Source organism: Streptomyces smyrnaeus (assembly GCF_017676345.1).
Lineage (GTDB): Bacteria > Actinomycetota > Actinomycetes > Streptomycetales > Streptomycetaceae > Streptomyces > Streptomyces smyrnaeus.
In genome coordinates, this window is sequence record NZ_JAFFZM010000017.1 from 1 (window position 1) to 114582 (window position 114582).

Annotated in this window: 97 protein-coding genes, 1 tRNA gene and 1 pseudogene; 37 read left to right on the plus strand and 62 right to left on the minus strand. The window is 71.2% G+C overall.

All coding sequences use genetic code 11. The features are described 5' to 3' along the window. Positions 1–100 precede the first annotated feature (100 nt). The 3 genes from JW613_RS25345 to JW613_RS25355 are packed head-to-tail and all read right to left on the minus strand — an operon-like array spanning position 101 to position 3695. On the minus strand, positions 101–895 hold the full coding sequence (locus JW613_RS25345; protein WP_209213233.1) for a 3-oxoacyl-ACP reductase: 795 nt from the start codon (positions 893–895) through the stop codon (positions 101–103). Then, positions 892–2295: an aldehyde dehydrogenase family protein gene (locus tag JW613_RS25350; protein WP_209213234.1), complete on the minus strand. Its 1404-nt coding sequence runs from the start codon at positions 2293–2295 to the stop codon at positions 892–894. The genes JW613_RS25345 and JW613_RS25350 overlap by 4 nt, the downstream gene beginning before the upstream one ends. A gap of 32 nt (positions 2296–2327) precedes the next feature. Further along, positions 2328–3695, minus strand: coding sequence for a glutamine synthetase family protein (locus JW613_RS25355; protein WP_209213235.1), 1368 nt, complete (start codon positions 3693–3695; stop codon positions 2328–2330). 91 nt (positions 3696–3786) lie between these two features. Between JW613_RS25355 and JW613_RS25360 the strand changes: the two genes are divergently transcribed. From JW613_RS25360 to JW613_RS25370, 3 genes are all read left to right on the plus strand, one after another. Further along, positions 3787–4518, plus strand: a complete 732-nt coding sequence (locus JW613_RS25360; RefSeq protein ID WP_209213236.1) for a FadR/GntR family transcriptional regulator — start codon at positions 3787–3789, stop codon at positions 4516–4518. 150 nt (positions 4519–4668) lie between these two features. After that, positions 4669–6159 carry an ethanolamine permease gene (gene eat, locus JW613_RS25365; protein WP_209213237.1) on the plus strand — a complete coding sequence of 497 codons (1491 nt, stop codon included), beginning with the start codon at positions 4669–4671 and terminating at the stop codon, positions 6157–6159. Between the two features lie 68 nt (positions 6160–6227). Beyond that, entirely contained in the window at positions 6228–6947 is a 720-nt protein-coding gene (locus JW613_RS25370; protein WP_209213238.1) for a gamma-glutamyl-gamma-aminobutyrate hydrolase family protein, read from the plus strand. On the opposite strand, the gene JW613_RS25375 is transcribed toward JW613_RS25370, so the two are convergent. Beyond that, entirely contained in the window at positions 6928–7857 is a 930-nt protein-coding gene (locus tag JW613_RS25375) for a LysR family transcriptional regulator (RefSeq protein ID WP_209213239.1), read from the minus strand. The two genes, JW613_RS25370 and JW613_RS25375, sit on opposite strands and share 20 nt — an antisense overlap. A 70-nt stretch (positions 7858–7927) precedes the next feature. Here JW613_RS25375 and JW613_RS25380 point away from each other — a divergent pair, with 70 nt between their 5' ends. After that, positions 7928–9109 (plus strand): SLAC1 family transporter, encoded by a 1182-nt coding sequence (locus tag JW613_RS25380; RefSeq protein ID WP_209213240.1) that lies wholly within the window; start codon positions 7928–7930, stop codon positions 9107–9109. Here the strand turns inward: JW613_RS25380 and JW613_RS25385 are convergent. Beyond that, a complete protein-coding gene (locus tag JW613_RS25385; protein ID WP_209213241.1) occupies positions 9036–9764 on the minus strand; it encodes a helical backbone metal receptor in 729 nt (242 codons plus the stop codon). The genes JW613_RS25380 and JW613_RS25385 overlap by 74 nt on opposite strands. 119 nt (positions 9765–9883) lie before the next feature. Here JW613_RS25385 and JW613_RS25390 point away from each other — a divergent pair, with 119 nt between their 5' ends. After that, complete coding sequence (locus tag JW613_RS25390) at positions 9884–10843, plus strand: TIGR03557 family F420-dependent LLM class oxidoreductase (RefSeq protein ID WP_209213242.1); 960 nt, start codon at positions 9884–9886, stop codon at positions 10841–10843. Positions 10844–10892: 49 nt separating this feature from the next. Here the strand turns inward: JW613_RS25390 and JW613_RS25395 are convergent, their stop codons facing one another. From JW613_RS25395 to JW613_RS25405, 3 genes are all read right to left on the minus strand, one after another. Next, entirely contained in the window at positions 10893–12473 is a 1581-nt protein-coding gene (locus JW613_RS25395) for a TROVE domain-containing protein (RefSeq protein WP_209213243.1), read from the minus strand. 422 nt (positions 12474–12895) lie between these two features. Beyond that, positions 12896–15511, minus strand: a complete 2616-nt coding sequence (locus tag JW613_RS25400) for an ABC transporter permease/substrate binding protein (protein ID WP_209213244.1) — start codon at positions 15509–15511, stop codon at positions 12896–12898. Next, on the minus strand, positions 15504–16598 hold the full coding sequence (locus JW613_RS25405) for a quaternary amine ABC transporter ATP-binding protein (protein WP_209213245.1): 1095 nt from the start codon (positions 16596–16598) through the stop codon (positions 15504–15506). The genes JW613_RS25400 and JW613_RS25405 overlap by 8 nt, the downstream gene beginning before the upstream one ends. Positions 16599–16935: 337 nt before the next feature. Between JW613_RS25405 and JW613_RS25410 the strand changes: the two genes are divergently transcribed. Together JW613_RS25410 and JW613_RS25415 are read left to right on the plus strand one after the other, a co-directional pair. After that, the gene (locus tag JW613_RS25410; protein WP_209213388.1) at positions 16936–17841 is read left to right on the plus strand and encodes a 5'-3' exonuclease; all 906 of its coding nucleotides are present in this window, start codon (positions 16936–16938) and stop codon (positions 17839–17841) included. 63 nt (positions 17842–17904) lie between these two features. Beyond that, a complete protein-coding gene (locus tag JW613_RS25415) occupies positions 17905–18762 on the plus strand; it encodes a siderophore-interacting protein (RefSeq protein WP_209213246.1) in 858 nt (285 codons plus the stop codon). A 46-nt stretch (positions 18763–18808) separates the two neighbouring features. Here JW613_RS25415 and JW613_RS25420 read toward each other — a convergent pair whose 3' ends face one another. The 11 genes from JW613_RS25420 to JW613_RS25470 all read right to left on the minus strand — a co-directional run bounded on the left by JW613_RS25420 (position 18809) and on the right by JW613_RS25470 (position 31727). Beyond that, on the minus strand, positions 18809–19987 hold the full coding sequence (locus JW613_RS25420) for a phosphatidylinositol-specific phospholipase C1-like protein (protein ID WP_245226280.1): 1179 nt from the start codon (positions 19985–19987) through the stop codon (positions 18809–18811). Positions 19988–20262: 275 nt separating this feature from the next. Then, positions 20263–23079, minus strand: a complete 2817-nt coding sequence (locus JW613_RS25425; RefSeq protein WP_209213247.1) for a DEAD/DEAH box helicase — start codon at positions 23077–23079, stop codon at positions 20263–20265. A gap of 122 nt (positions 23080–23201) precedes the next feature. Beyond that, positions 23202–24179 carry a twin-arginine translocase subunit TatC gene (gene tatC / locus JW613_RS25430; RefSeq protein WP_209213248.1) on the minus strand — a complete coding sequence of 326 codons (978 nt, stop codon included), beginning with the start codon at positions 24177–24179 and terminating at the stop codon, positions 23202–23204. Between the two features lie 102 nt (positions 24180–24281). Continuing rightward, entirely contained in the window at positions 24282–24566 is a 285-nt protein-coding gene (gene tatA / locus JW613_RS25435; protein WP_209213249.1) for a Sec-independent protein translocase subunit TatA, read from the minus strand. A 219-nt stretch (positions 24567–24785) separates the two neighbouring features. After that, entirely contained in the window at positions 24786–25016 is a 231-nt protein-coding gene (locus tag JW613_RS25440; RefSeq protein ID WP_209213250.1) for a hypothetical protein, read from the minus strand. Positions 25017–25178: 162 nt separating this feature from the next. Next, entirely contained in the window at positions 25179–26141 is a 963-nt protein-coding gene (locus tag JW613_RS25445) for a helix-turn-helix transcriptional regulator (protein ID WP_209213251.1), read from the minus strand. Between the two features lie 14 nt (positions 26142–26155). Beyond that, positions 26156–27223 (minus strand): helix-turn-helix transcriptional regulator, encoded by a 1068-nt coding sequence (locus tag JW613_RS25450; protein ID WP_209213252.1) that lies wholly within the window; start codon positions 27221–27223, stop codon positions 26156–26158. A gap of 121 nt (positions 27224–27344) precedes the next feature. After that, positions 27345–27719: an FKBP-type peptidyl-prolyl cis-trans isomerase gene (locus JW613_RS25455; RefSeq protein ID WP_209213253.1), complete on the minus strand. Its 375-nt coding sequence runs from the start codon at positions 27717–27719 to the stop codon at positions 27345–27347. A 58-nt stretch (positions 27720–27777) separates the two neighbouring features. Then, complete coding sequence (locus tag JW613_RS25460; RefSeq protein ID WP_307866034.1) at positions 27778–28716, minus strand: FKBP-type peptidyl-prolyl cis-trans isomerase; 939 nt, start codon at positions 28714–28716, stop codon at positions 27778–27780. 257 nt (positions 28717–28973) lie between these two features. Then, positions 28974–30335 carry a Pup--protein ligase gene (gene pafA / locus JW613_RS25465; RefSeq protein ID WP_209213255.1) on the minus strand — a complete coding sequence of 454 codons (1362 nt, stop codon included), beginning with the start codon at positions 30333–30335 and terminating at the stop codon, positions 28974–28976. A gap of 15 nt (positions 30336–30350) precedes the next feature. Beyond that, positions 30351–31727: an MFS transporter gene (locus JW613_RS25470; RefSeq protein WP_209213256.1), complete on the minus strand. Its 1377-nt coding sequence runs from the start codon at positions 31725–31727 to the stop codon at positions 30351–30353. Positions 31728–31990: 263 nt separating this feature from the next. Between JW613_RS25470 and JW613_RS25475 the strand changes: the two genes are divergently transcribed. Further along, the gene (locus JW613_RS25475; RefSeq protein ID WP_307866040.1) at positions 31991–33010 is read left to right on the plus strand and encodes a LacI family DNA-binding transcriptional regulator; all 1020 of its coding nucleotides are present in this window, start codon (positions 31991–31993) and stop codon (positions 33008–33010) included. 48 nt (positions 33011–33058) lie between these two features. Here the strand turns inward: JW613_RS25475 and prcA are convergent, their stop codons facing one another. The 9 genes and pseudogenes from prcA to JW613_RS25520 form a co-directional block, all read right to left on the minus strand. Continuing rightward, the gene (gene prcA / locus JW613_RS25480) at positions 33059–33811 is read right to left on the minus strand and encodes a proteasome subunit alpha (protein WP_209213258.1); all 753 of its coding nucleotides are present in this window, start codon (positions 33809–33811) and stop codon (positions 33059–33061) included. Between the two features lie 34 nt (positions 33812–33845). Further along, positions 33846–34691, minus strand: a complete 846-nt coding sequence (gene prcB, locus JW613_RS25485) for a proteasome subunit beta (RefSeq protein WP_209213259.1) — start codon at positions 34689–34691, stop codon at positions 33846–33848. Further along, positions 34643–34831 (minus strand): annotated as a pseudogene (locus JW613_RS25490) (endonuclease domain-containing protein); the annotation flags it as partial. The pseudogene JW613_RS25490 and the gene prcB, both read right to left, overlap by 49 nt. Before the next feature lie 167 nt (positions 34832–34998). Next, entirely contained in the window at positions 34999–35217 is a 219-nt protein-coding gene (locus tag JW613_RS25495) for a ubiquitin-like protein Pup (RefSeq protein ID WP_185016359.1), read from the minus strand. Positions 35218–35362: 145 nt separating this feature from the next. Continuing rightward, the gene (dop, locus tag JW613_RS25500) at positions 35363–36874 is read right to left on the minus strand and encodes a depupylase/deamidase Dop (RefSeq protein WP_180289569.1); all 1512 of its coding nucleotides are present in this window, start codon (positions 36872–36874) and stop codon (positions 35363–35365) included. 231 nt (positions 36875–37105) lie between these two features. Then, a complete protein-coding gene (gene arc, locus JW613_RS25505; protein ID WP_099878914.1) occupies positions 37106–38872 on the minus strand; it encodes a proteasome ATPase in 1767 nt (588 codons plus the stop codon). Between the two features lie 274 nt (positions 38873–39146). Beyond that, the gene (locus JW613_RS25510; protein ID WP_209213260.1) at positions 39147–39698 is read right to left on the minus strand and encodes a hypothetical protein; all 552 of its coding nucleotides are present in this window, start codon (positions 39696–39698) and stop codon (positions 39147–39149) included. A 257-nt stretch (positions 39699–39955) separates the two neighbouring features. Further along, a complete protein-coding gene (locus JW613_RS25515) occupies positions 39956–40861 on the minus strand; it encodes a tRNA (adenine-N1)-methyltransferase (RefSeq protein ID WP_099878918.1) in 906 nt (301 codons plus the stop codon). Between the two features lie 31 nt (positions 40862–40892). Continuing rightward, positions 40893–42389, minus strand: coding sequence for a site-2 protease family protein (locus JW613_RS25520; protein ID WP_245226295.1), 1497 nt, complete (start codon positions 42387–42389; stop codon positions 40893–40895). Here JW613_RS25520 and JW613_RS25525 point away from each other — a divergent pair. Continuing rightward, positions 42324–43217 carry a RecB family exonuclease gene (locus tag JW613_RS25525; RefSeq protein WP_209213262.1) on the plus strand — a complete coding sequence of 298 codons (894 nt, stop codon included), beginning with the start codon at positions 42324–42326 and terminating at the stop codon, positions 43215–43217. The genes JW613_RS25520 and JW613_RS25525 overlap by 66 nt on opposite strands. Before the next feature lie 38 nt (positions 43218–43255). Continuing rightward, entirely contained in the window at positions 43256–43927 is a 672-nt protein-coding gene (locus tag JW613_RS25530; RefSeq protein ID WP_019356404.1) for a response regulator, read from the plus strand. Positions 43928–44098: 171 nt separating this feature from the next. Here JW613_RS25530 and JW613_RS25535 read toward each other — a convergent pair whose 3' ends face one another. From JW613_RS25535 to metH, 3 genes are all read right to left on the minus strand, one after another. Further along, positions 44099–45694: an ABC transporter substrate-binding protein gene (locus JW613_RS25535; RefSeq protein ID WP_209213263.1), complete on the minus strand. Its 1596-nt coding sequence runs from the start codon at positions 45692–45694 to the stop codon at positions 44099–44101. Between the two features lie 404 nt (positions 45695–46098). After that, on the minus strand, positions 46099–46800 hold the full coding sequence (locus JW613_RS25540) for an HAD family hydrolase (RefSeq protein ID WP_099878922.1): 702 nt from the start codon (positions 46798–46800) through the stop codon (positions 46099–46101). Positions 46801–46954: 154 nt separating this feature from the next. After that, positions 46955–50476 (minus strand): methionine synthase, encoded by a 3522-nt coding sequence (gene metH, locus JW613_RS25545; RefSeq protein WP_209213264.1) that lies wholly within the window; start codon positions 50474–50476, stop codon positions 46955–46957. A gap of 218 nt (positions 50477–50694) precedes the next feature. On the opposite strand from metH, the gene JW613_RS25550 reads away from it, so the two are divergent. The 7 genes from JW613_RS25550 to JW613_RS25580 all read left to right on the plus strand — a co-directional run bounded on the left by JW613_RS25550 (position 50695) and on the right by JW613_RS25580 (position 58955). Further along, the gene (locus JW613_RS25550) at positions 50695–51459 is read left to right on the plus strand and encodes an IclR family transcriptional regulator (RefSeq protein ID WP_209213265.1); all 765 of its coding nucleotides are present in this window, start codon (positions 50695–50697) and stop codon (positions 51457–51459) included. A 255-nt stretch (positions 51460–51714) separates the two neighbouring features. Next, positions 51715–52479, plus strand: coding sequence for an MIP/aquaporin family protein (locus JW613_RS25555; RefSeq protein ID WP_099878928.1), 765 nt, complete (start codon positions 51715–51717; stop codon positions 52477–52479). A 52-nt stretch (positions 52480–52531) separates the two neighbouring features. Further along, on the plus strand, positions 52532–54076 hold the full coding sequence (gene glpK, locus JW613_RS25560) for a glycerol kinase GlpK (protein ID WP_209213266.1): 1545 nt from the start codon (positions 52532–52534) through the stop codon (positions 54074–54076). Between the two features lie 5 nt (positions 54077–54081). Further along, entirely contained in the window at positions 54082–55689 is a 1608-nt protein-coding gene (locus JW613_RS25565) for a glycerol-3-phosphate dehydrogenase/oxidase (protein WP_209213267.1), read from the plus strand. Between the two features lie 244 nt (positions 55690–55933). Continuing rightward, entirely contained in the window at positions 55934–57088 is a 1155-nt protein-coding gene (locus JW613_RS25570) for a glycoside hydrolase family 18 protein (RefSeq protein ID WP_372448001.1), read from the plus strand. Positions 57089–57124: 36 nt separating this feature from the next. After that, complete coding sequence (locus JW613_RS25575) at positions 57125–57796, plus strand: FadR/GntR family transcriptional regulator (RefSeq protein WP_209213268.1); 672 nt, start codon at positions 57125–57127, stop codon at positions 57794–57796. Between the two features lie 181 nt (positions 57797–57977). Next, a complete protein-coding gene (locus tag JW613_RS25580; protein WP_099878936.1) occupies positions 57978–58955 on the plus strand; it encodes a PAC2 family protein in 978 nt (325 codons plus the stop codon). Between the two features lie 134 nt (positions 58956–59089). Here JW613_RS25580 and mshC read toward each other — a convergent pair whose 3' ends face one another. From mshC to JW613_RS25600, 4 genes are all read right to left on the minus strand, one after another. Continuing rightward, the gene (gene mshC, locus JW613_RS25585; RefSeq protein WP_209213269.1) at positions 59090–60319 is read right to left on the minus strand and encodes a cysteine--1-D-myo-inosityl 2-amino-2-deoxy-alpha-D-glucopyranoside ligase; all 1230 of its coding nucleotides are present in this window, start codon (positions 60317–60319) and stop codon (positions 59090–59092) included. Between the two features lie 58 nt (positions 60320–60377). Next, complete coding sequence (locus tag JW613_RS25590) at positions 60378–61364, minus strand: SCO1664 family protein (protein WP_372448002.1); 987 nt, start codon at positions 61362–61364, stop codon at positions 60378–60380. After that, positions 61328–61918 carry a DUF3090 domain-containing protein gene (locus tag JW613_RS25595; RefSeq protein ID WP_099878942.1) on the minus strand — a complete coding sequence of 197 codons (591 nt, stop codon included), beginning with the start codon at positions 61916–61918 and terminating at the stop codon, positions 61328–61330. The genes JW613_RS25590 and JW613_RS25595 overlap by 37 nt, the downstream gene beginning before the upstream one ends. 75 nt (positions 61919–61993) lie before the next feature. Further along, positions 61994–62710 carry a histidine phosphatase family protein gene (locus JW613_RS25600; RefSeq protein WP_209213271.1) on the minus strand — a complete coding sequence of 239 codons (717 nt, stop codon included), beginning with the start codon at positions 62708–62710 and terminating at the stop codon, positions 61994–61996. A gap of 67 nt (positions 62711–62777) precedes the next feature. On the opposite strand from JW613_RS25600, the gene corA reads away from it, so the two are divergent. Then, positions 62778–63770 carry a magnesium/cobalt transporter CorA gene (gene corA, locus JW613_RS25605; RefSeq protein ID WP_209213272.1) on the plus strand — a complete coding sequence of 331 codons (993 nt, stop codon included), beginning with the start codon at positions 62778–62780 and terminating at the stop codon, positions 63768–63770. Between the two features lie 57 nt (positions 63771–63827). Here corA and JW613_RS25610 read toward each other — a convergent pair whose 3' ends face one another. Together JW613_RS25610 and JW613_RS25615 are read right to left on the minus strand one after the other, a co-directional pair. Beyond that, positions 63828–64619: a ferritin-like domain-containing protein gene (locus tag JW613_RS25610; protein WP_209213273.1), complete on the minus strand. Its 792-nt coding sequence runs from the start codon at positions 64617–64619 to the stop codon at positions 63828–63830. Positions 64620–64983: 364 nt separating this feature from the next. Beyond that, the gene (locus JW613_RS25615; protein WP_209213391.1) at positions 64984–66036 is read right to left on the minus strand and encodes an LLM class F420-dependent oxidoreductase; all 1053 of its coding nucleotides are present in this window, start codon (positions 66034–66036) and stop codon (positions 64984–64986) included. 86 nt (positions 66037–66122) lie between these two features. Here JW613_RS25615 and JW613_RS25620 point away from each other — a divergent pair, with 86 nt between their 5' ends. Together JW613_RS25620 and JW613_RS25625 are read left to right on the plus strand one after the other, a co-directional pair. Beyond that, positions 66123–67181, plus strand: a complete 1059-nt coding sequence (locus tag JW613_RS25620; protein ID WP_209213274.1) for an aldo/keto reductase — start codon at positions 66123–66125, stop codon at positions 67179–67181. Beyond that, positions 67178–69349: a helix-hairpin-helix domain-containing protein gene (locus JW613_RS25625; RefSeq protein ID WP_209213275.1), complete on the plus strand. Its 2172-nt coding sequence runs from the start codon at positions 67178–67180 to the stop codon at positions 69347–69349. Before JW613_RS25620 ends, JW613_RS25625 begins: the two co-directional genes overlap by 4 nt. 134 nt (positions 69350–69483) lie before the next feature. Here the strand turns inward: JW613_RS25625 and JW613_RS25630 are convergent, their stop codons facing one another. Continuing rightward, on the minus strand, positions 69484–70377 hold the full coding sequence (locus JW613_RS25630) for a hypothetical protein (protein ID WP_209213276.1): 894 nt from the start codon (positions 70375–70377) through the stop codon (positions 69484–69486). 47 nt (positions 70378–70424) lie between these two features. On the opposite strand from JW613_RS25630, the gene JW613_RS25635 reads away from it, so the two are divergent. Next, positions 70425–70613 (plus strand): DUF5703 family protein, encoded by a 189-nt coding sequence (locus JW613_RS25635; RefSeq protein WP_030408284.1) that lies wholly within the window; start codon positions 70425–70427, stop codon positions 70611–70613. Between the two features lie 185 nt (positions 70614–70798). Here JW613_RS25635 and JW613_RS25640 read toward each other — a convergent pair whose 3' ends face one another. From JW613_RS25640 to JW613_RS25650, 3 genes are all read right to left on the minus strand, one after another. Next, positions 70799–71722: a chaplin gene (locus JW613_RS25640; protein ID WP_209213277.1), complete on the minus strand. Its 924-nt coding sequence runs from the start codon at positions 71720–71722 to the stop codon at positions 70799–70801. A 170-nt stretch (positions 71723–71892) separates the two neighbouring features. Further along, complete coding sequence (chpH, locus tag JW613_RS25645; RefSeq protein WP_209213278.1) at positions 71893–72126, minus strand: chaplin ChpH; 234 nt, start codon at positions 72124–72126, stop codon at positions 71893–71895. A gap of 255 nt (positions 72127–72381) precedes the next feature. After that, on the minus strand, positions 72382–73713 hold the full coding sequence (locus JW613_RS25650; protein ID WP_209213279.1) for a M20/M25/M40 family metallo-hydrolase: 1332 nt from the start codon (positions 73711–73713) through the stop codon (positions 72382–72384). Between the two features lie 139 nt (positions 73714–73852). On the opposite strand from JW613_RS25650, the gene JW613_RS25655 reads away from it, so the two are divergent. Further along, positions 73853–73937: transfer RNA gene (locus JW613_RS25655), tRNA-Leu, on the plus strand. A 199-nt stretch (positions 73938–74136) separates the two neighbouring features. On the opposite strand, the gene JW613_RS25660 is transcribed toward JW613_RS25655, so the two are convergent. From JW613_RS25660 to JW613_RS25670, 3 genes are all read right to left on the minus strand, one after another. Continuing rightward, positions 74137–74559, minus strand: coding sequence for a PPOX class F420-dependent oxidoreductase (locus JW613_RS25660; RefSeq protein WP_209213280.1), 423 nt, complete (start codon positions 74557–74559; stop codon positions 74137–74139). Positions 74560–74713: 154 nt separating this feature from the next. Next, positions 74714–75463 carry an SDR family oxidoreductase gene (locus JW613_RS25665; RefSeq protein WP_209213281.1) on the minus strand — a complete coding sequence of 250 codons (750 nt, stop codon included), beginning with the start codon at positions 75461–75463 and terminating at the stop codon, positions 74714–74716. A gap of 278 nt (positions 75464–75741) precedes the next feature. Then, entirely contained in the window at positions 75742–77241 is a 1500-nt protein-coding gene (locus tag JW613_RS25670; protein ID WP_209213282.1) for an MFS transporter, read from the minus strand. Positions 77242–77504: 263 nt separating this feature from the next. Here JW613_RS25670 and JW613_RS25675 point away from each other — a divergent pair, with 263 nt between their 5' ends. From JW613_RS25675 to JW613_RS25695, 5 genes are all read left to right on the plus strand, one after another. Continuing rightward, positions 77505–78170 (plus strand): maleylpyruvate isomerase family mycothiol-dependent enzyme, encoded by a 666-nt coding sequence (locus JW613_RS25675; RefSeq protein WP_209213283.1) that lies wholly within the window; start codon positions 77505–77507, stop codon positions 78168–78170. 121 nt (positions 78171–78291) lie between these two features. After that, positions 78292–79188, plus strand: coding sequence for an alpha/beta fold hydrolase (locus JW613_RS25680; RefSeq protein WP_209213284.1), 897 nt, complete (start codon positions 78292–78294; stop codon positions 79186–79188). Between the two features lie 23 nt (positions 79189–79211). Further along, positions 79212–80096, plus strand: coding sequence for a LysR family transcriptional regulator (locus tag JW613_RS25685; RefSeq protein WP_209213285.1), 885 nt, complete (start codon positions 79212–79214; stop codon positions 80094–80096). A gap of 110 nt (positions 80097–80206) precedes the next feature. Next, on the plus strand, positions 80207–81262 hold the full coding sequence (locus JW613_RS25690; RefSeq protein ID WP_209213286.1) for a tartrate dehydrogenase: 1056 nt from the start codon (positions 80207–80209) through the stop codon (positions 81260–81262). A gap of 93 nt (positions 81263–81355) precedes the next feature. Then, entirely contained in the window at positions 81356–81982 is a 627-nt protein-coding gene (locus JW613_RS25695) for a LysE family translocator (protein WP_209213287.1), read from the plus strand. Between the two features lie 35 nt (positions 81983–82017). Here JW613_RS25695 and JW613_RS25700 read toward each other — a convergent pair whose 3' ends face one another. Next, complete coding sequence (locus tag JW613_RS25700) at positions 82018–82803, minus strand: L,D-transpeptidase family protein (protein WP_209213288.1); 786 nt, start codon at positions 82801–82803, stop codon at positions 82018–82020. 229 nt (positions 82804–83032) lie between these two features. Next, positions 83033–85093, minus strand: a complete 2061-nt coding sequence (locus tag JW613_RS25705; protein WP_209213289.1) for a phosphocholine-specific phospholipase C — start codon at positions 85091–85093, stop codon at positions 83033–83035. Between the two features lie 322 nt (positions 85094–85415). Here JW613_RS25705 and JW613_RS25710 point away from each other — a divergent pair, with 322 nt between their 5' ends. Beyond that, complete coding sequence (locus JW613_RS25710) at positions 85416–86666, plus strand: FUSC family protein (RefSeq protein ID WP_209213290.1); 1251 nt, start codon at positions 85416–85418, stop codon at positions 86664–86666. Between the two features lie 108 nt (positions 86667–86774). Beyond that, a complete protein-coding gene (locus JW613_RS25715) occupies positions 86775–87557 on the plus strand; it encodes a sulfite exporter TauE/SafE family protein (RefSeq protein WP_209213291.1) in 783 nt (260 codons plus the stop codon). A gap of 33 nt (positions 87558–87590) precedes the next feature. On the opposite strand, the gene JW613_RS25720 is transcribed toward JW613_RS25715, so the two are convergent. Together JW613_RS25720 and JW613_RS25725 are read right to left on the minus strand one after the other, a co-directional pair. Next, positions 87591–88127 (minus strand): phospholipase A2, encoded by a 537-nt coding sequence (locus JW613_RS25720; protein ID WP_209213292.1) that lies wholly within the window; start codon positions 88125–88127, stop codon positions 87591–87593. Positions 88128–88328: 201 nt separating this feature from the next. Then, entirely contained in the window at positions 88329–88823 is a 495-nt protein-coding gene (locus tag JW613_RS25725) for a TetR/AcrR family transcriptional regulator (protein WP_209213392.1), read from the minus strand. Between the two features lie 140 nt (positions 88824–88963). Here JW613_RS25725 and JW613_RS25730 point away from each other — a divergent pair, with 140 nt between their 5' ends. After that, complete coding sequence (locus JW613_RS25730; protein ID WP_209213293.1) at positions 88964–90124, plus strand: FAD-dependent monooxygenase; 1161 nt, start codon at positions 88964–88966, stop codon at positions 90122–90124. Between the two features lie 84 nt (positions 90125–90208). Here the strand turns inward: JW613_RS25730 and JW613_RS25735 are convergent, their stop codons facing one another. After that, on the minus strand, positions 90209–90433 hold the full coding sequence (locus tag JW613_RS25735) for a hypothetical protein (protein ID WP_209213294.1): 225 nt from the start codon (positions 90431–90433) through the stop codon (positions 90209–90211). A gap of 576 nt (positions 90434–91009) precedes the next feature. Then, positions 91010–92008, minus strand: coding sequence for an ATP-dependent DNA ligase (locus JW613_RS25740; RefSeq protein ID WP_209213295.1), 999 nt, complete (start codon positions 92006–92008; stop codon positions 91010–91012). A gap of 259 nt (positions 92009–92267) precedes the next feature. On the opposite strand from JW613_RS25740, the gene tdh reads away from it, so the two are divergent. The 4 genes from tdh to JW613_RS25760 all read left to right on the plus strand — a co-directional run bounded on the left by tdh (position 92268) and on the right by JW613_RS25760 (position 97201). Further along, the gene (tdh, locus tag JW613_RS25745) at positions 92268–93296 is read left to right on the plus strand and encodes an L-threonine 3-dehydrogenase (protein WP_209213296.1); all 1029 of its coding nucleotides are present in this window, start codon (positions 92268–92270) and stop codon (positions 93294–93296) included. Positions 93297–93330: 34 nt separating this feature from the next. Beyond that, positions 93331–94557, plus strand: a complete 1227-nt coding sequence (locus JW613_RS25750; RefSeq protein ID WP_209213297.1) for a glycine C-acetyltransferase — start codon at positions 93331–93333, stop codon at positions 94555–94557. Continuing rightward, a complete protein-coding gene (locus JW613_RS25755; RefSeq protein ID WP_099879041.1) occupies positions 94554–95453 on the plus strand; it encodes a LysR family transcriptional regulator in 900 nt (299 codons plus the stop codon). The genes JW613_RS25750 and JW613_RS25755 overlap by 4 nt, the downstream gene beginning before the upstream one ends. A 293-nt stretch (positions 95454–95746) precedes the next feature. Beyond that, the gene (locus JW613_RS25760; RefSeq protein WP_209213298.1) at positions 95747–97201 is read left to right on the plus strand and encodes a sugar porter family MFS transporter; all 1455 of its coding nucleotides are present in this window, start codon (positions 95747–95749) and stop codon (positions 97199–97201) included. Between the two features lie 21 nt (positions 97202–97222). Here JW613_RS25760 and JW613_RS25765 read toward each other — a convergent pair whose 3' ends face one another. The 8 genes from JW613_RS25765 to JW613_RS25800 form a co-directional block, all read right to left on the minus strand. Next, positions 97223–97966 carry a uracil-DNA glycosylase gene (locus tag JW613_RS25765; protein ID WP_209213299.1) on the minus strand — a complete coding sequence of 248 codons (744 nt, stop codon included), beginning with the start codon at positions 97964–97966 and terminating at the stop codon, positions 97223–97225. A gap of 106 nt (positions 97967–98072) precedes the next feature. Further along, positions 98073–99644, minus strand: coding sequence for a serine/threonine-protein kinase (locus tag JW613_RS25770; protein ID WP_209213300.1), 1572 nt, complete (start codon positions 99642–99644; stop codon positions 98073–98075). Continuing rightward, positions 99637–100422: a serine/threonine protein kinase gene (locus tag JW613_RS25775; RefSeq protein ID WP_209213301.1), complete on the minus strand. Its 786-nt coding sequence runs from the start codon at positions 100420–100422 to the stop codon at positions 99637–99639. Before JW613_RS25775 ends, JW613_RS25770 begins: the two co-directional genes overlap by 8 nt. Before the next feature lie 132 nt (positions 100423–100554). After that, entirely contained in the window at positions 100555–101703 is a 1149-nt protein-coding gene (gene dgoD, locus JW613_RS25780; protein WP_185016401.1) for a galactonate dehydratase, read from the minus strand. Between the two features lie 3 nt (positions 101704–101706). After that, entirely contained in the window at positions 101707–102567 is an 861-nt protein-coding gene (locus tag JW613_RS25785) for a carbohydrate ABC transporter permease (RefSeq protein ID WP_209213302.1), read from the minus strand. Further along, positions 102564–103499: a carbohydrate ABC transporter permease gene (locus JW613_RS25790; RefSeq protein ID WP_209213303.1), complete on the minus strand. Its 936-nt coding sequence runs from the start codon at positions 103497–103499 to the stop codon at positions 102564–102566. Before JW613_RS25790 ends, JW613_RS25785 begins: the two co-directional genes overlap by 4 nt. Then, positions 103496–104827: an ABC transporter substrate-binding protein gene (locus JW613_RS25795; protein ID WP_209213304.1), complete on the minus strand. Its 1332-nt coding sequence runs from the start codon at positions 104825–104827 to the stop codon at positions 103496–103498. Before JW613_RS25795 ends, JW613_RS25790 begins: the two co-directional genes overlap by 4 nt. Positions 104828–105040: 213 nt before the next feature. Then, positions 105041–107080 carry a beta-galactosidase gene (locus JW613_RS25800; protein ID WP_209213305.1) on the minus strand — a complete coding sequence of 680 codons (2040 nt, stop codon included), beginning with the start codon at positions 107078–107080 and terminating at the stop codon, positions 105041–105043. A gap of 222 nt (positions 107081–107302) precedes the next feature. On the opposite strand from JW613_RS25800, the gene JW613_RS25805 reads away from it, so the two are divergent. Beyond that, positions 107303–108028 (plus strand): FadR/GntR family transcriptional regulator, encoded by a 726-nt coding sequence (locus tag JW613_RS25805; RefSeq protein WP_209213306.1) that lies wholly within the window; start codon positions 107303–107305, stop codon positions 108026–108028. Between the two features lie 40 nt (positions 108029–108068). Here JW613_RS25805 and JW613_RS25810 read toward each other — a convergent pair whose 3' ends face one another. Further along, entirely contained in the window at positions 108069–109139 is a 1071-nt protein-coding gene (locus tag JW613_RS25810; RefSeq protein ID WP_209213307.1) for an MBL fold metallo-hydrolase, read from the minus strand. A 162-nt stretch (positions 109140–109301) separates the two neighbouring features. Between JW613_RS25810 and JW613_RS25815 the strand changes: the two genes are divergently transcribed. Together JW613_RS25815 and JW613_RS25820 are read left to right on the plus strand one after the other, a co-directional pair. Further along, complete coding sequence (locus JW613_RS25815) at positions 109302–110210, plus strand: LysR family transcriptional regulator (RefSeq protein WP_209213308.1); 909 nt, start codon at positions 109302–109304, stop codon at positions 110208–110210. Further along, complete coding sequence (locus tag JW613_RS25820) at positions 110207–111115, plus strand: serine hydrolase (protein ID WP_209213309.1); 909 nt, start codon at positions 110207–110209, stop codon at positions 111113–111115. Before JW613_RS25815 ends, JW613_RS25820 begins: the two co-directional genes overlap by 4 nt. 46 nt (positions 111116–111161) lie before the next feature. On the opposite strand, the gene JW613_RS25825 is transcribed toward JW613_RS25820, so the two are convergent. From JW613_RS25825 to JW613_RS25835, 3 genes are all read right to left on the minus strand, one after another. Continuing rightward, a complete protein-coding gene (locus JW613_RS25825) occupies positions 111162–112358 on the minus strand; it encodes a cytochrome P450 family protein (protein WP_209213310.1) in 1197 nt (398 codons plus the stop codon). 138 nt (positions 112359–112496) lie between these two features. Further along, positions 112497–113201, minus strand: coding sequence for an HAD family hydrolase (locus JW613_RS25830; protein WP_209213311.1), 705 nt, complete (start codon positions 113199–113201; stop codon positions 112497–112499). 120 nt (positions 113202–113321) lie between these two features. After that, the gene (locus tag JW613_RS25835; RefSeq protein ID WP_209213312.1) at positions 113322–114338 is read right to left on the minus strand and encodes a SigB/SigF/SigG family RNA polymerase sigma factor; all 1017 of its coding nucleotides are present in this window, start codon (positions 114336–114338) and stop codon (positions 113322–113324) included. Positions 114339–114582: the final 244 nt, after the last annotated feature.

Here is a 114582-nt window from a genome sequence, read left to right on the forward strand (position 1 = left end):
GCCCCCCGACACGACCCCTCGGCGGCAGCCGAAAAACCAAGGGGGCGTGCCCCCACAACAGGGGCGGCGACAGCCGGAGGGGGACAGGGGGCGGAGCCCCTTATTGGGGGGTGACGTAGGCGGCGGCGATGCCGCCGTCGACCAAGAACTCCGCGGCGTTGACGAACGACGCATCATCACTGGCGAGAAACGCCACCGCCGAGGCGATCTCCTCCGCCTCGGCGAACCGTCCCACGGGGACATGCACCAGGCGGCGCTGCGCCCGCTCCGGGTCCTTGGCGAACAGTTCCTTCAGGAGGGGGGTGTTGACCGGGCCGGGGCACAGCGCGTTCACCCGGATGCCCTCCCGGGCGAACTGGACTCCCAGTTCCCGTGACATGGCCAGTACTCCGCCCTTGGAGGCGGTGTAGCTGATCTGCGAGGTGGCGGCGCCCATCACCGCCACGAAGGAGGCGGTGTTGATGATGGAGCCCCGCCCCTGCGCCCGCATGTACGGCAGTACGGCCTTGCAGCACAGGTAGACCGAGGTCAGGTTGGTGTGCTGCACGCGCTGCCACGCTTCCAGCCCGGTCTCCAGGATCGAGTCGTCGTCGGGCGGCGAGATTCCGGCGTTGTTGAAGGCGATGTCGACGGAGCCGTAGGTGTCGTCGGCGGTGCGGAAGAGCGCCTCCACCTGTTCGGGGTCGGTGACGTCGGCCCGTACGTAGAGCCCTCCGGTTTCCGCGGCGGCAGCCGCCCCACGTTCGGCGTCCACGTCGGCGCAGACGACGTGGGCCCCCTCGGAGGCGAGGCGGCGGGCGGTGGCGAGGCCGATGCCGCTGCCCGCGCCGGTGACGACGGCCGTACGCCCGACCAGGCGGCGGCACAGGGGGGTCTCGGAGTCGGTGACGCTCACTGGCTCTCCTCGGTGCTGATGAAGACGTTCTTGGTCTCGGTGAAGGCGGCGAGGGCGTCGGGGCCGAGTTCGCGGCCGAGTCCGGACTGCTTGTAGCCGCCGAAGGGGGTGGAGTAGCGCACGCTGCTGTGCGAGTTGACGGAGAGGTTTCCGGCGGCGACGGCGCGGGAGACGCGCAGGGCGCGGGCGCTGTCGCGGGTCCAGATGGAGCCGGAGAGGCCGTAGTCGGTGTCATTGGCGAGCCGTACCGCCTCCTCCTCGTCGTCGAAGGGGATGACGACGGCGACGGGGCCGAAGATCTCCTCCACCGCGGCCCGCTCCCCCACGGTGCCCTGCAGCACCGTCGCCGGATACCAGAAGCCGGGGCCTTCGGGGATGCTGCCGCGGATGAGCGCGGGGGCGTCCTCGGGGACGTATCCGCGTACGCGCTCCCGCTGGCGGGCCGAGACGAGGGGGCCCATCGCGGTTCCGGCCTCGGCCGGGTCGCCGGCGCGGAAGGCGTGGACGGCCGGCTCCAGGAGTTCCAGGAACCGGTCGTGGACGGAGCGCTGGACGAGGATGCGGCTGCGGGCGCAGCAGTCCTGGCCGGTGTTGTCGAGGAAGGAGCCGGGGGCGGCGGTCGCGGCGCGCTCCAGGTCGGCGTCGGCGAAGATGATGTTGGGGCTCTTGCCGCCGAGTTCGAGCGTCACGCGTTTCACGGAGGCGGCGCACCGGGCCATGATGCGCTTGCCGACCGCGGTGGAGCCGGTGAAGACCACCTTGGCGACGCGCGGGTGCTCGACCAGCGCGCTGCCGGTGACGGGTCCCTCGCCGGGCAGCACCTGGAAGAGTCCCTCGGGCAGCCCGGCTTCGAGCGCCAGTTCGGCCAGTCGCAGCGCGGTCAGCGGGGTGGTCTCCGCGGGCTTGAGCAGTACCGCGTTCCCGGCCGCCAGCGTGGGAGCGGAGCCCCAGGCGGCGATGGGCATGGGGAAGTTCCAGGGCGCGATGACGGCGACGACGCCCAGCGGTTCGGCGAAGGTGATGTTGACGCCGCCGGCGACCGGGATCTGCCGGCCGGTCAGCCGCTCGACTCCGCCGGCGGAGTAGTCGAGCAGGTCGCGGACGTTGCTCGCCTCCCAGCAGGCGTTGCTCAGCGGGTGCCCGGCCTCGCGCATCTCCAGGACGCCGAGTTCCTCGATGTGCCCGTCGACGACGGAGGCGAACCTGCGCAGCAGCCGGGCCCGGTCGGCGGGCGGCAGTCCGGCCCATTGCGTCTGTGCCGCGGCGGCCCGGCCGACGGCACGGTCGACCTCTTCGGGAGTGGTGACGGGGACGGTGGTGATCAGCTCCTCCGTCGCCGGGTTGACGATGTCGAGCTTCTCGGCCGGTGGTCCGGTGGGCTGCTCTTGCTCGTGCTGCACTGCGGTGACGTCCTAACGTGCGCTCGGAAGACTTACAGGCGTTCGAAGGAGCGGTAGCGCTCCCAGTCCGTGACGGCGGTGTCGAAGGCCCGCTGCTCGACCCGGGCCATGTTGAGGTAGTGGTCCACCACGTCGCTGCCGAACGCGTCCCGGGCCAGTGTGCTGTCCTGCCACAACGCGGCGGCCTCCCGGAGGGTGGTGGGTACGTGCGCGGCGTCACCGGTGTAGGCGTTGCCGGTGCAGGCGGCCGGGAGCTCCAGCTCGTTGTCGATGCCGTGCAGTCCGGCCGCGATCATCCCGGCGACGGCCAGATAGGGGTTGACGTCGCCGCCCGGTACCCGGTTCTCCAGCCGGTGTCCGGGGCCGTGGCCGATGACCCGTAGCGCGCAGGTGCGGTTGTCGGGTCCCCAGGCGACGGCGGTGGGGGCGAAGGAGCCGGGCTGGAACCGCTTGTAGGAGTTGATGTTCGGGGCGTACAGCAGGGTGAGTTCGCGCAGTGCGGCGAGCTGTCCGGCCAGGAAGTGCCGCATCAGGGGCGCCATGCCGTGCTCGCCCTGTTCGTCGGCGAGGACGGCGCGGCCTTCCTCGTCGCGGAGCGAGAGGTGGATGTGGCAGGAGTTGCCCTCGCGTTCGTCGTACTTGGCCATGAAGGTGAGCGCCCGGCCCTCCTGCGCGGCGATCTCCTTGGCACCCGTCTTGTAGATGACGTGCTGGTCGCAGGTGGTGAGCGCGTCGGCGTAGCGGAAGGCGATCTCGTGCTGGCCCAGGTTGCACTCGCCCTTGGCCGATTCGACGACCATGCCGGCCGCGGCCATCTCGTTGCGGATCCGGCGCAGCAGGGGCTCGACGCGTCCGGTGCCGAGGATGGAGTAGTCGACGTTGTACTGGTTGGCGGGGGTCAGGCCCCGGTAGGCGCTGTCCCACGCCTGCTCGTAGGTGTCCTGGAAGACCATGAACTCCAGCTCGGTGCCGACGTAGGCGTGCCAGCCTCGTTCGGCCAGCCGGTCGAGCTGGCGTTTGAGGATCTGCCGTGGCGAGGCGACCACGGGTGACCCGTCGTGCCAGGCCAGGTCCGCGGTGAGCAGCGCGGTGCCCGGGTTCCAGGGCAGGTGGCGCAGCGTGGCGGTGTCGCCGTGCATGGCGAAGTCGCCGTAGCCGCGCTCCCAGGAGGACATCTCGTAGCCGTCGACGGTGTTGAGCTCCACGTCGACCGCGAGCAGATAGTTGCAGCCCTCGGTGCCGCCGTCGAGTACGTCGCTGAGGAAGTGGGGGGCGGCGAACCGCTTTCCCTGGAGGCGTCCTTGCATATCGGTGAAGGCCAGGACGACGGTGTCGATCTCGCCCGCGTCGACGAGTCTCCTCAGTTCGGCCACGGCGAGCGGTGGTGTGCGGTCTGCCACGGGTGGGCCTCCTGTCGGTCCGCGGAAGCCATAAGGTATCCGTACAGACCTTTGAAACGGAAGAGGGTCGTTCGAAACGGGAGAGGGTGCCATGCCGCAGGAGGACAGGCTGGCCACGGTGCTGCGTACCGTACATGCGGGCAACGGGTTCGAAGAGGCGCTGGAGCAGATCCTGCAGATCGTCCGGCTGGGTCTGGTCGCCGAGGGCGAACGGCTGCCCGCCGAACGGGAGCTGGCCGAACGGCTCGGTATCAGCCGGGTCACCCTGCGGGAGGTGCTCAAGGTGCTGGCCGAGCAGGGCGTGGTGGAGAGCAGGCGCGGCCGGTACGGCGGCACCTTCGTGCTCCCGCAGCCGGTCACCGGCGGATCCCAGGACGCCGCGCCCGTACGGGTGCGGCTCCCGGCAGGCGCCCCGGACCTGGCCGACACCCTCGCCTTCCGCGAGGTCCTGGAAGCGGGCGCCGCCGAGTTGTGCGCCACCCGCGGCCTGTCGGCGGCGGAGTCCGCACGGCTGCGCGAGGCGCTGGACGCCACCCGGGAGGCGACGCCCGGCAACTACCGAAGACACGACACCCTGCTGCATCTGACCCTGGTCGAGCTGGCCGGCTCCCCCTCGCTGACCGCGCAGTACGCCGCCGTACGAGCGAAGCTGAACGACCTGCTGAACCGCATCCCGCTGCTGGTGCGGAACCTGGAGCACGCCCAGCAGCAGCACGCGGCGCTGGTGGCCGCCGTGCTGGAGCAGGACGGCGAGGGCGCCCGGGCCATCGCCCGCGAGCACTGCGCCGGCACGGCCTCCCTGCTGCGGGGCTTCCTCGCCTGAGGCGGGCCGGCACCAGCCGTCCTGCCCGCCCGCTGTGTGCCGAATTGCCGCTTGTGGTTACAGCTCCTTCATGCACAAGGGTTGCGCCCGGCTGCCTTCGGCCACAAAGGTGTGCCAGCACACCAATGGCTGACGGCGGGAGTGTGGCACATGTCCGAACAGTCCGAGTCCCCCACCCGGGGCGGCGCTCCGGGACCCCCCGGAACCCCCGGCATCCCGGCGCCCCGGCCCGATCAGGACGCGGCCTATCTGGAGCGCCGTGCGCTGCGGCGCGGTAGCGCGGGGCCGCTGCTGCTGACCGGGCTCGGTGTCGCCTACGTCGTCTCCGGCGACTACTCCGGCTGGAACGCCGGCCTGGCCGAGGGCGGCTTCGGCGGTCTGGCCGTCGCCGCCGTCCTGATGGGCCTGATGTACACCTGCATGGTCTTCGCGCTGGCCGAACTGTCCGCCATCCTGCCCACGGCAGGCGGCGGTTACGGCTTCGCACGGCGCGCCCTGGGCCCCTGGGGCGGCTTTTTGACCGGCACCGCCATCCTCATCGAGTACGTTCTCGCACCGGCCGCCATCGTCTGCTTCATCGGCGACTACATCGAATCGCTCGGGCTGTTCGGACTCGAATCCGGCTGGCCCGTCTATCTGGTCTGCTTCGCCCTCTTCATCGGCGTCCACCTGTGGGGGGTCGGCGAGGCCCTGCGCTTCTCGCTCGTGGTGACCGCCGTCGCCGTCGCCGCGCTGCTGGTCTTCGTCCTCGGCGCCCTCACCGAATTCCACACCAGCGCGCTGAACGACATCCCCGTGGACCACGACGCGTTCGGCGCCGGCTCCTGGCTGCCGTTCGGCCTGCTCGGCATCTGGGCGGCGTTCCCGTTCGGCATGTGGTTCTTCCTCGGCGTCGAGGGCGTGCCGCTGGCCGCCGAGGAGACCCGCGACCCCGCCCGTACGCTGCCGAAGGCCATGGCCTGGTCGATGGGCATCCTGTTGCTGCTCGCGCTGCTGACCTTCGTGTCCGCCACCGGGGCACGCGGCTCGGCGGCCATCCAGGACGTCGGCAACCCGCTGGTCGAGGCCCTGCAGCCGGACGGCAAGGCGACCGTGCTCTCCCGCGTCGTCAACTACGCGGGCCTGGCCGGCCTGGTCGCCTCGTTCTTCTCCCTCATCTTCGCGGGCTCCCGTCAGCTGTTCGCCCTCTCCCGGGCCGGCTACCTGCCCCGCTTCCTCTCCCTCACCAGCCGCCGCAAGTCGCCCTACCTCGGTCTGCTGCTCCCCGGCGCGCTGGGCTTCGCGCTGGCCGCGAGCAGCGGCGACGGCGCCACGATGCTCAACATCGCCGTCTTCGGCGCCACCATCTCCTACGCCCTGATGTCCCTCTCCCACATCGTGCTGCGCAAGCGCGAGCCCCATCTGGACCGTCCGTACCGCACCCCCGGCGGCGTACTCACCTCCTCCGTCGCCCTGATCCTGGCGCTGGCGGCGCTGGTGGCCACCTTCCTGGTCGACAAGCAGGCAGCATTGATCGCGCTGGCGGTCTACGCGGTGGCGATCGCCTACTTCGCCCTCTACTCCAGGCACCGCCTGGTGGCAGCCGCTCCCGAGGAGGAGTTCGCCGCACTGGCGAAGGCGGAGGAAGAACTCAAGGACTGACGGACCGCCGCCGGACGAGCCCGTACCGCAGCACAACGACAGCGAAGCGCCCTCGGCGAAGGAGAACCGTGGCACCACCCCTCATCGGCATCACCACCTACCTGGAGCCCTCGGCCCGCTGGGGCGACTGGGACCTTCCCGCAGCCCTCCTCCCGGCGGGCTACCACCGCATGGCGCAGCAGGCGGGCGCCCGTGCGGTGCTCCTCCCGCCCGACGACGATCCCGCGGCAGCGGCCGAGATCCTCTCCCGCCTCGACGGCCTGGTCACGGCGGGCGGCCCCGACATCGACCCGGCCCGCTACGGCGCCGACCGTCACCCCCGCACCGGCCCGGCGTACCCCGCGCGCGACGCCTGGGAGCTCGCCCTCACCCGCGAGGCCCTGGCGCGGCGCGTGCCGCTGCTGGCGGTCTGCCGGGGCATGCAGCTGCTCAATGTGGCCCTGGGCGGCACCCTGGTCCAGCATCTGCCCACCGCGGACGCCCATCGCACGGCCCGAGGGGTCTTCGGCCCCCACGACGTCTCCCCCGTCCCCGGCTCCCTGCTCGCCAAGGTCCTGGAGAACGAGGAAACCGTCTCCGTGCCCACCTACCACCACCAGGCGGTGGCCACCCTCGGCGAAGGCCTCACAGCCACCGCCCACGCCACCGGGGACGACACCGTCGAGGCCCTCGAACTGTCGGACGCCGACCACTTCGTACTCGGCGTCCAATGGCACCCCGAGGCGGGCGAGGACCTCCGGCTGATGCGGGCCTTCGTCAGCGCGGCGGCTACCGGCTCGGGCGGGTGAGAGCCAGCAGACGACGCGCGGGTCCGGCGGGCCGGGCCCCGCGGGGCCACACCGCCCGCAGCGCCCGGCCCGGTACCGGGCCGTCCACCGCCACCTCGATCAACCGCCGCGCCGACAGTTCCTCGCCCACCGCGAGTTCGCTGAGCACGGCCGGGCCCGCGCCGCTGACTGCCGCCGCCTTGACGGCGGTGGTGGAGGCCAGTTCCAGCAGCGGCGGCGCCAGCCCGCCGTGCTCGGCGAGCGCGGCGTCGAGGACCTGCCGCGTACCGGAGCCCGGCTCCCGCAGCACCAGCCCGGTTCGGGCCAGTTCGGCGAGCGCCACCGGCTCGCGGCGCCGCGTCCAGGGGTGGCCGGGCGCGGCGACGACGAGCAGCCGGTCGCGTGCGATGACGGTGCCCTCCAGTCCGGGCGGCACCCCCAGCCCCTCCACGAAACCGAGGTCGGCCTCCGCGTCGAGGACCATTCGGGCCACGGCCGCGCTGTTGCCGGCGCGCAGCGAGACGGCGGTGTCCGGCCGCTCGGTACGCAGCGCGATCAGCCAGCCGGGCAGCAGATACTCGGCGATCGTCATGGAGGCGGCGACGGTCAGCCGCGAGTCGCGCCGGTCGCGCAGCGCGCCGACGCCCGCGTCGAAGGCCTCGGCCGACTCCACGATGCGCCGGGCCCAGTCGGTGACCAGCGCACCGGCCGCCGTCAGCCGCGAGCCGCGCGGGGAGCGCTCCAGCAGGGTGACGCCCAGCATCCGTTCCATGGAGCGGATGCGGCCGCTGGCGGCGGGCTGGCTCACGCCCGTCTCGCGCGCGGCCCGCCCCAGGCTGCCGAGCCGGGCGACGGCAAGCAGCAGCTCCAGCGCTCCCAGGTCCGGCACCCGGTGTGCCAGGCCACCCCCCGTACCCTCCGCATCAGCCATAGGTTCAGCTTATGCCTCCATAGGGAGATACTCCCTGGTCGCCGCCCCTGTTCCACAGGAGCGTAGGGACATGACCGCACCCGTACGCACCACCGGCGTCCGTCCGGCAGACCCACCGGCCACCGCGCCGGACCCGCACATCGCGGCGGGCCCGCCCGGCGGCACCGCGGCGACCGACACCGGCGCCCGTCCGGCCCGGCTGCGCGAGCTGGGCCCGAACTGGTACGCGGCGGTGATGGGCACCGCCGTCGTCGCCACCGCCGGAACCACGCTGCCGGAACACCCGCCGCACGCCGCACTTGCCGGCGTCTGGGCGCTGGCGGCGGTGGCGCTGGTGGTGCTGCTGGCGGCGCGCGCCGGGCACTGGCTGCGCCACCGCCACCGGGCCCGTGAGCAGCTGCTCGATCCCGCGGTCGCCCCGTTCCAGGGCTGCCTGGCGATGGCTCTGCTGGCCGTCGGCGGCGGGGCGACCGCGCTGAAGGTGCCGGGGGCCGTGGCTATCGGCGCGGCGCTGTGGGTGGCCGGGACGGCGGTGGGGCTGGTGGCGGCGGTCGGCGTGCCGTATCTGATGATCGCCCGGCACGATGTGGCGCCGGGCAGCGCGAGCCCGGTGTGGCTGCTGCCGGTGGTGGCGCCGATGGTCTCCGCCGCACTGGGCCCGCCGCTGGCGGCACATCTGCCCGCGGGCCCGCCCGGACAGGCGCTGCTGCTGGGCTGCTTCGCCCTGTTCGGGATGAGCCTGCTGGCCACGCTGCTGATACTGCCGCTGGTGCTCTCGCGGCTGGTCCACCACGGCCCGCTGCCGCTGCCGATGACACCGACGCTCTTCCTGGTGCTCGGGCCGCTGGGGCAGTCGACGACGGCGCTGGGCAACCTCGCCGATGCCGCCCCCGGCGACTTCGCGTCGCTGTCGGTGCTCTACGGGGTGCCGGTGCTCGGGTTCGCCCTGCTGTGGCTCGCGCTGTCCGCCGCGCTGGTGGGGCGGGCCGCACGGCGGGGAATGGGGTTCTCCCTGACCTGGTGGGCGTTCACCTTCCCCGTCGGCACCTGTGTGACGGGGGCCGCGGCGGTGTGGCGGCACACCGGGGCCGAAGCGTTCGGCTGGCTGGCGGTGGTGCTGTACGTCCTGCTGGTCGCCGCCTGGGCGACGGCTGCCGTCCGCACCGTGGCCGGGCTGGTCAGCGGAGCGCTGCTCGCACCGCGGAGGCGAGCACCTGCGGAGCCTCTACCAACGAGGGCCCGTACCAGGTGAGATGGCGGCCGCTGCACAGCGCGGCAGGGGTGTGGGGGAATGCTTCCGGTCCGTCCTCGGCGGTGAAGCGGTACGGCTCGTCCGGCAGTACGACCAGCTCGGCGCTGCCCCGCTCGGACAGCTTCGCCATCGGTACGCGCGGATAGCGTTCGTCGTGTGCGGCGTAGACGTTGTGCACGCCGAGGTGGGCCAGCAGCGCACCGGCGAAGGTGTCCCGGCCCAGCACCATCCACGGCTTGCGCCAGATCGGTACGACAGCGCGGACGTCGAACTCCGCGCGGGCCTCGGCCCACGCGGTCTCGGCCGCGTCGAGCCAGGCGGGGCGCGGCAGGGCGCAGCCCTCGGTCAGTACCCGGTGCAGTTCGCCGAAGCCCTGCTCCAGTGTGCGGATCTCGGTCACCAGCACCCGCAGCCCCGCGGCGCGCAGGGCACGCAGATCCTCGGGGCGGTTCTCCTCCTCGTTGGCGAGCACGAGATCCGGAGCGAGGCCGACGACGGCCGCGAGGTCGGGGTTCTTGGTGCCGCGCACCCTGGTGACCTGAAGATCCGCCGGATGTGTGCACCAGTCGGTCGCTCCGACCAGCAGCTCGGGCGCGGTGGCCGCCACCGCCTCGGTGAGCGACGGGACGAGCGACACGACGGAACGGCGAGTCATACGCAGCACCCTACGGGGTCCTGGGCCGGGCGACGCGGCGTGCGGGACGGCAGCACGCCAGGGAGGTGACGATCCGACCGATCCGTTTCGGTAAGAGGTGAAACGGTACCTCTCCTGGCATGGTCAGCATCGGGTACTTTCTTGCGTGCGAGGAATTCGGGCCACAGGAACTGGTTCGCCAGGCGCGGATGGCCGAGGAGGCGGGCTTCCAGCGGCTGTGGATCTCCGACCACTTCCACCCGTGGACGGACGCCCAGGGCAACAGCCCCTTCGTGTGGTCCGTCATCGGAGCGCTCTCCCAGGTCACCTCCCTGCCGGTGGGCACTGCCGTCACCTGTCCCACCTTCCGTATGCACCCGGCCATCGTCGCACACGCCGCGGCCACCGCCGCCGTGCAGATGGAGGGCCGTTTCACCCTCGGGGTCGGCAGCGGCGAAGCCCTCAACGAACATGTGCTGGGGCACCAGTGGCCGCCGGCGCGCGAGCGGCTGGAGCGGCTGGAGGAGGCCGTGGAGATCATCCGGCTGCTGCACCGGGGAAAGCGCACCACCTTCCGCGGCACCTTCTACCGGGTCGACGAAGCCCGCCTCTACACCGTCCCGGACGAGCCGGTACCGATCTCCGTCTCCGCGTTCGGCCCCAAGGCGACCGATCTCGCCGCACGGATCGGCGACGCCTTCTGCACCGCCTCACCCGACGCCGAACTGGTCGAGCGCTACCGCTCGGCGGGCGGCGGGAAGCGCCCCGTTCAGGGCGGGATGAAGGTGTGCTGGGCACCCAGCGAGCAGGAGGGGCTGGATACGGCCCACCGGTTGTGGGCCAACGAACTGCTGCCGGGTCAGTTGCCGTCCACCCTCACCCGTCAGAAGGACTTCGCGGCCGCCGCCTCCCTGGTGCCCCGGGAGGCGGTGGCCGAGCAGATGGTGTGCGGCCCCGACCCGGCGCGGCACCGCGCGCGGGTGCAGCAGTACGCCGACGCCGGGTTCGACGAGGTGTACGTCCAGCAGATCGGCGGCCGGCACGAGGAGTTCTTCCGCGTCTGGCAGGACGAAGTGCTGCCGGCCTTTCACCGGGGCTGAGGCCTCCCTCCCGTGCCCGGCCCGTGGAGGGGGCGGGCACGGGACGGTCTCACTCCCGCTCCCAGGGCCACCGGGCGGCTTCCCCCTCGCTCAGCAGCGCCATCATGGTGAACAGCTTGTCGGAGAAGCCCCCGATCTCGTACCGGTTGGGGCGCGAGGTGTCCAGCGCGGACGGCGCGTACCCGGAGGTGTTGACGCCGAACAGCGGCACGGACTCCGGCACCGCCTCGGAGACCGAGACGCCACGTGCCCCGTTCCCCGGGTAGCGGAACGCCTGCATGTCCGAGATGATCACGACCCGGTCGTGCCCGTCGTAGGTCGCGCGCAGCGCCGCCACCGTCTCGGTGCCGTAGCCGACCTCCCCCAGCCGGGAGCGGAAGGCCTCGATGCTCGGGAGGACCGAGCCACCGCGGGCCGGCTCGTGCCGGAAGTGGCCGTTGGCGAACCCGTACATGTCCACCTGCTCGCCCCGCTGCGCGAGCACGGCGCCGAACAGCGCTCCCACGTCCGCGTGCGTGACGCTGGAGCGGGCCGAGACCGCGCCCTGCATGGAGCCCGAGGAGTCGACGAGCAGCAGCGTACGGCCGGGCAGCGGCGGGACGTTGGCGGTGGAGGCGGCCAGTGCCTGCTCCAGCGCGTACGCCCAGCGCAGCGACGGCGCGGCGCGGTAGGCGGACAGGAACCGGTACGGGAACTGCCGCGAGCGGGCGATCTGCTCCCGGTCCCGCAGCCGGTCGACGACCTGCTGCGCCGCCTCGTCCGAGACGCCGACGCGGTCGAAGTTGCGCAGGTTGCGCAGCTGCGCCATCAGCCCCATCGAGGGCAGTACGGCTTCCCAGGCGGCCGCGTCCATCGGGCCCTGGAGCCAACCGGCCAGCGCCTCCCAGGTCATCCCGGCACGGGCGAGGACGGCGGGGCCGTCCGACCGGGTGGGCACGAGCTGCCGGTCGACGACGGGAAGGGCCATCAGCTCGGCGCGGGCCGCCACGGTCGGCAGGGCCTCGGGGACCTGTGCGTCGCGGCCGTGCCTGCGGTCGAGCGCGTGCCGGAACAGCTCGCCCTGCCACGGCTTGTCCGGGTCGGGGGCGGCGTGCGTCAGCTCCAGTACGTCGCCGAACCGGAAGGCGTGGCTGTCGGTGTCGTACTTCAGCAGCGCCTTCTCGGTGTAGAGCCGGCGCACCGCGTCCCCGAGGCCCCGCTTGACGGGCTTGGGCACGGCGCGGCCGAACGTGGCGGTCCAGTAGGCGAGGAACTCGCCGGGCTCGTCCGCGCGTCGGCAGGCGGCGGCCACGATCTCGCGGTTGCCGCCGTGCTTGCCCTCGGCCAGTCGTGCCCACACGGCGTGCGCGGCGGCGACCAGCGAGGCGGAGCGCATCTGCGCCTCGTCGCGCAGCCAGGCCACGAAGCGGGCCGTCCAGGCCCCGTCGTCGACGGCGACGGTGTGCACGAGGTCCGCGTACCGGTTGTCGCGCTCGGTGGCCGACTCGTAGAAGGTGTCCTCGCCGACCATGTTGACCACGGCGAGCAGTACCAGCTCGGACTTGGCATCGCGTACGTAGGCCTTGCCGCCCTCATGGGTGACGGTCAGGGCGTTACGGGCATGCGTGTGCTGCCGGTTGAACTTGCTCATGATTCCCCCGAATCGCGGTGCGGTGTCGTGGAACGGCATGCGCCCCGGGAGGAATCGGGCGTGCGGCATGCCGGAAGCGCCCGAGGTCATGAGACGGACGACGGCCGGTTCAAGGTGAGTGAAGTATCCGTCGTCCACGCACCGGGCGCTCCGGTGGGTGCCGAGCACGCCTCCCGAGATCGGATGCGACGACGGCGTTCAGGATTCGAACCTGTTCAACCAGAGAAGTAACCGTCGTCTGCGCACCGGGAGGTGCGTTCGTTCACGTCTACGACGGTAGGGCGTGACCGGCGGCGCGTCATATGGATTTCCGACCGCCGACCACGCAGCGGCCCCGGCAGCGCGTGTGATGCGCGTGCCGGGGCCGCTGCGTGGTTGCGTGGTGCCGGGTGCGACGGCGACGGGCCGTCACACGGAGGGCGTCACTCGACCGGTGCCAGCTTGTCCTCCAGGCCCGGCCGGGAGTCCAGCCAGGTGCGGACGGATTCCTTCTCGTTCCCCTTGCCGCCCTTCTGGATGGCGGCTTCCAGGGAGCCGAGGTCCTTCTCGGACATCTTGAAGTCCTTCAGCCAGCCGTGCAGCTCGGGGAATTCCTTCTTGAAGCCCTTCTTGGCGGTGACATGGATCCGGTCGCCCTTGCCCCAGGAGCCCTTGGGGTCCTTGAGCTTGTTCATCGGGTACTTGCTGTAGACCCAGTGCGGCGACCAGGTGGTGGCCACGATCGGCTTCTTCTGCTTCACCGACTTGTCCACCGCGGAGAGCATGGAGGAGGTGCTGGAGGAGACGACCTTGTACTCCTTGTCCAGCCCGTAGTCCTTGAGCACCCGCTTGAGGATCTTCATCTCGCCCGCGCTGGACTCGATCCCGGTGATCTTCCCGCCGAACAGCTCGCTCCTGCCCTTGAGGTCCGCCAGCGAGTCGACACCCTTGACGTAGGACGGCACGGACAGCTCCAGCGACGTGGGACCGTACCAGGAGCCCAGATCGGTGAGCTTGTCCTTGTACTTGCGCCAGTACTGCTCATGGGTGGTGGGCAGCCAGGCGTCCGTCTGGAAGTCCAGCTGGCCCTGGGACAGCGCCGTGTAGAGCGGGCCCGGGTCGAGCTGTTTGACCTTCGGCTTGTAGCCGCGGTCCTCCAGGATGTTCTGCCACAGGTAGGTCGTGGCGATGGCCTCGTCCCAGGGGAAGTAGCCCATGTCGACGGTCTTGCCCGCGCCCTTGCCCTGCTTCTGCTGACCACCGGGCACCGGCACCATCTTGTCGAGGAAGCCGGGGCGGGCCTTCAGCCACTCCTTGACGGCCTGCTGCTCCTGGCCCTTGGGCGCGCTTTGGATCCTGTCCTCCAGGGAGGTCAGCTGCTTCTCCGTCAGGTGGAAGTTCTTCAGCCAGTGGGCCACCACCGGGTTGTCCTCGGCGAAGCCCTTCCGGCCGACGTTGTAGAGCTTCTCGCCCTTTCCGAAAGCGCCCTCGGGGTCCTTCAGCTTGGTCAGGTCGTACTTGTTGTACGCCCAGTGCGGGGACCAGAGCGTGACGACGACCGGCTCCTTCTGCTGGATGGAGCGCTTCAGCTCCGACAGCATGGAGGAGGTGCTGGAGGAGACGACCTTGTACTCGCCCTCCAGGCCGTACTCCTTGAGGACCTTGTCCTTGAGGATCTTCATCTCACCGGCGCTGGACTCGATGCCGATGATCTTGCCGTCGAACTTCTTGCCCTGCCCCTTGAGGTCCGCGAGGGACCTGACCCCCTTGACGTAGGACGGCACGGACAGCTCCAGCGAGGTCGGGCCGTACCAGTCGCCCAGCTTCTCCATCTTGGAGCCGTACTTGTCCCAGTACTGCTGGTGCGTGGTGGGCAGCCAGGCGTCCGTCTGGAAGTCGGTCTGCCCCTGCGCCAGGGAGGTGTAGAGGGGGCCCGCGTCCAGCTGCTTGAGGCTGGGCTCGTAGCCGCGCTGCTCCAGCGCCTCCTTCCACAGATAGGAGGTGGCGATGCCCTCGTCCCAGGGGATGTAGCCCATCTTCAGCTGCTTGCCCTTGCCGACGTCGGTGCCGGACGCGGCCTGCGCGTCGGAGCCCGAGCTCGCCAGGTTCAGGCCGCCGGCGGCCAGCGCCAGCACGAGGACACCGGAGAGCGCGACGACCGTGCCGGGCTTGTAGCGGACGAAGCGCATCCGGCCCATCATGGCGGTGGCCTTCGCCGCGGCACGGCGGCCGAGGGGCGAGACCCGCACATTGAGGGCACCGGTCATCCGGTCCAGATACATGGCCAGGATGACGACGGCGATGCCGGACTCGACGCCCAGACCGATCTGCACCTGGGTGACGGCGGCGTAGACGCGCTCGCCGAGCCCCGGCGCACCTGCCATACCGGCGATGACGACCATCGAGAGCGCCAGCATGATGACCTGGTTGATACCGGCCATGATCGTCGGCAGGGCCAGCGGGAACTGCACCCGGGTGAGGGTCTGCTTGGGGCTGGTGCCGAACGCGTCGGCGGCCTCCACCAGCTCGCTGTCGACCTGCCTGATGCCCAGCTCGGTCATCCGGACGCCGGGCGGCATCGAGAAGATGATCGTCGCCAGCAGACCGGGAGTGGTGCCGACGGAGAAGAACATCACGCCGGGGATGAGGTAGACGAAGGCCGGCATCGTCTGCATCACGTCGAGGACCGGGCGCACGGCGGCGCTGACGGACTTGCTGCGGGCGGCCCAGATACCGGTCGGCACCGCGAAGACGACGGTGATGACGGCGGCGGCCAGGACGAGCGACAGCGTGGACATCGCGTCGTCCCACAGACCGAAGGAGTCGATCAGCAGGAATCCGGCGAAGCCGACGACGCCCGCGAGGAGGCCGCGCAGCCAGAACGCGACGACGGCGAAGATACCGGCCAGCAGCAGCGGCTCGGCGCCGCCCAGGACCATGTTGATCCCGTCGTAGAGCCCGGTCAGCACCGTGTTGATGACATCGAAGAGCCAGCCGAGGTGGGTCTGCAGCCAGTCGACGGCGGTCTCGACCCAGTTGCCGGGGTGGAACTCAGGCATGTGCGCTCACCTCGTTCCCGTTCCGGGCTCCGGCGGGCGGTGCCACCCGGGGCTCCTCGGCCAGCGCGGTGAGCAGCCGTTCGCGGTCGATGACGCCGACGGGGGCGCCCGAGGCGTCGGTGACGACCAGCGGCTGCTCGCTGGTGGCGAACGGGGTGAACAGCTCGGCGAGCGGGGTCCCGGTGGTGACGGTGGTCGCGCCCTCGGGCACGCCGCCGTCGGCCAAGGCCGGGGCGCCGCTCTCGGCGTCCCGCATGATCGCGCCCGCGGTCAGCACCCGGGAGCGGTCCACGTCCTGGATGAAGGAGGCGACGTAGTCGGTGGCGGGCCGCACCAGGATGTCCTCGGCGGTGCCTGTCTGGACGATCCGGCCGTCCCGCATCACGGCGATGCGGTCGCCGAGGCGCATGGCCTCGTTCAGATCGTGGGTGATGAAGACGATGGTCTTGTGCAGGGTCTTCTGCAGCTGCAGCAGCTGGTCCTGCATGTCGCGGCGGATGAGCGGGTCCAGGGCGCTGAAGGACTCGTCCATCAGCAGCAGGTCGGCGTCGGTGGCCAGCGCGCGGGCCAGTCCGACGCGCTGCTGCATACCGCCGGACAGCTCGTCGGGCCAGGAGCCCTCCCAGCCCTTGAGGCCGGCCAGCTCCAGGGCCTCGGTGGCGCGCCGCTCACGCTCCTCGCGCGGTACGCCCTGCACCTCCAGGCCGTAGGCGGCGTTCTCCAGCACGCTGCGGTGGGGGAAGAGCGCGAAGTGCTGGAAGACCATGCTGATCTTGTGGGCCCGCACCTGGCGCAGTTCGCGCGGACGGAGTGCGGTCAGGTCCTCACCGTCGAACAGGACGCGGCCCGACGTGGGTTCGAGAAGGCCGTTGAGCATGCGCAGCAGCGTGGACTTACCGGAGCCGGAGAGGCCCATGACCACGAATATGTGCCCCTCCTGCACCTCGAAGGAGGCATCGATCACGGCCGCGGTGGTGCCCTGGGCACGCAGTTCGTCGCGGTCCGTACCGGCTTCCAGCTGGGCTACTGCCTGGTCGGCTCTTCTCCCGAACACTTTGTACAGGCGCTCGGCTCTCAGCCTGGACACATTCACCCTCTTGACTCGACAACAGTTACCCCGGCACCCCCCTGCCTCGCCATGGAGCGCTGTAATTCGCTGCAAACGGCGCATACCAGAAAGATGAAGCCTACATCAATAGAGTGACGGCAGACCGCCCCTCCTCCCAGGGGCAGCTCCGGACCAGGAGCGAAACCCTTGTAGCGCCCAAAAGGGGCGACATCACCCAAATAGCACGAATGCAGGTCGAAGCGACCACCCGGCGTGCCCTGTCGGTGCCGTACGGCATCATCGGCTCGTGACCATCACCACAGCGAACACATCCGACGCAGCAGGCGGAGCGCATGCCGGGGACGACCGCCGACTGATGCTCCTGGACACCGCCTCGCTCTACTTCCGGGCGTACTTCGGCGTCCCGGAGACGGTCCGCGCACCGGACGGGACCCCGGTCAACGCCGTGCGCGGGCTGCTCGACTTCATCGCCAGACTCGTCCAGGACCACCACCCCGCAGCGCTGGTCGCCTGCATGGACGCCGACTGGCGCCCCCAGTGGCGGGTGGAGCTGATCCCCTCCTACAAGGCGCACCGCGTCGCCGAGGAGATCGCGGACGGCCCGGACGAGGAGGAGACCCCCGACACACTGGGCCCGCAGATCCCGGTGATCGAGCAGGTCCTCGATGCGATCGGGCTGGCCCGGCTGGGTGTGGCGGAGTACGAGGCCGACGATGTGATCGGCACCCTGGCGACCCGCGCCACCGGACCGGTCGACGTCGTCACCGGCGACCGCGACCTGTTCCAGCTCGTCGACGACACGCGCGGCGTACGGGTGCTCTACCCCGTCAAGGGCGTCGGCAGCCTGGACGTCTACGACGGTGCCGCACTGCGCGCCAAGTACGGCGTGGACGGGTCCGGGTACGCGGACCTGGCCGTCCTGCGCGGCGACCCCAGCGACGGCCTCCCGGGGGTGCGCGGCGTCGGCGAGAAGACGGCCGCGAAGCTGCTGGCCGAGTACGGCGATCTGGCCGGTATCCGTGCCGCGGCGGCCGACCCGGTCTCCCGGCTCACCCCCGCCCAGCGCACGAAGTTCAAGGAGGCCGCCGCCTACCTCGACGTCGCCCCCACCGTGGTGCGGGTGGCCCGGGACCTCCCCCTCCCGGATGTCGACCTCACCCTGCCGCGGACACCGCGCGACCCGGAGCGGCTGGAGGAGCTGGCCGGGCGATGGGGGCTGGGCGGCTCGCTGCGCCGGCTGCTGGAGGTCATGGCGGGCTGATCTTTCCCGCCGCGGTCTGTTAGCTTAGGTATACCTAAGTTTCCCCGTGTCCAGGGAGGCCCCGTGCCAGAACGCCCGGCCCGTCCAGCCCGCAACAAGCCGCAGCTGCACCGCGCGCGTGTGGTCCGTACCGAGCAGCTGACGCCGCACATGGTGCGCATCGTCCTCGGGGGCGAGTCCCTGGCGGGCTTCCCGGCCGGCGAGTACACCGACCACTACGTCAAGCTGCTGTTCCCCGCCCCCGGTGTGCGCTACCCGGAGCCCTTCGACATCGCGCAGATCCGTGCCGAGCTGCCGCGCGCGCAGTGGCCCTCGATGCGGACGTACACCGTCCGCGCCTGGGACCCCGAAGCGCTGGAGCTGACCATCGACTTCGTCGTCCACGGCGACGAGGGGCTGGCCGGGCCGTGGGCCCGCTCCGCCGCCGTCGGCGACGAAGTCCGGTTCCTCGGCCCGGGCGGCGCCTATGCGCCGAGCCCGGAGGCCGACTGGCACCTGCTGGCCGGTGACGAGAGCGCGCTTCCCGCCATCGCGGCCGCCCTGGCCCGGATGCCCGCCGGGGCCACCGTGCGGGCGCTCATCGAGGTCGCCGGGCCCGAGGAGGAGCAGCCGCTTCAGGCCCCGCCCGGCGCCCGGGTGCGCTGGCTGCACCGAGGCGCCGACCCGGTGGGTGCCCGCCTCGTGCCGGCCGTCCGCGAACTGGAGTTCCCCCCTGGACGGGTGCACGCCTTCGTCCACGGCGAGGCCGGTTTCGTCAAGGAGCTCCGCGGCCATCTGCGGCTGGAGCGGGGCATCGAACGCGAGCAGCTGTCCATCTCCGGCTACTGGCGGCTCGGCGCCGACGAGGACGGCTGGCAGGCCGCCAAGAAGGAGTGGAACGCACGCGTCGAGGCCGAGCAGGAGCGCCAGCCCGTCGCCTGAACGGACAACCGGCCCCGCCGGTCGGCAGCGGGGCCGGAAGGCAAGGTCAGCGAGGCTCCAACGGGCCCCGCGGACAGTGCCGGGGCCCCGTCACGGGGTTGCAGCGCACGGCGCGGTCCGGGTCGCCCGGCAACTCGGCGACGTAGTCGGACCCGTAGCGGGCCGCGAGCCCGGGGACCGGGAAATCGGTGCTCACCATCTGCGCCCCGGACGAGAGCGCGTCGCGCAGCATTCCGGTGTCCCCGCTCCGCGCCTGGTCCAGCGGCACATCGGACCGGGTCCGCACGAAGAAGCCGCGCCGCACCAGATCGCGGATGACGGCCTTGTTGGCGCCCCTGGGATCGTTCACCTTCATGAAGGCCGCGTCCGGCCGCCCCGGTTCGGAGTCGGTGAACAGCACACGCCCCTGCAGACTCTCGCGTCCTGAGGCGCGGTAGGCGTCCTGGATCTCCTGGTCGTCGTTGTCCATGAAGAACATGACCTGCCCCCGGGTGTCCCGCACCTTCGGCCAGCCGTGGCGCAGCACGGACTGCTCCAGCGTCCGGCCGGGGCGCCGGATGTCGTCCGGCGTGACGGTCTCCTCGTCGGGGAAGACGGACCGGATCTCCTTGTCCAGCGCGTCCAGCATCGCCGTGTCCCACGGCGGGCTCTTGGCGCCGCCCTGCTCCTCCAGCCGGGGGTCGGTCTGCTTCAGCTCCAGCAGGATCGGTACGGCCACATGGCCGGGCCGGCTGTCGGACCACTTCTTGACCTGGCGCAGACAGCCGCGCAGGGTCGCACAGGTGGAGCGGTAGTCGAAGTCCGCCCAGTGCAGCACCTTGAAGCCGGGCTTGTTCAGCTCCGGGTCGTCGAGCGGGGGCAGCCCGGCACGCTTGCGCAGCAGCGGGTCGGCGTACAGGCCGCCTTCGGGGTCGGGGAAGACATCCAGTTCGATGCCCCGAGCGCGCTGGCGCTCGAACTGGACGGGGAGCGTGGAGTGGCTGTAGAGCAGCGTCTGCCAGTTGGGGTCGTACTGGGACATCAGGTTCTGCTCGGCGTGCGAGGTGGTCTCGCGGTGGTAGCTGTTGTGCGTGGCCATCGCCTGGAGCTGGGTCAGCCGCAGGTCCCCCGCCGGGTCGCGGTGCCCACGCCCGGCCGCGGTGTCCGGCTGGGCGGTGGCGGCCGTGGACGAGAGCGCCGCGACCGCGGCGAAGGCGGTCACGGCGCAGGCCCAACGGCGGATCAAGGATCCGGCTCTGCCGGTACTGCTCGTACGCACTTGGCCCCCTGTCGGGTTCGGGATACGCGCGGGTCGCGCACCAGACGGACACTGCCGGGCCCGTACTGCGCCCCGGTGCCCGGCAGTTGACGCGGGCTTGAACATCCCGCCCGCCGCGGCGACCGTCAATACCGCCTCGGGGCGGACAGGACGACAGAGCGAGCGACGGGAGGGACAGGAGGACAGCAAGAACCCTCGCGGACACCGCTGTCCGCGAGGGTCGGGGCCGGGCGCCCGCGTTCTCACCCCACGCTGGAGTACGCCACCACGCCCCGCAGCATCCCGTCGATCGCCCTGCGGGCGTTCCTGGGCACCGTGCCGGCCTCCGGTGCCGCGGCGGCCAACTGACCGAGGACATCGATGACCTGCTTGCACCAGCGCACGAAGTCACCGGCGGGCATCTCGGCCTCGCGCAGCACCTCGTCGAGACCCTGACCGTCCGCCCAGCGATAGGCGGCCCAGGCGAAGCCCAGGTCCGGCTCGCGCTGGCCGACGCCCTCGGTGGCGGTGATGCGGTGTTCCTCCTCGAGCGCGTCCAACCGCCCCCAGATCCGCACCATCTCGCCGAGTGCCGCCCGCGCCCGGCCGCCGGGCAGCTTGGGCGGCAGCGCGTCGTCGTTGCTGCGGGCCTCGAAGACCAGCGCGGAGACACAGGCGGCCAGCTCGGCGGGCGGCAGCCCCTCCCACACCCCCTCGCGCAGGCACTCCGAAGCGAGCAGATCCAGCTCGCCGTAGAGCCTGGCCAGCACCCGTCCGTCCTCGGTGACGTGGTCGCCCGAGAGATAGCCGAGCTCCGACAAGAGTGCGTACACCCGGTCGAAGGTCCGGGCGATCGTGTTCGTCCGGCCCTCGATACGCCGCTCCAGCTGGCGGGTGTCGCGCTTGAGCCGGTGATAGCGCTCGGCCCAGCGGGCGTGGTCCTCACGCTCGTCGCAGCCGTGGCAGGGGTGCTGGCGGATGGCCTTGCGCAGCCGATCGATCTCGGGGTCGTCCGCGGCGGCCGACCGCTGCTTGCGGTGCCGCTCGGGCACGTAGTGGCCCGCCTTGCTGCGCAGCGCGGAGGCCAGATCCCGCCGGGACTGGGGGCTGCGCGCGTTGAACGACTTGGGAATGCGCATCCGCTCCAGCGGCTCGACCGGCACCGGGAAGTCGATCGCGCCCAGCCGCTTGACCTGCCGCTGCGCCGTCAGCACCAGCGGTCGCGGGCCCTCGTTCCCCGCCGTCCCGTCGTATCCCCTGCGCGGCCCGCCGCCGCGTCCGCCGCTCACCCCCGGGTCCAGCACCAGCGCCAGACCCGCGTACTTGCCGGTGGGCACATGGATGACATCGCCGGGCTTGAGCTTCTCCAGCGCCGCGGCTGCCTGCGCCCGGCGCTGGTTGGCGCCCTGTTTGGCCAGCTCCGTCTCGCGGTCCTTGAGCTCCCTGCGCAGCCGCGCGTACTCCTCGAAGTCACCCAGATGGCAGGTCATGGAGGCGTGGTAGCCCGCCATGCCCTCCTCGTTCTTCTGCACCTGCCGGGAGATGCCGACCACCGAGCGGTCCGCCTGGAACTGCGCGAACGACGTCTCCAGCAGCTCGCGCGAGCGGTGCCTGCCGAACTGCGAGACGAGGTTCACCGCCATGTTGTACGACGGCTTGAACGACGACCGCAGCGGATACGTACGCGCACCGGCGAGCCCGGCGAGCGCGCCCGGGTCCATACCGCGCTGCCACAGCACGACGGCATGGCCCTCGATGTCGATACCGCGCCGCCCCGCACGCCCGGTCAGCTGCGTGAACTCACCCGGGGTGATGTCGGCGTGCTGCTCGCCGTTCCACTTGACCAGCTTCTCCAGGACCACGGAACGGGCCGGCATGTTGATGCCCAGGGCCAGCGTCTCGGTGGCGAAGACGGCCTTGACCAGACCGCGCACGAACAGCTCCTCGACCACCTCCTTGAAGGTGGGCAGCATGCCCGCGTGGTGCGCGGCGATGCCCCGCTCCAGCCCCTCCAGCCACTCGAAGTAGCCCAGGACGTGCAGGTCCTTGTCGGGGATGTCCGCGGTGCGCTCCTCGACGATCTCCCGGACCCGGGCGCGGGCGGCGTTGTCGTTGAGCCGCAGGCCGGAGTAGAGGCACTGCTGGACGGCGGCCTCGCAGCCCGCGCGGCTGAAGATGAAGGTGATGGCCGGGAGCAGCCCCTCCGAGTCCAGCCGGTCGATCACCTCGGGCCGGCTGGGCGTCCAGATCCGGGCACGCTGGCGGCGCTCCCGCTCGCGGTCGGCCTCCCGCTGGGGGCGGCCCCGGCGCCGGTCGCGCCCGTTGCCGACCCGGCTGTTCTCCATCCGGGCCATCCGCACCAGGTCGGGGTTGACCTCGCGCTTGTCGCCGGACTCCTCGAACAGGTCGTACATCCGGCGGCCGGCCAGCACATGCTGCCACAGCGGCACCGGGCGCTCCTCGGAGACGATCACCTGGGTGTCACCGCGCACCGTGTCCAGCCAGTCACCGAACTCCTCCGCGTTGGAGACGGTGGCCGACAGCGAGACGATGGTGACCGACTCGGGAAGGTGGATGATCACCTCTTCCCAGACGGCGCCCCGGAAGCGGTCCGAGAGGTAGTGGACCTCGTCCATGACGACATAGCCCAGGCCGAGCAGGGACTTCGATCCGGCGTAGAGCATGTTCCGCAGCACTTCGGTCGTCATCACGACGATGGGTGCCTCGGAGTTCACGCTGTTGTCGCCGGTCAGCAGCCCGACCTTGGCCGCCCCGTACCGCTTGACGAGATCGCTGAACTTCTGGTTGGACAGCGCCTTGATCGGGGTCGTGTAGAAGCATTTGCGGCCCTGGGTGAGGGCCAGGTGGACGGCGAACTCGCCCACGATGGTCTTGCCGGAGCCGGTCGGCGCCGCGACCAGCACACCCTTTCCTGCTTCGAGGGCTTGGCACGCCTCGATCTGGAAGGGGTCCAGATCGAAGTCGTACAGGTCACGGAAGGGCGCGAGAGCGGTGGCCTGGTCGGCGGCACGCTTACGCGCCGCCGCATACCGCTCCGCGGGGGACAGATCCTCGGTCATCGTGTCTACGAGCCTACCGGCCGCCTCTGACACTCTCACGATCTTTACCGGCCCATGGAGCCGATCCCCGACTCGGGCCGGGGCCGACCGGCCGGTGTGGACCGGCCGTGGCAGGGGGCCGCTCAGGTGGCGTCGTCGTAGCCGCCCGGCCGCGGCCGGCCGCTCTCACCGCTGCCGTCCTGCGAGCCGCCCTCGCCGCCCGGGCGCGGGCCGGGCAGGGAGTCGCCGGCGCCGATGGCCTCCGGTGTGTGGTCCAGCGGGGACGCCTCGTCGTCGTCCAGCCCGGCGTAGGGGTTGTCGCGGCTGCGGCGGCGGTCGTTGAACAGGGCGATGCCGACGGCGGCGAAGTACAGCAGCACGATCGGTGCCGCCAGCGCGATCATCGTCAGCGGGTCGCCGGTGGGCGTGGCGACGGCGGCGAAGACGGTGATGCCGATGACCATCCCCCGCCACCAGCCCAGCAGCCGCTTGCCGGTCAGCACCCCGCCGATGTTGAGCAGGACCAGCAGCAGGGGCAGCTCGAAGGCGAGGCCGAAGACGATGACCAGCCGGGTGACGATGTCGAGGAAGTCGTCCAGCGGGATGAGGTTGCCCGCTCCGTCCGGGCTGAAGTCCAGCAGCGTCCTGGCGGCCTTCGGCAGGATCAGATAGGCCAGGAAGGCGCCGCCGAGGAACAGCGGCACGCCGGCGGCGACGAAGGAGCGCGCGTACCGCTTCTCGTGCTTGTGCAGGCCGGGTGCGAGGAAGCCCCACAGTTGGTAGAGCCAGACCGGGGAGGCGATGACGACGCCGGTGGTCAGCGCCACCTTCAGCATGATCGTGAACGGGGCGATCAGCCCGTTGATGGTGATCTCGGCGCAGGTCCCGCCCTCGTCGGCGGCCTCGCCGAAGCCCTTGGTGCAGCCGACCGACTCCCGCACGGGGTGCATGAGGAAATCGGCGATCTGCTTGTAGTAGATCATCGCCACGATGGTGACGACGAGGATCGCCAGCACCGACTTCATCAAGCGGTTGCGCAACTCCCGCAGGTGGTCCGCGAGAGGCATCCGCCCCTCGGGGTCCTTCTCCTGTTTACCCTGGTTACGGGCGGACTTGAGCAACCCTCGTCCTCAGTCTCGAAGTGTCGGATACGGCTGGCTCCACCACTCCGCAGCCGGGGCCGCGGAGCGGACGGCGGCACGGTCGGCGATGCGGCCGTCCGCTCAGCTCTGCTTCGGCTGGTCCGCCGGCTCGGTGACGGGGCGCGAGGTCGCGACGTCGCCGGGAGCGGCCTGGATCGTCCGCGGCGCCGACTGCTGCGTCTCACCGGACTTGTCCGCCTCGGTGTCGGAGGAGCCTTCCTTCTTCATCTGCTTGGCTTCGCTCTTGAGGATGCGGGCCGACTTGCCGAGCGAACGGGCCATGTCCGGGAGCTTCTTGGCGCCGAACAGCAGCAGGATGACAAGGAGAATCAGAACGATCTCCATGGGCTTCAAACCTGCGATCATGTGCCACTACCTTCTCGCCGGGGCGGCGTGTTTCTGTGCCTGCCGGATGAATCGGACTGGCTGCATCGTGCTGACGTGCCGACATCGATCGTAACCCTGTGGAGTGAACACCAGGCAATCCCCGTGCATCCGCCCGATTGCGTGCTCCGGCGCCCGCCGATGCGGCATCTGGCAGCCTACCGCTCCCGGATCCGAAGCTGGAGACCGGCCTTACGTCGGTTATGTCTCGTTCGGTCCTTGCGTTTCACCCGAACCCGCGCCCCGGCCGGTCCGCGCCGCCAGCGGGACCGCGGCCCGCTCCAGATTCTCCGCCGCCCGTGTGATCCGCTCGGAGCTGTCACCGACCGCCCGGGAGAAGCGCTGCACCTCCAGCCCCACCCGTACGGCGAGCACTCCGAGCACGGCGATCCCGCAGAACGCGAGCGCCAGAAAGAACATCGGCCAGAGCATGGAAGGCAGCCTAGCGCCGCTCCGGTTCCCGCGGCGGCCACGGGGGTGCCCCGGTCCGCCGATTGCCGACTGCCGACTGCCGATACCTCGTGGCTTTGGGGGTGCCCCCTGCTCGAAGAGCTTGGGGGAGCAGTTCCCCGCGCCCCTGTCGGGGCACGTCTGCTACACCCCGTAGGCCGCAAGAGCCTTTCGCGCCGCATCCCGTGCGCTCTCCGCCAGCTCCTTGGGCGCCGTGATACGGCCGTCCGGGCCCAGCCGGAGCGCCAGCCGGCGCAGCGAGGCGGGGTCCGGAGTACGCAGGGTGATCCGTAGCCCACCGTCGGGCAGCTCCTCCGCGCTGTCGTGCGGGTAGTACTCGGCGACCCAGCGCCCACCGGGGCCGACCTCCACCACGACCTCAGGGTCGGTGGCCGCCGGCTGCACCAGCCCGGCACTCAGGTCCCGCGGCTCTATGGGCGGCGGGTCGGAGCGCTCGTCCAGCAGCTTGATCTCGGCGACCCGGTCCAGCCGGAAGGTGCGCCGCGCCTCCGAGAGCCGGCACCAGGCCTCCATATAGGTGTGGCCGACGGCGAACAGCCGGATCGGGTCCACCTCGCGTTCGGTCAGCTCGTCCCGGGCGGGCGAGTAGTAGCGGATCCACAGCCGGCGCCGCTCGGCGATGGCCCGGTCGACGTCGGCGAAGACGCCGCCCTCGGACTCGAAGGTGACCGACAGCCGCGAGCTGGCGCCCGCGCTCTCGCCGGCCGCCGTCTCCAGCTTGGCCACGGCCCGCTGCAGCGCGTCCCGGTCGCTCTCCCGCAGCCCCGGCAGGGTCGCCACGGCGCGGGCCGCGACCAGCAGCGCCGTCGCCTCGTCGGCGGCCAGCCGCAGCGGCTGCGCCGTGTCGGAACCCAGCGCCTCCGAGTTGCGCCACCAGATGCGTTCGCCGTCGGTGTCGATCTCCAGCAGATCGCCGCCCCGGAAGCTGGTGCCGCACATCGGCAACACGTTCAGGTCGGAGATCAGCTCGTCGTCGGAGATCCCGAACGCCCGTGCGACCTCCTCGACCCGGGCACCGGGCCGGTCCTTGAGATAGGTGACCAGCGAGAGCATCCTGCGGGTCTGATCGATGGCATTGACCGCCATGTGCCGCTCCTCCCTCAGCCCTGTGCCACGGCACGCAGCCGCTCGATGACGTCCGCGCGCAGTTCGGCGGGCTCCAGCACGACGACGTCCGGGCCGAACTCCACCAGCCACGCGTCCAGGCCGTGCCCGTACGGGATCTCCAACTCTTCCCACCCGTCACCCAGTTCCCAGGTCCGCAGCGCCCGGGCCCGCAGCGGATAGCCCGAGCCCGACCGCAGCCTGATCCGCGCGGTGCTGGTGGCGCCCTCGCCCGCCCAGCGCTCCACGGTCTCGCGCACCGTCACCTGATCGGGTACCGGCACGGTGAAGGCGGCGGCGCGGGAGCGGACGGGGCCGGTGATCCGCGAGAGCCGGAAGACCCGCTCGGCCTGCCGCTCCCTGTCCCAGCCCGCCAGGTACCAGTGCCCGCGCCAGCACTCCAGCGTCCACGGCTCGACCTGACGCTTCTCGGAGCGGGCCGCGTTGGACTTGCGGTAGTCGAAGACGACGGGCCGGCGGTCGCGGCAGGCCAGCATCAGCGGCTCGAATGCCGCCTCGCGTGCCGGAATGTGCGGCTCCAGGGTGCTCAGCTGGCGCTCCCCGCCCTGTTCGGGAATGGTGCCGGGCGGCATACCGCCGGCGGCGTGCAGCTTCTGCAGGGCGCCGCTGGCCGCTGCGGCGAGGCGGGCCTGCTGCCAGACGCGGGCCGCCAGCCCGAGCGCGGTGGCCTCGGCGGCGTCCAGGGTGATGGGCGGAAGGCGGTTGCTGTCGCGGCGGGCGACATAGGCGGTCTCCCCGTCGAGGTTCTCGACGGTGTCGATGACGAGCCCCAGCTCGCGCAGGTCGTCCTTGTCCCGCTCGAACATCCGGCTGAAGGACTCCTCGGTGCCGGTGGACCCCGCCGCCGGGCCGTAGGCCGCGCCCGCCTCCCCGGAACCGGACGGGGACGCCTCCGGCGAGCCGTAGGCCGCTGCCTCTCCCGAGCCGTACGCCTCGACATAGGCCTCGATCGACGCGCGCAGCTCGCGCTTGGTGAGCGGGCGGCGGGCCCCCAGCAGGCACAGAGCCAGATTCATCAGCCGCTCGGCCTTGGCGATCGCCATGGGTTCCTCGTGCCCTCTCTCATGCTGTTCTGGGCCCTCGACCGTACCGCCGCCGCGGCGGGAGGCAAAAGCCGGGAGCCCCGCGGTGGGCGGGGCTCCCGTTGGATGTGATATGCGGCTGTCAGACCGCGACGAGGTCGCAGACGAAGATCAGCGTCTCGTTGGGCTTGATCCGACCGCCGCCCGCGCCGCGCTCGCCGTAGGCGAGGTGCGAGGGGATGGTCAGCCGGCGGCGGCCGCCGACCTTCATGCCCTGAACGCCCTTGTCCCAGCCCTCGATGACCTGGCCGGCGCCGAGCTCGAACTGCAGCGGCTTGCCGCGGTTCCAGCTGGCGTCGAACTCCTCACCCGTGGAGAAGGAGACGCCCACGTAGTGCACGGAGACGTTGTCCCCGGCCTTGGCCTCGGGCCCGTCGCCCTCCCACAGGTCCTGGATCTCCAGGTCGGACGGCGGCTCGCCCTCGGGGAAGTCGACCTCGGGCTTGTCGATGCTCACGAAATTGCTCCTACGAACGTATCTGCGGGACAACCGCGCCAGTCTGCCACGGAAGCGGTCACTTCACGTCGAGCACGTCCACCGAGAAGACGACCCCGTCCTTGAACTGCTTCCGCTGCTCCTTGGGGAACTCGTCCTGCGGCACCGAGATCACCACGCGGCTGCCGGCCTGGGCCCCCTTGAGCCCTTCCTTCCAGCCCGGGATCTGGGCGACGGGGATCTCCTGCGGCGCACCGTTCTGCGCCCAGGTGTCGTCCAGCTGCTTGCCGCCCTTCCAGGCCTTGGCGGTGAAGTGGGTCAGGATGGTGCTGTTGGCACCGACCTTCTTCTTGCCGTCGCCCTGGACAACGGTTTCGCTCAGCAGCTGGTCGGGGGCCGAGTCCTTGCCCTTGGGCATCTGGACCGAGGGAGCCTTGTTCTTCTCGACCTTGGTGCTCACCTTGGGCAGCTGCGGGTTCTGCGGCTTGTCCACCGGCTTGCCGTCGATCTTGCTCGGGGCGATCTTCTCCAGGTCGACGACGAAGACCAGCGTGGAGTTGCCGGGAATCGTCGGCGGCTGCCCCTTCTTGCCGTATCCCTTGTCCGGCGGGGCGACGATCTCGACGCGACTGCCGGTGTTCTTGCCGACCAGCGCCTCGTCCCAGCCCTTGATGACCTTGCCGGTCCCGATCTGGAAGGTGGCGGGCGTCTTCCGCTTCCAGCTGCTGTCGAACTCCTTGCCGTTCCACAGCTGGCCCACGTAGTGCGCGCTGACCGCGTCGCCCTTCTGCACCTTCTGCCCGTCGCCGCGCTTGAGCACCTTCGTCTTGAGCTCGGAGGGCGGGTCGCCCTCGCCCTTTTCGATCTTGGGCTTCTTGCCCCAGGATCCGCTCACCGCCGGGGGGCTGCCCTTGGCGTCGGACGAGCCGTCCTCGCCGCCGCAGGCCACCGCGGAGGCGGCGAGCAGCGGAACGGCCAGCAGCGCGGCGATACGGCGCGCGCTGCGACTGCGCGGCACCCGGAAGGCTCGGGGGGTACGGGGGGACGGGCCCCCGGAGATATACAACATGTGTCCCACTCGCGGGTATAGGGATGGTCCTGCGGTCATGACAGCCTACGACCCAGCAACGAGAGGCCCGACGCGCACGACACGAAAGCCGCCCGGCACCGGTCAACTCACGCTGACGGACGCCGCGGAGGGCGGCCCCGAAAGCTCGGGACCGCCCTCCGCGCAGCTGTCCGCCGCCGCGGCGGGGCGCCGGTGGCACCCCGCGCTCACATTCCCGCGATCAGCTTCTCCACCCGCTCGTCCACCGAGCGGAACGGATCCTTGCACAGCACCGTGCGCTGCGCCTGGTCGTTCAGCTTGAGGTGCACCCAGTCGACGGTGAAGTCCCGGCGCTGTTCCTGGGCGCGGCGGATGAAGTCGCCGCGCAGCCGGGCGCGGGTGGTCTGCGGCGGCACCGACTTGCCCTCGAAGATCTTGACATCGTTGCAGATACGGGCCGCCTTGCCGCTGCGCTCCAACAGGTAGTAGAGACCGCGGCGGCGGTGGATGTCGTGGTAGGCGAGGTCTATCTGAGCGATCCTCGGGTGCGACATCGTGATGTTGTTCTTGTTCCGGTACCGCTCGATGAGCTGGTACTTCATCACCCAGTCGATCTCGGTGTTGATCTTGTCCAGCTCCTGGGTGCGCACCGCCTCCAGGGCCCGCCCCCACAGCTCCAGCACCTGCTCGACCCGCCCGGTGCGGATGCCGCGCCGGTCGCAGAAGTCCAGCGCCTTGTCGAAGTACTCCTGCTGGACCTCCAGCGCGGAGGCCTCCCGGCCGCTGGCCAGCCGCACCTTGCGCTGACCGGTGATGTCGTGGCTGACCTCGCGGATCGCCCGGATCGGGTTCTCCAGTGTCAGGTCCCGCATCACCGTGCCCGCCTCGATCATGCGCAGCACCAGGTCGGTGGCGCCGACCTTGAGCAGCATCGTCGTCTCCGACATGTTGGAGTCGCCGACGATGACGTGCAGCCTGCGGTATCGCTCGGCGTCCGCGTGCGGCTCGTCACGGGTGTTGATGATGGGGCGCGAGCGGGTCGTCGCGGAGCTGACGCCCTCCCAGATGTGCTCGGCACGCTGGCTGACGCAGTAGACGGCGCCGCGCGGGGTCTGCAGCACCTTGCCCGCGCCGCACACCAGCTGCCGGGTCACCAGGAACGGAATGAGTACGTCCGCCAGTCGGGAGAACTCCCCGTGCCGGGCCACGAGGTAGTTCTCGTGACAGCCGTAGGAGTTTCCGGCCGAGTCGGTGTTGTTCTTGAAGAGATAGACGTCGCCCGCGATGCCCTCCTCGTGCAGGCGGCGTTCCGCGTCGACAAGGAGGCCCTCGAGAATGCGCTCACCCGACTTGTCGTGAGTGACCAGCTCGGTCACGCTGTCGCACTCCGGAGTGGCGTACTCCGGGTGCGAGCCCACGTCCAGATACAGGCGCGCGCCGTTCCGCAGAAACACATTGCTGCTGCGGCCCCATGACACAACACGGCGGAAGAGGTACCGCGCCACCTCGTCGGGGGACAGCCGGCGCTGGCCCCGGAACGTACACGTGACGCCGTACTCGTTCTCCAGCCCGAAGATTCGGCGGTCCATGCCTGAACATTACGCCTACGTGGAGGATCTGAAACCGGGTTCGGGGCAGCCGTTCCGATCAGTCTTCGCACCTGGCAGACGTTTCCGACGTTCGGTTCCGGTGCGCGGAAGGTCCGGCCCAGGCTCGCTCCCCGCGCCCGCGGAAGGCGTCGCGGCGGCCACGGATCCGGCCGCGGGCGCCGCCGAGCCCGCCACCACCTCGCCCCCTGCGGGGCCGTCGGGGGGTGCCAGGAACCGCCGCGCCGCCACGATCACGGCCAGCGCCGCCAGACCGCCGGCTCCGGCCAGACCGAACCCCGTTCCCGTACCGCCCCACTCGATGACCGAACCCACCACGGCCGTACCCGCGGCGGCCCCCACACCGAACGTCGTCACCAGCCAGGAGAACGCCTCGGTCACCGTCCCCGACGGGGCGTGCCGGTCCACGACCACGAAGGCACACGCCAGGGCCGGGGCCAGGAAGAGCCCGGACAGCCCGCCGAACACCACCATCACCGGGACGTCCGGCACCAGTGCCAGCGGCAGGTTGCCCGCCGCGAACAGGCCCACCAGCACCCGCAGCCGCCCCTCGTGGCTGCCCGGCCAGCCCCGCGCCCCGTAGCCGACCCCGCCCACCAGTGCTCCGGTGCCCTGCGCCGCCAGCAGATAGGTGGAGATCAGCTTGTTGTGGTGGTCGTCGGCGTAGGAGACCGCGGCCAGCGCGAAGGTGCCCAGCGCCAGCCCCACGAAGAAGAACGAGGCCAGCAGCACCTTCAGGCCCGGTGAGCGCAGCGCGCCCAGCCAGTGCGGCTTCCGGGGCGAGGAGCGCCAGCGGCGGGACGGCGGCGAGACGACCACCGAGAGGGCGCCCAGCACCCCCAGCAGGTTGACCACCAGCAGCGCCGCCGCCTCGCTCCACCCGGCGACCAGCAGCGTCACCAGCAGCGGCCCGGCCGCGAACATCACCTCCTGGGCGACGGCGTCCAGCGCGTAAGCGCTGTGCACCTGCTCCTCGCGCCGCAGCACGCTGGGCCACAGCGCCCGCAGCCCGCCCTCCAGGGGCGGGGTGAACAGGCCGAAGACCAGTACGCACGCAAAGCCCAGCGGCAGCGAGCCGATGCCCGCCAGCGCCAGCGTGGCCGCGCCCGCGGCGGAGACCACGGCGGCCGGCAGCATCACCCGTGGCTGCCCGTACAGGTCCACCAGCCGGCCCAGCATCGGCTGGCCGAAAGCGGTGGCGAGGCCGTAGACCGCCGAGAGGGCGCCCGCCAGCGTCATGCTGCCGCCCTCGGCGCGGATGAACAGCGCGATGGCGATCGGCCCCGTGGCGTTCGGCAGCCTGCCCACCAGCGTTCCCGCCAGCAGGCGCATCGCGTGTCTGGCCCGCAGCAGTTCGGCGTAGCCCGTCGCCATCCGCCCCACCCCTCCCTCAGTTTTACGTATAACGGCCTTGTCATACGTACCATGCCAAGGCAGCGGCGGTGAAGGAGTCATCCGTGCCAGAACAGCACGCGTCAGCCACCGGGAACCGTGGCGGCGACGACCACGGCACCGGGAACAGCAGCGACACCGGGAACGGCCGCGGGGACGGCGACGGGAACGGCACCGCGAACAGCGGCGGCGCCCCGGGCCGGGACACCGCGAACCGGGGCCGTACCCGGCCCACCGGCCATGACGTGGCCGGTGCGGCGGGCGTCTCACAGGCCACCGTCTCGCTGGTGCTCGGCGGCAAATGGCAGGGCAGGGTCTCGGCACGCACCGCCGAGTCCGTGCGCGCCGCGGCCCGGGAGCTCGGCTACCGGCCCAACCTCGCGGCCCGCACCCTGCGCCTCGGCCGTACCCGCACCGCGCTGCTGGTCGTTCCCGCGCTGACCAACGACTTCTTCGCCACCGTCCACCGGGGAGCCGTCGAGGTCGCCGGGGCGCACGACTTCGGAGTCGTCCTCTATCCCTCACCCGAAGGCATCACCGCGGCTCCCGACCCCTTCGCCTCGGCGCGTACCGCGCTCGACGGCGTCATCGCCTCCTCGATGGCCCCCGAAGCCCTCGCGGCGCTGCGCGGCGAGGGACTGCCACTGGTGATGCTGGACAGCGACGAGGGCGCCTGTGACGCCACCGTCAACGTCGACCTCGCCGACGGCATGCGGCAGGTGGTGGCCCATCTGCGGGAGCTGGGCCACCGCCGGATCGCGCATGTCGCCGCCGACGTGGACTCCTGGACCTTCGAGGTACGGGCGCGGGCCCTGCGCGATCGGCTGCGGGCATGCGGAGCCACGCTGCTGCGCACCGAGCGCAGCCCGCTGAGCGTGGCGGGCGGCTTGGCGGCGGCGACGCGGATACTGGCCACGGCCGGAAAGGCCGGTGCCGCCGACGTCCCCGAAGACCGGCCGACCGCACTGGTGTGCGACGACGATCTGCTCGCGGTCGGCGCCCTGAAGGCCGCACGGCGGCTCGGGCTGCGGGTACCGCAGGACGTGTCGGTGACCGGGATCGACGATGTCGCGCTGGCCACGGCGGTGGAGCCGGAGTTGACGACCGTTCGGCTGCCCGCCGAGCGGGTGGGGGCGGCGGGCATGCAGGCCCTGCTGTCCGTCCTGGAGGGCCGGCCGGTGGAGGCGGTGCGGCTACCGGTGCGGTTGGTGGCACGCGGGTCGACCGGCCCCTGCCCCTCTCCCGGCCTCCACGGCTCCCCCTAGGCCCCGGGCCCGCGGCCTCCTGGCGGGGCCGCGGGCCGGGTCCGGGGCCTATTTGTCCTCGTCGCCGCCCTCGCTGTCGCCCTCCGTGCTCTCCGGAGCCGGGGTCTCCTCCAGGAGGCGGGCCACCTGGCCGGCCGGGACACGCTTGAACTTGCGGCGCTGGGGGCGCTCGCGGTCCAGCACGGCAACTTCCAACTGCTCGGCGTCCAGCGACCGTTCGCTGCCGTTGGTGTCCCGCTTGAGCGCTTCGACGGCCAGCTTCAGCGCCTCGCCCAGCGACATTCCCTCCCGGTGCCGCTGGTCCATGTAGGTGCCGATCTGATCCGAGTTGCCGCCGACCGCGACCGAGCCGTGCTCGTCCACGATGGAACCGTCGTGCGGCAGCCGGTAGATCTGGTCGTCCTCGGGGGCCGGGCCCACCTCGGCGACGATCAGCTCGACCTCGTAGGGCTTCTCCGCGTTGGCGGAGAAGATGGTGCCCAGCGTCTGGGCGTAGACGTTGGCGAGCCCACGCGCCGTGACGTCCTCGCGGTCGTAGGTGTAGCCGCGCAGATCGGCGTAGCGGACACCGCCGATACGCAGGTTCTCGAACTCGTTGTACTTGCCGACCGCGGCGAAGGCGATCCGGTCGTAGATCTCGCTGACCTTGTGCAGTGCCCGAGAGGGGTTCTCGGCGACGAAAACGATGCCGTCCGCGTACTGCAACACGACCACGCTGCGCCCGCGCGCGATGCCCTTGCGGGCATACTCGGCGCGGTCCGCCATTGCCTGCTGGGGTGACACATAGAACGGCGTCGACACCGGCTATCCGTCCCTTCCTGTCCGAATGAGTGCTCTAGGAGACGGGGGCCTGCGGCCCGTTGGGCAGCCGGAGGCGGCCGTCGTGCACCGTCTGCGCCAGCCCCGAGACCTCCTCCTCGCTCAGCCTGCGGTAACCGTCCTCGGTGATCGCCACGACGACCGGGTAGATCCGGCGCGTCATATCGGGGCCGCCGGTGGCCGAGTCGTCGTCCGCGGCGTCGTACAGCGCCTGGAGGACCACGGTGGCGGCCTGCTCCTCGGTCATCTCGTCGCGGTAGAGCTTCTTGAGCGAGCCGCGGGCGAAGACCGAGCCGGAGCCGACCCCGGCGAAGCCCGGCTCCTCGGAGCGGCCGCCCGTCACGTCGTAGGAGAAGATCCGGCCCTTGCCGCGGTCCAGGTCGAACCCGGCGAACAGCGGGACCACGGCGAGGCCCTGCATCGCCATGCCCAGATTGCCGCGGATCATCGTGGAGAGGCGGTTGGCCTTGCCCTCCAGGGAGAGGGTGGAGCCCTCCACCTTCTCGAAGTGCTCCAGCTCCAGCTGGAACAGCTTCACCATCTCCACCGCCAGGCCCGCGGTGCCCGCGATCCCCACGGCGGAGTGCTCGTCGGCCGGAAACACCTTCTCGATGTCCCGCTGCGCGATGACGTTGCCCATCGTCGCCCGCCGGTCCCCGGCCAGCACCACGCCGCCGGCGAAGGTCGCGGCCACGATCGTGGTCCCGTGCGGGGCCTGCACGGCACCCTCCACGGGGGGCAGCGGCCGGTTGCCCGGCAGCTGCTCCGGAGCGTGGTCGGACAGGAAATCCATGAAGGACGACGACCCTGGCGTCAGGAAGGCAGCAGGTAGACGCCCCGTGCTACGAGTTTCGGCTTCCACACGTTTCCTTCCACGTAGGCGGCGGCACGTCCCAGGACGCCCGCCCGGTCCTTGAACTTCCCCAGCGCGGCGTCCCGGCTGGAGTACGGTACGCCCCGGACCCTACCCGTCTCATGATCGTGGTCCACCTGCTCGGCCGGTTCCGCGTTCTGCGTTCCGCGGACTGCCGGTGCCGCACGCTGCTGCGGACCCGGGACGGATCGGGCGGACGCCGAACCGGACGTCGAGGAGCGTGTCTGGCCGCTCCCCGACGCGGTTCATCGCTTCGACTCCCCCTCGTTCACGGTCACCCGTTCAAGAGTGTGGACTACTGTCCACCCTTCTGAACGAAGGAGCGCACGAAGTCCTCGGCGTTCTCCTCGAGCACGTCGTCGATCTCGTCCAGCACCGAGTCCACGTCGTCCGAGAGCGCCTCCTGGCGCTCCTTGAGGTCCTCGGAGACCTGCGCTTCCTCGGTCTGCTCCTCGGTCTCCTCGGTGTGGCGCGTGGACTTCTGCTGTCCGCCGCCGGTGTCCTTGGTCGCCATTTCCCTCACCCCGCTCGGTTCGGTGGTGTACGCGGAACGTACAAGATCAGACCCTACAAGCAGGGACTGACATCGGCTCCTTCGTTGTTACAACGTCCGACAACCACCTCGATGATTCCCGGACCACGGACCGAATAGCCGCGATTCAGCCGCCCGAAAGCACCTTCACCAGCTCTTCCGCGGTGCGGCAGCGGTCCAGCAGCTCCTTGACGTGGTTACGGGTACCCCGCAGCGGCTCCAGGGTAGGGACCCGTTGCAGAGAGTCACGGCCGGGCAGGTCGAAGATGACCGAGTCCCAGGATGCGGCCGCCACGTCGTCGGCGTACTGCTCCAGGCAGCGGCCGCGGAAGTAGGCGCGGGTGTCCTCCGGAGGCTTGAAGGCGGCCTCCTTGACCTCTTCCTCGGACAGCAGCCGCTGCATGCTGCCGCGGGAGACCAGACGGTTGTACAGGCCCTTGTCGGGGCGTACGTCCGCGTACTGCAGGTCCACCAGATGCAGCCTGGGGGCGTCCCAGTCGACCCCGTCACGGCGGCGGTAGCCCTCCATCAGCTCCCGCTTGGCCACCCAGTCCAGCTCCCCCGCCAGGCTCATGGGGTCGCGCTCCAGCCTGCCCAGCACGTCCTCCCAGCGGGCCAGCACATCCCGGGTCTGGTCGTCCGCGTCGGCACCCCAGCGCTCCTCGACGTACTTGCGGGCCAGCTCGTAGTACTCCATCTGGAGCTGTACCGCCGTGAGGGTGCGGCCGTTGCGAAGGGTGATCAGCCGTTCGAGTGTGGGGTCGTGCGAGACCTGGTGCAGGGTGCGTACGGGCTGGTCGACGGCGAGGTCGACGGCGATGAAGCCGTCCTCGATCATGGACAGCACCAGCGAGGTCGTGCCCAGCTTGAGGTAGGTGGAGACCTCCGAGAGGTTGGCGTCCCCGATGATCACATGCAGCCGCCGGTACTTCTCGGCGTCCGCGTGCGGCTCGTCGCGGGTGTTGATGATCGGCCGTTTGAGCGTGGTCTCCAGCCCGACCTCGACCTCGAAGTAGTCGGCGCGCTGACTGAGCTGGAAGCCGTGCTCGCTGCCGTCCTGCCCCAGCCCCACCCGTCCGGCTCCGCACACGACCTGCCGGGAGATGAAGAACGGGGTCAGATGCCGCACGATCTCCGAGAACGGGGTCTCTCGTTTCATCAGATAGTTCTCGTGCGTGCCGTAGGAGGCGCCCTTGTTGTCGGTGTTGTTCTTGTAGAGGTGGATCGGGCTGGTGCCGGGGACCTCGGCCGCGCGCTCAGCGGCCTCGGCCATGATCCGCTCGCCCGCCTTGTCCCACAGCACGGCGTCCCGCGGGTTGGTGACCTCGGGGGCGCTGTACTCCGGGTGGGCGTGGTCGACGTAGAGCCGGGCTCCGTTGGTGAGGATGACGTTGGCCAGGCCGATGTCCTCGTCCGTCAGCTGGCTGGCGTCGGCCGACTCGCGAGCCAGATCGAAGCCGCGGGCGTCCCGCAGCGGGTTCTCCTCCTCGAAGTCCCAGCGGGCGCGGCGCGCCCGGTGCATCGCCGCCGCATAGGCGTTGACGACCTGGGACGAGGTGAGCATGGCATTGGCGTTGGGGTGGCCGGGCACGGAAATGCCGTACTCGGTCTCGATGCCCATTACGCGCCGTACGGTCATGCTTCCCTCCTTGCCTGACGGCGGCCCGCCGGTGGACCACCGTTCAAGTCCCGCTGCGCATCCGTCCCGTGTGCGGCCCCCTCCTGCGCACTGCGCGTCGCGGCGGTAGGGAAGAGCCTATGACGCACGGAGGGGAGTGGGGAGATCACTCTGCGGACTTCCTTGACGCTCCGGGAAACGATCCGGCTGCGGGTACCCCGGGCGGGGACCCGCAGCCGGAATCGGTCCTCGTTACAGGTACTGACCGGTGTTGGCGACGGTGTCGATGGACCGGCCGGTGTCCGCACCCTGCTTTCCGGTGACGAGGGTGCGGATGTAGACGATCCGCTCGCCCTTCTTGCCGGAGATGCGGGCCCAGTCGTCCGGGTTGGTGGTGTTGGGCAGGTCCTCGTTCTCCTTGAACTCGTCCACGCAGGCCGACAGCAGATGGGAGACGCGCAGGCCCTTCTGGTTGTGGTCCAGATACGCCTTGATGGCCATCTTCTTGGCACGGCCGACGATGTTCTCGATCATCGCGCCGGAGTTGAAGTCCTTGAAGTAGAGGACTTCCTTGTCGCCGTTGGCGTAGGTGACCTCCAGGAAGCGGTTCTCCTCCGACTCCGCGTACATCTGCTCCACGACCGACTGGATCATGGCGTCGCAGGCGGCCTCCAGGTTGCCACCGTGCTCGGCGACGTCGTCCGCGTGGAGCGGCAGGTTCGGGGTGAGGTACTTGGAGAAGATGTCCTTGGCGGCCTCGGCGTCCGGGCGCTCGATCTTGATCTTCACGTCCAGCCGGCCGGGACGCAGGATCGCCGGGTCGATCATGTCCTCGCGGTTCGAGGCGCCGATGACGATGACGTTCTCCAGGCCCTCCACACCGTCGATCTCCGAGAGCAGCTGCGGGACGATGGTGTTCTCCACGTCCGAGCTCACGCCCGAGCCACGGGTGCGGAAGAGCGAGTCCATCTCGTCGAAGAAGACGATGACGGGCGTGCCCTCGCTGGCCTTCTCCCGGGCCCGCTGGAAGACGAGCCGGATGTGCCGCTCGGTCTCACCCACGTACTTGTTGAGCAGCTCGGGGCCCTTGATGTTGAGGAAGTAGCTCTTCCCCTGGGGCTTGCCGGTGACCTCGGCGACCTTCTTGGCGAGCGAGTTGGCCACCGCCTTGGCGATGAGCGTCTTGCCGCAGCCGGGCGGGCCGTAGAGCAGGACGCCCTTGGGCGGGCGCAGTTCGTGCTCCCGGAAGAGGTCCGGGTACAGGTACGGGAGCTCGACGGCGTCTCTGATCTGCTCGATCTGTCCGGTGAGGCCACCGATCTTGGTGTAGTCGATGTCGGGGACCTCTTCGAGGACCAGTTCCTCGACCTCGCTCTTGGGTACGACCTCGAAGACGTAGCCGGAGCGGCTCTCCAGCAGCAGTGCGTCCCCGGCCCGCAGTGTGGTGTTCAGCAGCGGCTCGGCGAGGCGTACGACCCGCTCCTCGTCGGTGTGGCCGACGACCAGCGCTCGCTCTCCGTCGTCGAGCACTTCCTTGAGGGTGACGATGTCACCCGCGCGCTCGAACTCCATGGCCTCGACCACGTTGAGCGCCTCGTTCAGCATGAGCTCTTGGCCGCGCTGCAGGGACTGCAGGTCGACATTGGGGCTGACGTTCACCCTCAGCTTGCGGCCTCCGGTGAAGATGTCGGCCGTGTCGTCCTCGTTGGCCTGCAGGAAGACTCCGAAGCCCGCCGGCGGCTGGGCGAGCCTGTCGACCTCTTCCTTGAGGGCGACGATCTGGTCACGTGCCTCGCGGAGCGTGTTGGAGAGCCGCTCGTTCTGGGCGGACACACCGGCCAGGTTGGTCTGCAGCTCGACGATCCGCTCCTCGAGAATACGAGTGTGCCGCGGAGAGTCGGCGAGCTTGCGGCGCAGGACGGCGATTTCCTGCTCAAGGTAGGCGATCTGGCCGGACGGGTCTTCGGAACCCCGACCGGGCCGGATGCCGCGGTTGGTGTCGTCGTCGTGGGCTGCCACGGTCCTCACCTCCTCCAGGGGGAGCTGGACGCTTCGACCCTACCTGGGCCGGTGCGGGTTGAAACCCCTAGATCACAAAGACGGTCGGGGTGTGTCCGATCTTCACCCTTGCGCACTCCCTCAGGACTGGGAATACCCACCCACAACCATCTGAAAGCGACGGGTATGTGACCGGTTGCAGTGTCGAGACGTTCAACACCCTTCAAGGGCCGCACTGTTTCGGCCCGAGCGGGACTTGAGACGGCGGCTTCGCGCGGCGCCTCAGGAGGGCCCGTCAGACGCTGACGCCACCGCCGGCCACCGGGCCCGGACGGAGGGCGAACTTCCCCTCCCGCCACTCCCACTTGACCGTACGCCGCTTGTCGGGACAGCAGCGCGGCACATCGGCGGAGGAGTAGCCGAGGAGGGTCGCGGAGATGGTGGTACCCCGCACGGCGAGGTCCCGGACCGACATGCCCTCCCGCTGCTCGACGAGGGTGGCGGCGATCCGCGGCCGGCGGTCCTCGGCGGGGCCGGAGAGCACGAAGACCGCGCTGGGCGGAGTGCCCCCGTGCGCCCGGCAGCGGACGACCGCGACGGTCTCCGTCGCGCTGTCGCCGTCGAAGTCCGCCGCGGCCTTGTCGAGTACGTCGATCCCGGCGCCGGCCGGGCCGCAGTCCAGCGGGTAGCGGGCCTGTGCCGGGTCCGGCGCTCGGCCCGGGGCCTTTGCGGCCGTGGTGGCGGTGGCGGGCTGGAGCAGCGCGGTGCCGCCGAGTACGGCGGCGAGGGCTGCGGCAGTGGCGAGCCAGTGGACGGCACGGGTGCGGGTGTGCGGCAGTTCCGTCACTCGGGGTGACTCCTGGCGGACGAGACGGCGGCGGAGGTGCTCCGCATCGTGCCATACGTCACACCGCCGCGGAACCGCGGGGTCCCCTTCTCCCGGGCCCCTCCCCCGCACCAACGCCGCAGCCCCGCACGCCGGTTCGGGTCCCGGGCCTTGCCCGGGACCTCTCACGTACCCGGCATGGGGGCTGCGCTTGCCCACCCTGCTCCAAGGGGCAGCCCCTCAACCGGAACAGCCGAGAGGGGGAGGCCTGGTGCCGTCTAGGCCCGGCCGCCGCCGGACTGGCTGCCGGGGCCGGTGTAGTCCTCCCCGTACGCGCCCTTGGCCGGGCGGCGCCGGCGAAGGGGCGGCTCGACGCCGTCGGCCAGCCGACGGGCCGTGAGCAGGAAGCCGGTGTGGCCGATCATGCGATGGTCGGGCCGGACGGCGAGGCCCTCGATGTGCCAGTTGCGCACCATCGTCTCCCAGGCCTGCGGCTCGTTGAACGTCCCGAACTCGCGGATCGACTCGACCATGCGCGCCATCTGCGTGGTGGTGGCGACATAGGCGCACAGGATGCCACCGGGCACCAGCGCCTTGGAGACGGCCTCCAGGCACTCCCAGGGCGCGAGCATGTCGAGGATGACGCGGTCCACGTCGGGGTCGCTGAGGTTGTCCTGGAGGTCACCGACGGTGAGCGTCCAGGCCGGGTGGGGGCTGCCGAAGTAGCGCTCCACGTTCTGCTGGGCGATCTCGGCGAAATCGGCGCGGCGCTCGTAGGAGTGGAGCATGCCCTGGTCGCCGATGGCGCGGAGCAGGAAGGTGCTCAGCGAGCCGGAGCCGACCCCCGCCTCGACGACGCGTGCGCCGGGGAAGATGTCGGCCATGGCGAGCACCTGTCCGGCGTCCTTGGGATAGACGACGGCGGCTCCCCGCGGCATGGACAGGACATAGTCGGGGAGCAGTGGACGCAGCGCGAGGTAGGCGACGTTTCCGGTGGTACGGACGACACTCCCCTCGGGCGCACCGATCAGCTCGTCGTGGGGGAAGGCTCCCTTGTGGGTGTGGAAGCTCTTTCCCTCTTCGAGGGTGATCGTGTAGTGGCGTCCCTTGGGGTCGGTGAGCTGGACCTGGTCCCCGACCTTGAAGGGCCCGCGACGGCGGGCGGCACCGGTCGGTTCGGACATACGCACAGCCTAGCCGGTCCGCAGGGTGCGGTTAGCCGCCGGGCCTGCTGCCGTCCTGGTCCGGGCGCTTGGCCATGGCCTCCACGAACGCGCGCTCGACATCGGCGGTGGACAGCACCCCGTAGATCTCGCCGGTGTCCTCCACCACCAGGTACTCGGTGGCGGGGGTGGCGCGCAGCCACTCCAGCAGGTCCTCCCCGGCCAGCTCGGCGGGGACCCGCATGCCCTCCTTGAGGTCCTGCGCGAGGGTGCTGACCGCGACCCAGGGGCGGCGGTGCTCGGGGACGGAGGCGATGGCCGCCTCCCGCACCAGCGAGAGCGGGTCGCCCTTGCCGTCGACGACGACCAGCCCGCGGGCGCCCGCGGCGTTGGCCCGGCGCAGCGCCTCGGACAGCGGGGTGTCCGTCTCCACCGGGACCGCACGCCGGGTCAGCGTGCGGGCGCGCAGCTCGGGGAGGCGCTCGCGCAGCCTGGCCATCCGCAGGCTGTTTCCGGCCCCGGTCCAGATGATGGCGGCCAGGATCGCGGCGAGCAGCGCGTCGGTGAGGGAGTCCGTACCGCTGACGCCGTCCCTGGCCAGGCCGCCCGCGTGGGTGGCCAGGGGAAGGCCGATCAGCACGGTGACGGCCAGCGCCCGGCCGATCCAGGCGGCGGCGACGGTGCCGGTCATCGGCTTGCCGGTGATCTTCCAGATGACGGCGCGCAGCATCCGGCCGCCGTCCAGCGGGAGGCCGGGCAGCAGGTTGAAGGCCGCGACCAGGAGGTTGGAGAACATCAGCCCGGCCAGCAGCACACCGGGGACGCTGCGGGGTTCGACCGCGTGCATGGCGCCGTAGAAGACACCGGCCAGGGCCAGGGAGAGCAGCGGTCCCACGAACGCGAGGACGAATTCGCGCCCCGGGGTCTCGGACTCCTTCTCGATCTCGGAGACGCCGCCGAAGAACTGCAGCTGGATGCGACGCACCGGCAGCTTGAAGCGGAGCGCTGCCACCGTGTGCGCCAGCTCGTGGACGAGGACGGAGGCGTAGAAGGCGACGGCGAAGAAGAGCGCGATCAGATAGCGGACGACACCCAGATGGGGCAGCACGCGGTCGAGCTGGCCGCCGAAGACCCAGGTGATCAGGATGGCGACGAGGAACCAGGACGGTGCCACGTAGACGGGGACCCCGAAGGGACGCCCCATCAGGATTCCGCCGCCCGGCGGGTTGGGGCGTACGGGTTTACGGGGAACCGGCCGACGGCGGTTCGGCTCGTCGGGGCCGTCGCCCTCGCCGGAGCCGCCGGCTGGCGGCTTCCCGTCGTTGTCCTCGTCCGCCACGGGTTCCCCTCTGCTGCTTCCCTCGGGCCCCGCTGCGCCGCGCGGCTGCCGAATCATCTTCAGGTTGGCGATCATCCGACGCGAGGGGGTCTGCCGTCGATGGTAAGTGTCCGCTGTCAGTGGTGGGCCGTAGGGTCTTACCCCATGAGAACCAGCGCGGCCACACCGCCGACCTCGCTGTCGCCCTCCCGGGCGGGGGACTTCATGCAGTGCCCGCTGCTCTACCGCTTCCGGGTGATCGACAAACTGCCGGAGAAGCCCTCTGCCGCCGCCACCCGGGGGACGGTGGTGCACGCCGTGCTGGAGAGACTCTTCGACGCCCCGGCCACCGAGCGCAGCGCACCGCGGGCGCGCGCCATGGTGGCCGGGGAGTGGGAGCGGCTGCTGGCCAAGCGCCCGGAGCTGGCCGAGCTGTTCGCCGAGGACACCTCGGACGGCGCCCGGTTGGCGCAGTGGCTGGCCGACGCCGAGGCGCTGGTGGAGCGGTGGTTCACCCTGGAGGACCCCACCCGGTTGGAGCCGGCGGAGCGCGAGCTGTTCGTGGAGGCGCGGCTGGACTCGGGGCTGCGGCTGCGCGGGATCATCGACCGGGTGGATGTGGCGCCCACCGGCGAGGTGCGGATCGTCGACTACAAGACGGGCAAGGCACCGCGCCCGGAGTACGCCGAGGGCCCGCTGTTCCAGATGAAGTTCTACGCCCTGGTGCTGTGGCGGCTGCGCGGGGTGGTGCCGCGCCGGCTGCAGCTGGTCTTCCTGGGCAGCGGCGACGTCCTCACCTACGACCCGGACGAGCGCGATCTGCAGGCCACCGAGCGCAAGCTGCTGGCGCTGTGGGACGCGATCGAGCGGGCGACGGAGACGGGCGACTGGCGCCCCAGGCCGAGCAAGCTGTGCGACTGGTGTGACCACCAGGCGCACTGTCCGGAGTTCGGCGGCACTCCCCCGCCCTATCCGCTGACGATCCAGCCCCGGCTGCCCGAGCCACGGGAGGAGCCGGAGTCGGAAGGGCAGCGGGCCGCGGCCTCGGGGGCTGAGTGAGAATGGGGCGACCGCTGCCGTCCCCCTGAGGAGTTCCCGTGGCAATCCGCGTACTGCTGGTCGACGATCAGCCGCTGCTGCGCACCGGTTTCCGGATGATCCTGGAAGCCGAGCAGGACATAGCGGTGGTCGGTGAGGCGGGCGACGGTCTGCAGGCGCTGGACCAGGTGCGGGCGCTGCAGCCGGACGTGGTCCTGATGGACATCCGGATGCCCCGGATGGACGGGGTGGAGGCCACCCGCCGGATCACCGGTCCGGCCAAGGACGGCCCGGCGAAGGTGCTGGTGCTGACCACCTTCGACCTGGACGAGTACGTGGTGGAGGCGCTGCGGGCCGGGGCCAGCGGGTTCCTGCTCAAGGACGCGCCCGCCGGGGAGCTGGTGCAGGCCATCCGGGTGGTGGCAGCGGGTGAGGCGATGCTGGCGCCCAGCATCACCCGCCGGCTGCTGGACAAGTACGCGGGCAAGCTGCCCTCGGGCGAGGAGCCGGTGCCGGACACGCTGCACCAGCTGACCGAGCGTGAGGTGGAGGTCCTCAAGCTGGTGGCGCGGGGGCTGTCGAACGCGGAGATCGCGGCGGACCTGTTCGTGAGCGAGACGACCGTCAAGACGCATGTCGGCCATGTGCTGACCAAGCTGGGGCTGCGCGACCGGGTGCAGGCCGCGGTGTACGCGTACGAGAGCGGACTGGTGCGGCCCGGCTCGGCGTGAGCCCGTCGGCCGACCGTTCCGGTGACGGCCGGCCGTCGGGGATTCCACCGGACTCTCTTGTCGGTGGTTGCTCTCCCCCAGCCTTCGGCCGGGAGGTACCCCCAGTTGCGGCGGGAGAAGGTCTGGGGGCTGCGCCCCCAGACCCCCGTCGGGCTTCGCCCCCGCGCCGTCTCAGCCGCTCTGGCCGCGGCCCAGCTCCCACAGCTGGAGCACCGAGGAGGAGTTGAGGGCCCACTCGACGCCGGTGATGTCGTCGCGGGCCGCCAGGTACTGCTTGCCCTGCCACAGCGGGAGAATCGGCACGTCCTTGGCGACGATGTCCTGCGCCTTGCCGAAGGCGCCGGTGGTGGCGGAGCGTTCGGTCTGCCGGCGGGTCTGCGGGACGAGCTTGTCGCGGATCTCGTGGTTGGTGTACGGCGAGCCGAGGAAGTTGTCCTTCTCGAAGAAGGGGGCGACGAAATTGTCCGCGTCGGGGAAGTCCGGGTACCAGCCGTAGCCCCAGACCTGGTACTCGCCGTTGGTGGCCGCCGGGCGGAAGGAGTCCCACTTGACGCCCTTGGTCCGCACGTCGAAAAGCCCGCTGTCGTTGAGCTGCTGCTTGAGGACGTCGAACTCCTTGGCGGTGGCGTCGCCGTAGTGGTCCGTGGTGTAGGTGAGGGTGAGCTTGACCGGCTTGTCGATGCCTGCCTCGCGCAGGGTCCGCTCGGCCGCCGCCTTGGTGGGGTTGCCGTACTTGTTGAAGAACGAGTTGCGGTGGGCGGGCAGCCCGGCGGGCACGATGCTGTAGAGCGGCTCGGTGCTGCGGTCGTAGGCGTCCCGCACGATCTTCTTGCGGTCGACGAGCTGGGCCATGGCCTGGCGGACGGCCTTCTTGCCCGCCGTCTTGTCGTCGGTGTCGAAGGCGAGGTAGCGGATCTCCTGGCCGGGCTGCTCGACCAGTTCGATGCCGCTGTCGTGCGCGTCGTCCAGCCTGCCGACCTGGTCGGGCGAGACGGTCCGCCCCATGACATCGATGTCGCCGGCCCTGAGTGCCTTCTCCATCCCCTTGGCGTCGTCGAAGAAGCGCATCTCGATCTTGCTGTTGTGCAGCTTCAGGCCGCCGCTGTAGTGCGGGTTCTTGGCCAGGACAGCGGACTCGGAGTCGATGCTCTCCAGCGCGTAGGGCCCCGATCCGATGAGCTGGTCGCCCTTGGTGAGGGAGTCGGCCGGGTAGGTCTCGCTGTCCACGATGGCCGCGGCCGGGGTGGTCAGCTTGTACGGGAAGGTCGCGTCGGGCTTCTTGAGGTGGAAGACGACCTCGTTCTTCTTGGTGGCCTCGACCCGGTCGAGGTTGCTGAAGAGGACGGCGGGACCGCCCTTGTGGTTGATGTTCTTCAGCCGCCGCAGCGAGAACTCGACGTCCTCGGCGTCCAGGGTGTGCCCGTTGGAGAACGTCTGGTCCTTGCGCAAGGTGCAGCTGTACCGCTCGTTCGCCGCGTCGGTGAACCCGCACCGGGAGGCGGCGTCCGTCGTCGGGGAGGTGCCGGTGCGCGGGAAGCGCAGGAGCGTCTGGAAGGTGTTGCGCATGACGCTCCAGGCCGCGACGTCGTACGCCGCCGCCGGATCGAACGGGGCCGGCGCGTCCTTGCTGACCGCGAAGTGGTCCGTCGTGCCGACGACGATCGCATCGCCCCCGGTGCTTCCGCCCTTCTCGGACCCGCACCCGGCGAGAATCGGCGTGAGCAGCCCGGCGGCAAGCACAGGCAGCACCACAGTTTTACGGTTCATGGTCGACGATCTCCTCGGCCGGCCAGGGTTTGTTGCAGGGGAGGAATGGCCGGTACACCGACATTAATCGCCCCCTCCACCCAGCTCCGAAGCGCAGGTCGGGGAACCGGTTTCACAGACAGAGACCACAAGCTTCCTGTCCGCTATCCGGACGTCGGAACGATCTCCGCGTCGCTCTACCAATACGGACACAAGGGAAGGACATTTTCCCCACGAGTCCCAGCAACACCACAGGTCAGCCCTGCCGTCGAGGGGGTCCGGCGTGATGAACGTCACTGGACCAATCCGCGCACCGGACACCGGAGTTCAGCGTTCACCAGCACTTCGAAAATCGTTTACCGAGCCCGGCGCGGCACATTTTCCCGGACCACCGAAAATGCGGGAACCGGCCGGAACCGCCCACCTCAACGAGCGACCATGATCCGTGACCGCAGAAATTCGAGATCGACTTCTTCGAGCGAACTCACAATGGTCCGGCCGGACTTGGGCTTGATCGGCGCGATGGACGGCACCGCCACCACATGGCAGCCGGCGGCCTCGGCGGCGGCGACACCGGTTGCGGTGTCCTCCAGCACGGCACAGCGCGCCGGATCGGCGTTCAGTCGGCGTGCCGCGGTCAGATACGGGTCCGGATGCGGCTTGGTCCTGGCCAGCTCGTCCCCGGCGACCGTGAAGGCGAAGTGCTCCGGCCCGATCCAGGTGAGCATCCGGTCGACGACGGTGCGGTGCGAGGCGGAGACCAGCGCGGCGGGGATCCGGTGCGCCGACAGCTCCGCCAGCAGCCGCCGGGCTCCGGGCATCAGCGGGACGCCGCGCTCCAGCCGCTCCACGAACTTGGCGTTCAGCAGCACGCTGAGCTCCTCCAGACCGATGTCGGCGGCCGTGGCCTCGATCAGGAAGCCGGCACTGCGCGACATCGGCCCGCCGACCACCACGGTGCGCCACTCGTCGCGCAGCTCGTGCCCCAGCTCGGCGAAGACCTCGACCTCCGCGTCCCACCAGAAGTCCTCGGTGTCGACCAGGGTGCCGTCCATGTCGAGCAGCACGGCCTGGAGCGCTGGCTCCTCACCCGTCAGAGTGGTGACGGCGGGGGATGGACCGGCCATCCGTGGCACCTCCTTGAAAGACGACTCCAAAGGGACGACAAGGCCGGTCGCCCTCTTCCCGTGGAATCCCGCCGGAGCCTGGTGGACTCCGGCGGAACCCCGGCGAAGGGGACGACCGGCCTGTACCGGACCGATCAGTGTATGACGTATACCCTCATCGGGCGTTGAAATACTTGGCCTCGGGGTGGTGCAGCACGATCGCGTCGGTCGACTGTTCGGGGTGGAGCTGGAACTCCTCGGACAGCTCGACACCGATCCGCTCCGGCCGCAACAGTTCGGCGATCTTCGCGCGGTCCTCCAGATTGGGGCAGGCGCCATAGCCCAGGGAGAAGCGCGCGCCCCGGTACTTCAGATCGAACATGCCCTGCATCTGGTCGGGGTCCTCCCCCGCGAAGCCCAGCTCGCTGCGGACCCGGGCGTGCCAGTACTCGGCAAGCGCCTCGGCCAGCTGCACCGACAGACCGTGCAACTCCAGATAGTCGCGGTAGGCGTCGGCCGCGAACAGCTCGGCGGTCTTCTCGCCGATCTTGGAGCCGACGGTGACCACCTGCAGCCCGACCACGTCCGTCTCGCCCGAGTCCTCCGGACGGAAGAAATCGGCCAGGCACAGCCGGCGGCCACGCCGCTGGCGGGGGAAGGTGAAGCGGGTGCGCTCGTTGCCCTGCTCGTCCAGCAGGATCAGGTCGTCACCCTTGGAGTAGCAGGGAAAGTAGCCGTAGACGGCGGACGCCTCCAGCAGGTTCTCCGTCTGCAGCCGCTCCAGCCAGCCGCGCAGCCGCGGGCGGCCCTCGGTCTCCACCAGCTCCTCGTAGGAGGGCCCGTCGCCCTTGCGGGACTCCTTGAGCCCCCACTGGCCCTTGAACAGCGCGCCCTCGTCCAGCCAGGAGGCGTAGTCCTGCTGCTGGAGGCCCTTGACGACGCGGGTGCCCCAGAAGGGCGGCTCCGGGACGGGGTTGTCAACGGCCACGTCCGAGCGGATGGAGCCGTCGTTGACCTCCGGTTCGGGGATGTCGAGGTCCCGCTTGGGCACCCGGCGCTGCTTGAGTTCGGGCAGCTTGGCGCCGGGGACGCCGCGCTTGACGTCCATCAGGGCGTCCATCAGGCTCAGCCCCTCGAAGGCGTCCTTGGCGTAGCGGACCTCGCCCTCGTAGATCTCGTGCAGATCCTGTTCGACGTAGGCCCGGGTGAGCGCGGCACCGCCGAGGATGACCGGGAAGTCGGCGGCCATCTTGCGCTGGTTGAGCTCCTCCAGGTTCTCCTTCATGATCACCGTGGACTTCACCAGCAGCCCGGACATGCCGATCACATCCGCGCGGTGCTCGGCCGCCGCCTCCAGGATGGCGCTCACCGGCTGTTTGATACCGAGGTTGACGACCTCGTAGCCGTTGTTGGACAGGATGATGTCGACCAGGTTCTTGCCGATGTCGTGCACGTCGCCGCGCACGGTGGCCAGCACGATCGTGCCCTTGCCCTCGTCGTCGGCCTTCTTCTCCATGTGCGGTTCGAGGTAGGCCACCGCGGCCTTCATCACCTCGGCCGACTGGAGTACGAACGGCAGCTGCATCTGGCCGGAGCCGAACAGCTCACCGACGACCTTCATGCCCGCCAGCAGCGTGTCGTTGACGATGTCGAGCGCCGGCCGTTCCTCCAGCGCCTCGTCCAGGTCGGCCTCCAGGCCGTTGCGCTCGCCGTCAATGATGCGGCGCTGCAGGCGCTCCTCCAGCGGGAGGGCCGCCAGTTCCTCGGCCTTGCCGGCCTTCATCGACTTGGCGGTGGCCCCCTCGAACAGCTCCATCAGCTTCTGCAGCGGGTCGTAGCCCTCGCGGCGCCGGTCGTAGATCAGGTCGCGGGCGACCTCGACCTGCTCCTCCTCGAAGCGAGCGATCGGCAGGATCTTGCTGGCGTGCACGATCGCGGAGTCCAGACCCGCCTTCACACACTCGTCGAGGAAGACGGAGTTGAGCACGATCCGAGCGGCCGGGTTGAGGCCGAAGGAGATGTTCGACAGGCCCAGGACGGTCTGCACATCGGGGTGCTTGCGCTTGAGCTGCCGGATGGCCTCGATGGTGTTGATGCCGTCCTTGCGGGACTCCTCCTGGCCCGTGCAGATGGTGAAGGTGAGGACATCGATGAGGATGTCCGACTCGTGGATGCCGTAGTTGCCGGTCAGGTCCTCGATGAGGCGTTCGGCAATGGCGACCTTGTGTTCGGCGGTGCGGGCCTGGCCCTCCTCGTCGATGGTCAGCGCGATGAGGGCCGCGCCGTGCTCGGCCGCCAGCTCGGTGACCTTCGCGAAGCGGGAGTCGGGGCCGGCGCCGTCCTCGTAGTTGACGGAGTTGATGACCGCGCGACCGCCCAGCTTCTCCAGTCCGGCCCGCAGGACGGCGATCTCCGTCGAATCCAGCACGATCGGCAGCGTGGAGGCCGTGGCCAGCCGTCCGGCCAGCTCCGCCATGTCGGCCACGCCGTCCCGACCGACGTAGTCGACACACAGGTCGAGCATGTGGGCGCCCTCGCGGATCTGCTCGCGGGCCAGCTCGACGCAGTCCTCCCAGCGCTCGTCCAGCATCGCCTCGCGGAACTTCTTGGATCCGTTGGCGTTGGTCCGCTCCCCGATGGCCAGGTACGCGGTGTCCTGGCGGAAGGGGACCGCCTGGTAGAGGGAGGCCGCCGCCGGCTCGGGCTGCGGGGTGCGCTCGGCCGGCTCCCGGCCGCGCACCCGCTCCACCAGCTGCCGCAGATGCTCGGGCGTCGTACCGCAGCAGCCGCCCACCAGGGAGAGGCCGTAGTCGCGGACGAAGGTGTCGTGCGCGTCCGCCAGCTCCTGCGGGGTGAGCGGGTAGCTGGCGCCGTCCTTGCCCAGCACCGGCAGACCCGCGTTCGGCATGCACGACAGCGGGACGCGGGCGTGCTGGGCCAGATAGCGCAGGTGCTCGCTCATCTCGGCGGGGCCGGTCGCGCAGTTCAGCCCGATCATGTCGATGCCCAGCGGCTCCAGGGCCGCGAGCGCCGCGCCGATCTCGGAGCCGAGCAGCATGGTGCCGGTGGTCTCCACGGTGACCGAGCACAGCAGTGGCAGGTTCACACCCACCGCCTCCATCGCGCGGCGTGCGCCGATGACGGAGGCCTTGGTCTGCAGCAGATCCTGGGTGGTCTCCACCAGCAGCGCGTCGGCGCCGCCCGCGATCATGCCTTCGGCGTTCTGCTGGTAGGCGTCCCGCAGCGTGGCGTACGGGGCGTGGCCGAGGGTCGGCAGTTTGGTGCCCGGGCCCATGGAGCCCAGCACCCAGCGCATCCGGCCGTCCTCGGCCTCGAACTCCTCGGCGACGTCCCGGGCGATGCGTACGCCCTTCTCGGACAGCTCGAAGATGCGGTCGGTGATCTCGTACTCCCCCAGCGCCGCGTGGTTGGCGCCGAAGGTGTTGGTCTCCACGCAGTCCACGCCGGCGGCGAAGTACTCCTGGTGGACCGTGCGGATGATGTCGGGGCGGGTCACGTTCAGGATCTCGTTGCAGCCTTCGAGCTGCTCGAAATCCTCCAGCGTCGGGTCCTGGGCCTGGATCATCGTCCCCATCGCTCCGTCGGCGACGACCACACGCGAGGCCAGTGCCTGACGGAGGGCATCGGCCCGGGTGGGGGACGAGGATACGGTCGTGCTGCTCGGCGACGAGGCCATGGAACAAGCTCCCTGGGGTGCGACGGCTGTCGGCTTTGCGCGCCAGTGAGGCAGCGCACCCGGTCAGCGTAGCGGGCCGACGCAAGAGTGCCGGTCGACATTCCGACCATCGGACACTCCCACGCTCGATCCCGACTCGATCCCGACTACCGCCGCGTCGGCATCAAGCGATACCGTTCGGCATTGTCGAATCGAAGGCAGCAGGTCAGGGAGGACCGATGGCCCGGACCATCCAGTCGCTGGAGCGTGCGGCGGCCGTACTACGGCTGTTGGCGGGCGGTGAACGGCGACTCGGGCTCTCCGAGATCGCCTCCGCGCTCGACCTTGCCAAGGGTACGGCGCACGGGCTGCTGCGCACCCTCCAGCAGGAGGGCTTCGTGGAGCAGGAGCCGGTCACCGGCCGCTATCAGCTCGGCGCCGAGCTGCTGCGCCTGGGCAACAGCTATCTGGACGTCCACGAGCTGCGCGCCCGCGCCCTGGTCTGGACGGACGACCTGGCCCGCTCCAGCGGAGAGAGCGTCTATCTGGGCGTGCTCCACCAGCAGGGGGTGCTCATCGTCCACCACGTCTTCCGCCCCGACGACAGCCGCCAGGTGCTGGAGGTCGGTGCGATGCAGCCGCTGCACAGCACGGCGCTGGGCAAGGTGCTCTCCGCGTACGACCCGGTGGCACTCAGCGAGGCGCTGGACGGGGAGCGGCCGGCCTTCACCGAGCGCACGGTGACCGAGCCGGACCGGTTCGAGAAGCTGCTGGAGACCGTACGGGCGCGCGGCTGGGCGGCGGACGTGGAGGAGACCTGGGACGGCCTCGCCTCGGTGGCGGCGCCGATCCACGACCGGCGGCGGATGCCGGTGGGTGCGGTGGGCATCACCGGCGCCGTGGAACGGGTGTGCGAGGGCGACGAGCTGATCCCCCGGCTGGTCGCGGCGGTACGCGACACGGCGCGCGCGGTCTCCCGGGACCTGGGAGCGCAGCGGTTCTGAACCCCTGGAGCGAGCCGGCACACCGTCTGGCCGCCCCAGGGCGGATCCAAGGTGCCGCAATCGCTCCGTGCCCGCAGGATGACAGGCAGGAGTCATCCGTCACAGCCTCTTGACGAGACCCCCACGAAGGAGAAAAGTTGCCGTTCGGCGGTCGACATTGTCGAACACCGGACGCTCACCGACCGGCCCGCCCATCCTCCCCCAGCCTCCGGCCGGGAGGTGCCCCTATGGACATAAAGGACAAAGGAGTCGCGGGTGTCCAGCTCCGACATCTTCACGAGTGAGGTCACCGGCACCATGGTGCTGGTCCTCCTCGGTGGCGGCGTAGTGGCCGCAGTCAATCTGAAGCGTTCCAAGGCATTCCAGGCCGGCTGGGTCGCCATCGCCTTCGGCTGGGGGTTCGCGGTCCTCACCGGCGCCTACATCGCCCAGCCCTCCGGCGCCCACCTCAACCCCGCGGTCACCCTGGGTCTCGCGATCAAGGGCGACACGCCCTGGAGCGACGTCCCCCTCTACATGGGCAGCGAGCTGCTGGGCGCCATGATCGGAGCCGTCCTGGTCTGGCTCGCCTACTACAGCCAGCTGCAGGCCACTCTGCACGACCCGGATGCCGTGAAGCTGAAGGACACGAATCCCGGTCCGGTGCACGGCGTCTTCTTCACCTCCCCCGAGGTGCGCAAGCCGCTGCTGAACTTCCTCACCGAGGTCATCGCCACTTTCGTGCTGATCTTCGCGATCCTCACCCAGGGCCTGGTCAAGGACGTCGACGGGACCGTCGGTCTCGGTCGGATGGGTGCCCTGATCACCGCACTGGTCGTCGTCGGTATCGGTCTGTCGCTCGGTGGCCCCACGGGCTACGCCATCAACCCGGTGCGTGACCTCGGGCCCCGCATCATCCACGCGGTGCTGCCGCTGCCCAACAAGGGCGGCAGCGACTGGAGCTATGCCTGGGTGCCCGTGGTGGGTCCGCTGGCCGGCGCGGCCATCGCCGCCGGGCTCTACAACCTCGCATGGGCGTGAGCGACAAAGTCACCCGCCGACCAACGATGACGCAAGGGAGCACATACACACCATGAGCGACACCCACAGCACCCACGCCTCCGCGCACGGCGGCGGGCCCTTCATCGCCGCGATCGACCAGGGCACCACCTCCAGCCGCTGCATCGTCTTCGACAAGGACGGCCGCATCGTCGCGGTCGACCAGAAGGAGCACGAACAGATCCTGCCGAAGCCGGGCTGGGTCGAGCACGACGCCGCCGAGATCTGGACCAACGTCCAGCAGGTGGTCACGGGCGCACTGAAGAAGGCCGGGGTCACCAAGAGCGATGTCCTGGCCCTGGGCATCACCAACCAGCGCGAGACGACCGTCCTGTGGGAGAAGGCGACCGGCAGGCCGGTGCACAACGCCATCGTCTGGCAGGACACCCGCACCGACACCCTCTGCAAGGAGCTGGGCCGCAACGTCGGTCAGGACCGGTTCCGCCGTGAGACCGGGCTGCCGCTGGCGTCCTACTTCGCGGGCCCGAAGATCCGCTGGCTGCTCGACAATGTCGAGGGGCTGCGGGAGCGCGCCGAAAGAGGCGAGATCCTCTTCGGCACCATGGACTCGTGGGTCATCTGGAACCTGACCGGTGGGCCCGACGGGGGCAGGCACGTCACCGACGTCACCAACGCCTCCCGCACCATGCTGATGAACCTGCACACCATGGCCTGGGACGAGAAGATCTGCGCCTCCATCGGCATCCCCATGGAGGTGCTGCCCGAGATCCGGTCCTCGGCCGAGGTGTACGGCGAGGCCACCGGCGAGCTGGCCGGGCTGCCCGTCGCCTCCGCACTGGGCGACCAGCAGGCGGCGCTGTTCGGCCAGACCTGCTTCGCACAGGGCGAGGCGAAGTCGACGTACGGCACCGGCACGTTCCTGCTGATGAACACCGGCCACGAGCCGGTCAACTCCTACAACGGGCTGCTCACCACCGTCGGCTACCGCATCGGTGACCAGCAGCCGGTCTTCGCGCTGGAGGGCTCCATCGCGGTCACCGGTTCGCTGGTGCAGTGGATGCGCGACCAGATGGGGCTGATCAACAGCGCCGCGGAGATCGAGACGCTGGCCAGCTCCGTGGAGGACAACGGCGGCGCCTACTTCGTCCCGGCGTTCTCCGGCCTGTTCGCCCCGTACTGGCGCTCGGACGCACGCGGCGTCATAGCGGGCCTGACCCGCTATGTCACCAAGGCGCATCTGGCCCGCGCGGTGCTGGAGGCGACGGCCTGGCAGACCCGGGAGATCGTCGACGCGATGCAGAAGGACTCCGGCGTCGAGCTGGCCGCGCTGAAGGTGGACGGCGGTATGACCGCCAACAACCTGCTGATGCAGACCATCTCGGACGTCACGGACGCGCCCGTCGTCCGTCCGATGGTTGCCGAGACCACCTGTCTCGGTGCGGCGTACGCGGCCGGTCTGGCCGTCGGCTTCTGGTCGGACACCGACGAGCTGCGGGCCAACTGGAAGCGCGCCGCGGAATGGACCCCCCGCATGGACGCGGACACGCGTGAGCGGGAATACCGGAACTGGCTCAAGGCCGTGGAGCGGACCATGGGCTGGATCGAAGAGGAGAACTGAGTCAGATGAACACCTCGCAGAGCGTCCCCACCCTCGGGACGCACCCGACTGCCGGCAGCAACCCTGGCCGCGCAGAGACCAGAGGGCTGCTCGCGAACGCGACGTACGACCTCCTGGTCATCGGCGGCGGCATCCTGGGCACCTCGGTGGCCTGGCATGCGGCGCAGTCGGGACTGCGGGTGGCCATGGTGGACGCCGGTGACTTCGCCGGCGCCACCTCGTCCGCGTCCTCGAAGCTGGTGCACGGCGGCCTGCGGTATCTGCAGACCGGCGCGGTCAAGCTCGTCGCGGAGAACCACCACGAGCGGCGGGTGCTGGCCAAGGACGTGGCCCCGCACCTGGTCAACCCGCTCACCTTCTACCTGCCCGTCTACAAGGGCGGCCCGCACGGCGCCACCAAGCTGGGTGCCGGCGTCTTCGCCTACTCCGCGCTGTCCGCCTTCGGTGACGGCGTGGGCCGGGTCATCTCCCCCGCCAAGGCCGCCGCCGACAACCCGGCGCTGCGCACCGACAACCTCAAGGCCGTCGCGGTCTACGGCGACCACCAGATGAACGACTCGCGGATGGCCGTGATGACCGTCCGCGCCGCCGTCGAGTCGGGTGCCGTCGTCCTCAACCACGCGGAGGTCACCGGGCTGCGCTTCACCGGCGGCCGGGTCACCGGTGCCGAGCTGCGGGACCGGACGGACGGTACGGATTTCGGCGTCAACGCACGGCTGGTGCTGAATGCGACCGGCCCGTGGGTGGACCACCTGCGCAGGATGGAGGACAGCGGTGCGGCGCCCTCCATCCGGCTGTCCAAGGGCGCGCACCTGGTGCTCAAGCGCAAGTCGCCGTGGGGTGCGGCGATGGCCACCCCCATCGACAAGTACCGCATCACCTTCGCCCTGCCGTGGGAGGACCAGCTGCTGCTGGGCACCACGGACGAGGAGTACACCGGCGACCCCGCCGACGTACGCGCGACCGAGGCCGACATCCAGCAGATCCTGGACGAGGCCGCGTTCTCGGTACGGGACGCGGACCTGGACCGCGACCTGATGACGTACGCCTTCGCGGGACTGCGTGTGCTGCCGGGCGGCCCCGGCGGCGTGGAGTCGGCCAAGCGGGAGACCGTCGTCACCGAGGGCAAGGGCGGCATGCTGTCGGTCGCCGGCGGCAAGTGGACCACCTACCGGCACATCGGCCGCACGGTGATGAACAAGCTGGAGAAGCTGCCCGGCGGCGCGCTCGCCGAGGACACCGTGCCGGTCAAGGAACTGGTGCGGCGCACTCCGCTGCCCGGCATCGCCAACCCGAACGCGGTCGCGCACCGGCTGCTGGTCGACCGCGAGCCGGGCGTGCGGATGGACCCCCTGACCGCCCGTCAGCTGGCCACCCACTACGGCTCGCTCTCCTTCGACATCGCCCGCCTGGTCAACGAGGACCCCGCACTGGGCGAGCGGATCCACCCCGACGGCCCGGAGATCTGGGCCCAGGTGGTCTACGCCCGCGACCACGAGTGGGCCGAGACGGTGGATGACGTCGCCCGCCGCCGGACGACCCTGACGATCCGCGGCCTGGACACCGACGAGGTACGCGGCCGCATCGAGGAACTGCTCGCCCGGCGCGACTGACGCGGTCGGCCGCACCCGCGGAGTGCGACAGAAGAGGGGCGTACGCCATCAAGGGCGTGCGCCCCTCTCGTTCGTCCCGCGCCGGGCTCCGCCGATCTCGGCCGCCGTGCCCGCGTCCTCCGTCCGGCTACGGAACTGTCTCCTTGCTACAGCCACATGTGCGTGCGATCACCAGTTCGGCAACTTCGTAACGAGCCCGTTCCCGCAGCCCGGGTGGGCCGTGGGGCGTGGCACCGTCCTCGGCATGGAAGCCGAGACGGGGGCGGGAACGGGCGCGGGATCGGGCACGGGCCCGGGTACGGACATGGGGGCGGGAGCGGGAACGGGCACGGGAACCGGGGCGCGGCGGCGTCGGCTGCGGATGCCCGGCCGCACCCGGGCCCGGCGGGCCGCGGGCCGGGTCGCTCTCGCGCTGGTGGTGCTGGTCGTGCTGCCGGTGGCGAGCGCGGCCACCGCGCTCCGCGTCTCGTACGCCGGAGAGGTGTCACCGGACGCCCGTACCCGGGGCCGGGATGCCATATGGCTCGGCCACGCGTGGGTGGACGGGCGCCGGGACGCGGACGATCTGCGGGCTCTCAAGCAGCGGATGGCGGGCACCGGTATCCGCGATCTGTATGTGCACACCGGGCCGCTGGCGCACGACGGTTCCCTTCCCGAGAAGCGTTACCCGCGCGCCGAGTGGCTGCTGGAAGCGGTCGAGCGGGAGCTGCCCGGGGTGCGGGTGCAGGCGTGGCTCGGTGACCGGCTGGTGTACGGGGAGGGCGAGCGCGGCGGGCTGCGACTGGCCGACGGCGCGGCCCGGCGCGCGGTGGTGGGCAGCGCCCGGCAGGTGCTGGAGGCGGGCTTCGACGGGGTGCACTTCGACCTGGAGCCGCTGCGCTCGGACGACGGCGACTATCTGCGGCTGCTGGACCGGCTGCGCCCCGCCGTCCATGCGCGGGGCGGAGTGCTGTCCGTCGCCGCGCACCAGATCGATCCGCTGCCCGGACTACACCACGTCTCCGGCACCGTTGCCGGGCACGGCAAGTGGTGGTCGCAGGAGTACTTCGGCAAGGTCGCGCGGCGAGTGGACCAGATCGCGGTGATGTCGTACGACACCGCGCTGCCGGTGGAGAGCCTGTACGGCGGCTATGTGGCGCAGCAGACGGCTCTGGCGCTGGAGGCGGCGCCCGCGCGGGTGGACGTGCTGATGGGGCTGCCCTTCTACCACACGGACGACCTGGGCCATCACGCCTCGGCCGAGACGGCAGCCGCTGCCGTGCGCGGGGTGCGGCTGGGGCTGGGCCGCGAGGCCCCGGAGCGGCGACGGTTCGGCGTCGCCCTCTATGTCGACTTCGCGGCGACCGAAGAGGACTGGCGGGCCTACCGGAGCGGCTGGGGCGAGCACGCCGCACGATGAGCAACACCCGGACATCGCAGATCAGGGGGAGGAAGTGTGTCCGTAACCGATGAGGCGATCCAGAAGATCCAGGGGATGATCGTCTCGGGTGCGCTGGGTCCCGGTGACCGGCTGCCCAAGGAGAGCGAGTTGGCCACCGAGCTCGGCCTGTCGCGCAACTCGCTGCGCGAGGCGGTACGCGCGCTGGCGCTGATCCGCGTCCTGGACGTGCGCCAGGGTGACGGCACCTATGTGACCAGCCTGGACGCACGGACGCTGCTGGAGGCGATGAGTTTCGTCTCAGGCTTCCACCGCGACGAAGCCGCCCTGGACCTCCTTGCGGTACGCCGCATCCTGGAACCCGCCGCCACGGCGCTGGCCGCCGCGCGGATCACGGCCGAAGAGGTCGACGCGCTGGAGCACCAGCTGGACGCGCTGGGGCCGGAGCCGTCGGCGGAGGAACTGGCCGCAGCCGAGCTGGAGTTCCACCGTCGGCTGGTGGCCGCCTGCGGCAACTGGGCACTGTGTTCACTGCTGAGCGGTCTGTCCGCGCCCACCGTCCGGGCCCGGGTGTGGCGGGGGCCGAGCCGGCAGGGCGCCGTCAGCCGCGCCCTGGACGAGCACCGGCAGCTGCTCGCCGCCTGCCGCGCCCGCGACACGGAGGGGGCGCGCGCCTGGTCGACCGCGCACCTCACCGGCGTGGAGCAGGGGCTGCGCGCGACGCTGTGAACGCGGGCGGGCCCGGAAGCCCCCAGCAGAGCGGGTGGGGATCCGGGGCGTGCGGGGGCTGCGGCACGGGCAGCGTCACGCCGTAGGCTGGGCCTCGCACGAAAACGGCTGGCAGCCGTACCGAACCGAGCAGGCAGCGGCATCGCCGACGGCAGGCTACAGCAAGTTAAGGAGGCGCTGGGTGATCGAGCTGGAGGGGGTTCCCGAGCTGGTCGACCCAGTCATGGTGGCCGCGTTCGAAGGGTGGAACGACGCCGGGGACGCGGCCTCCACCGCGGTCGAGCACCTGGAACGGGAGTGGAAGGGCGAGGTGTTCGCCGCGCTGGACGCGGAGGACTACTACGACTTCCAGGTGAACCGCCCACAGGTCTTCATGGACGGCGGGGTCCGGAAGGTCACCTGGCCCACCACCCGGCTGTCCGTCGTCCGCGTCGAGGACGCCGACGGCAAGGGGAAGCGGCGCGACCTGGTGCTGGTACGCGGCATCGAGCCGAGCATGCGGTGGCGCTCGTTCTGCAACGAGATCCTGGGCTTCGCCCATGAGCTGGGGGTCGAGCTGGTGGTCGTGCTGGGCGCGCTGCTCGGCGACACCCCGCACACCCGGCCGGTGCCGGTCACCGGGGTGACCTCGGACGCGGACGTGGCCCGCACCATGAATCTGGAGGAGTCCCGGTACGAGGGCCCGACCGGCATCGTCGGCATCCTGCAGGAGGCCTGCACCCACGCGGGCGTCCCGGCCGCCAGCCTGTGGGCGGCCGTGCCGCACTACGTCTCCCAGCCGCCCAATCCGAAGGCGACGCTGGCCCTCCTCAATCGGCTGGAGGACCTGCTGGGCGTACGGATCCCGATGGGCGAGCTGCCGGAGGACGCCCGGGCCTGGCAGATCGGTGTCGACCAGCTGGCGGCGGAGGACAGCGAGGTCGCCGAGTACGTGCAGTCGCTGGAGGAGGCGCGGGACACCGCCGAACTGCCGGAGGCCTCGGGAGAGGCCATCGCCAAGGAGTTCGAGCGCTATCTGCGGCACCGCGACGGGTCCGGCCCCGCCGAGGGAGGGACCGCGCCCGGTACTCCCCCGTTCCTGCGGGACCAGGGGCCGCCACCACCTCCGCCCAAGCCGGGCGGGGAGCCCCCGCGGCCGGACGAGCCGGACGAGGAGTAACTCTCCTTCGCCGCGGGGCCCTTGCCCGGCGGTGCCGGTGTGGCGGCACCGCCGGGCTGGTGGCGAAGAGTTCTCGCCGTCCGGCGGAAGGGTCCGCGCGGGAGACGGCAAGAAGAGTCCGCGCCGGGAAACTCCTACAGCGCCACACCCAGCAGGGCGTCCACCGTGCGGGACACCAGTCCGGGTGCGCCTTCGTCGGTGCCGCCCCGTGTCGCCTGCTCCTCCGCCCAGGCATCGACCGCCGCCAGTGCGGCGGGCGAGTCCAGGTCGTCCGCGAGCGCTACCCGGACGCCCTCCAGCATGGACTCCGCCGGCGGCCCGTCGGGGCGTGAGACGGCAGAACGCCAGCGGGCGAGGCGCTCCTTGGCCGCTTCCAGCACCGCGTCGGTGTACTCCCAGTCGGCGCGGTAGTGGTGGGCCAACAGGGCGAGCCGGATGGCGGCCGGGTCGACGCCCTCCCTCCGCAGCTGGGAGACGAAGACGAGGTTGCCCTTGGACTTGGACATCTTCTCGCCGTCCAGCCCGACCATCCCGGCATGCACATAGGTGCGTGCGAAGGGGAACTCGCCGGTGAGCGCCTGCGCGTGGGAGGCGCCCATCTCGTGGTGCGGGAAGGCGAGGTCGGAGCCGCCGCCCTGGACGTCGAAGCCCATGCCCAGGTGTTCCAGGGCGATGGCCACACACTCGATGTGCCAGCCGGGCCGTCCGGGGCCGAGGGTGCCGCCGTCCCAGTGCGGCTCGCCCTCGCGGGCCGCCGTCCACAGCATCGGGTCGAGCGGGTTCTTCTTTCCGGGGCGCTCGGGGTCTCCGCCGCGCTCGGCGGACAGCAGCCGCATCGTCTCCGCGTCGTAGCCCGAGACCCCGCCGAAGTGGGCGTCGGACTCGACGGAGAAGTAGATGTCGCCTTCGAGCTCGTAGGCGGCGCCCATGTCGCGCAGCCGTTCGACCAGCGGGACGATGCGGGGAATGGACTCCACCGCACCGATGTAGTGCTTCGGCGGCAGCATCCGAAGGGCCGTCATGTCCGCACGGAACAGCGCCGTTTCACGCTCGGCGAGGGCCGTCCAGTCCATGTTCGTCGCGACGGCCCGCTCCAGGAGCGGGTCGTCCACATCGGTGACGTTCTGTATGTAATGAACCTGGCGCTTGGTGTCGAGCCACACGCGCTGAACGAGGTCGAACGCGTTGTAGGTCGCCGCGTGTCCCAGGTGGGTGGCGTCGTACGGGGTGATGCCACACACGTAGATACGGGCGACAGGACCGGGGGCGAGGGTCACCCGTCCGCCGGTCGCGGTGTCGTGGATGTCGAGGTCGCGGCCCTGTCCAGGCAGGACGGGGACCTCTGTAGCGGGCCAGGCATGCATGCCTTGAGCCTAACCCGGACTGGTGTTCCGTATCCGGCCGGATGGGCGCTGTTCGGGCCTAGACGGGTGGCCAGGGGATCGCGGGCCACTCACCGCTGGGCAGCGGGTGCCGTCCGGAGCTGAGCAGCGCCTCCACCCGCTTGCGGGTGGCCTCCACCTCGGCCTCGGTCAGCAGCTCGGTCAGCCGTGCGGCCAGCGGGGCGCCCTCGGCCAATCCGGCCGACAGCAGGCGCAGCGCCTCGACGGCCTCGCCGGTCAGCTCCTCGCCCGCCCATCCCCACAGGAGGGTGCGCAGCTTGTCGTCGACGTGGAAGGTGACGCCGTGATCGATGGCGTACAGCGCGCCGTCCGGCCGGGGCAGCAGATGGCCGCCCTTGCGGTCACCGTTGTTGATCACCGCGTCGAGCACGGCGAGCCGCCGCAGCCTGGGGTCGTCGGCGTGTACGAGCAGCGCCGTCCGGCCGTCACTGACATCGGCGAAGCCGACCGCCTTCCAGCCCTCGCCGGGCTCGTCACCGTCGACCAGCGCGAGCAGTGGCGCGGGCTCGTCCGGCGCCGGATCCTCGGCCGCCGACACCTCGTCCTGGTCGGTTGCGGCACCCGCCGGCTCCGCCCCGTCCGCGGCGTCGTCCGCCCGCTCCGCGCCGGCTTCGGCGTCCGCTTCGGCGTCCGGCAGCTCCCCCACCCACGCCTGGCACATGCCCGCGCCGTACGGGCCCTCGCGCAGCACGGTGGCGGGTATCAGGTCCCAGCCGGTGGCTCGGGAGATCTCGTAGGCCGCGACCTCCCGCTGGGCGAGGTTGCCGTCGGGGAAGTCCCACAGCGGACGCTCACCGGCGACGGGCTTGTAGACACAGGCCAGGCTGTGGTCCTCGTGCTCGACGGTGCCGAACAGCACCGCGTTGGACGCCGCCATGATCCGCCCGTGCACCCTGAGGGTGCCCCGGGTGAGCAGCTCGCGGGTGGCCTCGGCGGCCGGTGCTGTGCCCCTGTCAGATCGTGAGCCGTTCATTCGCCCCGGCGGTATCCGTTCTGGCGCGGACATACGTGTCCCTCCGGGTCGAGCGGCAGGCTGCACAGGGGGCACGGCGGGCGGCCCGCGTTGACGACCTCCATCGCCCGCTTGGCGAAGGCACGGGCCATGCTGCCGCTGATCCGCACCCGGAGCATCGGAGGGCCGTTCTCGTCGTCCTGCAGCAGCCGCTCCTCGGCCTCGGCCAGATCCTCGTCCTCACCCGGCTCCAGCTCGACGATGGCCTGCGCCTCGACGACCATCCGCTCGCCCTCGCCGTCCCAGGCCAGCGCCATGGTGCCGACCCGGAACTCCTCCTCGACCGGAGTCTCCAACGGCGCCGTGTCATCGACCTCGGAGGGAGCGACAGCGGGGACGGGCGCGCTGCCACCGGAGCGGCGCACCACCTCGTCCAGCAGCTCGTCGATCCGCTCGGCGAGCGCTTCGACCTGCGCCTTCTCCAGGGCCACGCTGGTGGTGCGGCCTCCTGCACTGGCCTGGAGAAAGAAGGTGCGGCGGCCAGGCAGACCGACGGTACCGGCTACGAACCGGTCCGGCGGGTCGTACAGAAATACCTGACGGGACACGTTCTGCTCCGTTGGGTTCGACGGCTTGAGTGGCTTCGGACACCCGCACCCTACTGTGCGTTCCGATCATCGTGCTCAGGCGCTTCCGCCCACGGTCGCGTTGCCCTCCCCAGCACTTTCCCCGGTACTTCCAGTGTCGCCCTCTTCGTCCTTGCGGTCCGGTGGCGCGAGGGAGGCCAGCTCCCCGGTGTCCCCCAGCCGCAGCACGAAGGGGCGCAGGGGCGTGTAGGCGATGGCCGTGGCCGAGCAGGGGGCGACGGATATCCGCTGGAAGAGGTCGAGGTGCATGCCGAGGGCGTCCGCGACGATCGATTTGATCAGATCGCCGTGCGAGCACATCAGGTAGACGGCGTCGGCCCCGTGCTCGGCCTCGATCCGCGCGTTCCAGTCGCGTACGGCCTCCACGGCGCGCGCCTGCATGGCTCGCATCGACTCGCCGCCGGGGAAGGCCGCCGCCGAGGGGTGCTGCTGGACAGTGGTCATCAGCGGCTCGCCGTTGAGCTCGGCGAGCTTGCGGCCGGACCAGTCGCCGTAGTCGCACTCGGTGATGCGGTCCTCGGTGTGCACCGGCAGCTCGGGGCGGGCCGCGGTCAGCGGCATCAGGGTCTCCTGGCAGCGGCGCAGCGGGCTGCTGACGGCGGCGGCCAGCGGAATCTCCCGGAGCCGGTCGGGCAGCGCAGCCGCCTGCCGCCGACCGCGCTCGTCCAGAGTGACTCCGGGCGTGCGGCCGGCCAGCAGCCCGTCGGTGTTCGCCGTGGACCTGCCGTGGCGTACGAGGATCAGCGTGGGCATGCCGCAACCCTAAGCGAGGCGCTGTGGGCGGCGCTCTCCGGTTGTGGGACGGCCGGGGCGCGGCAGAATGCGAGGGGTGATCGTCGATTGTGTGCTCTACCGGCGAGGCCGCCGAACGGAGCGCCCGCAGGACTTCTCGGCGGCGCTGCGCGAGGCCCGGTCCTCGGCCGACACCTTCTTGTGGATCGGTCTGTACGAACCGACGGAGGCGGAGTTCGACCAGGTCACCAGGGACTTCGGGCTGCATCCGCTGGCCGTGGAGGACTCGCTGCACGCCCACCAGCGGCCGAAGCTGGAGGTGTACGCGGACTCGCTCTTCCTCGTACTCAAGCCGGTGGCCTACGACGAGACCGCCGACGCGCTGAGCACGGGCGAGCTGATGGTGTTCGTGGGCGACTCGTTCGTACTGACCGTGCGGCACGGTGCGGCCAATCCGCTCGGCTCGGTGCGCGAGCGGCTGGAGGAGTCCCCGGACGTGCTGCGGCACGGCCCCACTGCGGTGATGTACGCGGTCAGCGACACCGTGGTCGACCAGTATCTGGATGTCGCCGCGACCCTGCACACCGCCCTCGGAGAGCTGGAGGCCGGGGTGTTCGCCAAGGACGCCCGGGTGGGCACCGGCACGGCGAACCGCATCTACGAGTTCAAGCGCCGCGCGCTGGAGTTCCGCCGGGCGACGGTGCCGCTGACGGACCCCGTCGCCCGGCTGACCGGCGCGGGGGTGCCGTTCGTGCACAAGGACGCACGGCTGTTCTTCCGGGATGTCGCCGACCATCTGTCGCGGGTGAACGAGCAGGTGGAAGCAATCGACCGGCTGCTGACGGACATCCTGTCGGCGTATCTGGCACAGATGGGCGTGCGGCAGAACGACGACATGCGCAAGATCTCCGCCTGGGCGGCGATGTTCGCCGTGCCGACGGCCATCGCCGGCGTGTACGGCATGAACTTCGAGCACATGCCCGAACTGCACTGGGTGTGGGGATATCCGGCCACGCTGCTGCTGATGGTGACCATCTGCGTGGTGCTGTTCCGGATCTTCAAGCGCCGCGACTGGTTCTAGCGTGCCGGCTCGCGGGGACCGCGGCCCCCGCCAAGGTCGGCTCCGGGGGCGACCCGCTCAGGCGTACTCCGGGGCGGCTCCGGACCGCCCGGTGCCCAGCGCGTCGCGCCGCTCGGGCATCCGGAGGCTGACCATCCGGCGCCAGCCGCCCAACCGCTCCTGTACGTACCTGCCGTGGATGCCCAGCGCGATCAAGCCGTACTTGACCCCCGACCAGCCCAGGATGCGCGCCATCCGGCTCATGACGGCCAGACTGACGTCCCGGTAGACCTTGATCTCGGCGAGCGCGCTCTCGCGCAGCAGTTCCTTGATGGTGCGGGCGTGACCGGCCCGGGCGAGGCGCAGCAGTTCCTCGTGACAGTAGGCGAGGTGGTTGTCCTCGTCCTTGGAGATCATCTTCACCGCGCGGCCGAGCTCCGGGTGGTCGCCGGCCGCCTTCTTCAGCAGGTTCATCTCTTCGGCGGCACGCTGTTCGGTGACCCGGCTGTGCGCGAGGTAGGCGAGCACGTCGTGCTCGGTCAGCTGCTCGTCGCGGCGCAGCTTCTCGTGGGCCAGGCCGATGCCGAGGCCCTCCAGGATCATCGTGTAGTCGGTGTCGTCGGGGATCTCGGCCGCCTCCAGCCTGCGCTTGTTCAGCAGCGCCATGAAGATGCGGCCGTGCTTGTCCTCGTCGGCGCCGTGCCGGGCGATCTTGGGCGCGAGGTCGCGCTGGGACTCGGGGACGAGCGCGGCGATGCGAGCGTTCTCCCAGCCGCCCTGGGCCTCACCGCTGGCGGCGATGGAGCAGAAGAGCCGGAAGGACTCGTCGTTGTCGAGGATTTCCTGGAACAGACTCCTGGCCGAGAGCATCGCTGCCACCTCCGTGCACGAGTTCCGTACAGCACGACATCCGCAAAGAACGAGTCAAATGCCGCCTAGGCGAACAAGCAACAGATGAGTGGCCGATCTGCGCCGAACGCAGGAGCCGCGCCGCCCGCCCGCGTAACCGGGCGGGCGGGGCCGCGTTGTGCTCCGTGACGGCCGTGGCGGGGTTGACCCCGAGCCCCCACCACGGCCGCGGACTTCTCGGGCACGTTCCACCCTGCGGGGCCGGGGCTTACGCCTTACGGGCGGGCCGCACCTCGTGCGGGCGCTGCCGACAGGCCCGGCGCCGCGCGACGCGAGCGCGACGCGCGGGACCGGGAGAGGCGGCCCGGCGCTCCCGCCATGGCCCTCAGGAGGCCAGGCCGGCCCGCTCCAGGGCCTCGACCCCGGCACGCAGGCTGGTCAGCCGCTCCTCCAGCGAGAACCCGGCCGGCGCCAGCGACAGCGTCGTCACCCCGGCGTCCGCGTAGGCGCGCATCCGGTCGGCGATCCGCTCGACGGGGCCGATCAGGGTGGTGGAGTCGATCAGCTCACGCGGGATCGCCGCCGCCGCGCCCTCCTTGTCGCCGGCCAGGTACTTCTCCTGGATCTCGGCGGCTTCCTTCTCGTAGCCCATGCGCTGGGCGAGCTGGTTGTAGAAGTTCTGCTTGCGGCTGCCCATGCCGCCCACGTACAGCGCGGTGTAGGGGCGGAAGAGGTCGGCGAGCGCGTCGATGTCGTCGCCGACGGCCATCGGGACGGTGGGGCACACGTCGAAGCCCTCCATCGTGCTGCCCGCGGCCTCCCGGCCCGCGCGCAGGTGCCGCAGGGTGGTCTCCTCGGCGTGCTCGGGGGAGAAGAAGACCAGCAGCACACCGTTGGCGATCTCGCCGGTCTGCTCCAGGTTCTTGGGGCCGATGGCGGCGATGTAGAGCGGGATCTCCTCGCGCTCCGGGTGGACGGTCAGCTTGATCGGCTTTCCGGGGCCACCGGGCAGCGGCAGCGTCCAGTGCTGCCCTTCGTAGGTCAGGCGCTCGCGGGACATGGCGCGGCGGATGATCTCGACGTACTCGCGGGTGCGGGCGAGCGGCTTGTCGAACTTCACCCCGTACCAGCCCTCGGACACCTGCGGGCCCGAGACGCCGAGGCCGAGCCGGAAGCGGCCGCCGGAGAGCGAGTCGAGGGTGGCGGCCGTCATCGCGGTCATGGCGGGGGTCCGGGCGGGGATCTGGAAGATCCCGGCGGCCACGTCGATCCGCTCGGTGTGGGCCGCCACCCAGGTGAGCACGGTCGCGGCGTCCGAGCCGTACGCCTCGGCCGCCCAGCACACGTCGTAACCGAGCCGGTCGGCCTCCTGTGCGACGGCGAGGTTGTCCGCATCCATCCCGGCACCCCAGTAGCCGAGGTTGATGCCCAGTCGCATCCCCATCCCGCACCCACTTCCCTTACTGATCAGTAATGTCCCTGACCCCCGGACTCTAACGCCTGCCACAACTACGCTCAACGCCCATGGAGCTAAGGCACCTCGGCCGCACTGGCCTGCGCGTATCCCGGATCGGGCTGGGCACTCTCGGCTGGGCGCGCAGCGGTGGCGCGTCCGGCCAGGCCGACCGCGCCGGACGCGGCGGTCAGCACGACACCTACGGGCAGCACGACCAGTACCTGCAGAACGCCGCGGACCAGCTCAAGGCGTTCTGGGAAGCCGGCGGCACGCTCGTGGACACGGCCGACGTCTACGGCGACGGCGAGGCCGAGTATCTGCTGGGTCGGCTGATGCGCGACCGCGTACCGCGAAGCGACCTGGTCGTCGCCACCAAGGCGGGCAGCATCCCCGACCCCGACCGCCGCATCGACTGCTCACGCGGCCACCTCCTCACCGCGCTGGACGCCTCCCTCGACCGGCTGGGCACCGACCATGTGGACCTGTGGCAGGTGCACGCCTACGACCCGTACACCCCGCTGGAGGAAACGCTCCAGGCACTGGACACGGCCGTCAGCAGCGGGCGCGCCCGCTACGCCGGGGTGTCCGACTTCTCCGGCTGGCAGCTCGCCAAGGCGGGCACCTGGCAGCTGGCCGCACCGGGCGTACGGCATCCGCTGGCCAGCACCCAGATGGAGTACTCGCTGCTCCAGCGCGGCATCGAGCGGGAGGTGCTGCCCGCCGCGCGGGACCTGGGCATCGGGCTGCTGCCGTCCTCACCGCTGGGCCGCGGCGTGCTCACCGGGAAGTACCGGCAGCCGGGCCCGCCGCCGACCGGGTCGCGCGGCGCCTCCGAGCGGCTGGCGGCGTTCGTCGAGCCGTACCTGGACGAGACCGCCGGACGGATCGTGGACGCGGTCGCCATAGCGGCCGACGGGCTCGCCCTGCCCCCGCTCCAGGTCGCACTGGCGTGGGTGCGCGATCGGCCGGGCGTGGTGGCGCCGATCGTCGGGGCACGGACAGCCGAGCAGCTCACCCAGGCGCTGTCAGTGGAGGGCCTTAGTCTTCCAGACGAAATCCGCGCGGCGCTGGACGACGTCTCGGCACCCGTGCACCGCTACCCCGACCATGACTGGAGCGAGCTGTGAGCAACGACAAGGCAGCCGAACTCCTCGCGGCCGTCCGCGCGGTGGAGAGCGGCGAACGCTCCGCCGCCTCGTTCTTCACCGAGCCACCGGCCAGGCCCGCCCGGCTTGCCGCCCCCGGCGGCCCGACCGGAAGCACCGCCGACGGCAGCACCGGAGCCGACGGCAGCTCCGGCGGTGCCGGGAAGTCCGCCGTCGGCGGTCAGGGCCGCGGGACGGGCGGCGAGCAGCCGGGGAGCGCGGCGCCCCGGCGCCCGGGCCCCCCGGACTCCGCCGCCCAGCGGGGCGGGCGGCAGCCGGGGCGCGGAGCCGGGCCGGTCACCGTCCCGGACGAGGTGCGGGCCCTGCTGGCGGAGGGCGGGGCGCCCGAGGCGCTGGGGCAGCCGGTGGTCGAGACGCTCGGTGAGGGCGCGGCCGGGCTGCTGCGGACCGATCCGTGGCAGCTCCTCGCGGTCCCCGGGGTGCACCCGGAACAGGCCGACGGCTTCGCCCGCGCCCTGCTCGGCGACGGAGCGGGACCCGGTGACCCGCGCCGTGCGGTCGCGCTGGTCGGCCGGCTGCTGGAGCGCGCGGCGCTGCGGGGCGACACGGTGCTGACGCCGGACGCACTCGCCGAGGGACTGGCCCGGCACGCGGTGCCGGACCCGGACGAGGCCGTACGGGAGGCGGTGGACGCGGGCGCCGTACTCGTCTTCGAGGACGCGCTGGACGCCGGGCCGGTCCCCTCGGCCATGAACGAGGACGACAGCGAGGAGGTGGAACGCCCGGTCAACGTCCTGGTGGGACTGGACCGGTACGCGCTGGCGGAAGAGAGCCTGGCCGACGGGCTCGCCCGCATCGCCGGCACGTTCGACTCCGCCCCTTCGGCCGGCGAGGAGGCGGACGACGGGCACGGCGGCGGTACCCCCGGCGCCGAGCAGTGGGCGGCAGTCGCCGAGGGCGCCCCCTCCCCCTCCGCGCGGGAGCTGATCCACGCCGTGGCCGGGAGCGGGCTGGTCACCCATACGGGCGGCGAGGCGTCCCGCGCCGAGGTCGCCGCGCTGGTCACGGCCGCCAGAGGGCTCGGACTTCGCGCCTGGGCGCTCACCCATACGGATGACGGCCGCGCCCGCATGGCCCGACTCCTCGCCGACGCGGGGGACGACGCCGCACCGGACCAGGGCGCAGGCGCAGGCAGTGCCACCGTCGCCGGTGTCCTCGGGGGTACGGAAGGGCCGGAGCGGGACGACGAAGGGGCCCTCACCGTCGATCTGCTGGCCGTCTGCGACGCGCCCCAACTCGACGCGGAGACGGCCGCGGGCCTGCTGGAGTCGCTGCCCGACGGAGTACGGCTGGTGCTCAGCGGAGACCCGGGCGTGCTGGGTGCCGCGGGCCCGGGTCAGGTGTTCCGGGATCTGGTGGCTGCCAAGTACTGCCCGCACATCGCCTCGCGTACCCCGGACCCGGGCCCGGTGGGCGAGCTGGTCTCGGGCGTCGGGATCGGGGAGCTCAACCAGGTGGAGGCGCCCGGCAAGGAGGTCGTGATCGTCCCGGTGGCCGACCCGGGGGAAGCCGTGCACCGCACGGTGCAGCTCGTCGCCGACTCGGTGCCCCGCGCACTCGGTGTCCCCTCCACCGAGACCCAGGTGATCACCCCCGGGCACGGCGGCGCGGCGGGGACGCGCGCGCTGAACTCCGCCCTCAAGGAAAGGCTCAATCCCGGCCCCGGTCGCTTCGGCGGCTTCGACCCCGGCGACCGGATCGCCTACTCACCGGCTCCCGGCCGTACGAGCGTCGGCACCGTGACCTCCGCCGACGACCGCGGCCTCCATCTGGCCTGTGGCGAGCGCGGCGTGACGGTCCCGCCCGAGCGCGTACCCGAAACGGTGCGGCACGGCTGGGCGGTGACGGCCCATCAGGCAGCGGGTATCCGCTGGCCCGCCGCCGTCGTGGTGCTGCCGGGGGACGCGACGGGGGCGCTCACCCGGGAGTGGGTCTACACCGCCTTCGGCCGCGCGGAGCGCCATCTGTCGGTCGTACACGGTGCGGGCGACGCGCTCCCCCACGCGGTCGCCTCCGTGGTGGGCCGGGAGCGCACGACCCGGCTGCGCACCCTCCTGACCGAGTCCGCCCGCGCGGCCGAAGCAGCGCGGGCGGCGGAGGCCGACGCGGCGCAGGAGCCCGGCATGTGAGCCGGAGTACGGACGTGTGAGCCGTAGCCGGGCGGGGCGGGCCGTGGTCGGGGCACGGACCGCGGCGCCTCTCCGTGGCGGTGCCGTGCCTCGGGCCGCGCAGATCCTGCTCCTGCTCCTGCTACCTGCTCCTGCTACCTGCTTCGCCGGCCTGCGGGAGCGGTTCCGTCGAGGTCGTCGAACGCCTCGCCTTCGGAGTCGTCGTCCTCCTCGTCCTCGTCTTCCCCGTCCTCGTCCTCGTCGTACCCTTCGGCGTCCCGTTCCTCGTCCTCTTCCTCGTCTTCGTCGTCATCGTCCTCGCTGCGGGCTTCGAGGAGCAGGTCCTCCTCGTCCTCGTCGAAGACGGAACTGACGTCGAAGCGGCAGATCACGCGCTGGGGATCCGCCTGCTCGAAGGGGGCCGACAGCCATTCGCCGGGCTCGGCGGCTTCGTCCACCGCCGTGACCCACAGGGTGGAGTCGCCCTCCTCCAGGCCGAACTCCTTGTGGCGCGTGGCGATCTCGTCCGGCTCGTACTCGCCGAAGAGCACGCCGAGCGCCGCGTGCACGCTGTTGCCCGGTGCGGCGCTCTCGACCCGCTCGTCCTCGGCCGCCTCCGGGTCCAGCTCGGTGACGCGCTCGGCCTGCGCCTGCAGCCGGTGCGGCTCGGAGATGACATAGTCCCGCCGGATCAGGACGCTCAGCGCGCTGGGCACCTCCGGCCCTGTGTACGCGGGCAGGCTCTCGCTGCTGGGGATCTCGAAGGGGGTGACCTCGTCATAGACCTCGTACAGCAGTTCGTCGTAGTGCTCACCCGCGGCGGCCAGTGCGTCGAAGGCGGCGTAGACGGCGGAGTCGAGTTCGGCGGCGTACTGCTCTGCCGACGAGGCGTCCCGCTCAGCCGCACCGGCGTCGAAGCCCGCTCCGGCAGGCGCCGGGGACTCCCCCGCACGGCGCTCGACGGCCTCCAGGTGCCGGTCCAGCGCGGCTTTGACCGCCTCGGCGGCGGCGCGTACGTCGGCAGCGGTGGGCTGCGCAGCATCAGACATAGTGCAGACGCTATCGGCAGACGGGGTCCATCCGCACAATAGAGAGGATGCCGGAATACGAATTTCGTGATGTGTACGTCCCTCGAGGCGTCTCCCGCAAGGCTGCCACCCAACTGCTGACCGATCATGCCGAGTACGGGCACTGGGAACTGGCCCGGATGCGGCTGTACCCGGACGGGAGCCGTCGGGTGCGTCTCCGCCGCCGCATCATCCGTCAGCTGCGCCCCACCTGGTGACAGCCCGGTGGCCGGACCGGTGACCGACCCGACGGCCGACCCGGTGACCATCGGTCCGGCGGCCATCGGTCCCGAGGTCACCGGTTCGGCTGCGATCGGTCGCTGACGAGGGGCTTCGAGGGAGCGGTTCCGCTGTCGCGGGACCGCTCCCTGCGCTGTGCCCGGCGGCCTGGTGGCCCGGTACGTCAGCGGCGGCCGGCGACCCGGGAGCGCCGGTAGAGCACGTAGCCGCCCGCGAGCATGCCCACGCCGAGCGGTGCGGCGACGCCGAGCCCACCGGAGCCCGTGTGCGCGAGTTCACCACCGTCCCGCGCCTCGGCTCCGGCGCCCTTGGTCGTGTCGGACGCCGCTACGGCCTCCGGCTCGGAAGGAGCGTGCACCTCACCGGTGCTGCCGGGCTCATTGGGGCTACCGGGGTCACCCGGGTCACCGGGCTGACCCGGCTGCTGGGGCTCGGAGGGCTTCCCGGGCTCACCCGGATCGCCGGGGTCACCGGGCTGACCCGGATTCCCCGGGTCGCCTGGGTCACCTGGATCGCCGGGCTCCCCCGGCTGCTCCGGCTGACCAGGGTCACCGGGGTCCCCCGGCTCGCCCGGGTCACCGGGCTCCCCCGGGTCACCGGGCTCGCCCGGATTGCCGGGCTCCTCCGGGTACCCCGGGTCGACCGGCCCCGGGTCCGAGGGTTTCGACGGGTTGGCACAGCCGTTGCCGTGCGCGGGGTTGAGCGCGCCGCCGACATCGACGGTGTTCCCGCAGACGTTCACCGGTACATCGACCGGGACCTGCACGTTGTTGCCCGAGCCCACGCCGGGCGAGCCCTGGGTGGAGCCGTCCGCGTGCGCCCCGCGCCCGCCCTGCGGGCTGTGCCCGCCGTTGCCGCAGCTGTTGCCGGATGCCGGGTTGAGCAGACCGACAACGTTCACGGTGTTGCCGCAGACGTTCACCGTGACGTTCACCGGTGCTTGGACCGTGTTGCCGGAGAGCACCCCCGGCGAGTTCGCGCTGCCGCCCTGGGCTCCCGAGTCGGCGAACGCGGTCCCCCCTGACATCGCGAGGAGGCCGCCCGCGGCGGCCATGGTGATCAGGCCCTTTCTGGTGCCTTGACGCATGCTGTGGAATCCCCTGCCTAGTGATGGCTGTCTGTAACAGGCCAGGGGGAGGCGCACCCGCGCGCGCCGTCCCGCCCCCTCAAGATCCGAGGGCCCCGGAGCGCGTGGCGCGTGCTCCGGGGCCGCTCAGAACTCATGTACTCACCGATCGGATCGGATGAGACGTGATGTCAGTCGTTGACGCAGGTGTTGCCGAACGCGGGGTTCAGCAGACCGATCACGGAGATCGTGTTGCCGCAGGCGTTCACCGGAATGTGGACCGGGACCTGCACGACGTTGCCGGAAACGACACCCGGGGAGTGCACGGCGGCACCCTGCGCACCGGAGTCGGCGACGGCCATACCCGCACCAGCCAGCACAAGACCGCTGGTGGCAGCCGCGGCGGCGATGACCTTCTTGATCATTGTTCCTCCTAGTTGGCAATACGGTCCCAACCGGGGACCGCACTCCCTGTAACGAGGATGGCGGAATCAGGCTACGAACTGACTAGATCATTCACCCGTCCCGGTCACTTCCGCACAGGCGGCCGAATATCGCTCCGGGGACATCACCCTTGCGACGGACAGCGGTGGCGAGGCTGCGACAGATCACCGGCGCAGATCGGAAAAGCGCCGGTCACAGCATCCGATCAACGGGGGCCCGACCAGCGCCCCACGGCGTCAGGCCTGGTCCAGGAACCGATCCAGTACCCGAACCCCGAACCGGAGTCCGTCAACCGGCACCCGCTCGTCCACCCCGTGGAACATTCCCGCGAAGTCGAGCTCCGGCGGCAGCTTCAGCGGCGCGAAGCCGAAGCAGCGAATGCCCAGGTCGTCGAAGGACTTGGCGTCGGTACCGCCCGAGAGCATGTAGGGCACGGCTCGGGCGACGGGGTCCTCCGCGCGCAGCGAGGACTGCATGGCCTCCACGAGCGCACCGTCGAACGTGGTCTCCAGCGCCTTGTCGGCGTGCACGTCCTCGCGCCGTACGCGCGGACCGAGCAGCCGGTCGAGGTCGGCGAGGAACTCCTCCTCGTGCCCCGGCAGGAACCGGCCGTCCACATGAGCGGTCGCCTGCCCGGGGATGACGTTGACCTTGTAGCCGGCCCCGAGCTGGGTGGGTGCCGCGGTGTTCTGCAGGGTGGCGCCGATGATCTTGGCGATGCCGCCGAGCCGGGCGAGGGTCTCCTCCATGTCCTCGGGGTCGAGCTCGATTCCGAGCGCGTCGGAGAGCTCGTCCAGGAAGGAGCGGACCGTCTTGGTGACCCGCACCGGGAACTTGTGCCGGCCCAGCCGGCCCACGGCCTCGCACAGCTCGGTGATCGCGTTGTCGTTGTTGGTCATCGACCCGTGACCGGCGGTGCCGTCCACGGTCAGCCGCATCCAGTGCATGCCCTTCTGGGCCGTCTCGATCAGATACAGCCGCAGGTCCTCGTTGACCGTGAAGGAGAACCCACCGACCTCACCGATGGCCTCGGTGACCCCCTCGAAGAGGTCGGCGTGGTTGTCGACCAGGTGCCGTGCCCCGTAGACGCCGCCCGCCTCCTCATCCGCCAGGAAGGCCAGCACGATGTCACGGGGCGGCTTGCGCCCGGTACGCATCCGGTCCCGCACGACCGCCAGCGTCATCGCGTCCATGTCCTTCATGTCGACGGCACCGCGCCCCCACACGCAGCCGTCGGCGATCTCCCCGGAGAACGGGTGCCGCGTCCAGTCGTCGGCGTTGGCCGGCACCACGTCGGTGTGCCCGTGGATCAGCAGGGCGGGGCGGGAGGGGTCCTCGCCCGTGATCCGTGCCACGGTCGAGGCGCGGCCCGGACGGGACTCGATGATCTGCGGCTCCAGCCCGACCTCGGCCAGCTTCTCGGCGACGTACTCCGCCGCCGCCCGCTCCCCGGGGCCCTCGTTGTTGCCGTAATTGCTGGTGTCGATCCGGATCAGTTCGCGGCAGAGATCGACGACCTCGCTCTCGGCGGTAGCGGCACTCGCGGTCGCGGCGCTATCGGCACTCACACTGCCTCCTCTTCTCGCAGGTAGACCCCCATCCTCCCGCCCGCACCCCGGCACCCCAAGGGGCGGGTGATCGCAGTCCTCATCGGGTGCTAAGGTTTAACCCGTCGCAAGGCCTCCCACCGGCCCCGCGACACACCCGGTCGGGGTGGCGGAATGGCAGACGCGCTAGCTTGAGGTGCTAGTGCCCTTTACAGGGCGTGGGGGTTCAAGTCCCCCTCCCGACACACACATACGTACACGCGGCGGCAGGTCGTGACTGAGAAGGTCACCGATCTGTCGCCGCGAGTCGTATGTGAGGGCGCCGGGCGAAGGGTTCGTAGCGGGCGCCGATCATCAGGTCCGGCTCCGCTGCCCGACACAGCACCCTGGCCCCGAACGCTCAGTCGGGGCTGGCCCGGCACGGGGCAGCCGCCCGCGTGGGGATCACACGGAGGCCTGGTCGCTGTCCTTCAGGGTGCCCCAGCCGTGCCAGCGGTCCACCTCGATCCAGGCGCTGACGCGGGCGCGGACCCGGTCGGGGTAGGGGTTGCCGGTGTAGTGGGTGGCGATGCGGTCGATGTCGGCCAGCCCCTGGTCGTCGTACGTCTCGATGACGCGTCCGATGAGGGTGACGTGCGTGTACCAGTTGTCGCCGTCGAGGACGGTGAGGGTCACGCGCGGGTCACGTTGCAGGTGCTTGAGGCGGACCCGGCCCTCGTCGAGGTTGATCAGTACACGGCCGTCCTCCCAGACGTACCAGGTGGGCGTGGAGACCGGTGTGCCGTCCGAACGCAAGGTGGCCATGACGCACGGGTTGGGGCGGCGCAGCAGTTCCACGGCCTCGGTCGGCAGCGGGGGCTTGGACACGGTGGGCCTCCGTATCTCGCACTTCCAAGGGTCACAAAGAGCCTCTCAGAAAGCGGACCGCCCCTCACGACCGACCCGGCGGCGGTTCCGGGGTCGGGGCCGGTGTCGGCCGGTGCGGGAGACGGTGGTCGGCCCCGGTCGAGGTGGTGCCGGATCAGCGGGTGGTGTAGCCCCCGTTGGGGAACATCGTCTGGCCGGTGAACCACCAGCCCTCGGTGGCCAGGAACCGGATCACGGGGACGATGTCCTCGATGTGTGTGAGCTGGTTGCCCATGGCCTGCGAGGCATGGAACTCGGCCCGTTCCGGGGATTCCTGCGGGTAGAAGAAGGGAGTGTCCATCGGTCCCGGTGCCACGGTGTTGACCGAGATGTACCGGTCGGCGAACTCCTTGGCCGCAGCGCGCGTGAAGTGCTCCAGGGGCGCCTTGCCGCCCGCGTAGGTGGAGTAGCCGTCGGTGAAGGCCGCCAGCAGGGACGTGCCCAGGCTGATGATCTTGCCGTGGTCGTTGAGGTTCCGTCCGGCCTCCTGGATGAAGAAGAACCCCGCCTTGGCGTTGATGCCGAACATTCGGTCGTACTCTTCCTCGCTGATCTCCAGGATCGGCTTGCGCAGCACCATTCCGGTGGTGTTCACCGCGACGTCCACTCCGCCGAAGGCGTCCTTCGCCGCGTCGAACAGCCGCCGTACGTCCGCGACCCGGGTCAGGTCGCCCTGGACGGAGACGGCCTGTCCTCCGGCGTCCTGGACATCCTTCACCGTCCGCTTCGCCTCGTCGTCCGACGTGTGGTAGTGGACCACGACCTTCGCTCCGTCCTGAGCGAAGGTCCTGCTCAGCAGCCCTCCCAGGTTCTTCTCGCCCCCGCCGATGACCGCGACCTTGCCCTGCAGCGTGCTCTGCGGCATCCCGTTCTCCCTCGCCTCATGGCCGACAGCCGCTCGACCGCTTCTCCATTGAGACTAAATGCATGTTTCGGACATTTCGAACGGAAGGCTAGCGAGCAGCCTCACCAGCATCTGCGCAACGAGCCCGAAGGGCGCCCGCCGGCTCGGTTTGGCCCCCGGCTGCAGGTGACCGGGGCCCGAACGGACCCCGGCCACGCGGTGTGGTCCTCACCCTCGGCAACGCCCCGGGGCGTCAAGGTCGACAGCACCGCTTCGCGAGGGCAGAGCGAGGGCAGCAGTCACCTTTGCGTGCCGGCTTCTCGCGCGGTGCGGGTCGCGGTGAGTGGCGCGACGATGCACGCGGTGGCGACGAGGATGCCGAAGGCGACTGTCAGGGCGGCGGTGTATCCGTGCACGGATGCCGCGGTCTGCGTGGCGTGGTGCGGCGCCGCCAGGTACGACGCCGTGGTGGTGGCTGCGACGGTGTTGAGCAGTGCGGTACCGAGTGCGGCTCCGAGCTGCTGGGAGGCGTTGTAGGCGGCCGACGCGGCTCCGATGTCCCGCGGATGCATGTTCGCGGTGGCCAGGCTGGCCGTCGGGGGCATGACGCAGCCGAGGCCGAGCCCGGTGAGTACCAGGGCGGGTGCCAGGTACTGCGGCAGGATGTCCGTGCTCTGCGGTGTCAGGCGGGTCAGGACGAACATTCCGGCGGCAGCGGCCAGCAGGCCCGGCAGGATCAGCATTCCGGGTGCGACGCGGCCGTGCAGTCGCCCGGCGATGAGCGTGGAGCCGAGCAGGGCGGCCAAGGCGTTGATGAGCAGTGCCAGGCCCGCCTGGACCGGCGAGTAGCCGAGGACGGTCTGGGTGTAGTAGCTCATGAACAGGTAGAAGCCGAACATGGCGACAAACAGCAGGGTGATGGCGATGAGTGCACCGGCGCGGGCACGGTGCAGGAGCACGCGCATCGGGAGAAGCGGGCGGGGAGTTCGGACTTCGACGACGGCGAACACGGCCAGCAGCAGGATTCCACCGGTCAGCAGTGCCAGCACCTTCGGTGAGTCCCACCCGAGCGATTCAGCTTCGCTGAAGGCATAGACCACCGCTGCGAAGCCCGAGGCGCTGAGGAGCGCGCCGGCGACGTCGAGCGGTCCGTCACCGCGCAGGGGGCGGTCCGGTTGCACCCGTGTCGCGCCGAGCAGGGCGAGCAGCGCGACGGGAACGTTGATGTAGAGGCACCATCGCCAGCTGGCGTACTCGGTCAGCAGTCCCCCGGCTACCAGGCCCAGGGCCGATCCGGCGGCACCGACCGCCGCGAACACGCCGAAGGCCCGGCCGCGTTCGCGTGGTTCGGTGAAGGTGGTGCTCAACAGGGACAGCCCGGCCGGGGCGAGTACTGCGGCGAAGACACCCTGCAGGGCCCTGGCCGCGAAGAGCAGTTCGGGGGTCACGGCGGCCCCGCCCAGCGCGGAGGAGGCGGCGAAGCCGACGAGGCCGATCATGAACGTGCGCCGGTGGCCGAGGGCGCTGCTGACTCTGCCGCCGATCAGCAGCAGTCCACCGAAGGCCAGCGCATAGGCGGTGACCGCCCATTGCCGGCTCGCGTCGGACATGGCGAGCGCGCTCTGCGCGGAGGGCAGCGCGATGTTCACGATCGTCCCGTCCAACACGACGAGCAGTTGGGCCGCACTCACCACCAGCAGCGTCCACCAGCGGCGCCGTGCGAGGGAGGGTCCTTCCGCGACGTCGCGGACCTCGGCGGTGGGCTTGGCGCCGGGCGGTTCGATGTCTTGGTCATTCATGGATTCAAGTGTTTCGTTGAACCGACCCCGGAGACTTTTCGTCGCCTCCGGCCCATGGGACAGAGGTGGATGAGCGGACAACCTTCACGCCCCGGTTGAAGCCCGCGGTGAGAAGAAGACGAATGAGATGAAGAAAGGGTCACTCGCGGCGATGACTTTGCCCGGGGCCAGGAGTCTCTTTCGCGACACCCGTGCCGGACGCCCGCCCGGGTCCGGCCCAGGCGCCTCGCAGCGCGCGAACCGTGACAGGAGACCTTGCCCCTATGACTGATCCGGAACCGGCAGCGGACCGCAGCCGCGGGACCGGCGTGTGGCCCTTGATACGCACTGAGCGAGCGGCGCTGGCGGCGGATCTGGAGGATCTGACCGACGACCAGTGGGCAGCGCCGTCGCTGTGCACCGGTTTGACGGTGCGCGAGGTACTGGCGCACATGACCGCGGGCGCGAGTCTCAACGCCGTGAGCTGGCTGACGGGCGTGCTCCGCTGCCGGTTCGACTTCGACAAGCAGGTTGCCATGCGGCTGGCAGAGCAGTTGGGCGCGACTCCGGCCGAGACGCTCGAACGGTTCCGCCGCATCGTCCCGAGCACGACCAAGCCCCCCTTGCCCGCCATCGCCATGCTGGGCGAGACGCTCGTGCACGGGGAGGACATCCGGCGCCCCCTGGGCATCCGCCACCACCACCCGGTCGAGGTCGTCACACGGGTGGCCGAGTACTACCAGGGCTCGGACCTCGTGGTCGTCGCCAGGAAACGCATCGATGGACTGCGACTCACCGCGGACGACGGTCCTTTCACGACCGGTTCCGGGCCGGTGGTCTCGGGCCCCACCTCGGCACTTGTGATGGGCATGACCGGACGGGCGACGTACTGCAACGACCTTGAGGGCGACGGTGTGGAGCTTCTCCGCAGCCGCTGCGGGAACGGGTGACCGATGTCGGGCAGCCGCACCTCCTCCCGTGCGTCCCCGTGGCCGCCGGATAGCCGCGGCCTATAAGGGTGCTCACCTACCGGTATTGGACGCGCTCGCGGGCCGCTGCTGGGATCGGGCCATGAGTGACCTGCTGCCGGCGGACTTCGCCCGTCACACCGTGGACGCCGAGGGTGTACGCATCAATGTGCGCACTGCGGGAGAGGGGCCTCCGGTTCTGCTGCTGCACGGCTATCCGCAGACCCACCTCATCTGGCACCACGTCGCCCCCGTCCTCGCCGCCACACACACCGTCGTCCTGGCGGATCTGCGCGGCTACGGGGACAGCGACAAGCCTCCCTCCGACGCGGAGCACCGGCCCTACGCGAAGCGGGCGATGGCGTACGACCAGCTGTGCGTGATGCACCAGCTGGGTTTCGCCCGGTTCGCCGTCGTCGGGCACGACCGGGGCGGCCGGGTCGCACACCGCCTCGCCCTGGACCGTCCCGAGGCCGTCTCCGCGCTGGCGGTCCTCGACATCGTGCCCACCCGCCACGCTTTCCAGCAGGCCGACGCCGACTTCGGGCACGGCTACTACCACTGGTTCTTCCTCGCGGCCGGGCACGGCATCCCGGAGCACCTGATCGGCCGGGACCCGGAGTTCTGGATCCGGACGCGGATGGGCGCACGCCACCACGGCGGTAGGCCGTTCAGCGAAGCCGCGCTGGCCGAGTACATCCGCTGCTTCTCCGACCCGGCGGCCGTCCACGCCTCCTGCGAGGACTACCGCGCGGCTGCCTCGATCGACCTCGTCCACGACGACGCGGACGCCGAGGCCGGCCGGCGCGTCACCGCTCCACTGCTCGCGCTGTGGGGCGCCCACAGTTTCGTGGGCCGGCACTACGACGTCCTCGGCGCGTGGCGCGCGTACGCCGACGACGTACGCGGTGAGGCCCTGCCCTGCGACCACTACGTTCCGGAGGAGGCCCCGGAGGGGACCGCGCACTGTCTGCGGGCGTTCCTCGCCGCCCACCCCTGACGGGCGGAACGAGAATGCCCCCTATGGACATCCGGCAGTTGGAGTACTTCCTCGCGATCGTCGACCACGGCGGGTTCAACCGGGCGGCGTCCGCCCTGTACGTGTCGCAGCCGTCGCTGTCGCAGGCGATTCGCGGGCTGGAGCGGGATCTGGGCAGTGAACTGTTCCACCGCATCGGCCGGCGGGCGGTGCTCACCGAGTCCGGGGCGGCGCTGATCGAGCCCGCCCGAGCGGCTGTGCGCAGCCTGGAGACGGCCCGGGCGAGCGTCGCCGCCGTGCACGAGCTGCGCGAGGGGCGGCTGGACATCGCGGCCATGCCGTCGCAGGCGGTGGAACCGCTGACCACGATGATCCGGGCCTTCACCAGCCGCTATCCCGGGGTGTCGGTGGTCGTCAAGGCGGCCTTCACCTCCCGCGAGGCCGTCGAGATGGTCCGGACGGGCTCCGCCGAACTGGGGCTGGTGGCCACCTCCGGGGCGCTGCCGGACAAGGAGGTGACCGCCCACCCCGCGGGGGAACAGCGGTTCGTGCTGGTGACCGCCCCCGACGGGCCGTTCGCCGAGCGGCGGTCCGTGCGGTCCGCCGAGTTGGCCGGGCAGCGGCTGATCGTCGGGCAGCGGGGCACCGGAATGCGTGCCTACGTGGACGGATTGCGCGAGCGCGGCATCGCGTTCACCATCGCGGCCGAGACCGAGCACCGGGTGGCGATCCTTCCGCTGGTGCTGGCGGGGGTGGGACTGGCAGTGGTCGCGGAGTCGTGGCGGGGCATGGCGGAACGGACCGGGGCCCGGGTGCTGGAGATCGAGCCGCGGTCGACACTGAACCTCGGATTGATCAGCCGCCGCGCCCGGCTCTCCCCGGCGGCCACCGCGTTCGTGAGGACCGCCCTCCCCGGCGCCGACGTCTGACGCCGACGTCTGACGCCCGCCGGAGCCGACACGGTCGATAGCGCCGGCTTATAAGGCAGATCGCAACCGGGTCTTGGACGGCCCGGCGGGCGGGTTGCTGCAATCGACGCATGACCGACCACCGCATTGCTCTGATCCCGGGCGACGGCATCGGCGCCGAGGTTCTGCCCCCGGCGCAGCAGGTGCTGGACGCCGTGGGCCGTCGCCATGGCTTCGGCTTCTCCTACCAGTCCTTCGACTGGTCCTGCGCACGGTATCTGCGCGAGGGCGCGATGATGCCCGAGGACGGCCTCGACCGCCTCCGCGACAAGGACGCCATTCTGCTCGGCGCGGTCGGCTACCCGGGGGTCCCGGACCATGTCTCGCTGTGGGGGCTGCTGATCCCCATTCGGCGCGGCTTCCGCCAGTACGTCAACCTGCGGCCGATCCGGGTGTTCGAGGGGATCGACAGCCCGGTGCGGGGGGCGGCCGCCGGTGAGGTCGACTTCGTCGTCGTTCGCGAGAACGTCGAGGGGGAGTACAGCGAGATCGGTGGCCGGACGAACCGTGGCTTCCCGGAGGAAATGGCCGTACAGGAGGCGGTGTTCACCCGGGCGGGGGTGACCCGGGTGCTGGACTACGCCTTCGGGCTGGCCGAGCGCCGGGGCGGTACGCTCACCTCCGCCACCAAGTCGAACGGCATCGTGCACACCATGCCGTTCTGGGACGAGTTGGTCGCCGAACGCGGTGCCGTCCACCCGCGGGTGGCCTGGGACCAGGAGCACATCGACGCGCTGGCCGCCAAGTTCGTCCTGGAGCCGGCACGCTTCGACGTAGTGGTCGCCTCCAACCTCTTCGGCGACATCCTCAGCGATCTGGCCGCCGCCGTCGTCGGCTCGATAGGCATCGCCCCGGCCGGCAACCTCAACCCGGAGCGCGAGTTCCCCTCGATGTTCGAGCCGGTGCACGGCTCCGCTCCCGACATCGCCGGCCGGGGTGTCGCCAACCCGCTGGGTGCCATCTGGTCGGCCGCCTTGATGCTGGACCACCTGGGTCACCCCGAGGCGGCCGGGGACGTCACCGGGGCCATCGCCGCGGTGCTGGCCGGGAGCGAGGTGCGCACCCCCGACCTGGGCGGCACCGCCACGACTGCCGAGTTCACCGACGAGATCCTCCAACTGCTCTGACCCCACGGGCGCGGGTACGGGTACGGGCGGCCGGGGACGGCCGAGGCGGGAAACGGCTTGTGAGTCCTCCACAGGCTCGGCAATGCTGCCCCGATGCTGACTTCGTTCGTCGCGTTCTTCGGCGCGGCATTTGTGATCGCCATGGTTCCGGGGCCGAGCACGGTGGTGATCGTGCGCCGGGCGGTGGTCGACGGCCGGCGCACCGGCATGGCCACCGTGCTGGGCAACGAGTGCGGTGTGCTGCTGTGGGGGCTTGCCGCGGCCTTCGGGCTGTCGGCCCTGCTGCTGGCCTCGCAGATCGCCTACGACGTCATACGCATCACCGGCGCCGCGGTGCTCGTCTGGATGGGAGCGCGGGCGCTGTGGCGGGTGCGGCGACGCGCCCCGGAGCCGGTCGGGGAACCGGCTCGGACGGCGCCGGTGTCACAGCGGCGGGCGCTGTGGCAGGGGCTGGTCACCAACTTCGCCAACCCCAAGGCGGGCCTGTTCGCCGTCTCCTTCCTGCCGCAGTTCGTACCGGAGGGCGCACCCGTCCTGCCGATGCTGCTGGCCTTCTCGGTGATCTGGGCCGTGGTGGACCTGATCTGGTACCTCCCGCTGGTCTGGCTGGCCGGACGGGTCTCGGGGGTGCTTCGGCGACAGTCCGTACGGCGCCGGATGGAACAGATCTCCGGCACCGTCCTGGTCGGACTGGGGGTGCGGCTGGCCGTCGAGCCATGAGGCGGCGGCGTCCGGCCCCGTGCCGGGGCGTCGCGTCACGTCGCGGGTTTGCGGCCCCAGATGCGGACGGGGTCGCCGACCCGCATCCAGTTCCACAGGCGTTCCGCGTCCTCGAGGCGGAGGTTGACACAGCCGTGCGATCCGGGCGGGCTGTAGATGTTCTTGCTGGTGCCGTGCAGGGCCTGGCCGCCGCTGAAGTACTGGCTGAACGGCATCGGTTGGTTGTAGAGGGTCGAGTAGTCGTCCCGCACCCGCCGCTGGATCTTGAACCGGCCGGTACGCGTCTCGTATCCGCGCGCCCCGCTGCGGATGGGTACCGCGCGGACGACGACCTTGCGCCGCTTGAGCAGCCACATCACCTGGTGGGTCAGATCGAGGCAGGCCACACGCCCCTGCGTCGGCGGGCAGTGCTTGTCCGCCAGCAGTTTCTCCGGATGCGCCGCCGCCCAGCGCGCGTACAGGGCCCGGTAGGTGGCGGGGGAGGCGAAGCCGTCGGCGGGCAGAACGCCCTCCTGCTCCTGGAACTGCTGGATCGCGGCGCAGTCCTGCGGCGACTGCTTGCCGTCCACCGGGCGCCCCAGGAACCTCTCCACCTCCCGCTGCTGCGGGCCGGTCCTGGTCGAGCACGGCGCCGCGGATCTGTCCGGGCCCTCCCCCGTCCGGCGTCCCGGCTCCGCGGGCGGGGGTGCCGACGCCGCGTCCCGCACGGGCGGGGCGAGCGCCTGGGCGGGTGCGACCTCGGTGGCCGCGAGCAGCAACAGCAGGGTGAGGGCGGGCAACTGGGCCTTGCGCGGTGAGAGCAGGAAATTGTTCGCTGGCATGCCCGGGCATCTGCCCGGGATGTCGCGGATGCACCAGGGAATGGGGCGGATTCACCTGAGCGCCACACATCGGTTCTTCGGCGTCGCATCGGTTCTCCGGCCACGCCGCACCGCTCGCCCCTCCCCTCCTGCGGCCCCGGCACCGGCCACCCGCCCCCGGAGCGGGGTGAGGGCGGCCGGTGCCGGGGCCGGGGGCGTGCCGGTGCAAGCGTGCCGGCCCGGCGAGGCGTCAGTCCGTCAGCGTGGCCGGGTCGCTGACGCCGGCCTCACCGGTCTCGACGTGCCCGGCGAGGCGGCGCTGCCAGTCGGCGTGGGCGTCGCAGGTGACGGTCAGGTCGTACCAGCGCTTGCTCTCCCGCAGGCTCACCGTGCGGACGACCGTGGCTCCGGCGCGCACCTTGTGGGTCTGCTCCGCGCCGCCGTAGGCGTTGGTCACCGTCAGGGCGCAGTCGCTCTTCCCCGTGTTGGTCAAGGTCAGCTCGATGTCGCCGCTCTTGGCGAGGTGGCGTGCCGCCACCTCGGGGCCCGCCTGCTTGCCGGGGCCCTTGAAGGTGCGCAGGAAGCCGTTCGGTCCGTGCGCCGTCAGGTCGTAGCTGCCGTCGGAGTAGACGGTGTTCCAGGTGTCGGAGAGCTGTTCGCCCGCCCCGGTGCTGTAGGTCCAGGGGCCGTCGGTGCGGTTGGCCGAGGTGACCAGGAAGAAGGCGCCCGCGGACTTGCCGCCGCTGAAGGTGAGCGTGAACTTCCCGTCGGCCGGTCGAGCCGTGCCGTCCACCAGCGGTGCGTACGGCAGCGGGCGGGTGGGCCGGGAGCCCGCCTCCTGCTTGGGCAGCGCCGGTTTGGCCGGCGGCTTGGGCACATAGCTGTCGTGCCGCTCGTTGTCCGGCGGCTCATAGGCGTCGGTGTTCGGGAGGTCGGCCGGGTCGGTATCCTTGAGGGTGAAGTCGAACGCCGAGGTGAGGTCGCCGCACAGGGCGCGCCGCCAGGGCGAGATGTGCGGCTCGTGCACGCCGAAGCGGCGCTCCATGAAGCGGATGAGGGAGGTGTGATCGAACAGTTCGGAGCACACATAGCCGCCGGTGCTCCAGGGGGAGACGACGAGCATGGGCACGCGCTGGCCGAAGCCGTAGGGCCCGGGCGCGTAGCCGGCCACGCCGCCCTTGTAGTAGTCGGGCGCGGTGTCCACGGTGGACCTGCCCTGGGCCGCGGAGGCCGGCGGGTAGGGCGGGACGACGTGGTCGAAGTAGCCGTCGTTCTCGTCGTAGGTGATGAACAGCGCCGTCTTCGCCCACACCTCGGGGTTGGAGGTGAGCGCGTCCAGCACCTGGGAGATGTACCAGGCACCGTAGTTTGCGGGGAAGTTGGGGTGCTCGGTGAAGGCCTCGGGCGCCGCGATCCAGGAGATCTGCGGCAGCTTGCCCGCCTTGACGTCGGCCTTGAGGTGGTCGAAGAAGCCGTCGCCCTTCTTGGCGTCGGTGCCGGTGCGGGCCTTGTCGTAGAGCGGGTCGCCGGGCTCGGCGTCGCGGTACTTGTTGAAGTACAGCAGTGAGTTGTCGCCGTAGTTGCCCCGGTAGGCGTCCTCGATCCAGCCCCAGCTGCCGTCGGCGTCCAGGCCGTCACCGATGTCCTGGTAGATCTTCCAGGAGACGCCGGCCTGCTCCAGCCGCTCCGGGTAGGTCGTCCAGCCGTACCCGGCCTCCTCGTTACCCAGGACGGGGCCGCCGCCCTCGCCGTCGTTGCCGGAGTAGCCGCTCCACATGTAGTACCGGTTGGGGTCGGTGGCCCCGATCATCGAGCAGTGGTAGGCGTCGCACACGGTGAAGGCGTCGGCGAGCGCGTAGTGGAAGGGGATGTCCTTCCGGGTCAGATACGCCATGGTGCCGGTGCCCTTGGCGGGGATCCACTGGTCGTACTTGCCCTCGTGCCACGCCTGGTGACCACCGGCCCAGTCGTGGTTGAGGCCCGCGATGAACTGCATGCCCAGGTTCTCGGCGTCGGGGTGGTAGGGCAGCACGTCCTTGTTGCCGTCGGACTGCTGCCAGACCGTCCGCTTGCCCGTGGGAGCGGCCGGACGCGGGTCACCGAAGCCGCGGACGCCCTTCAGCGTGCCGAAGTAGTGGTCGAAGGACCGGTTCTCCTGCATCAGCACGACGATGTGCTCGACATCGTCGATCGTGCCGGACCGGCGGGCCGCGGGGATGGCGGCGGCCCGCTCGATGCTGCCGGTCAGGGCCGAGAAGCCCGCGGTCGCGCCGGCTATCTGCAGGAACCGGCGCCGGTTGAGTTCTGGCATGGGTCTGCTGACCTCACAGGGCGTGTTCGGAAACGTCGGACCGGCAGAGTCTGTCAAGAACACCGCTCTCGTGGAAGGCCACCTGTATGAACAAGTTGGCAACATCTGGGGGCGGAGCGAGACAGGCACACCCCTACCACCAGCACTGATGGCGACAGGAAGCGGGTCGAGTGCCGTCGCGCTGCGTTCCCTTACCCGCGGAAACCGGCACCGTGACCACCGCCACACGCCACCGGTGGGGAAACGGGGCACTCCGACATCTGCCCGGTCGAAGTCGCCGAGACGTCGCAAGGGCGGACGATGACGCGGTGAGGGAGCCACGATGAGCGAGGAGACGGATGTGTCCCACGACGACGAGCAGGCACCGCGCGCGCAGGGCAGGTGGGCGCGGGCACAGCAGTGGCTGGCGCGCGCCAAGGGATCGACGGGGCACGAACGCAGCACCCTGGAGATCATCGGCAAGAGCACTCTGGCGGCCTCCGCCTCGTGGTACGTGGCCCACAATCTGATGGACGCGCAGACCCCCGCCTTCGCCCCCTTCTCCGCCGTACTGATCATGCAGGTGACCATCTACCAGTCGCTGCTCCAGGCGCTGCGCTATCTGGCCGCCGTGGTCGCCGGGGTGTCGGTGCAGGCCGGGCTGGGCTTCCTGGCCGGACCCGATCTGCTCACCTTCGTCCTGGTCGCGCTGATCGCACTGATCATCGGACGCTGGCGACAGCTCGGCGTCCAGGGCCTGCAGGTGACGACCGCCGCGTTCTTCGCCTTCTCCACCTATGTCTCGGCAACCGGCACTCCCCAGCGGCTCGAACATCTCGGCCAGATCCTCGTGCTGGTCGGCATCGGCTGCGGGATCGGCGTACTGATCAACCTCACCGTCCTGCCGCCGATGCGCTACCGCGGCGCCGAGGAGAGCATCCGCGCCCTGGCGCACTCGCTGTGCGACCTCATCGACGACATCCACCCCGCGCTGCGCGAGGGAGACATGGACGAGGAGCGCACCCGGCACTGGCGGCGGCGCGCCGCGACGCTGGGACCGCTGGTGGCCCAGGCCCGCTCGGCGCTGCACACGGCGGTGGAGAGCAGGTACTACAACCCCCGGCGACTGCTGCCCGGCCGCTGGGGGCACGAGGACTTCTCCGGCTACAGCGAACTGGTCGACGCCCTGGAGCGGGTCACCCATCAGTTCACGTCGATGACGCGGACGCTGCACCAGTGGCCGCAGGACGAGGAGGGCGAGGAGTGCCGCGGTTTCCTGCGGGACTACGCCGATCTGCTGGAGGCGCTCTCCGGGGTCACCCGCCAGCTCAGCCTGGTCGACGAGCGGCAGCTCGCCGACCAGCTTCGGGAGCTGCACCGGGCGAACGAGGCGGCACAGCGCAAGCGTACCGAGCTGGTGGAGAACACCCGGGGCACCTCCCTGCCGCTGAGCGATCCCTCCCGCCCCTACGGCATCCTCCTCTCGGAGGCCGTCCGGCTGCTGGCCGAGGCCCAGCACACCCACGACACGCTCCAGTACACCGTCGAGAAGGCCGCCCGGACCGGCGAGCTGCAGGAGCGTGCCGCCCGGTGAGCGGCGGTTTCCGCTCGTCTGGGATGCTGAGGCGCCCGGCCGCACGGGGCGACGGGCCGACGGCTCTTGGCGAACCGGGGCACACACTCAGCAAGGACAGCTTCATCCGTGTACGACATATCGCTCACCGCGGCGGCGATGCTGTGTGCCGCGGCCGCGCTGGCCGGCTGGATCGACGCCGTCGTGGGCGGCGGCGGCCTGCTGCAGCTGCCGGCCCTGCTGATCGCCTTCCCGCAACTGCCGCCCGCGTACGCGCTGGGCACCAACAAGGCGGTCTCCGTGGTGGGCACCTCGGCCGCGGCGGTGACCTACACCCGTAAGGCGCCGGTGGACGTACGGCTGGCGTGCCGGCTGGGTGTTGTCGCGGCCCTCGCCTCGGTCGGCGGGGCGTTCTTCGCCGCCGGGGTGGACAGCGCGTTGCTCCGGCCGCTGATCATCGTGCTGCTGCTGGCGGTCGCCGCGTTCGTGGTGCTCCGGCCGCACTTCGGTCACGCGCCGGGCGGGGTGGTCACCCGGGGCCGGGTGCTCGCGGCGTTCGCGGTGGCGGGGGCCGGTATCGGCTTCTACGACGGCCTGCTCGGCCCCGGCACGGGCACGTTCCTGGTCATCGCCCTGGTGGCACTGCTCAACATGGACATGGTCACTGCCTCGGCGACCACCAAGGTCGTCAACGTCTGCACCAACATCGGCGCCCTCGCCATGTTCATGTGGCACGGCACGGTCCTGTGGAAGCTGGCTCCTGTCATGGCTTTGTGCAACATGACCGGCGCCTTCGTCGGCGCCCATATGGCACTCAAACGCGGCAGCGGCTTCGTGCGGGTCGTCCTCCTGGTCACCGTTGCCGCTCTGGTCGGCAAGTTGGCGTACGACCAGTGGGTGGCCGGCGGCTGAGCCACCGGCCGCCGCTTCGGAGGGGCGCGGGGGTCAGCGCGGGAAGAAGGCGCTGTCGCCGCCGATCTGGACGCCGAGGTAGTAGGTCTCGGCCGCGTTGCGGCAGTTGCGGTTGCGCTGCGCGTCCGCGAATTCGTGGTCGCAGATCCGCCGCAGTTCGGTGCGGAAGCGGCCGTCGATCCAGTTCTTCGTCTCACGGGTCGGGTCCAGCTTCAGCTTTCCGTTGCCGCCGTAGTTGCGGTAGCCGAAGTCGTGCTGGACGCAGGCGGGACGGAAGACCTTGCTGTAGGGGAACTGCTCGGTCGGTACGGAGCAGCCGTCGGTGGTCCAGTCGAACGGCGGACGGTGCGGGGCCTTGGCGAACTGCCGGTAGGTGAGTTTCATCAGCCGGTCGGCCTCGGCGCGGACCGACGGCTGGGCCGGGGCGGCGCTCGCGGGTACCCGGTCGGCCGCCGCCCGGGTGGCCGCCTCGGCGGTGTCCGGGACGGCGAGGCCGCCCAACGTCGCGGATGCGGCGAGCACTCCGGCGGCCAGCGTGGTCGGAAACGTGGTCGGGAACAGTGCGCGCATCGTGACCCCCAGGTCTCGGCTCGGAGCGCTGCCGACCTGTCAACGAGCCGCACCGGTCCTCCGGTACGCTGCTTCGCTCCTGTGGGGGAAGCGCCGGGGTCGACGGCCGCCGGGAGCCCACCGCCGTGCCCGTCGTGCCCGTCCGCCAGGCGAAGTGGTGGGGGACGGTGCCGGTTCGGCGACGGGCCGTGCGGTCCGGGGCTACCGCAGCGCGGCGTCGACCAGCCCGCGCAGCTCTTCGTCCGGCACCTCGCCACCGTTCACCAGCCGGTCGAATACCAGCCCGTCCACACAGGCCAGCAGCGTGAGGGTGCGCTCCTCGGCGTCCGCGACCCGGTGGCCGGACAGGAACGCGCGCACCACGTTTCGGGCGGCGTTCTCGCGCGGCAGGAGGATCTCGCGCAGCTCGGGGTGGTGGACGCTCTCGACCGTGCACGCGTAGCGGGCCAGGGTGCGGCGGCGCCCCTCGCCCGTCAGCCGCCGCCGCACGAACCCGGCCAGCGCCGCGGTCAGTTCGCCGGCGTCGCGGGGGGCGGCCAGTCGGCGCCCCGCCGCCTCCAGCTCCGCCTGGTCGCGGGCGACCAGGCGGGTGACGAGGGCGGTCAACAGGGCCTGGCGGGTCCGGTAGTAGGCGGAGGTGGTGCCGGGCGGCAGCCGGGCGGCCCGGTCGACGGCACGGTGGGTCAGACCCCGCATCCCGGCCTCGGCCAGTACCTCGACGGCCGCGTCCGCGAGCACGGTGCGGCGGTTGCTCTCTTTGTGCACCCCCCATTTCTACACCTGTAGAGACCCTTCTGTACCCTCCTTCTACACCTGTAGAAGGAGGAGGGGTCGGCATGGGACGCTGCGCGGTCGTCGTCGGCGGCGGCATCGGCGGATTGGCCGCCGCCATCGGACTGCGGCGGATCGGCTGGGAGGTGACGGTCGTCGAGCGCGCCCCCGTGCTCGACGACGCGGGCGCGGGCATCTCCTTGCACGCCAACGGCATACGCGCGCTGGAGGCACTCGGCGTCGGCGCCCCGGTACGCGAGACGGCCAGGGCCCAGTACACGGGAGGCACCCGCACCCCGGGCGGCCGCTGGCTGGCCCGGATGGACGGTGCGGCGCTGGAGCGCGAACTGGGCACACCGATCGTCGGCGTACCGCGCGCCGCACTGCACCGGGCGCTGCGCGACGCCCTGCCGTCCGGCGCGCTGCTGACCGGCGAGGAAGTGCTGACGGTGGAGGACGACCCGGACCACGACCGGGTACGGGTGCCGCTCGGCGACACCGTACTGGAGTCGGACCTGGTGGTGGCCGCCGACGGGATCGGCAGCCTAACGCGCGGCCGGCTCTTCCCACGGCACCCCGGTCCGCGCTACAGCGGCTCGACCGTCGTACGCGCCATCACCGACGAGCCCGTCGACGCGGGCACCGACTTCGAGCTGACCTGGGGTGCCGGAGCGGAGTTCGGACACATCGCGTTCGCCGACGGCCGGGCCGAATGGCACGCGGTCCTCACCGCGCCGCCCGGCCTGCGCCACCGGGACACCCTCGCCGTACTGCGCCGCCGCTTCGACCGCTGGCACGACCCGATCCCCCAGCTGCTGGAGGCCACCCGGCCCGAGACCGTACTGCACCACGACGTCCACGAGCTGGCCACGCCCCTGCCCCGCTTCGCCGTCGGCCGGATCGCGCTGCTCGGTGACGCGGCCCACGCCATGACACCCAATCTGGGGCAGGGCGCGTGCCAGGCGTTGGAGGACGCCACCGTGCTGGCCGCCGCGCTCGCCACGGCGCCGCACGTCGGTGCCGGGCTGGCCCGCTACGACGCCGAACGGCGCCCCCGCAGCCAGGCGGTCGCCCGCGCCGCGCGGCAGGCGGGCCGGCTGGGCGCGCAGCTGTCCCATCCCGTGGCCGTCGCGCTGCGCAACACGGCGATGCGCCTCGCCCCTTCGGGGGTGACGCTGCGCGCCGTGCTGCGGCACGCCGACTGGCAGCCGCCCGCACTCGGCTGACCGGACGGGGGTGCGGGGTCGGGATACGGCCGAACCGCTCGGCCCGCGAGGGGCGAGCGGTTCGGCGGAACGAGGGCGGGTGTGTCAGAGGAGGCCCAGGAAGTCGAAGCCCAGCAGCCCCTTGCCGTCGCCGAGCTTCAGCAGCCGGGGAAGGCCCGGGGACTCGGCAGCCGGCGCCGGGGCGGAAGCACTCGTCCCCCGGTCGTCGGACGGGGCGGCCTGGGCGACCCCGCACAGCGGGACCAGAGCGGTCACCGTGAGAGCGGCGATGGTGGTGGCGGTGCGGGAAAGGTGGGGAAAGCGAGGCATGGGAACTCCTTCGGTTCGACTGGCCCGTGTCCGGCACATCAAGCCGAACGTGGTGGTAGCGGTGATCGAGCTTCCCTCCCCCAGCCTCCGGCCGCAGGAGCCCTCGGCTGTCTTACCGGGTGCATTGTCGACGCTGCGGCGGGCTTCCTCCTGCCACCACGACGGCCCGAGCCGGTGGGGACCACCCGGCTGGAGGCTGGGGGTACTTCGATGGCCGTAACCAGGACGTTCGACTGACCCGCCGGACACGACCTGACTGCGGGCGCTGACTCCACGCTGCACGGGATGGCCGGGCCGCGCGCGCGGAATTGCGCCGATCAGGGCACGCGCCCCTCCGGCGCCGACCGGCCGCAGGGCGGGGGCCGACGGGCCCGGACCGCTCGCTCTCAGCGCCCCGCGCGGGGCCCAGCACGGCCGGCACCGCACCCGCGACGGCCGCGACGGCGTGCGCCTGCGCGGACCACACATAGGAGCCGGGTCCCGGACGGCGACTGTGGCATTGCGTTCCCCTCCCTGTGCGGACGCTCCGCGTCGGACCTGGACCGACACGGCCCCGCGCTCCTGAGCCGCGCCCCGCTACGCCGCGCCGGCCGGAAAGTGGGGGATCTCCTCGGGGTGCAGCTCCGGGCGGATGCGCCTCGCCTGGACGGGGTGGCGCCAGCGGCCCTCGTCGAAGGCGACGTCGGCCTCGAACTCGACGACGTGCTCGGGGCTCACACAGCGGTGTTCGAGGATGTCGCGGGTGCCCCAACCCGAGTGGAAGCGGGCCTCGGCCCAGGGGTGGCCGGGTCCGGCGGGGGTGAGCAACGGTCCGAGCCGGCGGCGCAGGGTGCGGGTGACGGGGGCGCTCTGCGCCACCATGCGCAGCTCCCCCTGTGCGTCGTAGCGGCCCAGCAGCAGCACGTCCGGTGCGGTGACGGGCCCGGTGACCGCGCCGACGACGGCCTCGGCGGTGGCGCGGGCGCGCAGTTTGCGCCAGCCGCGTTCGCCGGGCCGGTAGGGCTGGCCCAGGCCCTTGACGACCATGCCCTCGACACCGACCGCGGCCCACGCCGGATCGAGCCATTCGCCGGCCCGGTCCGGGTCGGTCGTCATCGGGCACAGCGCCCAGGGCGGCTGGAGGTCGCGGCGGGTGAAGACCTCCTCCAGCAGGGCGCGCCGCTCCCGGTAGGGGCGGGCCATGGTCACCTCGTCGCCGAGCTGGAGCAGGTCGAAGGCGATGAAGTGGGCGGGGTGGGCGGCGGCAGCGGCGGCCGAGCGGGGCCCGGTGCGCTGGGCCCGCGCCTGGAGCGCGGCGAAGTCGACCGCACCGTCCTCGATGACCACCAGTTCCCCGTCGAAGACGGCCTCCTCACCCAGTTCGGCGGCGGCCCGCAGGATGTCGGGGAAGCCGGGGCCGAGGTCGGTGCCGCGGCGCGACTGGAGGTGGGGCGCGTCGGCGCGGGCGAAGAGCAGCACCCGGTAGCCGTCCCACTTGGCCTCGTAGGCCAGGCCGGCAGCGCGAGGTGTCCTGTCGACCGTGCGGGCCGTCATCGGGGAGAGGGGCGGGAAGAGCCGCCCGTCGTTCTCGCCCATACCTCACATATAGCGCGGAACGATCGGCTCCGCGACCGCGCCCCGCGACCGGACCTCGCGACCGCGGGAACGGCCGCCGTGAGGGCGTGAAGGGGAGCTGCGGGCGCGGTTAAGAAATCCTCGATGGACCCTGGAGGCGCCGTACGGCACATTCGTCCCGGCGGTGCGCGCGCAAAACGCCGCCCCCACCCCGTTCCAGGGCACAGGGCCTACCGGCCCTGCTCCGCCCTGCCGTGGCGCGAGACGACAGGAGCCGTGCGTGAAGGCGCTGGTCAAGGAGAAGGCCGAACCCGGACTGTGGCTGGCCGACGTGCCGGAACCCGAGACCGGGCCCGGTGAGGTGCTGATCAAGGTGGAGCGGACCGGGATCTGCGGCACCGATCTGCACATCCGCGCCTGGGACGGCTGGGCCCGGCAGGCGGTGTCCGCGCCGCTGGTGGTGGGGCACGAGTTCACCGGTGAGGTCGTGGAGACCGGCCGGGACGTGACCGACATCGAGCCCGGCGACCGGGTGAGCGGCGAGGGCCATCTGGTCTGCGGGAAGTGCCGCAACTGTCTGGCCGGGCGCCGCCATCTGTGCCGCGCCACGGTGGGGCTCGGTGTGGGTCGCGACGGCGCCTTCGCCGAGTACGTGGCACTGCCCGCGCAGAACGTGTGGGTGCACCGCACCCCGGTGGACCCGGACATCGCGGCGATCTTCGATCCGTTCGGGAACGCCGTGCACACCGCGCTCTCCTTCCCGCTGGTCGGCGAGGACGTACTGATCACGGGCGCGGGTCCGATCGGGCTGATGGCGGTGGCGGTCGCCAAGCACGCCGGCGCCCGGAACGTCGTGGTCACCGACGTCAGCGAGGAGCGCCTGGAGCTGGCGCGCAAGGTCGGTGCCTCGCTCGCGCTGAACGTCTCCGGCGCGAGCATCGCGGACGGTCAGCGGGCCCTGGGGCTGCGCGAGGGCTTCGACGTGGGTCTGGAGATGTCCGGCAACCCGGTCGCCCTGCGCGACATGCTCGCCAACATGACCCACGGCGGGAAGATCGCGATGCTCGGGCTGCCCGCCGAGGAGTTCGCCGTGGACTGGGCCCGGATCGTCACCTCGATGATCACACTCAAGGGCATCTACGGCCGGGAGATGTTCGAGACCTGGTACGCGATGTCGGTACTGCTGGAGGGCGGTCTCGACCTCGACCCGGTGATCACCGGCCGGTACGACTACCGCGACTTCGACGCGGCCTTCGACGACGCGGCCGGCGGGCGCGGCGGCAAGGTCGTCCTCGACTGGACCAGCTGAGCCCCTCCCGATCTACCCCTGGAGACCTGACAGCATGTTCGACTCCGTACGCGACGAGCTGCGCGCCACCCTCGACGAGATCACCGCGGCCGGGCTGCACAAGCCCGAGCGGGTCATCGGCACCCCGCAGTCCGCCACCGTCGAGGTCACCGCGGGCGGTGGGCAGCCGCACCGGCAGGAGGTCCTCAACTTCTGCGCCAACAACTACCTGGGGCTGGCCGACCACCCCGAGGTGATCGCCGCGGCGCACGCGGCGCTGGACCGCTGGGGCTACGGAATGGCCTCGGTCCGCTTCATCTGCGGTACCCAGGAGGTGCACAAGGAGCTGGAGGCGCGGCTGTCGGCCTTCCTGGGCCAGGAGGACACCATCCTCTACTCCTCCTGCTTCGACGCGAACGGCGGTGTGTTCGAGACGCTGCTCGGCGACCAGGACGCGGTGATCTCCGACGCGCTCAACCACGCCTCGATCATCGACGGCATCCGGCTGTCCAAGGCCCGCCGCTTCCGCTACGCCAACCGCGACATGGCCGATCTGGAGCAGCAGCTCAAGCAGGCGCAGGACGCCCGGCGGCGGCTGATCGTCACCGACGGCGTCTTCTCGATGGACGGCTATCTGGCGCCGCTGTCCGAGATCTGCGACCTGGCCGAGCGCTACGACGCGATGGTGATGGTCGACGATTCGCACGCGGTCGGCTTCGTCGGCGCGGGCGGTCGCGGTACCCCGGAGCTGCACGGCGTCATGGACCGGGTGGACATCATCACCGGCACCCTCGGCAAGGCGCTGGGCGGTGCCTCGGGCGGCTATGTGGCCGCCCGCGCCGAGATCGTGGCGCTGCTGCGCCAGCGCTCGCGCCCGTATCTGTTCTCCAACACCCTGGCGCCGGTGATCGCGGCGGCCTCCCTCAAGGTGCTCGATCTGCTGGAGTCGGCCGGTGACCTGCGCGAGCAGCTGAAGGCCAACACCGAGCTGTTCCGCCGCCGGATGACCGAGGAGGGTTTCACGATCCTCCCCGGCGAGCACGCCATCGCGCCCGTCATGATCGGTGACGCGGCCGAGGCGGCGCGGATGGCGGAGCTGCTGCTGGAGCGGGGGATCTATGTGATCGGGTTCTCCTACCCGGTCGTACCGAAGGGGCAGGCCCGGATCCGGGTGCAGTTGTCGGCTGCGCACTCCACCGAGGACGTGGACCGGGCGGTCGACGCGTTTGTCGCATCCCGGGCACAGCTCACGAAGACGGCTGGGGGACAATCGGAAGCGTGATCGAAGCGCGGCGGCTGCACATCCTCCGTGCGGTGGCCGACCACCGCACGGTGACCGCCGCTGCCGCCGCGCTCTATCTGACCCCCTCGGCCGTCTCCCAGCAGCTGACGGCGCTGGAGCAGGAGACCGGCCACCGGCTGGTCGAACGCGGCACCAAGGGGGTGCGGCTCACCCCGGCCGGCGAGATCCTGCTCGCGCACACCAACCAGGTCCTCGCCCAGCTGGAGCGGGCGGAAGCGGAGCTGGCCGCGTACGGCTCGGGCGCGGCGGGCCGGGTGGACCTGGCCTCCTTCGCCACCGGCATCGGCCTGGTGGTGGCCCCCGCGCTCGCCCGGCTGTCCCGTACGGCCCCGGGTATCCGGGTGCGGGTCCAGGACGCGGAGGGCGATGCGAGCCTGCCGATGGTGCTGGACCGGGAGACGGATGTGGCGGTGGCCGTCGAATACCGGGGGGCACCGAGCCCGGACGATCCCCGGCTGACGCGGGTACCGCTGTACGCCGAGCCGTTCGACGCGGTGGTGCCGCAGGGCCACCGGCTGGCGGAGGCGGACCGGGTGCCGCTGAGCGAGCTGGCCAAGGACCCCTGGATCGGCCCCTTCCCCGGCAATCCGTGCCACGACGTGGTGGTGCTCGCCTGTGAACACGCGGGTTTCGAGCCGGGCATGGAGCACTTCTCCGACGACTTCAGCGCCGTCGTGGCGCTCGCCTCCGCCGGCGTGGGCGTGGCGCTGGTGCCGCGGTCGGCGCTGCTGGGCACCGATGTCGCCGGGGTCGCCGTCCACCCGGTGGAGGGTGTCGCCCCGACGCGGCGGGTCTTCGCCGCCGTACGGCGCGGGGCGGAGGAGCATCCGCTGATCAGCCCGGTACTGGACGCCCTCACCGAGGCTGCGGCGTAGCGGCGCACCGCCCGCCGTCCCGCCGCCCGGTCGCGGCGCCGGCTTGAGGACTTCCCGGCCTCCCGCTTCACCTTGCCGGTCGTCTCCGCCGCCTTCCCGGCAGGCGGCGGCAGCGCGTCCCGCCACCACCTGCGCCAGCCGATGTGACGGGCGATCAGATCCTGATCCGAGTACCCCGGACGGTCGGTGGTATCCGCCTGCGAGACCCGCCTCGGAAGGGTGTCGTTGCCCCTCCCGGTGGAGTACGGGACGATACAGGCTGATAAATACGAATGAATCGGGTGAAACCAAGCATGGCTGAGACGGCATCGCACTCGCCGACCTCCACCGACTCCGGCCATCGCGGCAAAGCGGTCGGGATCTCCATCGCCGCCGCGGTCGGTGGGTTCCTCTTCGGATTCGACTCCTCCGTCATCAACGGCGCCGTCGGCGCGCTCTCGGGCCACTTCGAGCTGGGCGCGTTCCTGTCCGGTTTCGTCGTCTCCATCGCCCTGCTCGGCTGCGCGGTCGGCGCCTGGTACGCGGGGCGGCTCGCCGACGGATGGGGCCGGCGGAGGGTGATGCTGCTCGGCTCGGGCATGTTCGTCCTCAGCTCGGCCGGCTCGGCCTTCGCCTTCTCCGTGCCGGACCTGCTGCTGTGGCGGGTGGTCGGCGGCCTGGGCATCGGCATCGCCTCGGTCATCGCGCCCGCCTACATCTCCGAGGTGGCTCCCGCCTCGGGGCGCGGTGCGCTCGGCTCCCTCCAGCAACTGGCCATCACCATCGGCCAGCTGGTGGTGCTCAGCTCCAACAAGACGCTGGCGGGCGCGGCCGGCGGCTCGGCGAACGAGCTGTGGTTCGGGATGCCGGCGTGGCGCTGGATGTTCCTGGTCGGCGTCGTCCCGGCCGCCGTCTACGGGGTGCTGGCGCTGCTGATCCCCGAGTCACCGCGCTATCTGGTGCTCACCGGCAAGTACGACCAGGCGGCCTCGGTACTGGGCCGGGTCAGCGGGGAGCGCGACCCGCGGGCCAAGGTCGACGAGATCCGCAACACGCTGCGCAAGGAGCACCGCAGCAGCTTCAGCGACATCCGCGGCCCGCGGTTCGGACTGCACCCGCTGGTGTGGGCGGGCATCATCATGGCCGCCTTCCAGCAGCTGGTCGGCATCAACGCGATCTTCTACTACTCGACGACGCTGTGGAAGTCGGTCGGCTTCAGCGAGTCCAACTCCTTCACCACGTCCGTCATCACGGCCGGCATCAACGTGGTGATGACCGTCGTCGCCATGCTGTTCATCGACCGCGCCGGCCGACGCAGGCTGCTGAACATCGGCTCCATCGGCATGTTCTGCGCCCTGGCGCTGACCGCGCTGGCCTTCTCGCACCAGCAGGGCAGCGGCGACGATGTGACACTGCCGGACCCCTACGGGCCGATGGCGCTGGTCGGCGCGAACGCCTTCGTCGTCTTCTTCGCCCTGTCCTGGGGGCCGATCATGTGGGTGATGCTGGCGGAGATGTTCCCCAACCGGATGCGGGCGATGGCCCTGGCCATCGGGACCACGTCCAACTGGCTGTTCAACTTCCTGGTCACCTTCTCCTTCGAGCCGATGACCCACAAGGTGGGGCTGACCTGGCTGTACGGCGCGTTCGCCACTTTCGCGCTGCTGTCGTTCTTCTTCGTCCGCGCGAAGCTGCCGGAGACCAAGCAGCGCGCGCTGGAGGACATGACGGGCGACACCTACCGGCGCCCGGAGCGCGGCGCGCAGTAGCCCGAACGGCGGCCGCGCCGATCACCGTGCGGGCAGCCCCGCCTCCCGGGCTGCCGTGCGCAGCAGGTCCCGCAGCATGGCGGGGCTCAGCCTGCCGGTGAAGGTGTTGCGCGGCGTGACGTGGTAGCAGCCGTAGAGGGCCAACGGCGCGCCGTCCGGCCCGGCGGGCGGGAGTTCCACCCGGGCGCCGTGCGCGAACGCCGGGCGGGGGCGGGGCACCTGCCGGCCGCCGGCGGCCAGCACCGGCAGCACGGCCTGCCAGCCGAAGGCGCCCAGCGCGACGACCGTACGCACCGTGGGGCGCAGCAGTTCCAGCTCCCGCACCAGCCAGGGGCGGCAGGTCTCCCGCTCGGCCGGGGTGGGTTTGTGGGCGGGCGGCGCGCAGTGCACCGGCGAGGTGAAGCGCACACCGTGCAGCTCCAGTCCGTCGTCGCGGTGGGTGGAGGTGGGCTGCGAGGCCAGACCGACGTCGTGGAGGGCGGCGACCAGGGCGTCGCCGGAACGGTCGCCGGTGAACATCCGCCCCGTGCGGTTTCCGCCGTGCGCGGCCGGGGCGAGGCCGACCAGCAGCATCCGCGCGTCCGCGGGTCCGTACCCGGGCACGGGCCGGGCCCAGTACTCCCAGTCGCGGAACGCGGGGCGTTTGACGTGGGCCGCCTCCTGCCGCCACGCCACCAGCCGCGGGCAGGCGCGGCACGCGGTCAACGCCGTGTCCAGGCTGTGCAGGTCGGGCGCCGCCGGCGCCTGCCGACCGGGATAGCTCATGGTTGCCGCACCTTTCCGCTCCGCCGCGCGCCGGTCGGCACCCTGTCATCCGCCAGGTGCCCACAGGGCCGGTCCGTCCCCAGGATGGTCCACCACGGACGGGGGCTCAGCGGGTGTACTCGCGCAGATAGCGCTCGACGCGGTCCACGTGCGAGCGCACCCGCGCCGGGACGCCGCCGGTCTCGATCACCGTACGGGAGCTGGTGCGGTAACCGGCGGCCATCAGCGCGGGCAGGTCCTCGCGCATGCCCTCCTTCTTGTACTGCTGGTCGAGCCAGCACACGAAGTGGGACATCGCCGAGATGGCGTCGGGCGGCGACATATAGCTCTTGTCACCGTCGTGATCACCGTCCCTGGCCCAGCCCTTGAAGACCGACGGCGTCCACATGGCGATGCCGTACTCGTCGGTCTCGGGGCGTCTGGCGTTCGCGTCGAAACCGCTCTCCGCCTTCAGCATGGCGGCGAGGAAGGCGGGGGTGACCTCTTCCTCGGCGCACTGGAGCGCCGCCTTGGTGATGACGGGGCGCAGCTTGCGGGGCACATCGGAGTCCGCGCGGATCGCGCCGTCGACGGACGGCGCCGCGCCGGGGCCGCCGCTTGCGGAGGGCGGCCGTCGGTCGTCGTCCCGCAGCAGCACCATCGAGCCGGCGGCCACCAGCGGGACGGTGACGGCGGCTGCGGCGATCGTCAGACGCCTCCCCCGGCCCCCGGTCGCAGGCCGCCTCCCTCTGCGGCCCGCACGCCCGCGGCCGAACGGCCGGCGACCGGCTGCGCCGGGGCCCCGCAGCTCCCTCACCCGGGCGGCGAGCTGCTCGGCGTCGAGCGCCGCGCGGGAGGCGTGGTCGGGCTTGAGGCAGTCGGCGATCAGTTCCCGCCAACGCGCGGGGATGCTGTTGTCCAGCCGCAGTTCGGCATTGCCGCGGGCGTACGCCTGGGCGCCCAGCGCGCGGGCCCGCGGGGTGCTGCCGGGGAAGGGGTGCAGTCCGCCGGTGAGCACCTGGTGGGCCAGGATCCCGAACGCCCAGATGTCCGCGGTGGGGCGCACCACGCTGTGCCCGCCCTCCCGGTCGGACCACCACTCGGGCGGTACGTGGTCGAGGGAGCCGAGGGGCGGTACGTAGGCGTGGGTGCCCTCCAGTTCGACGGTGAGCCCGAAGTCGCCCAGCCACACCTCGCCGTCGCCCGTCAGCAGGACGTTGCCGGGCTTGAGATCGCCGTGCACCCAACCACGGGTGTGGATGTGGGCGAGACCGGCGCTGACGCCGGCGAGGATGCGGGCGGCGTCCTCGCGCGGTGCCGGACCCTCGCGGGGGCGGGTGGCCAGCAGCTCCTGGAGGCTGTGGTCGGCGCGGTCCATGACGAGCGCGGTGGCGCCGTCCAGGTCGGGGCGGTCGGCGTCGTGGACGGTGAGCACCTCGCGGGTACGCACCACGTTCGGGTGGCGGGTCTCCAGGCTGAAGCGGACCTCGCGCCGCACCAGCTGGGCCATGGACTCACGCTGTCCCGGCGGCAGCAGCTGGGTCGGCAGGAACTTCACCGCGGCCCGGGTCCCGTCGGCCACGCCGCGCGCCGCGTGGACGACGCCCCAGCTGCCCGCGCCGATCGGGCCGGCCAGCTCCCAGTCCCCCACCCGGTAGCCGGCAGGCAGGTCGAGGCGGTCGCCCGCGCCGTCAGCCATGCGCCGCGCCCTCGTTGCCGTCGGCCCGCGCCGGACGCAGCAGCGCCAGGTGTTCCTCGCGCACCAGATCGAAGCGGAGGGCGAGCGCGACGAGTTCGGCGCGCTTGTGGTGGGGGCCGGCGGCGCGCCCGTCGTCGTTGCGCAGCCGCAGTTTGACCGTGGCCAGATACTCGATGTGGTAGTTGACGGCGGAGCGCGTCATCTCCTGGCAGCCCTCCAGCGGGCGCAGCCGTTCCAGTACCTCGCTGACGCCCGGGATGGCACCGCTGGAGGGGTCGCGCAGCCGCGGCTCGCACAGGGCGAGCAGCACCAGGAAGTACTTGGAGGTCTGGTCGAGCGCGAACGGGCTCTGGGTCGGCTCCCCGGAGCGGACGCCGAGGCCGGCGTCCAGGTACATGTGCTCCGGCGCGAACACCTTGAAGTGCACCTCGCCGTCGCGGGAGGGCAGCACGACGCGGGAGAACTCGAACGGTACCGGCGCGCCCAGCCTGCCGGGCGGGACCTTGATGTGCTCGCCGGCGCCCTCCATGTTCTCGACGACGTAGGTGACGTGGCCGCTGTAGTTGGACAGCCGCCAGTAGTCCTCGGCCGCCGTGATCTGCCCCGCGTACCGGGAGACGCCCGGATCGGACAGGGCGACCTGCACCGGATCGTCCGGCCCGCCGCGGCCGAAGTCCGCCGTCTGGCCCGGCCCCAGGTGCAGCAGACGCGGCCGTTCGGCGGGGTCGCCGGCACTGCTGTGCTGCTGGTCCGGCAGTTGAACGATGACCGTGTCCATGATCAGCCTCCCCCTTCGGCCGCGGGCATCCTATATCGCCCCTGACATCTGTCAGGGGCCACGCTGCACGCTCACCTGCCAGTGTGGAAGGTTTTCAGCCCGCGCCCGTGGAAGCACCACTCCCCAGGGTGATCACCACTCGGCGAACGATCCGTCCGGGTGACGCCACACCGGGTTGTGCCAGCTCTCGGCCTTGCTGTCGGCCTCGCGTACAGCCCGCTCGTCGACGGTCACGCCCAGCCCGGGGCCGGTGGGGCGCAGGAGCTGCCCGTCGTGGAAGCGGAAGACCTCGCGGTCCACCACGTAGTCGAGCAGTTCGGCGCCGGTGTTGTAGTGGATGCCGATGGACTGTTCCTGAATCAGGAAGTTGGGGGTGCAGAAGGCCAGCTGCAGGCTGGCGGCCAGGGCGAGCGGGCCCAGCGGGCAGTGCGGGGCGACCGCCACGTCCCAGGTCTCGGCGAGCGAGGCGATGCGCCGCACTTCGGAGAGGCCGCCCGCGTGCGAGAGGTCGGGCTGGACGACGGCGATACCGGCCTGGAGCGCCGGCAGCACCTCGGTGCGGGAGAAGAGGCGCTCTCCGGTGGCGATCGGCACCGGTGTCGCGGCGGTCACCCGGCCGAGCAGATGGGTGTACTCGGGCAGCACCGGCTCCTCGGCGAACATCGGCCCGTACGGCTCCAGGACGGTCAGTGCCCGGATCGCGCCGGCGACCGAGAAGCGGCCGTGGAAGTCGACGGCGAAGTCACCGTCCGGCCCGAGTGCCTCGCGGGCCGCCTCGGCGCGGGCCGCCAGCGCGTCCAGCGCCGCGATGGTGGGCAGCCGGTCCGTGCGCCCGGAGGCGTTCATCTTGACGGCGGTGAACCCGGCGGCGACCTGCGCCGCCACCTGTTCGCGCACATCGGCGGGCTCGTCGCCGCCGACCCAGCAGTAGGCGCGGGCCTTCTCGCGCACCGGGCCGCCGAGCAGCTGGTGCACGGGCGCGCCGTACGCCTTGCCCGCGATGTCCCACAGGGCCTGGTCGAGACCGGCGACGGCGGAGGAGAGGACGGGCCCGCCGCGGTAGAAGGAGCCCTTGGTCATCAGCTGCCAGTGGTCCTCGATCCGCAGCGGGTCGGCGCCGAGCAGGAACTGCTCGGCGAGTTCGGCCACGGCGGTGCGTACGGTCCGAGCCCGGCCCTCGACCACGGGCTCTCCCCAGCCGACGAGTCCGCTGTCGGTCTCGATCCGGCAGAACAGCCAGCGGGGCGGTACGGCGAAGGTCTCGACCCTGGTGATCCGCAATTGCTACTCCTTCACGCTTCCCTCGGTCAGTCCCGTCCGCCAGTAGCGCTGGAGTACCAGCATGGCGACGGCCAGCGGGATGACGGAGACGAACGCGCCTCCGACGGTGTACTGGGTCAGTTCGGCGGTACGGTCGGCGGCACGCTCCCAGGTGACCAGGCCCAGGGTGATCGGATACTTGCGGTCGTCGGAGAGCATGACCAGGGGCAGGAAATAGTTGTTCCAGATGTGTACGAACTGGAAGAGGAAGACCGTCACCAGCGCCGGGGTCATCAGCCGCAGCACCACTGTGCCGAAGATCCGCTCCTCACTCGCCCCGTCCACCCGTGCCGCCTCCAGCAGATTGTCGGGCACGGCGGCCTCGGCGTAGATGCGGCACAGATAGACACCGAAGGGGCTGACCATGCTGGGGATGAGCACGCCCCAGTAGGTGTTGGTCAGCCCGATCTTGTTGAACATCAGATACAGCGGCAGCGCCAGCGCCGTGGACGGCAGCAGCACCCCGGCGAGCACGCACTTGAAGACGGCCTCGCGGCCCCGGAAGCGGTACTTGGCCAGGGCGAAGCCCGCCGCGGCCGACAGCAGCGTGGCCAGGACCGCGCCGGCGCCCGCGTACAGCAGGGAGTTGAGCGCCCAGCGCGGATAGATGTGGTCGTTGTAGGTGAAGACCTGGCTCAGGTTGTGCCACAGCCGCGGGTTGTCGAACCACAGCCCGAAGCTGCCGTAGAGGCTCTCGTTCGACTTGGTGGCGGCGACGGCGAGCCAGTAGACGGGCAGCAGGAAGTAGCCGGCGGCCAGCGCGAGGAACGCGACGAGCAGGATCCGGCCAGGACGCAGTCCTGTTCGCATACGGGCAGCTGTCATCGGTCTTCCTTCCGGCTGCGGCCGACCAGTGACAGGAAGCCGAAGGACAGCACCATCGCGGCGACGGCCAGCAGCACCGACTTGGCCGCTGCCAGATAGACGTTGGCGTTGGCGAACGCGTCGAAGTAGGCGCTGAGGTTCGGCGTGTAGTCGTTGGTGACGGCAGGCGCCAGCTTCTTGAGGACCAGCGGCTCCGCGAACAGCTGCATGGTGCCGATGATGGAGAAGACACAGGTGAGGATGAGCGCGGGGCGCACCAGCGGAAGTTTGATGCGCAGCGCGACCTGCCACGGCCCCGCGCCGTCGATCCTGGCCGCCTCGTAGAGCTCCTGCGGGATCGACTTGAGCTGGGCGACGATGATCAGCATGTTGTAACCCGTGAACTCCCACACGACGATGTTCGCGATGGACCACAGCACGCTGTCGTAGCCGAGGAAGTCCGGCTGGAAGCCCAGCTCCGCCAGCAGATCGTTGATCGGGCTGATCCCCGGCACGTACAGGAAGCCCCACAGCAGGGTGGCGATCACGCCGGGAATGCCGTACGGCAGGAAGTAGGTGGCCCGCAGCAGCCCCGCCCAGCGGTCCTTCACCTGGTCGAGCAGCAGGGCGAGCACCAGGGCCAGCAGCAGCATCACCGGCACCTGGACGGCGCCGAACAGCAGCACCCGGCCGAAGCCCTCCAGGAACGCGGTCTGTTCCAGGGCGAGCGTGTAGTTCTCCAGCCCGGCGAAGGTGACCTTCGGCTCGCCGAGTCCCAGCGGGCCTGAGCGCTCCACCTTCAGCAGGCTCTGGTAGATCGCGTAGCAGATCGGCAGGATCATCGCGAAGAGATACACGGCGAGGAACGGGCCGAGGAACGTCCACGCCTTGCGGTCGGGGCGCGCGCTGCGGCGTCGTGCGGCAGGTTTCCGCCTGGTACTGGACGGCGTCATCGGGCGCTCCTCGCGTCCAGGCCCTTGGCCCTGAGATCGTCGACGAACTTGGTCTGGGCATCCGCGAGCGCGTCCTGGAGCGTGCCGTGCCCGGCGACGACGCGGCCGCTGTTGTCCTGGATGTGCGCGTAGGACTGGGTGGTGGTGGGTGAGAAGCGCCAGCTGGTGTCCACGTTCCGGTCCGAGACCTGGAAGACCTCGTTGTAGACCTGGCCGCCGAAGAACGGGTCCGGCTTGCCCAGCGGGGACTTCTCCAGCTCCAGCTCGACCGAGGGCCAGCCGTACCCCGCCTCCACCAGGAGTTCGATGCTGGCGGGATCGGTGTTGAGCCAGTGGGCGAACTTCAGCGCCTCCCTCGGGTGCCGGGTCCCCTGGAGGATCGCGGTCGACGAGCCGCCCCAGTTCGCCGAGGCGTGCTCGCCCCGCTCCCACTGGGGCATCTCCGCCACCCGCCACTTGCCCTTGGTGCCGGGCGCGTTGCCGCGGATGAGGGCGTCCTGCCACTGGGCGCCGAGCCAGCTGGCTATCTGACCGGTCTGCAGGCCCTTGAAGAAGGAGCTCTGCGAGTCCTGGATGGGCGCGACGAGCTTGTCGCGGACCATTCCGTCCCAGAAGTCGGCCACCTGCCGTGTCTCCTCGCTGGTCAGGTCCACGACCCAGGTGTTGCCCTCGGTGCGCACCCAGTGTGCGCCGCGCTGCCAGGGAAAGGAGGCGAACCACTGGGCGTTGACGGGCGGAAACGCAGTGATGTAGGACTTGCCGCCGCTCCGTTTCCTGATCTTCATGGCCGCCTGCCGGAACGCGTCCCAGGTACGGGGCACCTGGATGTCCCACCTGTCGTACAGATCGGCGCGGTAGAAGAACCCCATGGGCCCCGACCCCTGCGGGATGGCGTAGGTGCGGCCCGCGAAGACCCCCTGCTGCCACTGCCAGTCGACGTAGGTGTCCTTGAGCCGGTCGGCGCCGTAGGCGCTCAGCTCGGTCAGGCCGCGAACCAGCATGAACTCGGGCAGCGCGTAGTACTCGATCTGCGCCAGATCGGGCGGGTCGCCGGCCTTGAGGGCAGCGTGCATCTTCTGGTAGCCGCCGGAGGTGTTGGCGGGGACGGTCTGCACGGTGACGTGGATGTCGGGGTTGTGCTTGTTCCACAGTGCGACGGCCTTCTGCAGCGGGACCCAGGTCCAAAAGACGAGGTTCACCCGCCGGCCGGGGACGCGGCGCGCCTGCTTGGTCATGCGGGCCGCGCCCGCCTGCTCGCCGCAGGCCGCCAGCGCGGGGCTTGCGGCCGCGGCAGCTGTTGCCGCCAGCAGTCTTCTTCGGGTGGGCATCCGACCTCCTTGTCAGAGGGACCGACCCTTCCCGCCGCAACGGCGAGAAGCACGTGAGCGGTGTTCGGCGGTGCCAGGCCGGCGGCAACCCGCCGTTGCACGACGGATGCCGCCCGACTACAGGTGGACTGTGGCTGGTGGGGGCACCTCCCGGCCGAAGTCCCCCAGCCTCCGGCCGGGAGGTGCCCCCAGGGGAGCAGTTCCCCGCGCCCCTTATGGGGTGCCCAGCACTGCGACGCCTCGGGGCGGCAGGGTGAGGCTGGTGGTGGGTTTTCCGCCGGGGTCGAGGAGATTCCGCGCGGGGTGCGGGAGCGTCACCGTCGCGGCCGCGCCGGCATGGTTGAGCAGAAAGATGAAGCGGCCGGTCGCGCCCTCGCGGACGGTGGCCTGCACCCCGGGCGGCAGCCCGTCCAGCACAGGTGCGGCACCGGCCTCGCCCCGTACCCGGTCCATCAGAGTGCGCATCAAGGTGGGCTCCGGGCGGGTGGCCGCGTACCAGGCGATGCCGGTGCCGAAGGCGTTCCGGGTCAGCGCGGGGCGCCCGGCCAACTCGCCGTCGCCGAAGGTGGCAACGGCTCGTGCCCCCTCCAGGTCGACGGCCTCGGACCACAGATCGGCCCGGCCGCTCAGCTCTCCGCGCAGCGACACGCCAGCGCCTTCGTCCAGCGGCCAGAACTCCTCCACCCGCAGCCCCAGCACCTCGCGCAGCGGTGCCGGGTAGCCGCCCAGGTGGACGCGGTCGCACTCGTCGGCGATGCCGGTGAAGTACGACACGAACAGATGGCCGCCGCCGCGTACATAGGCCGTCAGCCGCTCCGCGGTCTGCTCGCTCATCAGGTACAGGTTGGGGACGACGACCAGCCGGTAGCCGCCCAGGTCGCGGTCGGGCGGCAGGATGTCGCAGGGCACCCCGGCGTCGAACAGCGGCTGGTAGTGGCGCAGCAGCGTCTCGCGGTGGCTGAGTGCCGACGACGGGTGCGAGCCCTGCTCCAGCGCCCACCAGCTGTTCCAGTCGGCCAGCAACACCACCTCGGCCCGGCAGCGGGTGCCCGCGAGCTGCGGCAGGCCGGCCAGCTCCTGGCCCAGTGCGGCGACCTCGCGGAAGGTCCGGGTGTCGGTCCCGGCGTGCGGCACCATCGCGGAGTGGAACTTCTCGGCGCCGCCCCGGGACTGCCGCCACTGGAAGTAGAGCACCGCGTCCGCGCCCTGGGCGACGGCCTGCCAGCTCCACAGCCGCATGGCGCCGGGCGGCTTGGGGCTGTTGCGGGCCCGCCAGTTGACGGCGGAGGGTGCCTGCTCCATCAGCAGCCACGGCCGTCCTCCCCCGGCGCAGCGCGTCACGTCGAAGGCGGCTGCGGCGTCGATGTGGGTCCGGCTGTCGTACGGCTCCTGGTAGTAGTCCAAAGCCGTGACGTCTTCGTACGCGGCCCAGCGGAAGGGGTCGACCGGCTTGTGGTGCGGCATGTGGTTGGTGGTAACCGGCACCTCGGGGGTGATACGGCGCAGCACCTCGCGCTCGGCCAGATAGCACTGCAGCAGCGCGTCGTCGCTGAAGCGTGCGTAGTCCAGCTGCTGGGTCGGGTTGGCGTGGGTCGGCGTGGTGCGCGGCGGCAGCACCTCCTCGAAGTCGCCGTAGCGCTGCGACCAGAAGGTGGTCGACCAGGCCTCGTTGAGGGCTTCGACGGTTGCGTAGCGCTCGCGCAGCCAGCGGCGGAAGTCGGCTGCCGACACGTCGCAGTAGCAGACCGGGTTGCTGCAGCCGTACTCGTTGCCGATGTGCCACAGGGCCAGGGCCGGGTGGTCGGCGTAGCGGGTGGCGAGCTGTTCGACGAGGCGGACGGCGTGGGATCGGTAGACCGGGCTGGAGGGGCAGTAGTGCTGCCGGGAGCCGGGCCACTTGCGGACCCCCTCGGCGGTCTCCGGCAGGATCTCCGGATGCTGCCGGCTCAGCCAGGGCGGCGGTGAGGCGGTCATGGTGGCGAGGCAGACCTGGACGCCGGCGTCGCCGAGGTTGTCCATGACGCGGTCGAACCAGCCGAAGTCGTAGGCGCCGGGCCGCTGTTCGACCAGGCCCCAGGAGAAGATCCCGGCCGTGACCATGGTGACTCCGGCCTCCTTCATCAGCCGGATGTCCTCGGCCCACACCTCCTCGGGCCAGTGCTCGGGGTTGTAGTCGCCGCCGAAGTGCAGGCGGGTGGGTTCGAAGGTGCGGATACCGGAGCGGGTTGCTGAGCGGTTGTCGGCTGCCGTCATGAGTGCTGCGCCCCCTGCGACGAGTCGGGTGCCGGGCAGAGCGGGAGACCGTGATGACGCCGCACCGTACAAGAACTCGTTATTTATGAATAGTTCCTTGACGGGAATCCGGTCGGGATCGTGGACTGTCGCAGGGGCGTCGTAGAGTCGTCGCCGGGGTGACAGCGGCTCGAACGCCTCAGAAACACCGGGTGGACGAGGGGAAACAACAGGAGGTGCCCGATGCCGGGGTACGCGCCGCGTGGCGTCCACGGGCAGACCGTGGAAGCCCTCGCCCACCGGGTGCTCAGCGGCACTCTCCGTGAGGGCGCCACCCTCGACCTCGGGGCGCTCCGGAGCGAGCTGGGCGTCAGCCTCACCGCTTTGCGCGAGTCGCTGAAGGTGCTGGCGGCCAAGGGCATGGTCGACGCCCGGCAGAAGCGCGGCACCTTCATACGCCCGCGCACCGACTGGAACCTCCTGGACGCGGACGTGCTGCGCTGGCAGTTCCAGTCCGCCACCGCCGCCGCGTCGCACACGGGACCGCCGCTGCTGCGCGACCTGGACGAGGTGCGCGGCATCGTGGAACCGGCCGCCGTGCGGCTGGCGGCCGAGCGCCGCACCGACGCCGATCTGGCGGCGCTGGAGCGGGCGCTGGAGGCCATGTGCGAGGCGGCCGACGGCGCACCCGAGGCCGTCGAGGCGGACCTGGCCTTCCACCGGGCTCTGCTGGCCGCCTCGCACAACGAACTGCTGGAGCGGATGGAAATGGTGATCTCCACCGTGCGCGCGGCCCGCGACCGCCTGGTGCACGCCCCCGGCCACCATCCCCTCGATCCGGTGCCCAGCCACCGCGCGGTGCTGGACGCCGTACGGGCACGGGACGCCCAGGCCGCGGAGGCAGCCATGCGGGCCCTGCTGGCGCAGGCCGCCAAGGATGTGGCGCTGCTACGGGAGAGGGAAGCCTGACGGGTGGGGGTGGCCCTGTTCGTCGTTTGCGGACTGCGCGTCAGAGTTCGAACGGCTCCAGGTGGCGCGGGTCGACGACGTGGCCGCCGGCCCCGACCACCTGCTGGAGCCGGTCGACCACGCGGCGGTTCACCGTCTCGTGCACCGCCGGATCGTCCAGTGCCGTGACCATGTCGTCGTGGTGGCTGGGGACGATCACGCGGGGGCGGCCGAGCGCGCTGACGGCGCGCTCGAAGTAGTCGTGCACGGCCGCGTGCCCACTGGCGCCCAGGACCAGGACGTCCGGCCTGGCGCCGGAGACCTCGCGGGCCGCGAAGTTGGCGGTTCCGCTCAGGAACATGACGCTCAGCCGCTCTCCCACCGTCACCTGGTAGCCCAGCGTCCCGCCCTCCACCAGATCGCCCAGCGTCCGCGGCCGGGAGGGAGGGGCGGTCAGGGTGCCGTAGGGGGCGAATCCGTAGCCGCCGAGCTGGCTGTGCAGGCTGCGGACCACCTCGACGGTGTAGTCGGGCCGGGTCCGCCTGCCGGACGGCTGGAGGGGGTGGCGCAGCACCTCACCGCCGGAGACCACCACCGGGCGGTGCTTGCGCCCCTTGCCGGGGACGCCCATGGCCTTGAGCAGATGCAGATGGGTCTCGGTGCCGAGGACGTTGATCTCCTCGTCGCGCCAGGCCGGGTGGTCCAGGAGGTGCGGGACATCGGCGAGGTGGTCCCAGTGGCCGTGGGTGAGCAGCACGAACTCGGGGGCCCCGGTGAGGTGTTCGCTCAGCACCCGGTCGATGATCCGGTGGTCGACCTCCAGCTTCCTGGTCATGTCGCCCTTGCCGTCGGAGCCGGTGTAGCGCTGACGGGTCAGATACGGGTCGATCAGCAGCCGGTGGCCGTCGAAGGTCATCTCCCAGCCCGCGATGCCCAGCCAGCGCAGCCGGACACCGCTGCGCCCCCGCCCGGCACCGTCCCGCGCCGGGTGGCCGGCGGGCGCCGCGGTCGAGGTGGCGGTCGTGGACGCCCCGGTCACACCGACGGCTCCGGCCGCCACACCGGTACGCAGCACACTGCGGCGGCTCGGACGGTGCGGGGCGGCGTGGGAATCGGGCTGCCGAGAGGGCATGGCGGTACTCCTTCGTCTGCTGTGCGTCTGCTGCGGGTCGACTGCTGCTCGTGGCCCGGGCCCGGGGGAAGGGAGTCAAACCCCGGCGGATGTCGCGTGTCGAATACGCTCTCGACCGCGCGCCGATTCGCTCGGCGTATCACCGCAGACCATGGGGGGCGCATGCTGACGGAGCGGCACCTGGAAATCTTCGTCGCGCTCGCGGAGGAGGGGCACTTCGGCGACGCCGCGCAGCGCGTGGGCATCACCCAGCCGCCCCTCTCGCAGGCGCTGCGGCGGCTGGAAGCGCTGCTGGGGGTGCGGCTGTTCGACCGGGGACGCGGGGTCTCCCTCACCGAGGAGGGCACGCTGCTGCTCCCGCACGCCCGCCGGGCGCTCACCGCGCTGGCCGAACTGCGGGAGACCGGCGCCAGGGAACAGGCGGACGGGCAGCGCCTCCGGCTCGGCCTGCCGCCCGAGTTGCCACCCGCACTCGGCGCCTCGCTGTCCGCTGCGCCCGTCAGGACCGGGGCCCGCGGCCGGATCTCGGTGGTGACGGCACCGACGGCCGCCCTGCTCACGGACGTGTCCGCGGGGCGGCTGGACCTGGCCGTCGTCCGGCACCCGGCCGTGCTGCACGGTCTGGAGGCGGGCCCGGTGACGCTGCTGCCGACCTGGCTGCTGACCCCGGAGGGGACGGGCGGCGATCCCGCCGGACGGGCGAACGCCGCACGGGCCGCGCGCACGCTGCCCTACGCGGTCCGGCCCCGGGCCGAAGCCCCAGCGGCGTACGACCTGTTCGTGGACGCCCTCGCGGGCCGGGGGCGGCGGATGGAGACGGTGGTGGTCTCGGACGAGCGTGCCGGGCTGGCACTGGTCGCCGCCGGTCAGGCGGTGCTGGTCACGGCCGACGACGCCCTCGCGGCCGACGGTGTCGTACGGCAACCGACCGCCGCCCCGGCGCTGCCGCTGCGGCTGCGCGTGGTGTGGGACGCGCGGCGCCCGGTCGCCGCCCACCCGGGCGAAGCGGCCGGCGTACTGGTCGACGCGCTGGCGTCGGCCGGCCGTCCGGCCCGGGAGGGCTCCCGATGACCGCAACCGCCTCCACCGGGGGCATCGAACGCACCCTCCGCGCGCTGTTCGACGACGCCGGGGTGCGCGGCTGGCTCCATGTGGCCGAACTGCGCCGGCCCACGGCGCGGGTGACCGTCGACGCCGACGAGACCGTGCTGATGGGCTCGGTGTACAAGGTGCCGCTGGCGGTCGCCTACTGCCGCCAGGTGGACGCGGGCGTGCTCGACCCGCGGCAGCGCGTCACCCTGCCGCCCCAGGACCGGCTGCCCGGCCCCACCGGTATCTCCCAGTTGCGGGACGAGGTGACGATGTCCCTGCGCGATCTGGTCGTCATGATGCTGAGCATCTCCGACAACGCGGCGGCCGACGCGGTGCTGCGCCAGGTGGGCAGCACCGCGGTCGAGGACACCTGCCGGGCGCTGGGCCTCGTCCGCACCCGGCTGAACGACGGGGCGGCGGGCACCCTGGCCCGGCTGGTGGCCCGGACCGGCGCGGAGTCGGTGGACGCGGCGCTGGCCCGGATCGCCGACAACGACCGGGCGGCACCGCCCGGTGTCTACGATCCCGCGTGGGCGACCGCCACCACTCCCGCGGAGATGGCGCGTCTGCTGCGAGCCGTCTGGCTGGACGAGGCCGCCTCCCCCGACAGCTGCGCCTTCGTGCGCCGGAGCATGGGGCTGCAGCCCTTCCAGCACCGGCTCGCGGCGGGCTTCCCGTACGACGAGGTGGCGGTGTACGGGAAGACCGGGACATTCGGTGCCATGCGGCACGAGGCCGGAGTCGTCGAGCTGGCCGACGGCCGCGCGTACACGGCCGTCGTCTTCACCCAGGCCGCCCGCGCCGACCGGCGGCTGCCGCGGGCCGACGCGGTCATCGGTGCGGCGGCGCGCACGGCGGTCGAGCATCTGCGCGGGAGGGAGTAGCTTCCGGCGCCGGGGGCGGGCACACCGGCACACCGCTGCTGTCCCCTCAGACGGTCAGTGGCAGTTCGCGCAGCGCGTGCGAGCGGAAGGAGGTCTGCCAGCGCAGTTCGTCGGGCTCCACCGCCAGACGCAGCGACGGGAAGCGGGCCAGCAGCGTCTCCAGGGCCAGCCCGATCTCCATCCGCGCGAGCGGGGCGCCCAGGCAGTAGTGCATGCCCTGGCCGAACGCCAGGTGGGCGTTGTCGCGGCGGCGGATGTCCAGCCGCTCGGGCGCCTCGTAGCGGGCCGGATCGCGGTTGGCCGAGGCCAGGCAGAGCAGCACCGTGTCACCGGCCGGGATCGGCACACCGCCGTACTCCACCGGCTCGGTGGGAAACCGCCGGATCGCCGTCAGGTTCGGATGCGCGTACCGCATCAGCTCCTCGACCGCGTCGGGCAGCAGCGAGGAGTCGCCGCGCAGCGCGGCCAGCTGTCGCGGATGCCGCAACAGGGCGAGGAGTCCGCCGCTCAGCAGGTGCTGCACGTTCTCGATGCCCGCGCCCAGGACGAGGAAGGCGAGGGAGCACAGCTCGTCCTCGGAGAGCCGGTCCCCCTCCCCCTCGTCGCGGGCCTCGATGAGCGCGGAGAGGAGATCGTCGCCGGGCGCGCTCCGGCGCTGTGCCACCAGCCGGCGCAGGAAGTCGTGCATCGCCGTGATGGCCTCGCCCACCTGCTGCGGGCTCTCCAGCGCGAGCATCGTCGCCACCCAGGACGCGAACGGGCGCCGGTCGGCCTCGGGGACCTCGAACAGGTCGCAGACGACGGTCAGCGGCAGCTCGGAGGCGAACTCCCGCACCAGATCGGCCACCCCGTCGCTCTCCAGCCGCTGTGCGAGACCGTCGGCGAGCCGGTCGGCGACCGCCTGGATACCGGCGCGCATCGCCTCGGCCCGGCGGGGGGTGAAGCCCTGGGCGACCAGCCGCCGCAGCCGTATGTGGTCGTCGTGGTCGAGGTTGAGGAGGTTGGCGTCGAGCGCGGGCGGAAGGGCGAAGCCCTGGTAACCGCCCGTGGAGTGCGCCTTGTTGACGGACAGCCGGGCGTCGGCGAGACCGGCGCGCACGTCCTGGTCCCGCGTGACGAGCCAGACGTCCGCCCCGTCGGGCAGCGTCACCCGGTGCACGGCGGCCTCGTCGCGCAGTTTGCTGTAGACCGCGTGCGGCATGGCGAGGAACGACTCGTCGAAGGGCTGCGGCAGTGCCGTCATTCTCGTCTCTCCGTCAGATCTGTGAACCGGCCGGGAACTGGCGCGAAGTGCCGGCGCACAGGCTAGAACCCGGCCTTCCGGCGCACGACGACACCCCTGCGGAGACGGTCCTACGGCCGGTCGCCCGACAGACGGCGGTCAACTCCCCGGCGGGGCGGCGGGCAGGGCGAGCAGCTTGTCGGCCACCTCCGTCAAGTCCTCGCCCCGCACGTGCGGTTGCGCGAACATGTCGCTGTGCTCGCCCTCCAGCCGGGCGCACCAGCCGGTGACGCAGCCCGCACGGGCGGCGCCGTGGCAGTCCCAGGCGTGCACCGCGACCACCGCCGTGCCGGCGGGTGAGGCACCCAGCCGCTCGGCCGCCGCGTGGTAGAGCACCGGCGCCGGCTTCCATCCGCCCGCCTCGGCCGCGGTGACGACATGATCGATGTGCGGGGCGAGGTCGTTGCGCTCCAGGAAGGTACGGGTGACCGCCGCGTCGCCGACCGTCAGACAGCCGGTCCGCAGTCCCGCTTCGCGCAGCCGGCGCACCGCAGGGAGCGCGTCGTCGTACGCGGGCAGCGCGGGAATGCCCTCCAGTACATGGGTGATGCCCTCCTCGGAGACGGACCGGCCGCTCTCCACCCGGAGCGCCTGGCGGGCGGCGCGGAGGAAATCCGCGGTGTCCCCGCTGAGCGCGAGGGCCATGCAGTCGCGTTGCACGCGCAGGAACCAGGGGTGGGCGGCCGCCGCCGGCTGCCCGATCTCCTCGAAGCGGGATGCCAGCGGGGTGAGCCGCATCAGCGTCTCCAGCACGTCGAAGGCGACGGCTCGCGGGCGGTGCGGTGACGGGCGCGCCATGGCCATGTCTGCTCGCCTCCGGCCAGGTCGAAGGGTCCGGCCCGCCGCCGATGCGCCGGTCCGGTCACCGATGTGCGGGGCACACCGCGCCGCCGCGCGGGTCCGCGCGCCCCGTTCGGGTCGCGCTCAGGCAGCGGCGCGCGGGGAGTGGGAGGCCTCCTGCTCGTCGCGCTCCTCCTCGATCTCCTCCCGCACCCGGCGGCAGGCCGCGGCCAGGAGGCGGGAGACGTGCATCTGGGAGACGCCCAGCCGGCGAGCGATCTGCGACTGGGTCAGCTCACGGAAGAAGCGCAGGTAGAGCAGGCGCTGCTCCCGTTCGGGGAGTCGGCACAGACAGGACCGGACCGCTTCGCGGTCGACCACGTGGTCGTAGCCGGTCTCGTCCGAGCTGAGGGTGTCCATCAGGCAGATCGCCCCGTCGCCGCTGCCGTCCCCCGCGCCTCCCGCCTCGGAGGAGACGGGCGCGTCCAAGGAGAGCGAGTTGAAGCACTGGAGCGCTTCCATGCCGGTGAGGATGTCCTCTTCGCTGAGGCCGCTGTGGGCCGCCAGCTCGGCCACGGTGGGTGACCGTCCGGAACAGGTCAACTCCAGTTCGCGCATGCTCGCACGGACCCGGTTGCGCAGGTCCTGGACACGGCGCGGGACGTGGATCTCCCACATGTTGTCCCGGAAGTGCCGCTTGAGCTCGCCGTAGATCGTCGGGATGGCGAAGGTCTCGAAGGCGTTGCCCCTGGCCGGGTCGTAGCGTTCGACGGACTTGACCAGGGCCAGCGCGGCGACCTGTTCGAGGTCTTCCAGCGACTCGCCGCGGTTGCGGAACTTGCGGGCGAGCCGGTGCGCCATCGGCAGCCAGGCCGTGACCACACAGTCCTGGAGCCGCTGCCGCTCGGGGCAGCCTTCGGGCAGCTTCACCAACTCGGCGAAGTCGGCGGCGGTGTCGGGTGCGTCGTGGCGGGTACGACGAGGGGCGTGGGACACGGTGCTGGTCCCCTCCGCGGCGGCCGCGGTGTCATCGGCGGCCTCCGCGGCGTATGGGGCGTCAGCGGCGTCAGGAGCGTCCGCCGCGCCCGGGGCGTCGCTGCCCTCGGTCGAGGTGGCAGGGGTGACGGTGTCCTCGGTGGTGCGGAACCGCGTGGTGTTCATGGGCTGCTCACTCCCACGTCTCACATGGGTGCTGTGTAAGACAGGCGAGAAGCGATCCCCCAGTCCGCTTCCGGACAGGATCCAAAGGTGGCGCCGCCGGGTCTTCAGCGGGCCCGATTTCACCGTGACACAAACCACGCCGCACGGCATCTTCGCAGGTCAGACTGTTTGCAGTGGGTGAGCGCACGGCGGACCCACCGTAGTCGCCGGCCCGGTGGGCGGCGTTTGCCGGTGATCGGGACGG

Bases quoted from the DNA above. Each gene is read 5' to 3' on its own strand.
- JW613_RS25360 (WP_209213236.1), top strand. From the start codon at position 3,787: ATGCCGCAGGAGGACAGGCTGGCCACGGTGCTGCGTACCGTACATGCG.
- eat (WP_209213237.1), top strand. From the start codon at position 4,669: ATGTCCGAACAGTCCGAGTCCCCCACCCGGGGCGGCGCTCCGGGACCC.
- JW613_RS25375 (WP_209213239.1), bottom strand. From the start codon at position 7,857: ATGGCTGATGCGGAGGGTACGGGGGGTGGCCTGGCACACCGGGTGCCG.
- JW613_RS25380 (WP_209213240.1), top strand. From the start codon at position 7,928: ATGACCGCACCCGTACGCACCACCGGCGTCCGTCCGGCAGACCCACCG.
- JW613_RS25385 (WP_209213241.1), bottom strand. From the start codon at position 9,764: ATGACTCGCCGTTCCGTCGTGTCGCTCGTCCCGTCGCTCACCGAGGCG.
- JW613_RS25390 (WP_209213242.1), top strand. From the start codon at position 9,884: ATGGTCAGCATCGGGTACTTTCTTGCGTGCGAGGAATTCGGGCCACAG.
- JW613_RS25395 (WP_209213243.1), bottom strand. From the start codon at position 12,473: ATGAGCAAGTTCAACCGGCAGCACACGCATGCCCGTAACGCCCTGACC.
- JW613_RS25400 (WP_209213244.1), bottom strand. From the start codon at position 15,511: ATGCCTGAGTTCCACCCCGGCAACTGGGTCGAGACCGCCGTCGACTGG.
- JW613_RS25410 (WP_209213388.1), top strand. From the start codon at position 16,936: ATGCTCCTGGACACCGCCTCGCTCTACTTCCGGGCGTACTTCGGCGTC.
- JW613_RS25425 (WP_209213247.1), bottom strand. From the start codon at position 23,079: ATGACCGAGGATCTGTCCCCCGCGGAGCGGTATGCGGCGGCGCGTAAG.
- tatA (WP_209213249.1), bottom strand. From the start codon at position 24,566: ATGATCGCAGGTTTGAAGCCCATGGAGATCGTTCTGATTCTCCTTGTC.
- JW613_RS25440 (WP_209213250.1), bottom strand. From the start codon at position 25,016: ATGCTCTGGCCGATGTTCTTTCTGGCGCTCGCGTTCTGCGGGATCGCC.
- JW613_RS25445 (WP_209213251.1), bottom strand. From the start codon at position 26,141: ATGGCGGTCAATGCCATCGATCAGACCCGCAGGATGCTCTCGCTGGTC.
- JW613_RS25450 (WP_209213252.1), bottom strand. From the start codon at position 27,223: ATGGCGATCGCCAAGGCCGAGCGGCTGATGAATCTGGCTCTGTGCCTG.
- pafA (WP_209213255.1), bottom strand. From the start codon at position 30,335: ATGGACCGCCGAATCTTCGGGCTGGAGAACGAGTACGGCGTCACGTGT.
- JW613_RS25470 (WP_209213256.1), bottom strand. From the start codon at position 31,727: ATGGCGACGGGCTACGCCGAACTGCTGCGGGCCAGACACGCGATGCGC.
- JW613_RS25495 (WP_185016359.1), bottom strand. From the start codon at position 35,217: ATGGCGACCAAGGACACCGGCGGCGGACAGCAGAAGTCCACGCGCCAC.
- dop (WP_180289569.1), bottom strand. From the start codon at position 36,874: ATGACCGTACGGCGCGTAATGGGCATCGAGACCGAGTACGGCATTTCC.
- JW613_RS25515 (WP_099878918.1), bottom strand. From the start codon at position 40,861: ATGTCCGAACCGACCGGTGCCGCCCGCCGTCGCGGGCCCTTCAAGGTC.
- JW613_RS25525 (WP_209213262.1), top strand. From the start codon at position 42,324: ATGAGAACCAGCGCGGCCACACCGCCGACCTCGCTGTCGCCCTCCCGG.
- JW613_RS25535 (WP_209213263.1), bottom strand. From the start codon at position 45,694: ATGAACCGTAAAACTGTGGTGCTGCCTGTGCTTGCCGCCGGGCTGCTC.
- JW613_RS25540 (WP_099878922.1), bottom strand. From the start codon at position 46,800: ATGGCCGGTCCATCCCCCGCCGTCACCACTCTGACGGGTGAGGAGCCA.
- metH (WP_209213264.1), bottom strand. From the start codon at position 50,476: ATGGCCTCGTCGCCGAGCAGCACGACCGTATCCTCGTCCCCCACCCGG.
- JW613_RS25550 (WP_209213265.1), top strand. From the start codon at position 50,695: ATGGCCCGGACCATCCAGTCGCTGGAGCGTGCGGCGGCCGTACTACGG.
- glpK (WP_209213266.1), top strand. From the start codon at position 52,532: ATGAGCGACACCCACAGCACCCACGCCTCCGCGCACGGCGGCGGGCCC.
- JW613_RS25565 (WP_209213267.1), top strand. From the start codon at position 54,082: ATGAACACCTCGCAGAGCGTCCCCACCCTCGGGACGCACCCGACTGCC.
- JW613_RS25570 (WP_372448001.1), top strand. From the start codon at position 55,934: ATGGAAGCCGAGACGGGGGCGGGAACGGGCGCGGGATCGGGCACGGGC.
- mshC (WP_209213269.1), bottom strand. From the start codon at position 60,319: ATGCATGCCTGGCCCGCTACAGAGGTCCCCGTCCTGCCTGGACAGGGC.
- JW613_RS25590 (WP_372448002.1), bottom strand. From the start codon at position 61,364: ATGTCCGCGCCAGAACGGATACCGCCGGGGCGAATGAACGGCTCACGA.
- JW613_RS25600 (WP_209213271.1), bottom strand. From the start codon at position 62,710: ATGCCCACGCTGATCCTCGTACGCCACGGCAGGTCCACGGCGAACACC.
- corA (WP_209213272.1), top strand. From the start codon at position 62,778: ATGCGAGGGGTGATCGTCGATTGTGTGCTCTACCGGCGAGGCCGCCGA.
- JW613_RS25610 (WP_209213273.1), bottom strand. From the start codon at position 64,619: ATGCTCTCGGCCAGGAGTCTGTTCCAGGAAATCCTCGACAACGACGAG.
- JW613_RS25615 (WP_209213391.1), bottom strand. From the start codon at position 66,036: ATGCGACTGGGCATCAACCTCGGCTACTGGGGTGCCGGGATGGATGCG.
- JW613_RS25620 (WP_209213274.1), top strand. From the start codon at position 66,123: ATGGAGCTAAGGCACCTCGGCCGCACTGGCCTGCGCGTATCCCGGATC.
- JW613_RS25630 (WP_209213276.1), bottom strand. From the start codon at position 70,377: ATGTCTGATGCTGCGCAGCCCACCGCTGCCGACGTACGCGCCGCCGCC.
- JW613_RS25635 (WP_030408284.1), top strand. From the start codon at position 70,425: ATGCCGGAATACGAATTTCGTGATGTGTACGTCCCTCGAGGCGTCTCC.
- JW613_RS25640 (WP_209213277.1), bottom strand. From the start codon at position 71,722: ATGCGTCAAGGCACCAGAAAGGGCCTGATCACCATGGCCGCCGCGGGC.
- chpH (WP_209213278.1), bottom strand. From the start codon at position 72,126: ATGATCAAGAAGGTCATCGCCGCCGCGGCTGCCACCAGCGGTCTTGTG.
- JW613_RS25665 (WP_209213281.1), bottom strand. From the start codon at position 75,463: ATGCCGCAGAGCACGCTGCAGGGCAAGGTCGCGGTCATCGGCGGGGGC.
- JW613_RS25670 (WP_209213282.1), bottom strand. From the start codon at position 77,241: ATGAATGACCAAGACATCGAACCGCCCGGCGCCAAGCCCACCGCCGAG.
- JW613_RS25675 (WP_209213283.1), top strand. From the start codon at position 77,505: ATGACTGATCCGGAACCGGCAGCGGACCGCAGCCGCGGGACCGGCGTG.
- JW613_RS25680 (WP_209213284.1), top strand. From the start codon at position 78,292: ATGAGTGACCTGCTGCCGGCGGACTTCGCCCGTCACACCGTGGACGCC.
- JW613_RS25685 (WP_209213285.1), top strand. From the start codon at position 79,212: ATGGACATCCGGCAGTTGGAGTACTTCCTCGCGATCGTCGACCACGGC.
- JW613_RS25690 (WP_209213286.1), top strand. From the start codon at position 80,207: ATGACCGACCACCGCATTGCTCTGATCCCGGGCGACGGCATCGGCGCC.
- JW613_RS25695 (WP_209213287.1), top strand. From the start codon at position 81,356: ATGCTGACTTCGTTCGTCGCGTTCTTCGGCGCGGCATTTGTGATCGCC.
- JW613_RS25700 (WP_209213288.1), bottom strand. From the start codon at position 82,803: ATGCCAGCGAACAATTTCCTGCTCTCACCGCGCAAGGCCCAGTTGCCC.
- JW613_RS25705 (WP_209213289.1), bottom strand. From the start codon at position 85,093: ATGCCAGAACTCAACCGGCGCCGGTTCCTGCAGATAGCCGGCGCGACC.
- JW613_RS25710 (WP_209213290.1), top strand. From the start codon at position 85,416: ATGAGCGAGGAGACGGATGTGTCCCACGACGACGAGCAGGCACCGCGC.
- JW613_RS25720 (WP_209213292.1), bottom strand. From the start codon at position 88,127: ATGCGCGCACTGTTCCCGACCACGTTTCCGACCACGCTGGCCGCCGGA.
- JW613_RS25725 (WP_209213392.1), bottom strand. From the start codon at position 88,823: ATGCGGGGTCTGACCCACCGTGCCGTCGACCGGGCCGCCCGGCTGCCG.
- JW613_RS25730 (WP_209213293.1), top strand. From the start codon at position 88,964: ATGGGACGCTGCGCGGTCGTCGTCGGCGGCGGCATCGGCGGATTGGCC.
- JW613_RS25735 (WP_209213294.1), bottom strand. From the start codon at position 90,433: ATGCCTCGCTTTCCCCACCTTTCCCGCACCGCCACCACCATCGCCGCT.
- JW613_RS25740 (WP_209213295.1), bottom strand. From the start codon at position 92,008: ATGGGCGAGAACGACGGGCGGCTCTTCCCGCCCCTCTCCCCGATGACG.
- JW613_RS25750 (WP_209213297.1), top strand. From the start codon at position 93,331: ATGTTCGACTCCGTACGCGACGAGCTGCGCGCCACCCTCGACGAGATC.
- JW613_RS25760 (WP_209213298.1), top strand. From the start codon at position 95,747: ATGGCTGAGACGGCATCGCACTCGCCGACCTCCACCGACTCCGGCCAT.
- JW613_RS25765 (WP_209213299.1), bottom strand. From the start codon at position 97,966: ATGAGCTATCCCGGTCGGCAGGCGCCGGCGGCGCCCGACCTGCACAGC.
- JW613_RS25770 (WP_209213300.1), bottom strand. From the start codon at position 99,644: ATGGCTGACGGCGCGGGCGACCGCCTCGACCTGCCTGCCGGCTACCGG.
- JW613_RS25775 (WP_209213301.1), bottom strand. From the start codon at position 100,422: ATGGACACGGTCATCGTTCAACTGCCGGACCAGCAGCACAGCAGTGCC.
- JW613_RS25785 (WP_209213302.1), bottom strand. From the start codon at position 102,567: ATGACAGCTGCCCGTATGCGAACAGGACTGCGTCCTGGCCGGATCCTG.
- JW613_RS25790 (WP_209213303.1), bottom strand. From the start codon at position 103,499: ATGACGCCGTCCAGTACCAGGCGGAAACCTGCCGCACGACGCCGCAGC.
- JW613_RS25795 (WP_209213304.1), bottom strand. From the start codon at position 104,827: ATGCCCACCCGAAGAAGACTGCTGGCGGCAACAGCTGCCGCGGCCGCA.
- JW613_RS25800 (WP_209213305.1), bottom strand. From the start codon at position 107,080: ATGACGGCAGCCGACAACCGCTCAGCAACCCGCTCCGGTATCCGCACC.
- JW613_RS25805 (WP_209213306.1), top strand. From the start codon at position 107,303: ATGCCGGGGTACGCGCCGCGTGGCGTCCACGGGCAGACCGTGGAAGCC.
- JW613_RS25810 (WP_209213307.1), bottom strand. From the start codon at position 109,139: ATGCCCTCTCGGCAGCCCGATTCCCACGCCGCCCCGCACCGTCCGAGC.
- JW613_RS25815 (WP_209213308.1), top strand. From the start codon at position 109,302: ATGCTGACGGAGCGGCACCTGGAAATCTTCGTCGCGCTCGCGGAGGAG.
- JW613_RS25820 (WP_209213309.1), top strand. From the start codon at position 110,207: ATGACCGCAACCGCCTCCACCGGGGGCATCGAACGCACCCTCCGCGCG.
- JW613_RS25825 (WP_209213310.1), bottom strand. From the start codon at position 112,358: ATGACGGCACTGCCGCAGCCCTTCGACGAGTCGTTCCTCGCCATGCCG.
- JW613_RS25830 (WP_209213311.1), bottom strand. From the start codon at position 113,201: ATGGCCATGGCGCGCCCGTCACCGCACCGCCCGCGAGCCGTCGCCTTC.
- JW613_RS25835 (WP_209213312.1), bottom strand. From the start codon at position 114,338: ATGAACACCACGCGGTTCCGCACCACCGAGGACACCGTCACCCCTGCC.